Here is an 86,182-nt window from a genome sequence, read left to right as displayed (position 1 = left end):
CGGCCCGGGCGCCGACCGCTACCTGTCCCCCGAGATCGGCGCCGTCGTCGACCTGGCCCACAGTGGGGCGCTGGTGGCAGCCGCCGAAAGCGCAATCGGCGCACTGCAATGATCTAACCCTTTGCCGGTGAATAGGTTTGAGGTCGAAACCCTCGTCCGCATCGGGGTGCCGACGGGCGACCGATGGGCGTTGGAGAGTCGTCAGTGGGTAGGGATCACTGGAGTTGATGGCGGGGTTTCGTCGCCAAAAGGCTTGACTAGGCATGGCCTGATTCGCCTTTCGCACGCGCCAGTATTTGCCGATAGTTTTTCCGGCACCGACAGACTGGAGCCGCCGCGCTCAATGACGACATCCGTGCCGGAAGATCGGAGAAGAAACCAGGCTTCGATGCCCAACGTCGTTCGGTCAGTTCGATGGCTCAAAGTCGACACCCAGGCGGCCTATAGGTAGGCGAACAGGTAGGGAATTCCCGACTATTCAATGAAGCGAACAGGGCTGCCAGTAACGGGATGTCGTTGGAAGCATTGCCCTAGCGACGGGTTGCGCGCACCCCGCGACACTGCGATGTCGGGTCTTCCGGTCGATGTCGGAAATCCGGTTTGGGGTCTAGAGCCACAGCCATTCGCTGCCTTGCTATTTGGAAATAGCGGCAGCTCTCAGTTTACCTGTCCGGCAACGCCACACGGTCAATGATGGCAAGGTGTACTGCTGCGCCGTCCTGGACGGCTTCTCTCGGATGATCGTGGCCCGCACGTTTCCACCACCGCTGACAACCGCCCTGGTCAACAACGCGGTCAACATGGCACCCATCCCGTCCCTCAGCGCGCATTACCACGGTCGAAGCTGCGGGGCCAGATGAGTTGGTCTCATTCACCGGGAACACGCCAGGGGCGTTCGACATGAAGTCAGGCCGCATCGAGGCCGGAACAGTGTCAACACAACGGTTTTCCTACACCGCCGTCGTCAACGGCAGGCCTGCACTGGCTATCGAACACATCACCCGCCTCGGCGACGATCAGGCACCCGACTGGCCGGCCGGGCGCGGCTGGCACGTCACCGTCGAAGGCAACCCGTCGATGGAGCTCAGATCCCGTATCGCCAACCACGGTGAGGACGAGACTGAGCAGGGCTGCCTGGGCACAGCGATGCACGCGGTGCATGCGATCGCACCGGTGTGCGCGGCCGCCCCCGGGATCCGGACCTTCCTGGACCTACCGATGATCACCGGACATGGAGTGCTCGACGGGCGCTAGCCGCTACGACACGTCGCTGGAGGGCGAGAGCCAGGTGTTGCACTGTCCGATCTTGTTCTCGCGGTAGCCCTGATCCCACCAACCGCTGAAGTGTGCCTTCGATCCGTGGTCACGAGGCGCGCTTGGATTCCAGTCGCCACGGGTCGCGTTGTCGTCAAGCGCGATCTGGTAATCGGCCACGGTGAATCGTCCTCCGGTGTCGACGATGGAACCGATGAACATGCCGGAGAAGCACTGTGCCTGCAATTCGTAGCGGCGCGTCAACTCCAGCCCTTGCTCGGACTGTTCACCCACCGCGTCCTTCTGTCTGCTCTCCTCACCCCCTGTTCCGAGGAGCGATTGGATGTGGTGGCCGTATTCATGGGCGAGCATCGACAGGTAGATGATCGCCTTGTCGCCGTATCGATCTGCCGGCATTCCGGCAAGTGGCATATAGATGGTTTCGCTGAGGGTTCCCTGCGGAAGCTGCCCAGAGCAGTAGCGGGCGGGGTTCTGGCCCGGGCTCGTCGAGTAGGTGCCACATGGCGTTGTCATGACGTCGCCCGTCGGCACCGACAGCGTCACGTTCCGAAACTCGAAACCTGCGGCCGTCACGACGGGTTTCCACGCGGCCTCCAAGCACTGGAGGGCCGCCTGGTAGAAGATCTCAGCCGCCACCGCGTCGCTCGGCCAGCCGACCGGGTTGCATGGCTGTTTGGTCAGGCCGGCGTCGAAGTTGGCGTAGATCCGGTTTTGTCCCAATGCGGCCTCGCCGGTGGGCAGGGGCATTGCACTGGTGGTGGTTGGGGGAGGCGTGGTGGTGGCGGTGTAGGACGGTGTGGAGGTGAGTTCGCTGGTTGGGACTGCGCCTGCGGGGCTGGCCGGTTCACTGGCGCTGGTGCTGCCCTGTTGTTTGAACACCGCGACTCCTGCGGCGATCAGCGCGAGCACGACGACGACGGCGACGGCCGAACCGATCAGGATGGCCGGTCGTCGAGGGCTTTTCGGTGTTGGCAACGGGGCCGGATACGCGGGAGATTGCCCACCCCAGGGGTCGGCATCGCCCGGCTGATGCTGCGGCGGCACGGGCGACCCCGATGGTGCGGTGGCCCATGGATCCGGGGCCGAAGCCCATGGATCCGCGGGCTTGGCGTTGTCCGATTTGGCCTGTGCGAACGGGTCGGCGCCCGCAGCGAAGGGATCATCACCCCAGGACTTGGGCGGCGGACCGAACGGACCCCACGACTGCATTTCGAGTACGTTACTGCCCGGACCGAGCCCGCGCGTGCGCGAGTTTTCGCACGGGAAAGCGATCGGTGTTCCAGCGCCGGGCAAACTTCCGCTAGGTGCGGTCCCCGAGCGTCTGCCAGAGGAACTCGTAGGTCAGCGCCGCCTTGAACGCGGACTGCTTGTTGTCGGCCGCGCCGCCGTGGCCACCTTCGATGTTCTCGTAATACAGCACCCGATGCCCGGCCGCCTCCAGCGCCGCGGTCATCTTCCTGGCATGTCCGGGATGCACCCGGTCATCCCGGGTCGAGGTGGTGATCAGGATCGGCGGATACATGGCCGAGGCCGAAATATTTTGGTACGGCGAGTATTCCGCCATGAACTCCCAGTCCGCCGGATCGTCGGGGTTGCCGTATTCGGCCACCCATGACGCGCCCGCGAGCAGCAGATGGAAACGCTTCATGTCCAGCAACGGCACACTGCACACCAGTGCCCCGAACAGCTCCGGATACCGGGTCAGCATCACGCCCATGAGCAGCCCGCCGTTGCTGCCGCCGGCCGCGCCGAGCTGCTCGACCGTGGTGATGCCGCGCCGCACCAGATCGGCGGCGACCGCGGCGAAATCCTCGTACACCAGGTGGCGGTTCTCGCGCATCGCCTGCTTGTGCCAGCCCGGGCCGTACTCGCCACCGCCGCGGATGTTGGCCTGCACGTACGTGCCGCCGCGCTCCAGCCAGCCGCGGCCGACCCCGCCGATGTAGCCCGGGGTCAGCGAATTCTGAAACCCGCCGTAGCCGTAGAGATAGGTCGGGCTCGGTTCCTCGCGGCGCCCGACGACGAAATACGGGACCTTCGTGCCGTCCTCGGACGTGGCGAAGAACTGCTCGACGCCGATGCCGTCGGCGTTGTAGAACGCCGGTGCGGACTTGATCTGAACCAGCGGCCCGCCTGCGGTGCCGTACAGCAGCCGCGACGGAGTGGTGAATCCGCTTGAGTTGTAGAAGACCTCGTCACCGAGGTGGTCGATGTCGACGACGATGGTATCGGCGGCCGGCGGGATGTCCGGTGCGTCCCTGCGTTCCCACGTCCCGGGCGTGACGACCTCGACGTGGCTGGCGACATCGCGCAGCGTGATCAGGATCAGCTTGTCCTTGGTCCACTGCACGCTCGACAGGCAGCTGTGCTCGTCGGGCTCGTAGATCATCGCGAGATCCGCTGTGCCGGAGAGGAAATCGTCGAACTTGGTGGCCAGGAGCGCGCCCGCGGGATAGGTGACCTCACCCACCTGCCAGTCGGTCCGCAGGGAGATCAGCAGCCACTCTCGGTGCAGTGACAGTGACGAGTCGGTCGGGACCTTGAGTTCGATGAGCTCGCCGTCGCGCACCTCGTAGCGGATGCGGTGGTAGAAGTCGGTGTAACGGCCCAACCGGGTGTGCTCGAAGCCCGGCGTCCGGTCGATCGAGGCGATCACCCGGACATCAGTCGGCTCGGCCTCGTACACCGTCTCGGCGTCGGCCAACGGCTGACCGCGGCGCCAGCGCTTGGCGATCCGCGGATACCCGGATTCGGTCATCGAACCCTCGCCGAAGTCGGTGCACACCAGGAGGGTGTCCTCGTCCTCCCACGACACCGAGGACTTGGCTTCGGCCAGCTCGAATCCTCCGGAAACGAATTCCCTTGTCCGCATGTCGAACTCGCGCACCACAGTGGCATCGGCGCCGCCCCGGGACAGGCTGATCATGGCCAGCGTGTGCTCCGGCTCGATCACCTCGGGCCCGGCCCACACCCAGTTCTCGTCCTCGGCGCGGGCCAGCTCGTCCAGATCCAGGATCACGTCCCAGTCCGGATCATCGGTCCGGTAGCTGTCCAGTGTGGTGCGCCGCCACAGGCCGCGCGGGTTGGCCTCGTCGCGCCAGAAGTTGTACAGATACTCACCGCGCCGGCCCGGATAGGGGATCCGCGCATCGGTGTCGAGGATCTCCAACACCTCGGAGCGCATCGCCTCGAAACGGTCGCCGCTCAACTCGGCGATCGTCGGCTCGTTGTGCGCCCGCACCCACGCCAACGCGTCGTCGCCGGTGATGTCCTCAAGCCACAGGTAAGGGTCGTTCGCCACCCGTCCATTGTGACCGCGCGCGTACTGTGAGCTGGACAACACCACCGGCGACAGAAGCGAGGACGTGATGGGCCAGGCACCGGCACGGGCCCTGATCACCGCGGCCGCCGCTGAACTACTGGCACGACTACGGGAGCGCCACGGCTCGCTGATGTTCCACCAGTCCGGCGGCTGCTGCGACGGGTCGTCGCCGATGTGTTACCCCGACGGCGAGTTCATCGTCGGTGATCGCGACGTCCTTCTGGCGGTTCTCGACGTCGGTGACGGCGTTCCGGTGTGGATCTCCGGTCCACAGTTCGAGGCGTGGAAGCACACCCAGCTGGTGATCGACGTCGTCCCCGGCCGCGGCGGTGGTTTCAGCCTGGAAGCGCCCGAAGGCATGCGGTTCCTGTCTCGCGGCCGGGCCTTCACCGACGCTGAGAACGACCTGTTGGCCGAGCAACCCCCGGTGACCGGTGCGCAGTACGGAGACGGAATCAGGCCGCCCGGCACCGGCAGCCACATCGTCGACGAAGCCGCCGACGCCTGCCCGATCCCCGGGGGACGCGCCGCGCAGATGTAGCGGGTCGGCGTGGGTCGCGGCGTTATCGTCGAAGAGTGATTCCGCTGCCACGGGCGTGGCTGCTGACCAGCGCAATGTTGGTCGGCGTAGCGGTCGGGCTGCTGGCAGGCATCGCCACGAAACTGCTGGTCACGGTCGCCGTCCGGCCTGATGTGGTAATTGCCCTCGCCCTCGGGGTACCCGGGGTCCTGGGGATACTGATGGTCCTGGTTTCGGGGCGGCGGTGGGTCACGACGCTCGGCGCATGTGTGCTGGCCATCGCGCCCGGCTGGTTCGGTGCCCTGGCGATCATCCAGGTGGCAACCCATGCCTGAAAACGTCGACACCTCCACCGCGGACTTCGCCCCGCTGTTCGACACGGGGGAGAACGAGGTCCTCGACGAGGAGTTGTCGCCCGAAACGACGTCCGCGGAAGACATGACGCCGGACGGGACGGCCTTCGACGACGCGCCCTCGGCACCGCTGCCCGCCCCGGCTCCGCCCATCGTGGTGGAAGGGATCTACCTGTCCGTCAAGTGGTGGACGTTCGTGGGCGTGCTGGCCGGGGTGTGGTTCGTCTCCGCAGCGGCGGGGGCCGGTCTGTACTACTACTGGTACCAGTCAGCCGACAAGACCTGGCCGGTGTTCGCCGTGCTCGCCTACATCGTCGTCATCACGGTCGGGGCCCTGGTGGCGTCGACGGCCCAGCGCAAACCCCTGGTATCGGCCCTGGCCATCGCCCTGATGTCGGCGCCTCTGGCGGCGATGGCAGCGGCGGCGGTTTTCTACGGCGCCTACGTATTCGGCTGGATCGCCCGGTAGGGCCATTGCACGGCCCACTAGGGTGGGGTCGTGACCCACTTTGACGTCGTCGTTCTCGGAGCTGGTCCCGGTGGATACGTCGCGGCCATTCGTGCCGCCCAACTGGGGCTGAACACCGCAATTGTCGAACCCAAATACTGGGGCGGCGTGTGCCTCAATGTCGGGTGTATCCCGTCCAAGGCGCTGCTGCGCAACGCGGAACTCGCGCACATCTTCAACAAAGAAGCCAAGACCTTCGGCATCAGCGGTGAGGCCACCTTCGATTACGGTGCCGCCTTCGATCGCAGCCGCAAGGTCGCCGACGGTCGCGTCGCCGGCGTGCACTTCCTGATGAAGAAGAACAAGATCACCGAGGTTCACGGCTACGGCACCTTCACCGGGCCCAAGTCGATGTCGGTCAAATTGAATGAGGAGGGCGGTGCTGGAGGTTCGGAGGACCTCACCTTCGACAACGCGATCATCGCCACCGGATCATCGACCCGCCTGGTGCCGGGCACCGCGCTGTCCGACAACGTGGTCACCTACGAAACCCAGATCCTGTCGCGCGACCTGCCGGGCTCGATCATCATCGCCGGCGCCGGCGCGATCGGCATGGAGTTCGCCTACGTGCTGAAGAACTACGGCGTCGACGTCACCATCGTCGAGTTCCTGCCGCGCGCGCTACCCAACGAGGACGCCGAGGTCTCCAAGGAGATCGAGAAGCAGTACAAGAAGCTGGGCGTCAAGATCCTGACCGGCACCAAGGTCGAGGGCATCGCCGATGATGGGTCGACGGTCAAGGTGACGGTCAGCAAGGACGGCAACACCGAAGAGCTCAAGGCCGACAAGGTGCTGCAGGCCATCGGGTTCGCGCCCAATATCGAGGGCTTCGGCCTGGAGGCGGCCGGGGTGGCGCTGACCGACCGCGGGGCCATCGCGATCGACGATTACATGCGCACCAACGTTCCCGGCATTTACTCGATCGGCGATGTCACCGGCAAGTTGCAGCTGGCCCACGTGGCCGAGGCCCAGGGCGTCGTCGCAGCCGAAACCATCGGCGGCGCAGAGACTTTGGCGTTGGGCGATTACCGGATGATGCCGCGCGCCACGTTCTGCCAACCGCAGGTGGCCAGCTTCGGTCTCACCGAGGAGCAGGCCAAGGCCGAGGGATACGACGTCGTCGTCGCCAAGTTCCCGTTCACCGCCAACGGTAAGGCGCACGGCTTGGCCGATCCGACCGGCTTCGTGAAGCTGATCGCCGACAAGAAGCACCTCGAGCTGATCGGTGGACACCTGATCGGGCCGGACGTGTCCGAGCTGTTGCCGGAGCTGACGCTGGCGCAGAAGTGGGACCTGACGGCCAACGAACTGGCCCGCAACGTGCACACCCACCCGACCCTGTCGGAGGCGCTGCAGGAGTGCTTCCACGGGCTGACCGGCCACATGATCAACTTTTGAGAAACGAAATCGTTGCCGGCATAGCCGGATTGGTGGTCGGCCACATTCTGTGGCTGGCTGCCATCACGTTGGCGACCGAAGGCTCCCGGGTGAACATCTGGGTGCTTCTGGTTGCGGCCCTGTCGCTCATCGGTGGCGCCGCGGGCGGATATTTCGGCTGGCGTAAGTACCAGCAGAAGTCCCACACATGGGCTGCGTTCCTGTGGACGTTGCCCGTGTCTCCGGTGCTGTTCTCGCTCGTGTTGCTCGGGGTCACCTACCTGTAGGTTTGTGTGATCGCACAACAACAGGGCGTGCGTTTCGTGCGATTTTCCGCTACAGGACAGGTACACCCTGGACGAATGTCGATGTGAACAGATCGGGCCGCGGCCCGTCCACATCGGCAGCACAGGGAACCCAATGGCATCTAGCAGTGGACTGATCGATGACGCGCCCTTGACGGCATTCCACAAGAAACTGACGCTGTACTCGTCGGGTGGACCGTTCATCGACGGCTATGCCATTGCGATCATCGGGTTCACCTGGGCGACCATGAGCACGTCGTTCAACGTCACGACGGCAGACAAGGGACTGATCGCCGCCGCGGTCCTGGTCGGCATCTTCGTCGGCGGCGGCCTGTTCGGCTGGGTGACCGACAAGGTCGGCCGCCACATGATGTACATCCTGGATCTGCTTGCCCTGGCGGTCTTTTCGGTGGCCTGCATGTTCGCCACCGAGGTCTGGCAGCTGATCTTGCTGAGGTTCCTCATCGGCATGGCCATCGGCGCCGACTACCCGATCGCCACCTCGTTGCTCGCGGAGTACCTGCCCGCCAAGTACCGCGGCCGCATGCTCGGCGCCACGTTCGTGGTGTGGGCTGTCGGCGCTACCGTTGCGCCCGTCGTGGCGATGGTGTGCACCCACTTCGCCGGCGACAATGCCTGGCGCTGGATGCTGGCCAGCCCGGCCGTCTTCGCGCTCGTCACCCTGTTCCTGCGGTTGGGGACACCGGAATCGCCGCGGTGGCTGATCAGCAAGGGACGCGTCGAGGAAGCGGACCGTTCCATCAAGCAGGTCTTCGGGCCCGACTACGGGGTCGAGGATCTCGGCGAGCCGGCGACCGCCGAACGCGCGACCTTCACGTCGGTGTTCAAGCCGCCGTACCTGAAGAGGACGCTGTTCGTCAGCCTGTTCTGGATGTGTCAGGTGATCCCGCTGCTGTCCATCTACTCGTTCTCCTTCGACATCCTGGGCGAGGTCGGCATCACGGGTAACGGCGCCGAGGTGTTCCTCGCCGCGCTGTTCGCGGTCGGCGGCATCCCGGGACTGTTCCTGGTCGACCGGATCGGCCGCAAGGCCCTGCTGATCTACACCTTCGCCGGTATCGGAATCATCTGGGGCATCGCCGGTCTGATCCCGGGTCTGCCGGTGATGATCGTCTTCACCGCCGTGTGCGCGTTCGCGCTGCTGTCCGGGGCGTCCAGCTTCCTCGAAATCGTCTATCCCAACGAGTTGTTCCCGACGGAAGTGCGCGCGACGGCTGTCGGCATCGGCACTGCGGCCAGCCGGATCGGTGCGGCGGTGGCCGTCTACCTCATGCCCTTCGCCCTCGACAAGGGCGTCAACTGGGTGCTGCTGGCCGGCGCCGCAGTCTCATTCGTCGGGCTGGCCGTCACGGTCGCGTGGGGTGTAGAAACGGCCGGCCGCTCGTTGAGCGACGCGGCGAACGTCAAAGCTGGGTCAGACCGGGAGACGGTACGTTCCGCCTGACTCGGCTTTCTACACCTGGGCTGTCGATCGGCCTGCCGCCGTCACAACCCAGGTGTAGAAATCGGCGGTGGGATGCGGCCGCCGCCTAGTCCGGGAAGTCCAGTGGGATCCGCAGCGTCGTCATCATGGCGGCCAGGCCATCGTATTGGGCTGCCAGCATGCAGAATTCGATGAGCTGCTGCTTGGTGAGGATCGCCGAGAGTGTCGCCCAGGTTTCGGCCGAGATCGACCGGGTCACGACAAACTCGTCGGTCGCGGTGACCAGCACCCGCTGCCGGTCGGTCAGGCCCTCGGCGTCGGGCCCCTCGAAGATGCGGGCCTGGGTCTCGGCGTCCACCCCGCGGCTGCGGGCCAACCGGCGGTGCTGCTGGAGCTCGTATTCACAATCACGCAGGTGGCCAACCCGGAGGATGACCAGCTCGGCATCCTGACGCGACAACTTGCCCAGCGGGCCCAACAGCACCCCGGAATACGGCAGCCATGCCAGGAACAGCAGTCTGTGCTGGCCCAGGACGTTCATCAGGGTGAAGCGGGGCGCCCGGATAGCTCGGGCGCCCAGCTTGGCGATGGCCCAGTTGACGGGGCCCAGCTCACGGAATCCGCCTGGCGCAATGCGGGCCGGCTCGAGTGCACTCACCCCGCCGAGTCTGGCACAGGGGTGGTCGCTTGGAAGGTCCAGCTGCCGGTTGGCGCCCGAGTCCAACCCGACTCGGGTTATCCGTGGTCGGCCAGGTGGATGCCGAGGTCGGTGCGGCCTGGGAGAAGGTCCCCGCGCAGGGCACGAGTCTCCTGGTAGTCGCCGTCGCGCAAGCGCCGGAACCGTCGGACCGGCTCGGTGTCGATAGTCCGCAGTCTGTCTTGCAGGCGCTGAAACTCCAGGTCTACGGCGGCCGCCTCCAGGCCGTCGGCATCGTGGATCACATGCAGGTCGAGTGTCTCGATTCCGACATACCAGAGGGTGCCGTGAATGAGAGGGAAGAGCAGAGACTCGAGGTCACCGCTGATGCCGCGCGGGCCGATGGAGCGTGCATCCTCTCCCGCGGTCACCACGATGAGGGCCCTGCGCCCGATGAGGCCGCCATCACCGTAGCGCCGGGGCACCCCGAGTTCAGGATCGAGATCGCCGTAGGCGAACCCGTTCGTGAGCACCCGGTCGAACCAGCCTTTCAAGATTGCCGGCGGCCCATACCACCACAGCGGGAACTGCACGATCAGCAGCTCCGCTGCGGCGAGCTTGGCCTGTTCCTCGCGCACGTCGGCTGGCAGCTGGCCCCGGGAGTACGCCTCACCTGCCAGCTCGACGATGTTCCCCGGCTTGGCGGCGCGCTCTCCGAGGTCGCGGTCACTGAGCACCGGGTCGAACTCCTGGGCGTGCAGGTCGGAGATCATCACCTCGTGCCGTGCGGACAGCGCTTCGGTTCCTGCCCGAAAAAGGCGTTCGTTCAGTGAGCCGCGGCGGGGGTGCGCGTAGAGCCACAGGGCGGTGTCCGGCTTCGGTGGATGTGTGATCGTCATGAAGTCACCTGCTTCGTGTCGTTTTGGTCGTCGGTAGCGATGGCCGTGATGACACGGGCCAGGGTGTTGCGTGCGTTGGCGGGGCTGATCCTGTCGGCGAGCGCGTCTCGGGCCAAGGCATCTCCGGCGCCGATGACTGCGGACAGACCTGTTGCGTCTATCCGACCGGGGAACGGTGCCAGCGCCTCGCGGCACGTGGCGAGATAGGCGTCCTCGGCTTCCTGGCGCAGCCGGCTCAAGGTGGGTGACCCCGCGAGTGCGGCGACCACGTCGGCCAGTTCCCGCCCCTGCGCGAGGCAGCAGTCGATGTATGCGTCCGCGATGACGCGCGCGACGGCTCGCGCCTCTCGCCCCGCGCCGGCCAGTGCGGCGTCGAGCATCTCGCGCTGGCGCTCCTCGAACTCGCGGTAGAGCTCGGCGAGGACCCCCGCCTTGTCGCCGAAGTGGTCGTAGACCACGGGCTTGGTCACACCGGCCCTCTCGGCGAGCCGTCCGAGGGTGAACTGTTCCGTGCCTGCCTCCCGGATCAACTCCCTTGCCGCGTCGAGTAGTTGGGTGTGACGGTCCTGCTTCGACAGGCGTCGTTTCGGGGTCGCGTCGGATTGGTCGCCCATCTTGACTCCTTGGCATTACCTACGAGTAGTAACCTACTGACAGTAACCTACCATGAGTAACTTCTGCTCGCGCCTACGGGAGAATGCTCGGCGTCCAACCCTGGCCAGCGCGGATTTCGTTCAGCGGGCTACGGCTGCCGCACCAGATACGGGGACACGGTCGAGCGGTGCTCGTTGAGGTCCAGGGCCTTGCCGAGCGCCGGGAACGCGCGCTGCGGGCAGTTGTCGCGTTCGCACACGCGGCAGCCCGAGCCGATGGGTGTGGCAACCTCGCCGGAGAGGTCCAGTCCTTCGGAGTAGACCAGCCGATGGGCATGGCGCAGTTCGCATCCCAGCCCTATCGCGAAGGTCTTGCCGGGCTGCCCGTAGCGCGACGCGCGGCGCTCCACGGTGCGGGCCACCCACATGTAGTTGCGACCGTCGGGCATCTGGGCGATCTGCACGCCGATCTTGCCCGGATTACCGAACGTCTCGTAGACATTCCACAGCGGGCAGGTGCCGCCTGAGGATGAGAAGTGAAAGCCGGTGGCGGACTGACGCTTTGACATGTTGCCTGCGCGGTCGACCCGGACGAAGGAGAACGGCACCCCGCGCATCGAAGGCCGCTGCAGGGTGGACAGCCGGTGCGCGATGGTCTCGTAGCTCACCGAGTAGAACGCCGACAACCGCTCCACGTCATAGCGGAAATTCTCGGTCACATCGTGGAATTGGCGGTAGGGGAGCACCGTGGCCGCGGCGAAGTAGTTGGCCAGCCCGAGCCGGGCCAGGGTGCGGGATTCGTCGCTGGTGAACATGCCCTCGTCGACCATCTTGTCGATGAGCTCGCCGAACTCGAGGAAGGCAAGTTCGGCCGCCATCTTGAACACCTGCTGGCCGCTGGAGAGATGGTTGCCCATCTCCAGGGTCTTGGTAGCCGGGTCGTAGCGGTGCAGCACGGTGTCGCCCAGGTCGATGCGCCGAACGATCCGGACCCCGTGCACCGTGGTCATCCGGTTGGCCAGCTCACCGGCAAGGTCACCGCGGTGCATGCGGATCTTCGAGGTCAGATCCTCCGCGGCGGTATCGAGTTCGTGCAGATAGTTCTGCCGTTGGTAGAAGTAGTCGCGCACTTCCTCGTGCGGCATGGTGATCGAACCGCTGCCGCTGCCGTCGGAATACCGGTCCTCGGTGGCGGCCGCCAATTGCGTGGTGGTGAGCCGGTATCGACGGTGCAGGTTGACCATCGCGCGGGCGAAATTCGGATATGCCGCGACCATGTCGGCGACTTCGGCGACATCCATCTCGGCGCCGAGGTCGCGGTCCATCGTCACCTCGCGCATCTCGGCGACCAGGCGGGTGTCGTCGTGGGAGGCGAAGAACGTCGCGTCCACCCCGAACACCTCGGTGATGCGCAGCAGCACGGCCACGGTCAGCGGCCGCACGTCGTGCTCGATCTGGTTGAGATAGCTGGGGGAGATCTCCAGCATCTGGGCCAGCGCCGCCTGGCTGAACCCACGCTCGCTCCGCAGTTGACGCACCCGCGACCCGACGAACGTTTTTGCCACGTCAAATAGCCTAACAAGGGTGTGAAGGCGGTCTTTGCATTCTTGGCAGTTTGGTCACTACTGGCAGTATCGGGCTGCCTGGCATGATCGGCTCAGACGACAGCGACTGGAGATGACCATGACGGGAACCGCGCAGAATTCGACCACCGGGCTGAACAAGGTGATGATGCCGGTGCCCGACCCCCATCCCGATGTCTTCGACCTGGAATGGCCGCTGCGGATGGCCGATGTCGATCGCACCGGCCGACTGCGGTTCGACGGCGCGTGCCGGCACATTCAGGACGTCGGCCAGGACCAGCTGCGGGAGATGGGATACGAAGACGTCCACCCCGCGTGGATCGTGCGGCGCACGATGATCGATCTCATCCGGCCCATCGAGGGCAGTGACATCCTGCGGATGCGGCGGTGGTGTTCGGGCACGTCCAACCGGTGGTGCGAGATGCGGGTGCGCATAGATGGAAGGCGCGGCGGCCTCATGGAGTCCGAGGCGTTCTGGATCCACATCAACCGCGACACCCAGGGGCCCTCCCGGATCTCCGACGACTTCCTGTCCGGCCTGCGCCGCACCACCGACGAGTCCCGTCTGCGCTGGAAGTCCTACCTGAAGGCCGGCAGTCGTGAGGACGCGGCCGAGATCCGCGAGTACCCGGTGCGGGTGTCCGACATCGACCTGTTCGACCACATGAACAACTCGGTCTACTGGACGGTGGTCGAGGACTACCTGTACTCGCACCCCGAGCTGCTGGAGAAGCCGCTGCGGGTGACCATCGAGCACGACGCCGCGGTGGCCCTCGGCGAGAAGCTCGAGATCCTGTCGCACGTTCACCCGGCCGGATCGACCGACAAATTCGGTGAAGAGCTCTCGGATCGCACTGTTAGAACGCTCACATATGCCGTCGGCGACGAGACAAAAGCGATCGCATCACTGTTCTCGCTCTGACCCCTCCCGGTTTAACAGTACGAGCGTACTGACCTGCGCCTTTGTGCTACTCGTCGGTAGCTTCTGAACCGGTACAGCCATCATATTTCTTCGCAACCTTTGCAAGTTAACTAAGCGCTTTGGCGAAACTTGGCAACTGAAACGGGTGGACCTGCGGATATGGGCTGTGCCATCGTCGGGTTAGCACAACAGTGAAGCTGTCACGGCGTTAGCAATTAACAAGTCGAACGACGCGGCGGTGGAACAAGGCGACTGAAACAACCCGAAGGAGCAGTCCTATGTCGACCGTGGGCACCCCCAAGTCACCGGAGCAGATCCAGCACGATTGGGATCACAACCCCCGCTGGAAGGGCATCACCCGTACCTACACCCCGGCCGACGTGGTTGCCCTGCAGGGTTCCGTCGTCGAGGAGAACACCCTGGCCCGCCGCGGCGCCGAGGTGCTCTGGGAGCAGCTCCACGACATGGACTTCGTCAACGCGCTGGGCGCGCTGACCGGTAATCAGGCCGTGCAGCAGGTCCGCGCCGGCCTCAAGGCCATCTACCTGTCCGGGTGGCAGGTCGCCGGTGACGCCAACCTGTCCGGCCACACCTACCCCGACCAGAGCCTCTACCCGGCCAACTCGGTGCCGCAGGTCGTCCGCCGCATCAACAACGCGCTGATGCGCGCCGACCAGATCGCCAAGGTCGAGGGCGACACCTCGGTCGAGAACTGGCTCGCCCCGATCGTCGCCGACGGTGAGGCCGGCTTCGGTGGTGCGCTCAACGTCTACGAGCTCCAGAAGGCCATGATCGCCGCCGGTGTCGCCGGTTCGCACTGGGAAGACCAGCTGGCCTCGGAGAAGAAGTGCGGCCACCTCGGTGGCAAGGTGCTGATCCCCACCCAGCAGCACATCCGCACCCTGACCTCGGCCCGTCTGGCTGCCGACGTCGCCGACGTCCCGACCCTGGTCATCGCCCGCACCGACGCCGAGGCCGCCACCCTGATCACCTCCGATGTGGACGAGCGCGACCGCCCGTTCATCACCGGTGAGCGCACCAACGAGGGCTTCTACCGGGTGCAGAACGGCCTGGAGCCGTGCATCGCCCGCGCCAAGGCCTACGCGCCGTACGCCGACCTGATCTGGATGGAGACCGGCACCCCGGACCTGGAGCTGGCCAAGAAGTTCGCCGAGGGCGTCAAGAGCGAGTTCCCGGACCAGATGCTGTCCTACAACTGCTCGCCGTCCTTCAACTGGAAGCAGCACCTGGACGACGACACCATCGCCAAGTTCCAGCGCGAGCTGGGCGCGATGGGCTTCAAGTTCCAGTTCATCACGCTGGCCGGCTTCCACGCCCTCAACTACTCGATGTTCGACCTGGCCCACGGGTACGCCCGCGAGCAGATGAAGGCCTACGTCGAGCTGCAGGAGCGCGAGTTCGCCGCCGAGGAGCGCGGTTACACCGCCACCAAGCACCAGCGCGAGGTTGGCGCCGGCTACTTCGACCGGATCGCCACCACCGTGGACCCGAACAGCTCGACCACCGCGCTGGCCGGTTCCACCGAAGAGGGTCAGTTCCACTAGCAGCTGCTGAGCTGCCGAGCGTGGGTGCTGTGTGCGTATTCCGACACAGTTTCGTGCACAGCACCCACGCTCGCGCGCAGTAGTTCTCGACAGCAGCAGGCCCCGCTCAGAATTTTTGGGCGGGGCCTGTTCTGCGTATAGAAAGAGAAGTCGTGAGCAATCAAATTGAACGTGTAGGTGTGATCGGTGCCGGCCAGATGGGCGCAGGTATCGCCGAGGTGTCCGCGCGTGCCGGCGTCGACGTGCTGGTGTTCGAGACCACCGACGCACTGGTCACCGCGGGCCGCAACCGGATCACCAAATCACTCGAGCGCGCGGTCAGCGCGGGCAAGGTCACGGAGCGGGAGAAGGACGCCGCGCTGGGCAAGCTGGCGTTCACCACCACGATCGACGATCTGGCCGATCGTCAGCTGGTCATCGAGGCTGTGATCGAGGACGAGAACGTCAAGGCGAAGATCTTCGCCGACCTGGATCGCGTGATCACCGACCCTGACGCGGTACTGGCCTCCAACACCTCCAGCATTCCGATCATGAAACTCGCAGCAGCTACACAGAATCCTTCCAGGGTGCTGGGCCTGCACTTTTTCAACCCCGTTCCGGTGTTGCCGTTGGTCGAACTGGTCAGCACTCTGGTGACCGCAGATGCCGCCGCGGCGCGCGTCGAGGAATTCGCCAGCACGGTGCTCGGAAAACAGGTTGTGCGTTGTTCTGACCGGTCGGGTTTCGTGGTCAACGCGTTGCTGGTTCCGTACCTCTTGGCGGCCGTCAGAATGGTCGAGGGTGGCTTTGCCACAATTGACGATGTCGACAAGGCAGTGGTGGCGGGGTTGTCCCATCCGATGGGGCCGCTGCGGCTGTCCGATCTGGTCGGTCTGGACACCCTAAAGCTCATCGCTGACAAGATGTTTGACGAGTTCAAAGAGCCTTTGTACGCCGCGCCGCCGCTTCTGCTGCGTATGGTCGAGGCGGGTCAGCTGGGCAAAAAATCGGGCCAGGGCTTCTACAAGTACTGAGTAGGGCCGAGCTGGCACTATGGCCAAGGCTTAGCTAGTCTACCCACAGGAGGGCCTGCCGGCTCGCTCTATAGAGTCTGCATGTAAGAACACGTGTCGGCCCCAAACCAACGGTCGTCAGCAGCAGAAACGCAAAGAGGTAATTTTTCGCATGTCTAACGTCGAGTCCGATCTTGCTCCGTACTACGAGGAGTCGCAGTCGATCTACGACATCTCGAATGAGTTCTATGCGCTGTTCCTCGGACCGACCATGGGCTACACCTGCGGTTACTACGAGCGCGAGGACATGAACCTCGAGGAGTCGCAGAACGCAAAGTTCGATCTGGCGTTGGGCAAGCTCGACCTCAAGCCGGGTATGACGCTGCTGGACATCGGCTGCGGCTGGGGTGGCTGCCTGGAGCGTGCGCTGATCAACCACGACGTCAACGTCATCGGGATCACGCTGAGCAAGGAACAGTCGGACTATGCCCGCAAGCGGCTGGCCAAGATCGACACCAACCGCAACGTCGAGATCCGGTTGCAGGGCTGGGAAGAGTTCAACGAGCCCGTCGACCGCATCGTCTCGATCGGTGCATTCGAGGCGTTCAAGCAGGAGCGCTACCCGATCTTCTTCGAGCGGGCCTACAGCATCCTGCCGGAGAACGGCGGCCGCATGCTGCTGCACACCATCCTGGCGCACACCCAGCAGTTCTTCCGTGAGAACAACATCAAGCTGACGATCAGCGACCTGAAGTTCATGAAGTTCATCGGTGAGGAGATCTTCCCCGGTGGGCAGCTGCCTGCGGTCGAGGACATCGAGAAGCTCGCCGACGGCTCGGGTTTCAAGCTGGAGCGCATCCACCTGCTGCGTCCGCATTACGCGCGCACGCTGGACATGTGGGCGGCCAACCTGGAGGCCAAGAAGGACGAGGCCATCGCCCTGCAGGGTCAGGAAGTGTACGACCGGTTCATGAAGTACCTGACCGGTTGCGCCGACTTCTTCCGTCGCGGCATCACCAACATCGGCCAGTTCACGCTGGTCAAGTAGTTACTTTCCAAAAGCAGCCTCCGACACCGTCGGGGGCTGCTTTTGTTTGTGCCCTGTGCGCCGAAACTGAACTCAGGGACAGAATCCGCGCGGATCTTGTCCCTCAGTGCAGTCTCGGCGCGCGAAACTCAGGCGGAAGCCAGCCGCTTCTTCTCGGCCTCGACGTCGAAGTCCGGCGGTGGCCAGGACATGTTGAGGCCTTTGAGGGCCTCGATCAGCAGCTCGGTGATCGCGAGCCGGCTGTACCACTTCTTGTCGCACGGCACGATGTGCCAGGGCGCGTAATCGGTCGACGTCTTCTCCAGCATGGCCTGGTAGGCCTCCTGGTACTTGGGCCACAGCAGCCGCTCGTCGATGTCGGCCGGGTTGTACTTCCAGTACTTCTCGGGGCGGTCCAGCCGTTCGGACAACCGCGCCTTCTGCTCGGCGAGCGAGACGAACATGGCCACCTTCACCAGCGTGGTGCCGGCATCGACCAGCTCGCGTTCGAAGGCGTTGATCTCGTCGTAGCGGGCGCCCCAGACGTCCGGCGGCACCAGGTTGTGCACACGGACGATCAACACGTCCTCGTAGTGCGAGCGGTCGAACACCCCGATATGTCCGGCCGGCGGTAGCGCATTGCGGATCCGCCACAGGTAGTGGTGGGCGCGCTCCTCCTCGGTCGGCTTGCCGAAGCTGGTGTACCGGATGCCCTGTGGGTTCGCTGCTCCCACAACATGTTTGACGATGCCGCCCTTGCCTGCGGTGTCCATGCCCTGCAGGATCAGCAGCACCGAGCGGTTGTCGTCGCCACTCTTGCTGCGGGCGTAGAGCATCTCCTGTAGCGAAGCGAGCCGCAGATTGCGCTCGGTCTGCAGGGTGGGTGCGTCGCTCTTGTTCCCGCGGAATCCCGGCGTGCTGTCGGTGTCGATTCGCGCGACCTCGTCGCCCTGGCGGAAAGCCAGCTGGTCATGTGGTTCGTGGGTCCACAGGGCAGGCAGATCTCTGTCGCTCACCCGATCAGTCAAGCAGTTGTGGCGGCAAAACCGGTGACGGGTGCGGCAGTGAGTTGAACTTTTCCAGCGAGCCGCCGACTTCCACGATGCCGCACAGCGCGTTCCACTCCAGCATGGTGAGGTAGTCGATCAGCTCGTCGGCGGTCATCCGCGGGTTCGACATCCACGAGTGGGTGGCCAGCTGCACACCGCCGACGGTGTGGAACGCCCACGCCTCTGCGCCGCGGGTGTCCATACCGGCCTGGGCCATCCGGCGGCGCAGCATGACGCCGAGCATGCGCGCGATGATCTGCTCGGAATCGGCGACCGCCTTGCTCTTGCTGGCCGAGTTGTTCGCCATCACGAAGCGATACGGTTCTGGTTCGGCGGCAACGGTTTCCACGTACACCTTGATGATCTCGCGGGTCAGGTCGAAACCGTCGAGGTTCGAGGACAGGGCTGCCGCCATGTTCGGGATCAGGGTGGTCTGGGCGAACCGCATCATCACTGCGGTGGTGAGATCGTTCTTGTCGACGAAGTAGCGGTAGAGCACGGTCTTGGACACGCCGATCTCGGCAGCGATCTCATCCATGCTGACGTTGCTGCCCCGGCGTCGGATCGCTTCGAGCGTGCCGTCTACCAACTCATTGCGCCGCTCCACCTTGTGCTGGTGCCAGCGCCGCTTGCGTCCATCGGTCTTCACCGTCACCGGCGGAGTCTGCTGTGCCACTGTCGCAGTAGTCCCATTCCCTAGTTCCACTTGATACTACGGCGAAACTGCGGATACCGGCCTGTGGGTCAGACCGTCAGTCGCGGCGATAGCGCAAGATGGAAAGGTGGCACATCGATCCGACGCGGGAGTCCGCGCGCTTGCGGGCCCGCGGCCAAGTTTTGCCGAGACGCTGGCCGGTGCGGACAGCGCCGCCGACGCCGAACGTCTACGGGGTTTGCGGAGGATGAAGCTCGTTGCGCTGAGCTTCCTGGTCGGCGCCACAGTGATCTTCCTGTTGTGCACCTGGGCGCAGTCGCGGGGGGCGGCCGGTTGGGTCGGGTATGTGCGGGCCGCGGCCGAGGCCGGCATGGTCGGCGCGCTTGCCGACTGGTTCGCTGTGACGGCGCTGTTCACGCATCCCCTCGGGCTGCCGATCCCGCACACGGCCATCATCAAGCGCAAGAAAGACCAGCTGGGGGAGGGTCTGGGCGCGTTTGTCCGGGAGAACTTCATGTCCCCCGAGGTGATAGCCAACAAGTTGCACGACGCGCAGGTGGCGGGCCGGTTCGGCAAATGGCTGAGCGACCGATCCCACGCCGAGCGGGTGGCCGCCGAGGCGTCGACCGTGCTGCGCGTCGGGGTGGAGATGCTGCGCGACGAGGACGTTCAGCATGTGCTGGACCGGATGATCGTCAAGCGCATCGCCGAACCGAAATGGGGACCGCCGATCGGCCGGGTGCTGTCGACCTTGTTGCAGGAGGGCCGTCAGGAAGCGCTGATCCAGTTGCTGTGTGACCGGGCGTTCCAGTGGTCGCTGAACTCCGGCGAGGTCATCGAGCGCGTCATCGAGCGGGATTCGCCGACCTGGTCACCCCGCTGGGTGGACCACCTGGTCGGGGACCGGATCCATCGGGAGCTGATGGACTTTACGGACAAGGTGCGCCGTAACCCCGACCATGAGCTGCGGCGCTCGGCCACCCGGTTCCTGTTCGAGTTCGCCGACGACCTGCAGCACGACGAGGCGACGATTCAGCGCGCCGAGAACGTCAAGGAACAGCTCATGGGCCGCGACGAGGTGGCCCGGGCGGCCGAGACCGCGTGGGCGGCCGCCAAGCGGATCATCTTGGAGTCGGTGGATGACCCGTCTTCGGCGTTGCGGACCCGGATCGCCGACTCGGTGATGCGGATCGGCGAGTCGTTGCGCGACGACGCCGAGCTACGCGACAAAGTCGACAGCTGGATCATCCGGGGCGCAAAACACCTGGTCGCCGAGTATGGGACCGAGATCACAGCAATCATCACCGAGACCATCGAGCGCTGGGATGCCGACGAGGCGAGCCGCCGGATCGAGCTCCATGTGGGCCGTGACCTGCAGTTCATCCGGATCAACGGCACCGTGGTGGGTTCGTTGGCGGGCCTGATCATCTATTCGGTAGCTCAACTACTCTTCTGACCTGCGCTAACTAGTGCTTGCAAAAGTTAGCACCCCGTCGTAGCGTGAATTTCGTCGTTAACGGATACCCGGGCTACGAGGGGAATGACATGGCGCAAGAAGAGAATCTCGCGGCTGTCGTCTCCAACGCTGCGCAGGACATCGGGAGCTTCATCCGGGCCCAGCGTGAGGCGGCACAGGTATCGGTACGGCAGTTGGCCGAGAAGGCCGGCGTCAGCAATCCCTACCTGAGCCAGATCGAACGGGGATTGCGGAAACCCTCCGCCGACGTGCTCAACCAGATCGCGAAGGCACTGCGGGTGTCTGCGGAAGTTCTCTATGTGCGTGCCGGGATCTTGGAGCCCAGCGAGCCCAGCGAGGTCCGCGACGCCATCGTCAACGACGTGGGGATCACCGAACGGCAGAAGCAGGTGCTGCTCGACATCTACACGTCGTTCCGTCAGCAGAACGAAGCCGATGCAGGTGAGGAGCCGACAACTGACTGACAACTCACCAGCTGCCCGAATAACCACTCGCACGAAAAGCCATCCTGAGAAAGGAATTCGCATGACCGAGAAGACTCAGCCCACCATCGAAGACCTCAAGGCCCCGCTGCTGGCCGCCGTCGGCGCCGCTGACCTGGCCCTGGCCACGGTCAACGAGATCGTCGCCAGCCTGCGCGAGCGTGCCGAGGGTGCGCGCACCGACGCCGAGGCCCGCGTCGAGGAAGGCCGCGCCCGCCTGACCAAGCTGCAGGAAGACCTGCCGACCCAGTTCGACGAGCTGCGCGACAAGTTCACTTCCGAGGAGCTGCGCAAGGCCGCCGAAGGCTACGCCGATCAGGCCACCGCGACCTACAACAAGCTGGTCGAGCGTGGCGAGGCGGCGCTGGAGCGCCTGCGCAACCAGCCGGCCATCGAGGAAGCCGCCAGCCGCGTCGAGGGCTACACCGACCAGGTCACCGAGCTGACCCAGGATGCGCTGGGCACCGTGGCCTCGCAGACTCGCGCGGTCGGCGAGCGCGCCGCCAAGCTGGTCGGCGTGGAGCTGCCGAAGAAGGTCGAGAAGGCCACCGAGACCGCCGCCGCGAAGGCTGCTGCCCCCGCCAAGAAGGCTGCTCCGGCCGCCAAGAAGGCCGCCCCCGCCGCTCCGGCCAAGAAGGCCGCCCCGGCCGCCAAGAAGACCACGGCCGCTCCGGCCAAGAAGGTCACCCAGAAGTAATACCGGTGTTGACCCCTGTCGGTCGACGCTAGTGATGACGCCCGCATAGGCTGGTGAGGTGCAACTCGCCAACCTTGCGGGCGTCATCCTTACAGCGCTCAGTTATCTGGTCGTTGTCGCGGGCGTCTACGCCTTCGTACATGCGGCAATGCAGCGTCCGGACGCCTACACGGCCACCGGCAAGCTCACCAAGCCGGTTTGGCTCGCCATTCTGGGAGCCGGCGTGGTGCTGACGCTGCTACTCGGCGGTGTTTTCATCGCCGTCATCTCCGCCTGCGCCACCGGCGTCTACCTCGTCGACGTGCGACCAAAACTGCTTGAGATCCAAGGAAAGTCGCGCTGACCCGATGCGCCCACCTCTTGCCGCGCTCGGCGCGGCAGCCATTGCGCTGGGCGCGCCACTGACCTCGGCTCCCGTTGCGGCCGCCGACCCAGGCGTCGACCACGTGTACGTCGACCACGTCGAATGGGCCAAGTGGGGCGACATGTCGAGCCTGCGCGTCTATCCCACCGACGCTGCCCGCGCACTGACCCACCAGCCCGGCAGCGTGGCCCAGGCTGATCAGGCCTGGGCGGAGGTACTGGCCCTGTCCCGGGACGCCGACCTGCCCGGAATGCGTGAGCAGTTCGTGTGCCACTGGACGTTCGCCGAACTTGCCGAGCCGGGCAAGACCAGCTGGAACCTGGAGCCGTGGCGACCCGAGGTCAGTCCCGAGGTGATGCTGGCCAGCGGATGCAATCCCGGCGGCAGCGAGGAACCGTTCTGATGGGCAGTTACACCCGTGCCCAGGTGGCGGCACTGGTCGACCACACCCTGCTCAAGCCCGAGGCCACCGTGGCCGACATCGAAAAACTGGTGGCCGAGGCCGTCGACCTCGAGGTGTTCTCGGTGTGCGTGTCACCGTCGCTGGTGTCCACCGCGGCCGCGGTCGCCCCGTCGGGTCTGGTGGTGGCTGCGGTGTCCGGCTTCCCGTCGGGCAAACACCTGTCCGAGATCAAGGCCCGTGAGTCTCAGCTGGCCGTGGCCGCAGGCGCCGCCGAGATCGACATGGTGATCGACGTCGGGATCGCGCTCAGCGGAGACCTGGACGCGACCGCGGCCGAGGTGGCTGCCGTGCGCGCCGCCGTACCCGGCGCCACGCTCAAGGTCATCGTCGAGTCCGCGGCGCTGCTGGAATTCGCCGGCGAGGCGTTGCTACAGGACGTGTGCCGGGCCGCTGTCGGTGCCGGGGCCGACTTCGTCAAGACCTCCACCGGATTTCACCCCAGCGGCGGCGCTTCCGCCCGCGCCGTCGAACTGATGGCGCGCGCGGCGGGAGACGGCGTCGGGGTCAAGGCCAGCGGCGGCATCCGCACCGCCGAGGCGGCCACGACCATGCTCGACGCCGGGGCCACCCGGCTCGGCCTGTCGGGCACCCGAGCGGTGCTCGACGGCCTCACCGGTTAGCCCGGCGCGGACTCGCTACAGCTTGTCGAAGCAGGGGTCGTCGGCGGCCTTGGGCATCGAGGCGTTCGTGGTGGAGAACTTGGCCACCACGCCGCCGTCGGTGACCTGCACGCTGTCGGCGTGGATCCCCATCGGGTAGTTCTCGGTGAGCTGGGCGGTGAACTTGTCCAGGATCGGCTGCAGGGTCTCGCGCGGCCAGGACAGGCCGATCGCGCTCAGATCGACGATCTGCAGTGAGATGCCCTTGTTGACCACCGTCGGCTTGGCGGTGATGGTGCCGAGCAGGCCCTTCAGTTCGATCGTCCCGTTGGACGGATTGGTCTTCACATCCGAGATGGCCGAGCCGATGAACGGCAGCTGCACCAAGTCGGCCACCGTCTGACGGATGCCGTCGGTGCTCCAGTTGATGTCGGCGACCAGCGAGCCCACGGTGCCGCTGGCGTCAGCCGTTTCCTTGATCCGGACGTCTTCGATGCCCAGCTTCACCTGCATGCCCTTGGCATCGCGGATCTGGTTACCGGCCGTCTCGATGTTGATGTTGGTGTAGTGGCCGCTCACATGCTGCAGCAGGAACGGCGGCAGCGGGTCGAACGACGCCTTGGCGCCGTCCTGCACGATGCATTCCACGATCGAGGCGACGATCTTGTCGGCGCGGCTGCGGGCGAAAAGCTCACCGCCGAGCACACCGGCGGCGACCAGGGCCAGCACGATCACGAAGACCAGCACCACCGACAGCGGATCCGAGAACAGCTTCCTGACCTTCGCCAGTGCCGAGGGGTCCTGCGGCTGGGGTGCGGCGGGTGCCGGTTGTTCGACCTGACCCGGCTGTGCCGGCTGACCCGGCTGACCCGGCTGATCCGGCGCCGGGGGCGACGGAGGCAGCTCCGCCGAAGGCGCTGACGGGGACTGGTCGGTTGGGCGAGCCCAGGGATCGGTCACCCCAGCGATTGTGCCTTACCCAACTGAGCGAACTGTGAGCGGTTCTGCAGCACCGCGATGGTGTCCCGGACCTGGTTGGCGGCTTCGAGGTCGACGTCGAAGACCAGCAACTGCGGGTCCGCGCCGGCCGAAGCGAGCACCTCGCCGGTGGGGGAGGTCACCACGCTGCCGCCGACGCCTGTCGGTCCGACCTCGGCGATCTCATCGCCCGGGTACGCCTGGTCCACCGCGGCGATGAAGCCGGTGGTGTCCAGTGCGCGGGCCCGGGCCAGCAGGGTCCACTGCTCGAGCTTGCCAGGCCCGGATCCCCACGAAGCATGCACGGTGATCAGCCGGGCGCCGCGACGGGCCAGCTCCACGTAGAGCTCGGGGAACCGGACGTCGTAACAGGTGGTCAGGCCGACCGTGACTCCGTCGACAGTGATCGTCACCGGATCGAAACCCGGTGCGACAGTGCGTGACTCGGTGAATCCGAAGGCGTCGTAGAGATGGATCTTGTGGTAGTGCGCGTCGACGCCGGGGCCCGTCGCGATCAGGGTGTTGGTGACCCGTCCGTCGTCGCCGGGGACGAACATCCCGGCCACCACGACCACTCCGGCCCGTGCGGCGATCTCGCGCACCCCCGTCGCCCACGGCCCGTCCAGGCCCTCGGCGACCGCGGACAGCGGTACGCCGAACCGGCACATCGTGGCCTCGGGGAACAACACCAACCGGGCGCCGGCATCGGCGGCGCGCCGGGTGAACTCATCGACCAACTTCAGATTCGACGACGGGTCCGTGCCGGTGGCGATCTGCGCCAGGGCAATTCGCATGCGCCTCAGCTTAGTGGCGCCACGTTGTTCAATGCGTGGCCGGCGCCACGGAAGACCAGGGGACCGTCAGCACGCCGTCACGCAGCCGGCGGCGCGGCGCCGCGACCTGGTAACCCTCCGCGCGCAACAGCTCCACCATGGCCCGCCATCGCACCCGCGGCCCGAACACGCCGTGCCCGGCCGCGCTGGCCCAGGCCCGGTCGGCAGCGCCGAGCAGCGTGTGGATCGGCTGGCCTTCGACGTTGTGATGGATCAGCACTTTGGGCAGCCGCTCGGCCAGATCCGAGGGGCGCTCGATGCCGAACGGATCGCAGGCCAGGGTCAGGCTCACCGGCCCGCCCTGGTCCAGCAGCACCCAGCAGCATCGGCGGCCCAGCTCGTCGCAGGTTCCGTCGACGATCAGCCCACCGGGCGCGAGCCGGCGCGACATCGTGGCCCAGGCCTCCGGCACCGCCTCGACCGGGTACTGGCGCAACACGTTGAAGGCCCGCACCAGCACCGGGCGCAGCCCGGCCAACTCGAACCCGCCGAGCGCGAACTGCACATCGGTGCCGCCGGCCACCGCCCGCGCGGTGGCCACCCGCTCGGGGTGGATCTCCAGGCCGACGACCCGGACGTCCGTTCGGACTGCCTGCAGCCGCGCCGCCAATTCGAGAGTGGTCACCGGCAGTGCGCCATACCCGAGGTCGACCACCAGCGGATCGGCAGCGGCCCGCAACACGGTGCGCACCCGCGGCGAGTGCACCAACCAGCGGTCGCTACGGCGCAGCCGGTTGTACCCGGTGGTGCCCCGGGTGACCGCGCCAACTGGCTTAGACGTGCTCGGCGATCCAGTCAGCGGTGAACGCCCCCTCGATGCCGAACACTTCGTTGACGGATTGCAGCACCAGGTCTTCGAGCTTGCCCCCGATCAGGGGCATCGACACCTTGCACGTGCTGTCGACCTGCAGCCGGCTACCCGTGGAGGCCCCGGTGAGCGCATAGCGGCCGTCGAGCCGGCCCGGCGCGTGGGAGACCGACGCCGCGTAGTGGCCGTTCACACCATGCTGGTCGAAGGGGCCGAAAAACTGCCTCCGGGTGATGGCCAGGTCGAGCGGTATCACTGTCCGCAGGATCGCGGGCAGCTCCGCGCGCGGCAGCACCTGGCGGAACTCGACCTCGATCCCGTGCTCGTCGGACCGGAATTCCGTGATGTCGGACTTCCCCGGCGTGAGGTCGTCATATCGGTCCATCAGGGACTGCCAGTACTCGTCGCTCGCGTACGCGGCATAGACCGTCTCGGCGGGGGCGTCGAACGCCAGCGTGTACTCCAGGCGCCTGCTCACGGATAACGACGGTACCGGTGCCCTCAGGAGTGATCGGTGATCCACACCGAGGTGAAGCGTTGCTCGGCGGTCAGCAGCTCGACCAGCTGCCTGCCTATGAAGCTCTCGATCTTCCCGCCGACCAGCGGCACCCTCACCTCGACCGTGATGCGCACCGACAACCGGGACCCGCCGTCGGTGGTGGCGAGAGTCGCGGTTCCGGACAGGGATACCGGGGCGCCGGCGACGGAGCCTTGGACGGTGCCCTGGGCCGCGCCGTCACGGATCGGCTGCCAGTGCTCCTCACGCCGGATTCTCAGATCGCCGCGGTGAAACTGCGACACCAGCCCGGGCAGGCGGTCTGCGCGCAGGATCTGTGTGGTGACCGCCTCGATACCGCCGTCGTCGGTCACCGTCAGGGCGTCCAGCGTGGTTTTGTCGGCCCCCGAATCGGCGAGCCGCGCCAGCCAGTACCGTTCGTCCGCGAATGCCCGGTGGACCTGTTCGACGCTGCCGTTGTAGTCGGTGGCCATGTCGAATGATCGCGGCATAGCTGGTCAGGCTACCGTTACGGCCCGTGGTCAGTTCGTATGTTGCCGGTGTCGCAGTCGCCGAGGCGGTTGCGCTGGCGCCGCTGACCACACTGCGGGTCGGCCCGGTGGTACCCCGGGTGCTCACCTGCACCAGCACCGACCAGCTCGTCGATGTGCTGTGCGCCGTGGCCGAGCCGATCCTGGTGCTGGCCGGTGGTTCGAACGTGGTGCTGGCCGACGACCTGGCCGACACGATGCCCGACCTCACCGTGGTGCGCGTGGCCAACACCGCCGTCACGGTCGAGGGCAACCTGCTGCGCGCCGAGGCCGGCGCGGTGTTCGACGATGTCGTCGTCGCCTCACTGCAGCACGGGCTGGGCGGGCTCGAATGTCTGTCCGGGATACCGGGATCGGCCGGGGCCACCCCGGTGCAGAACGTCGGCGCCTACGGGGCCGAGGTCGCCGACACCATCAGCCGGGTGCAGCTACTCGACCGGCGCACGGGTGAAGTCCGTTGGGCCGCACCGGAAGAACTCAAGTTCGGGTACCGCACCAGCATCCTCAAACACTCCGATGCCGTCATCGTGCTCGAAGTCGAGTTCGCCTTGACTGCGGATGGGGCCATGGACAGGCGAAGCGCGCCGCTGCGTTACCGCGAGTTGGCCAACGCGCTGGGCGTCGAACCGGGGGAGCGCGCCGACCCGCTGCGAGTTCGCCAGGCCGTGCTGCAGTTGCGCGCGGGCAAAGGCATGGTGCTCGACGAAAGCGACCACGACACGTGGAGCGTCGGATCGTTCTTCACCAACCCGGTGGTGACGCAAGCCGAGTTCGACCGGGTGCAGGCCACTTTCCGGGCCGGCGCCGGGGCGGAAGAGGCCGGACCGGTGCCGCACTACCCCGCGCCCGATGGGGTGAAGCTGGCCGCCGGCTGGCTCGTCGAGCACTCCGGCTTCGGGAAGGGCTACCCCGGCGACGGCGCTCCCGCGCGGCTTTCCACCAAACATGCGCTGGCTTTGACCAATCGTGGCGAGGCGAACAGTGCCGATGTGATTGCCCTGGCCAGAGCGGTGCAAGCGGGTGTCCGGGACCGCTTCGGGATCACTCTGGAGCCCGAGCCGATTCTGATTGGGTGCGAACTATCAGTACCCTAGATCCACGTGAGCCCTGCCGGTGATATAGAGGCCGATGCGCCGTTGTTCAATCGGCGGCGTGCCCTGACGGTGTTGACCGTCGGAATGGGAGCCGGATTGCTGGCTGCCTGCTCGGGAGAATCACCCATCTCGAAGCCTCAGGCCGAGGAGCCGACGGCGCCGACGGTGACCTACGAGCCTGCCGCCGACTCCGAGGATGTGCTGCCGACCGCGCCGGTCGGAGTGAAGGTCGACAACGGGTCGTTCCAGCGCGTCAGCCTGACCAATGCCAACGGCAAGGCGGTCGCCGGCAAATTCAACAGCGACCGCACGGCGTTCACTGTCACCGAACCCCTCGGCTACGAGTCCACCTACACGTGGGCCGGCGCCGTGGTGGGGAAGGACGGCAAGGCCGAACCCGTGCAGGGCAAGTTCACCACCGTCGCCCCACAGAAACAGGTCAACGGTCAGTTCCAGCTCGCCGACGGCCAGGTCGTCGGCGTGGCCGCGCCGATCATCCTGCAGTTCGACGCCGCGATCGACGACAAGTACCGCGCGACCGTCGAAAAGGCCCTCCAGGTCACCACCACGCCTGCGGTCGAGGGCAGCTGGGCCTGGCTGCCCGACGAGGCCGGGGGCTCGCGTGTGCACTGGCGCACCAGGGAGTACTACCCGGCCGGAACCAAGGTCAGTGTCAAGGCGCCGCTGTACGGGATCAGCTTCGGTGACGGTGCCTACGGTGCGGCCGATTCCACGCTCGACATCGAGATCGGCCGCCACCAGCTGGTCAAGGCCGATGCGTCCACCCACCGCATCCAGGTGTTCGACGGGTCCGGCGCGTCGATCATGGACTTCCCGTGCAGCTACGGCGAGGGCGATCTGGACCGCAACGTCACCCGCAGCGGTATTCACGTGGTCACCGAGAAGTACGAGGACTTCTGGATGACCAACCCGGCCGCGGGCTACTCCAACGTGCACGAGCGCTTCGCGGTGCGGATCTCCAACAACGGCGAGTTCATCCACTGCAACCCCAACAGCATCGGGGCGCAGGGCAACACGAACGTCACCAACGGCTGCATCAACCTCAACCTGGAGAACTCGCAGCAGTACTTCAACAGCGCGATCTACGGCGACCCCGTCGAGGTCACCGGCACCCGCATCGACCTGTCCTACGCCGACGGCGACCTCTGGGACTGGGCGGTGGACTGGAACGAGTGGAAGTCCATGTCGGCGTTGTCCTCGGAGGACTCACCGGCGAACCTGCCGGCCAGCGCGCCGGCGACACCGACGGACGCGCCCACGCTGTCGGGTACTCCCACGACCACCACGCCGCCGAAGCCCGCGCCCGGGGGCTAGGGCCCTGCGTTGATCTGGCGGCTATTTCCGGTTGAACCGCCCGTGTGGCGCCTGGTCGCGCGGCCGGATCACGATCTGGTCGAGGTTGACGTGTGACGGCCGCGAGGCGACGAAGCCGATCACCTCGGCGACGTCTTCGGCGACGAGCGGGGTGATGCCCCGGTACACGTTGTCCGCACGTTCCCGGTCGCCGTCGAAGCGCATCAGTGAGAAGTCGGTCTCCACTGCGCCCGGCGCAATCTCGGTGAGCCGCACCGGTTTTCCGAGGAGCTCACCGCGCAGCGTGCGGTGCAGCGCACCCTGGGCGTGCTTGGCCGCGGTGTATCCCGAGCCACCGTCGTACGTCTCGAACGCCGCGATCGAGGTGACCGTGACGATCAGGCCGTCGCCGGAGGCGATGAGCTTGGGCAACAGCGCCCGGGAGACCCGCAGGGTGCCCAGCACGTTGGTTTCCCACATCCACCGCCAATGTTCCAGGTCAGCGTCCAGTACGGGCTCCAGCCCCCTGGCCCCGCCGGCGTTGTTCACCAGCACGTCCACCCGGTCCAACTGGGCCGCCATGGCGTCGACGGCGGCCTGGTCGGTGACGTCCGCCACAATCGCGGTCCCGCCGATCTCCTGGGCCAGCGCCTGGATCCGGTCGGCCCGGCGGGCTACGCAGACAACATGAAATCCCAGGCCGGCAAGTGATTTGGCGGTTGCAGCACCGATTCCCGCGCTGGCGCCGGTCACCACTGCCACTCTTTTGTCTGACTGAGATGTCGTCACCTGACCAACATTAGATGGCGTGCTAAGTTCTTCGTGTGTCCGGAAGTCTCCAGTCCCGCTTCGTGCGGCGTGCGTGTTGTTGTTGCGCACCCCGCCGCGCCTGACTGAACCCGGACACCGTTTTCCCGTCCTGCTGAGTCGCCAGGTGTGGTCTCTCCCCACCAGCCGACACATCAGTAAGGACAATTCACGTGACCACCGTCATCGCCGCTCCCCGCCGGAATCCCGCCCGTACCGCCGCCGCGTCCTCGTCCGGCACGTCGGCGCGCACCTCCCGGTCCCTGGCCGCCGCCTCGCGTTATCCGCAGTCGCGGCTCCTGCACATCGTCGCGCCGTCGCTGAAGGTGCCCGATGCCGCCGCGGCATCGGTGTTCAGCGCGGTCCGCACCCGCGGCCCCATCGCCCGGGACGCCATCGCGCAGCTCACTCAGCTGAGCATCGCGACCGTCAACCGTCAGGTCACCGCGCTGCTCGAAGCCGGAATCCTGCGTGAGCGTGCCGATCTCGCGGTTTCGGGGGCCATCGGACGGCCTCGCGTTCCCGTCGAGGTCAACCACGAGCCGTACCTCACGCTCGGCATCCACATCGGTGCCCGCACCACCAGCATCGTGGCCACCGACCTGTTCGGTCGCACCCTCGACGTGGTCGAGACGCCGACCCCGTCGGGATCGCAGTCCGCGGCGTTGGCCACGCTGGCCTCCAGCGCCCGCCGTTACCTGAGCCGCTGGCACCGCCGTCGTCCGCTGTGGGTCGGTATCGCCGCCGGTGGCGTCGTCGACAGCGCGACCGGGTATCTCGATCACCCCCGACTGGGGTGGGCCGATGCCCCGGTGGGGCCCGTGCTCGCCGAAGCCCTCGGGTTGCCGGTGTCGGTGGCCTCGCACGTCGACGCGATGGCCGGTGCCGAACTGCTGCTGGGCGGACGGCGTTCCTCGCCGGAGTCCGTCGGCGCCCCGTCCCGGACCAGTCTCTACGTGTATGCCCGCGAGACCGTCGGCTACGCACTGTCGATCGACGGCCGGGTGCACTCTCCGGCCAGCGGACCCGGCACTATCGCCGGTCTGCCCGCGCAGTCTGAATTGCTCGGTGGCACAGGACAATTGGAGTCCACCGTGAGTGACGAGGCGGTACTCAACGCGGCCCGTAAGTTGCGGATCATCCCGGCTGAAGGCCCGTCCTCGACCTTGGGGACGGTGCTGCGCGCGGCCCGGCAGGGCAACGAGAAGGCGGTCGAGCTGCTGGCGGATCGGGCCCGGGTGCTCGGCGAGGCCGTCGCGCTCCTGCGTGATCTGCTCAACCCCGACGATCTGGTGCTCGGCGGCCAGGCCTTCACCGAATACCCGGAGGGCATGTCCGTCGTGGAGGACGCCGTCGCGCGGCGTTCGGTGCTGGGGCCCCGCGATATCCGGCTGACGGCCTTCGGAAACCGGGTGCAGGAGGCCAGTGCCGGCATCGTTTCGCTGGGCGGTCTGTACGCCGATCCGATCGGTGCCATGCGGCGCGCTCAAACCCGCCGATCCGCAGCGGTGTAGACATGTCTGTGTGCGTCTAGCCCCGGACCTCGAGATTCCGCGCCGCGTTGCGGTGCTGTCCGTACATACTTCGCCGCTGGCGCAGCCGGGTACCGGTGATGCCGGCGGGATGAATGTCTACGTGCTGCAGACCGCATTGCAGCTGGCCCGGCGCGGTGTCGAGGTGGAGGTTTTCACCAGGGCCACCTCGTCGTCGGACGCCCCGGTGGTGCACGTGGCTCCGGGCGTGCTGGTGCGCAACGTGGTGGCCGGGCCGTTCGAGGGCCTGGACAAGTACGACCTGCCCACCCAGCTGTGCGCGTTCACCGCAGGGGTGTTGCGCGCCGAGGCGACCCATGAGCCCGGCTACTACGACGTCGTGCACTCGCACTACTGGCTGTCTGGTCAGGTCGGCTGGCTGGCCCGCGACCGCTGGGCGGTGCCGCTGGTGCACACCGCGCACACCCTGGCCGCGGTGAAGAACGCCGCGCTGGCCGCCGGCGATTCACCCGAGCCGCCGTTGCGTGCGGTGGGGGAGCAGCAGGTGGTCGACGAGGCCGACCGACTCATCGTCAACACCGAACATGAAGCACAGCAACTGGTTTCACTGCATCAAGCTGATCCGGGACGGATCGATGTGGTACATCCGGGCGTCGATCTGGATGCGTTCACCCCGGGGGATCGCGCCGCGGCACGGGCAATCCTGGGCATTGCGCCCGACGAGCAGGTGGTCGCGTTCGTGGGCCGGATCCAGCCGCTCAAGGCGCCCGACGTGCTGCTGCGCGCCGCGGCCAAACTGCCGGGGGTCCGGGTGCTGGTCGCCGGCGGACCGTCCGGCAGCGGCCTGGCCGAGCCCGACACCCTGATCCGCCTGGCCGACGAACTGGGCATCACCGACCGCGTGACCTTCCTGCCCCCGCAGTCCCGTGACGAGCTGGTCAACGTGTACCGCGCCGCCGATGTGGTCGCCGTGCCCAGCTACTCCGAATCCTTCGGCCTGGTCGCCATCGAGGCCCAGGCCTGCGGTACCCCGGTGGTGGCGGCCGCGGTCGGCGGTCTGCCGGTCGCGGTGGCCGACGGGGTCAGCGGAGCCCTGGTCGAAGGCCACGACGTCGACGACTGGGCGGCCGCGATCGACGGCGTGCTGCAGCGCGATCCGGGTCCGCTGAGCGTGGCCGCCGCGGCCCACGCCGCGCAGTTCTCCTGGGGGCACACCGTCGACGCCCTGCTGGACAGCTACGCCCACGCGATGAGCGACTACCGGTCCCGGCACCGCAGGCCCGGCCGTCGTCCCGGGCGGCGGTTCGCACTGCGTCGCGGGGTGCGAGCATAACCATGGGCACCGGCGTCGAACAGATCATCACCGACACCCTCGACGAGCACGAGCTCGTCTACCACCGGCACGAGGGCGCCCACGGCGGGCTGCCCGGCATCATCGTCGAGCTGCCCGGCGAACGGAAGCTCAAGACCAACACCATCCTGAGCATCGGCGAGCACTCGGTACGCATCGAGGCGTTCGTGTGCCGCAAGCCCGACGAGAACTTCGAAGGCGTCTACCGGTTCCTGCTCAAGCGCAACCGCAGGCTCTACGGCGTCGCCTACACCCTCGACAATGTCGGTGACATCTATCTCGTCGGCCGGATGGCCCTGCATTCGGTCACCGCCGAGGAGATCGACCGCGTGCTCGGCCAGGTGCTCGAGGCCGTCGACTCCGACTTCAACACCTTGCTGGAGCTGGGTTTCCGCTCATCCATCCAGAAGGAGTGGGAGTGGCGGGTCTCGCGCGGTGAGTCGCTGAAGAACCTCAAGGCATTCGAGCACCTGATCGAGGACTGAGTCTGAGGCTCAGGCTTACGCGCGAGCGTGGGCCCCGTGCACACGGATTCGCCCGAATACGTGCACAGCACCCACGCTCGGCCGGCGCGACCGCGACCGTGAGAAGATCCTCTGCATGCCGACGCTGATCCTGCTCCGCCACGGTGAGAGCGACTGGAACCAGAAGAACCTGTTCACCGGATGGGTCGACGTCGACCTCACCGACAAGGGCCGGACCGAGGCCGTCCGCGGCGGCAAGCTGCTGGTCGAGAATGACGTGCTGCCCGACGTGGTCTACACGTCGCTGCTGCGCCGCGCGATCACCACCGCGAACCTCGCCCTGGACGCCGCCGACCGGCACTGGATCCCGGTACACCGCGACTGGCGGCTCAACGAGCGGCACTACGGCGCCCTGCAGGGGCTGGACAAGGCCGCCACCAAGGAGAAGTACGGCGAAGAGCAGTTCATGGCGTGGCGCCGCAGCTACGACACCCCGCCGCCGGCCATCGAGAAGGGCAGCGAGTTCAGCCAGGACGCCGACCCGCGCTACGCGGACATCGGCGGCGGCCCGCTGACCGAATGCCTCAAGGACGTGGTGACCCGGTTCGTGCCGTACTACGAGGACACGATCGTGCCCGACCTCAAGGCCGGCAAGACCGTGCTGATCGCGGCCCACGGAAACTCGCTGCGTGCGCTGGTGAAATACCTCGACGGCATGTCCGACGAGGAAGTCGTCGGCCTGAACATCCCGACCGGCATCCCGCTGCTCTACGAACTCGACGAAAACCTCAAACCCCTGGTCGCGGGCGGGGAGTACCTCGACCCCGAGGCCGCCGCTGCCGGGGCCGCCGCGGTCGCCGCGCAGGGTGCCAAGAAATAATTCGCTGGACACTCGGGCCTGCGGGCAAACAGCAGGTTACCGGGGGTTAACGACAGCCGAACTCCTGTATTTGACGGTGTGACATGTCCCGTTTTGGTCGCACGCTGCTGGGATGACGTTCACCGGGTGCGTACGATTTTCGCGTGAGCTTGGTGTCGGCGTTACTGCTGACTGCGGTCGTATCGTTGCTCGCGCTGATCGTCGGTGCGGGGGTGGCCGCCGCAGTCGCCCCTCGCCTCGTGGCCAACCGGCAGCGTCGCGAAGCGGATCAGGCCGGTCTGACTGTGTCGCAGATGCTGCAGCACATCGTGTCTGCAGCGCCCAACGGCATCGTCGTGGTCGACACGTTCAACGACGTCGTCTACGCCAACGACCGGGCCTCCGAGCTGGGCGTCGTGCGCGACCGGCTTCTCGACGACCGCGCCTGGCGGGCGGCCGAGCAGGTATTCGCCACCGGCCAGCCCATCGACGTCGACCTGTCGCCCCGCAAGCTTCCGCATCCCGGACGTTCGGGTATCTCGGTGCGCGGCTGGGTGCGGCTGCTGTCGGGTGAGGACCGCCGTTTCGCCGTCGTCTACGCCGACGACCAGTCCGAACACGCCAGGATGGAAGCGACCCGGCGGGATTTCGTCGCCAACGTCAGCCATGAGCTCAAGACCCCGGTGGGCGCCATGCGCGTGCTGGCCGAAGCGTTGCAGGCCTCCGCCGACGACCCGGACATGGTGCGCCGCTTCTCCGACAAGATGGTGGCCGAATCGCTGCGGCTGGCCGACATGGTCGGCGAGCTGATCGAGCTGTCCCGGCTGCAGGGCGCCGAGCGGCTGCCCGATCTGGGCGCCGTCGACGTCGACACCGTGGTGTCCGAAGCGCTGTCGCGGCACAAGGTGGCCGCCGACAAGGCCGACATCTCGATCACCACCGACGCTCCGACCGGCTACCGGGTGCTGGGCGACCAGACCCTGCTCGTGACCGCGATCGCCAACCTGGTGTCGAATGCAATTGCTTACTCGCCCAACGGATCCGGCATATCCATCAGCCGGCGCCGGCGGGGTGGGAGTGTCGAGATCGCGGTCACCGACCGCGGTATCGGAATCGCCAAGGCCGATCAGGAGCGGGTCTTCGAGCGGTTCTTCCGGGTCGACAAGGCCCGGTCGCGCGCCACTGGCGGTACCGGGCTGGGCCTGGCGATCGTCAAACACGTGGCCGCCAACCACAACGGAACCATCCGGCTGTGGAGTCAGCCGGGCACCGGGTCGACATTCACGTTGTCGATTCCGGCCTATCCCGATACCGATGAGTCCACAAGTGACTCAGACGACCGAGAGGATTAGCGAGACCGATGACCAGCGTGTTGATCGTTGAGGACGAGGAGTCGCTGGCCGATCCCCTGGCATTCCTGCTCCGCAAGGAAGGCTTCGAGGCCACCGTGGTGGCCGATGGTCCCTCCGCACTGGCCGAGTTCGAGCGCTCCGGCGCCGATATCGTCCTGCTGGACCTGATGCTGCCGGGGATGAGCGGTACCGATGTCTGTAAGCAACTGCGTGCCCGTTCCAGCGTGCCGGTGATCATGGTCACCGCACGCGACAGTGAGATCGACAAGGTCGTCGGCCTCGAGTTGGGCGCCGATGACTATGTCACCAAGCCGTATTCGGCCCGCGAGCTGATCGCGCGGATCCGGGCGGTGCTGCGGCGCGGCGCCGACACCGACGACAGCGCCATCGGCGACGGCGTGCTCGAGGCCGGCCCGGTGCGGATGGACGTCGAACGGCACGTGGTGAGCGTCAACGGGGAGCAGATCACGTTGCCGCTCAAGGAGTTCGACCTCCTGGAGTACCTGATGCGCAACAGCGGGCGGGTGCTCACCCGAGGCCAGCTCATCGACCGGGTGTGGGGCGCCGACTACGTGGGCGACACCAAAACCCTTGACGTGCATGTCAAACGACTGCGCTCCAAGATCGAGGGAGACCCGGCCAACCCGGTGCACCTCGTCACCGTGCGCGGTCTCGGCTACAAGCTGGAGGGCTGAACCCCGTTGGAGGCCGGGGTCGCCCGATGCTCGGCCGCGCGGGTCGCCGGATGTACGGCGACCAGCCCCAGCGCGCTGCGCCGCCGGCACATCGCGGCCAGCTCGGCGTAGGCCTTCTCGCCGAGCACCGCGGTGAGCTCGGGGGCGTAGGACTCGAACACGGGGCGGGCGCCGACATGCGCAGCGGGATCACCGGTGCAGTACCAGTGCAGGTCGGCACCGCCCTCGCCCCAGCCGCGCCGGTCGTATTCGGTGATGACGGTCCGCAGGATCTGGGTTTCGTCGGGCCGGGTGATCCACTCCTGGCTGCGTCGGATCGGCAACTGCCAGCACACGTCGGGCTTCATGGTCAGCGGCTCGACACCGAGCTTGAGGGCCTTGCTGTGCAGCGCACACCCGATTCCGCCGGCGAACCCCGGCCGGTTCAGGAAGATGCACGCGCCCTTGTACTTCCGGGTGCGCAGGTTGGGCTTGCCGTCGTACTCGTCGTCTTCCAGGTAGCCCTTGCGGCCCAGGCCCTTGTCGCGGAACTGCCAGTCTTCATCGGTCAGTTGACTGACCGCGTCGTCAAGCCGGGCCCGATCGTCGTCGTCAGAAAGGAACGCTCCATGGGAGCAGCAGCCGTCGTCCGGGCGGCCCTCGACGGTGCCCTTGCAGGCCGGTGTGCCGAACACACACGTCCAGCGGGACAACAACCACGTCATATCGGCCGCGATCAGATGTGTCGCGTCCTCCGGGTCGTAGAACTCCACCCATTCGCGGGCAAAGTCGAGTTCGACTTCGCCGGGATGCACATCTGTCACGGCGCAAACGGTACTCGCATACGCCGTAACGCATTTCCCAACCGTGGTACTACGCGGAGTGGGACACACCACAAGCCTGGCCTGCCCATCCCGAAGGTTGCGGGTGGTCCGGCCACGAAGCGCCTCTCGACTGCGGTTAGGTTGGTGCAGTGCGGTTAGGCGTGCTCGATGTCGGGAGTAACACGGTGCATCTCCTCGTGGTGGATGCGCGCCGTGGCGGGCACCCGACCCCGATGAGCTCCACGAAGGCGGCCCTGCGGCTGGCCGAGGCGATCGACAACTCGGGCAAGCTGACCCGCAAGGGTGCCGACAGCCTGGTGGCCACCGTCGACGAGTTCGCCAAAATTGCCACCAGCTCGGGCTGTGCCGAACTGATGGCGTTTGCCACCTCTGCGGTGCGTGACGCCACGAACTCTGAGGAAGTGCTGGCAAGGGTGCGGGCCGAGACCGGGGTGTCCCTCGGGGTGCTCAGCGGCGTCGACGAATCCCGGCTGACATTCTTGGCGGTGCGCCGCTGGTACGGCTGGAGCGCCGGTCGGATCATCAACATCGACATCGGTGGCGGCTCGCTGGAGCTGTCCAGCGGGGTCGACGAAGAGCCCGAGGTGGCGCTGTCGCTCCCGCTCGGTGCCGGGCGGCTGACCAGGGAGTGGCTGACCGAAGACCCACCTGGGCGGCGTCGGGTCGCGATGCTGCGGGACTGGTTGGCCACCGAACTCGCCGACGCCGGTGCCACCATGCGCCGGGCCGGGAATCCGGATCTCACGGTGGCGAGCTCGAAGACCTTCCGGTCGTTGGCGCGGCTCACCGGCGCGGCCCCTTCAGGGGCAGGCCCGCGGGTCAAGCGGACCCTCACCGCGGCTGGATTAAGACAGCTCATAGCTTTCATCTCTAGGATGACAGCGGCTGACCGTGCCGAACTGGAAGGGGTGAGTGCCGAGCGCGCACCACAGATCGTGGCCGGTGCTTTGGTAGCTGAAGCTAGTATGCGAGCACTGGAGATCGATTCCGTCGACATTTGCCCCTGGGCTTTGCGGGAGGGTTTGATTCTGCGGAAACTCGACAGCGAGGCCGACGGCACAGCCTTGGTAGAGACGTCGGCGCGCGACGCCGCACGTTAAGGAAAAGCTAGCCCCAAAGGCAACATAGGTATGACAGGACCAGAGAACAGCCCATCCGGCACCCGACCGATCTCGGTAGCGGAGTTGCTGGCGAAGAACGGGACGATCGGGGCGCCCCCGGTCGGCGGTCGCCGTCGGCGCCGTCGCGGTAACAGCGACGCGGTGACCGTCGCCGAACTCACCGGCGAAATCCCGATCATCACCGACGACATCGAGTTCGAACCCCGCGGTGAATCGGTTCCCGCCCCTGATCCACTGGTCGACACCGCCGTCGTGGCACCGATCCTGGATGAACCCCGCGAGCCGCGTGAGCAACCGCAGCCGCGTGATGAGCCGCGGGACCGCAGCGGGAGTCGCGGCGGTGTCTCCAGGCCGCCTCGGGCCAAACCGGCCGCCAGGCCGGCCGAACCCGTTGAGGTGCGCACCGACGCCGAGGACGACTACGAGGCGCACCTGGCTGCGCGCGACGCCGATCCGGAACCAGTCGAATTCCGGCCGCGCCCGCGCCGCGCGCCGTACAAGCGCTCGGCGCCCGACTACCAGCCGTCGGGCACCGGCGCCGAGCGGATGAGTCCTGATCCCCTCTACGACCTCCACGAGGACGATGCGGCCGAGCCGGTCGACGCGTTGGTCGAAGCCGACGCTCACGATGTCCGCGACGTGGACACCGACGACGCGGCATACGACGACTACGACGATGAGTACGGGGACCGTTCCTACTCCTCGCTCGGGCCACTGTTCGGCGCCGAGTCCGGCGCCGACGACCGCGCCCGTCGTCCCCGCGGCGGCGTCGACGACATCGACCTCGAGGACGAAGGGCTGTCCGAGGGCGCCGATGAAGCCGACGTCTTCGACGAGCACGACGAATTCGACGAGGATCAGCCGCCCAGCTCCCCGCTGGTTCGCGCAATGTGGATCGTCGGGCAGTGCGTGATCGCGGTGGGCTTCGGTGCCGGCCTGTTCATCGCCTTCGACCAGCTGTGGAAGTGGAACACCATCGTCGCGCTGGTGCTCGGCGTGCTGGTGATTCTCGGCCTGGCCGGTGGCGTGCGGGTGGTTCGCAAGACCGAGGACATCGGCAGCACGCTGACCGCGGTGGCGGTCGGAGCGCTGGTCACCTTCGGACCATTGGCTCTGCTGCAGGCGAATTAGGCCGCGGCGCTGCGGCCGAGTTAGTACGGCGGTACACAATTGGTTGTGCGCCCAGCCATCAAGATCGGCCTGTCCACCGCTTCGGTCTATCCGCTGAGGACGGAGGCCGCCTTCGAGCACGCCGCCCGACTCGGCTACGACGGTGTCGAGCTGATGGTGTGGGCGGAATCGGTCAGCCAGGACATCGACACCGTCGCCAAGATGTCCGCGCACTACGGGGTGCCGGTGCTGTCGGTACATGCACCCTGCCTGCTGATCTCGCAGCGGGTGTGGGGCGCCAACCCGATCCCGAAATTGGAACGCAGCGTGCGTGCCGCCGAACAACTGGGCGCGCAGACGGTCGTCGTGCATCCGCCGTTCCGCTGGCAGCGCCGCTACGCCGAGGGCTTCAGCGAGCAGGTCGCCCGACTGGAGGCCGACAGCGAGGTCCTGGTGGCGGTGGAGAACATGTTCCCGTTTCGGGCCGACCGGTTCTTCGGGGCGGGCGGCACGTCCATCGAGCGGATGCGCAAGCGCGGCGGTGGACCCGGCCCGGGTATTTCTGCGTTCGCGCCGTCCTACGACCCGCTGGACGGCGATCACGCGCACTACACGCTCGATCTGAGCCACACCGCGACCGCAGGCACCGACGCCATGGACATGGCCCGGCGCATGGGCGACGGCCTGGTGCACCTGCACCTGTGCGACGGTAAGGGCGCGTCCACCGACGAGCATCTGGTCCCGGGCCGCGGCACCCAGCCGACCGCAGAGGTGTGCCGGATGCTGGCCGCGGGAAATTTCTCCGGCCACGTCGTCCTGGAGGTCACCACCTCGGCGGCCAAGACGGCCGCCGAACGCGAGGCGCTGCTGACCGAATCGCTGCAATTCGCCCGTACCCACCTGTTGCGCTGAAACCCGACCCGGCCCCTGCAAAAAGGACTCGTACATGACTGGCTCCACCCTGTTCACCGACGCCATGGCGCTGACGCCGGCCGGTGACGGCGTCTATCAAGGTGAGCTCAACGAGCATTGGACGATCGGGCCGAAGGTGCACGGCGGCGCGATGCTCGCGCTGTGCGCCAAGGCCGCCCGCACCGAGTTGGGCACGTCGGCGCAACCGCTTGCGGTGTCGGGGAACTTCCTCTGGGCACCGGATCCCGGTCCGATGCAGGTGGTCACCACGGTGCGCAAGCGGGGCCGCCGGATCGGTCTGGTGGACGTGGAGCTCCGGCAGGGGGAGCGCACGGCGGTCACGGTGTCGGTGACCCTCGGCGAGCCCGAACATCACGTGCCCCCGCTGCTGTCGTTCAACCCGGTGGTGCCGTTGATGACGCCGGAACCGCCGCCGGGTCTGGAGCCGATCGGTCCCGGCCATCCGATGGAGCACATCGTGCACCTGGCGCACGGCTGTGACATCCGGCCGGCGTTGCACACCATGGGCCCGCGGACAGATGGCGGTCCACCTGTGTTCGAGTACTGGGTGCGGCCGAAGGGAGTCGCTCCCGACGTGCTGTTCGCCCTTCTCTGCGGCGATGTGTCGGCTCCGGTGACATTTGCCGTGGAACGGACCGGTTGGGCGCCCACGGTCCAGCTGACGGCCTATCTGCGGGCATTGCCGGCCGATGGCTGGCTGCGGGTGATGTGCACCTCGGTTCAGATCGGCCAGGACTGGTTCGACGAGGACCACATCGTGGTCGACTGCGAGGGCCGGATCATCGTGCAGACGCGGCAGTTGGCGATGGTGCCCACGCCGGGCTGACACGGCCCTGACGCGCGGGCATGGAATGCTGTCGCCCATGTCGAGAATCGCGATAATCGGCGGCGGAAGCATGGGCGAGGCGCTGCTGTCGGGGCTGTTACGGGCTGGCAGACAGGTCAAGGACATGGTGGTCGCGGAGAAATTCCCGGACCGGGTCAAGTACCTGTCAGAGAAGTATTCGGTGCAGGTGACCTCGGTCGTCGCTGCCGCCGAGAACGCCACCTACGTGGTCATCGCGGTCAAACCTGGCGATGTCGAGAAAGTGATCGACGAGATCGCCGAGGCGGCGGTTCGCGCCGACAGCGACACCGCCGAGCAGGTGTTCGTCTCCATCGCCGCGGGTGTGGCCACGTCGTACTACGAGAACAAGCTGCCGGCCGGATCGCCGGTGATCCGCGTCATGCCCAACTCTCCGATCGTGGTCGGCGGCGGGGTGAGCGCCTTGGCGCCGGGCCGGTTCGCGACCGCTGATCAGCTCAAGGCGGTCTCGTCGATCTTCGATGCGGTCGGTGGCGTGATCACCGTCGCCGAGTCGCAGCTGGACGCGGTGACCGCGGTTTCCGGCTCGGGCCCGGCGTACTTCTTCCTGATGGTCGAGGCCTTGGTGGATGCGGCCGTGGAATCGGGCCTGTCGCGTGCCGTGGCGACCGATCTGGCGGTGCAGACGATGGCCGGTTCGGCGGCGATGCTGCTGGAGCGCCTCGATGAGGTGAACGCGGCCGGAGGCGCCGCGCTGGACACCACACCGGCCCAATTGCGGGCGATGGTGACGTCGCCGGCCGGGACTACGGCCGCTGGGCTGCGGGAACTGGAGCGTGGGGGACTGCGGACCGCGGTCTCCAATGCCGTTCAGGCCGCGAAAACGCGCTCTGAGCAGCTCGGAATTACATCTGAGTAATTAGATTAATTCCAACTGATTAGCCCACACCCGTCGCAGTAACCCCACCCGCCACGCTATTCTCCCTTTGTATGCGCGGGTCGGTGCCAGCGGTGGGGAAGCCGCTGGAACTGCCTGTGCCTGATTGATTGGGTTGCGATGACGTCTATGAACGGGCCATCGGCGCGGGATGCTGGCGACGGTCAGCCTCGAGCTCAATTTCTGACGGTCGCCGAAGTGGCGAGCTTGATGAGGGTCTCGAAGATGACGGTGTACCGGTTGGTGCACAACGGTGAACTGCCAGCGGTGCGAGTGGGTCGATCGTTCCGGGTCCACGCGAAGGCGGTCCACGATCTGCTGGAGTCTTCGTACTTCGACGCCGGTTAGGCACACGCCGCAGCGGTCTGGGTGGGCCTGAGCAGGCTGGCGTTTTCCGTTTCGGTGGTCGGCCCGGGTAAAGTGACCGGGTCAACCATCCAGCGTGAGTAGCGGAGACACCAGACTTTATGGGCTCAGTCATCAAGAAGCGGCGTAAGCGTATGTCGAAGAAGAAGCACCGCAAGCTGCTTCGCCGTACTCGGGTGCAGCGTAGAAAGCTTGGCAAGTAGCCTTCCGCTGCAGCCGCTAGGCTGAGCCGATGGATTCTGATGGTCGTTCGGGGGGACGCCCGACGGGAGTCCCCGGGTCGTCTGGCGCGGACTCTTCCGGTGGAACGCAGTCCGCAAGTGCGGCGCCCGCTCCGAAAGTGGTTCTGGTCACGGGTGCGTGCCGGTTCCTCGGTGGTTATCTGACCGCCAGGCTGGCACAGAACCCGTCGATCGAGCATGTCATCGCCGTGGATGCGGTGGTGCCGAGCAAGGACCTCATGCGTCGGATGGGGCGGGCCGAGTTCGTCCGGGCCGACATCCGCAACCCGTTTATCGCCAAGGTGATCCGAAACGGGAATGTGGACACCGTCGTGCATGCCGCGGCGGCGTCCTACGCGCCGCGGTCCGGAGGGCGCGCCACGTTGAAGGAACTCAACGTGATGGGCGCGATCCAACTGTTCGCGGCCTGCCAGAAGGCGCCGTCGGTCCGTCGGGTCGTGCTCAAGTCCACCTCAGAGGTGTACGGCTCGAGCTCCCGTGATCCGGTGATGTTCAGCGAGGAGAGCAGCGCCCGGCGTCCGCCGGGTGACGGGTTCGCCCGCGACAGCATGGACATCGAGGGCTATGCCCGCGGCCTGGCCCGGCGTCGTCCGGACATCGGCGTGACCATCCTTCGGCTGGCCAATATGATCGGGCCGGCCATGGATACCGCCTTGTCGCGGTATCTGGCGGGGCCGGTGGTCCCGTCGTTGGTCGGCCACGACGCACGGCTGCAGTTGTTGCACGAACAGGACGCCCTCGGCGCCCTGGAGCGTGCGACCATGGCCGGCAAGGCGGGCACATTCAACGTCGGCGCCTCGGGCATCATCATGATGAGCCAGGCAATCCGGCGGTCGGGGCGTGTCCGGCTTCCCGTCCCGCGCGGGGCGTTGTCGGCGATCAATTCACTCAGTCGCGCAACGCGTTACACCGAACTCGACCGCGATCAGATGAACTATCTGAGCTACGGCCGGGTCATGGACACTACGCGAATGCACAGGGATCTGGGTTACAGTCCCAAGTGGACGACCGCCGAGGCATTCGACGACTACGTCCGTGGTCGCGGATTGACACCGATACTTGATCCGCGATGGGTACGCTCAATGGAGAGTCGCGCCGCGGGGGTGGCGCAGCGTTTGGGATATTAGGACTGGCTCTATCCGGGGTGGGAGAAGGTATCGACGTGGCGGCTGAATCCAAGGCGAAAGTTATTCCGCTGCATGGGAACTCGAGCCGTGCCTCCGCTGCGCGCCGGGCGGCGGCCCGGTCCGACAGTGCCCGCAGGCACCCATCTGTCCTGGCCGATCCGGGTAGTCGGGCCTCGGCCGAGCAGATCGCCGCGGTAGTCCGGGAGATCGATCAGCGGCGCAGCAGCGCCTCGGGTCACTCGCCGGCCGACGACGGCCCCAGCGAACTCGTCAAGGGCATCGCGGCGGTCTCTGAATTCGTCCGCACCCGGATGACCGGTGAGTACCCGGTGGACGATTTCGGGTTCGATCCGCACATCACCAACGCAATCTTCTTGCCTTTGCTGAGAACGTTTTTCAGGTCCTGGTTCCGGGTCGAGGTGTCCGGCATCGAGAACCTGCCCGAAAGTGGCGCGGCGCTCGTGGTGGCCAACCACGCCGGGGTGCTGCCCTTCGACGGGCTGATGACTCAGGTGGCCGTGCACGATCACCATCCCGGACACCGGGATCTGCGTCTGCTGGCCGCGGACCTGGTCTTCGATCTGCCGATGGTCGGTGCGGCCGCGCGCAAAGCCGGGCACACCATGGCCTGCGCCACCGACGCGCACCGACTGCTCGCCAACGGCGAGCTCACCGCCGTGTTCCCCGAAGGCTTCAAGGGGCTTGGCAAGAACTTCAAGGACCGGTACAAGCTGCAGCGGTTCGGCCGTGGCGGGTTCGTTTCCGCAGCTCTGCGGGCGCAGGCGCCGATCGTGCCGTGCTCGATCGTCGGGTCGGAGGAGATCTACCCGATGATGGCCGACGTCAAGCTGCTGGCCCGGTTGCTCGGTCTGCCGTACTTCCCGGTGACCCCGCTGTTCCCGTTGGCCGGCCCGCTCGGGCTGGTGCCGTTGCCGTCGAAGTGGCACATCCAGTTCGGCGAGCCGATCGAGACGGCCGATTACGAAGAGGGCGCCGCCGACGACCCGATGATCACCTTCGAGCTCACCGATCAGGTCCGCGAGACCATCCAGCACACGCTCTATCAGCTGCTGGCGGGGCGCCGAAACATGTTCTTCGGCTGAGGTTTTCGCCTTACCTTCTCCCGGCCAGCAGACACAAAACTGCCCCTTTTCGTGTGAAAAGGGGCAGTTTCATGTCTTCTCGCGGAAGGGAAAATCAGGCGCCGGACTTTTGCCCAGCAACCATCTTGGCGATCGCGGCATCGCGGGCCGCGGCGATCTGTGAACTGATCTCGTCGGCCTCGTCGATGGCCGCCTCGCCGAGCATGGTGACGATGCTGGTGGCAACCGGGTTGCCGTCGTCGTCGGAGACCTCGGCCCGGACCTCGGCGATCACGGTGCCGTGCGACTCGATGACCGAGTCCAGGTACGAGTCGAACCACAGCTTGTCGCCGACCAGGATCGGGCGGTGGAAGATCAGCTTCTGGTCGCGGTGCAGCACGCGCTCCAGGTTGATCGGGATGTCGAACTTGTCGAACAGCTCCAGCTGGACACGCCGGCCGGCCACCGCCAGGAACGTCACCGAGGCCACGACCGAGTCGTAGCCGTATTCCTTGGCAGCCTCGGCGTCATAGAGCGCCGGATGCTCGTCCTTGACCGCGCGGGCGAACTCGCGGACCTTCTCCCGGCCGACCTCGAAGTAGTCGGGGTACCGGTAGTGAGTCCCGATGATGTTTGCGGCGATGCTCATGTTCCCTGCGCTGTTCGGTATGCGGTGCGCGGTGCGCACAAACGTGCATGGCTGCGGGGGCCCGCTGGCGCGGCCCGCCGCGGCAGCTTATCAGCGCGGGACACCCGCTCAGCGAATGTCGTGGCGGCGGGACGCGGCGGCCGCCAGTGCGCCGCCCAGCGCCCCGAGGGCCAGTGCCGACGGCACGCCGATGCGCGCCGCCTTGCGTGCGGTGCGGAAATCGCGGATCTCCCAGCCCCGTTCCCTGGCCACATCGCGCAGGGCGGCGTCGGGGTTGATCGCCACCGCGGTACCGACCAGCGACAGCATCGGCACGTCGTTGAAGCTGTCCGAATAGGCCGTGCACCGGCGCAGGTTCAGCCCTTCTCGGATGGCCAGCGATCGCACCGCATGGGCCTTGCCGGTGCCGTGCAGGATGTCGCCGACCAGCCGGCCGGTGAACACCCCGTCGACCGACTCGGCCACCGTGCCCAGCGCGCCCGTCAGCCCCAGGCGCCGCGCGATCGTGGCGGCCAGCTCATAGGGGGTCGCGGTGACCAGCCACACCTGCTGACCGGCGTCCAGGTGCATCTGGGCCAGCGCCCGGGTTCCCGGCCAGATCTTGTCGGCGATGATCTCGTCGTAGATCTCCTCGCCGAGTTCGACGAGCTCGGCGGTGGAGCGACCCTCGATGAACGCCAGGGCCTTTTGCTTGCCCTCGGCGACGTCGTCGCTGTTCTCCTTGCCGGTGAACTGGAACTTGGCCTGCGCGTAGGCGATGCCGAGGATGTCGCGGTAGGTGAAGTACTTGCGGGCGGCCAGGCCGCGGGCAAAGTGCACCAGCGACGATCCGTGGACCAGGGTGTTGTCGACGTCGAAGAACGCCGCGGCCGTCAGATCGGGGGGCGGCGCCGGTGCCCCGGCGGGCTCGGTGTCGGACTCGAGCTCGGTGACAGCGAGTTCGGCGCCGGCCTCGGCGGCAAGCTCCTGTTCGAGCGCATCGGCACTACCGGATTCGGACACGAATTCACCCTAGGTCACCGGGCCGGGATACTGGCGGTGTGGAGCGCGAGCAGGCGGGTAGCGGCGGTCGAGCCACTGTGACGTTGCTGACCCGGGCCGGGTGCGGTATGTGCGAAAAGGCGGCCCGGCAGCTGGCCGCGTTGCGCGAGGAACTGGACTTCGACCTGGTGAACACCGACGTCGACGTGGCAGCCGCCGCCGGGGACACGACACTGCGGGCCCGGTACGGCGATCTGTTACCGGTGATTTTGCTGAACGGGACCGAACACAGTTACTGGGATGTCGACGAGCAGGCCCTTCGGGCCGACGTCCCCAGCAGATGACGCCGCCAGATGAAATTTGGTGGGCGGGCGGGAAACGATTACCTTGGTGACGTGGTGATGAAGCCGTGAGTGTGCTGCTATTCGGGGTTTCGCACCGCAGCGCGCCGGTGTCTGTTCTCGAGCAGTTGAGCACTGACGAGTCGGATCAGGCCAAGATCATCGACGAGGTCCTTCGATCCTCGTTGGTCACCGAGGCCATGGTCTTGTCGACCTGCAACCGCGTCGAGATTTATGCCGTGGTCGAGGCCTTCCACGGTGGCCTGTCGATCATCGGGCAGGTGCTGTCCGATCACTCCGGCATGTCGCTCAACGATCTCACCAAATACGCCTATGTGCGCTACGCCGAGGCCGCCGTCGAACATCTGTTCGCGGTGACCAGCGGCCTGGATTCGGCCGTCATCGGTGAAGCCCAGGTGCTGGGGCAGGTGCGTCGCGCCTATTCGTCGGCCGAAGAGCACCAGACCGTCGGGCGCACCCTCCATGAACTGGCTCAACGCGCCCTCAATGTCGGCAAGCGGGTGCACTCCGAGACCGGGATCGACGCCGCGGGCGCATCCGTGGTGTCGGTCGCCCTCGGCATGGCCGAGACCAAACTCACCGGCGGGCTCGCCGGGCGCACCGCAGCCGTGATCGGCGCGGGCTCGATGGGCGCGCTGGCCGGCGCGCACCTGGTGCGGGCCGGAATCGAGCGGGTCCACGTGGTGAACCGCTCGCTGCCGCGCGCTGAGCGCCTCGCCGCCAACCTCACCGAGCAGGGTGTGCAGGCGCAGGCCTTTTCTCTGGACGATCTGTCGGAGGCTCTGGCCGACGCCGATGTCGTGGTCAGCAGCACCGGGGCGGTACGTCCGGTGGTGTCGCTGGCCGACGTGCACCACGCCCTGGCGCAGCGAAATGCTGCCGCCGGCGGCGACCGGCAGTTGGTGATCTGCGACCTCGGCATGCCGCGTGACGTGGATCCGGCGGTGGCCGGGCTGCCCGGTGTCTGGGTGGTCGACATGGACCGGATCCAGCGGGAACCGTCGGCGCGTGCGGCGGCCACCGATGCCGACGCGGCCCGCACGATCGTCGCCACCGAGGTTGCCAACTACCTGGCCGGCCAGCGGATGGCCGAGGTCACCCCGACCGTCACCGCGCTGCGGCAGCGCGCCGCCGACGTGGTCGAGGCCGAGCTGCTGCGCCTGGACAACCGGCTGCCCGGGCTGGACGCGACGCACCGCGACGAGGTGGCCAAGACGGTCCGCCGCGTCGTCGACAAGCTTTTGCACGCACCCACGGTGCGGGTGAAACAACTCGCCAGCGCGCCTGGCGGGGACAGCTACGCAGAAGCCCTGCGTGAGCTGTTCGAACTCGATCCGCAGGCCGTCGAAGCTGTGGCGGCCAGCGAATTGCCCTTCATGACAACAGATCTCGATAAGTCTGAGTAGGTTTTGGTAAAAACGCGCGATACGGTAATCCGGATCGGCACCCGGGGTAGCCTGCTGGCGACCACGCAGGCCGGCACCATCAGGGACGCTATGCGGGCGGCCGGGCATGCCTGCGAGCTGGTGATCATCTCCACCGAGGGCGACCGCAACCAGGGCCCCATCGCCGACATCGGTGTCGGGGTCTTCACCGCGGCGCTCCGGGAGGCGATCCACGACGGCCGGGTGGACATGGCCGTGCACTCCTACAAAGATTTGCCCACCGCACGTGACGATCGGTTCGTGATCGCCGCCGTGCCGCGCCGTGAGGACCCCCGTGACGCGCTGGTGGCGCGTGACGGATTGGTGCTCGGCGAGTTGCCGGCGGGGTCCGTGATCGGCACATCGAGTGCGCGACGGGCCGCGCAGCTTAGAGCACTGGGTCTCGGTTTGGAAATCCGCCCCCTACGAGGCAACCTAGATACCAGGTTGAACAGGGTTACGAGCGGTGATCTCGACGCCATCGTGGTCGCCCGCGCGGGTCTTGCCCGTATCGGACGACTCGATGTAGTCACCGAGTCGCTCGAGCCGGTGCAGATGTTGCCAGCACCGGCTCAAGGTGCGCTCGCGGTGGAGTGCCGCTCCGGCGACACCGAGCTGATTTCGGTGCTGTCGGAGTTGGACGACGCCGATACGCGCGCCGCGGTCACCGCCGAACGGATCCTGCTCGCCGAACTGGAGGCGGGCTGTTCCGCACCGGTTGGCGCGATCGCAGAAGTGGTCGAGTCGATCGATGAGGACGGCAATGTCTTCGAGGAGCTGTCGTTGCGCGGCTGCGTAGCGACGCTGGACGGATCCGACGTGATTCGTGCGTCCGGTATCGGAACTCCCGATCGGGCCGCCGACTTGGGTGTCTCGGTGGCCGCGGAGCTTTTCGAGCTGGGTGCACGCGAGCTGTTGGTAGAGCGCGGGAGTGAAGAATGACCATGCGAGGTCGCAAGGCGAAGCCCGGCCGCATCACATTTGTGGGCTCAGGCCCGGGAGATCCGGGGCTGCTGACGGCACGGGCACAAACCGTGCTGGCGCACGCCGAGTTGGTGTTCACCGATCCTGACGTACCCGAAGCCGTGTTGGCGCTGATCGGCACCGAGCTGCCGCCGGCGTCCGGCCCGGCCCCGGCTGCGCCGGCCAAGGCCGACGCTGCCGCCGGTGACACGGCCGACGCCGATGCCGCCGGAACATCCGACGCTGCACAGGCCGCGGTCATCGCGGGTGGACCCGAGGTCCGTCCGGCGCTCGGCGACCCCGCCGAGGTGGCCAAGACGCTGGTCGCCGAGGCTCGCCACGGCTACGACGTGGTGCGCCTGGTCGCGGGTGACCCGCTGTCGGTCGACGCCGTCATCACCGAGATCGGTGCACTGGCCAAGTCCCATGTGAACTTCGAGATCGTCCCCGGGTTGCCCGCCACCAGTGCGGTGCCCACCTACGCGGGCCTGCCGCTCGGTTCGTCGCACACCGTGGCCGATGTCCGCGGCGACGTGGACTGGGCGGCGTTGGCCGCCGCTCCCGGGCCGCTGATCCTGCACGCGACCGCGTCGCACCTGCCGGATGCCGCACGCACCCTGATCGAGCAGGGGCTGGTCGACAGCACCCCGGCGGTGGTGACCGCGAGCGGCACCACCTGTCAGCAGCGGTCGGTGGAGACCACGCTCGGTGGGCTGCTCGACAAGGCCACGCTGGAGAAGCCGGCCGGAAGCGAGCTGGTCGGACCTCTGGTGGGGCCGCTGGTCGTCACCATCGGCAAGACCGTGGCCAACCGGGCCAAGCTGAACTGGTGGGAGAGCCGTGCCCTGTACGGCTGGACCGTGCTGGTGCCGCGCACCAAGGATCAGGCCGGCGAGATGAGCGACCGGCTCGTGGGCCACGGCGCCCTGCCGATCGAGGTCCCGACCATCGCCGTCGAGCCCCCGCGCAGCCCCGCGCAGATGGAGCGCGCGGTCAAGGGTCTGGTCGACGGTCGGTTCCAGTGGGTGGTGTTCACCTCGACCAACGCCGTGCGCGCGGTCTGGGAGAAGTTCAACGAATTCGGCCTGGACGCACGGGCGTTCTCGGGTGTGAAGATCGCGTGCGTCGGACAGGCCACCGCCGACAAGGTGCGGGCGTTCGGCATCAACCCCGAGCTGGTGCCGTCGGGGGAGCAGTCCTCGCTCGGCCTGCTCGATGAGTTCCCGCCGTTCGACGAGGTTTTCGATCCGGTGAACCGCGTGCTGCTGCCGCGTGCCGACATCGCCACCGAGACGCTGGCCGAGGGCCTGCGCGAACGCGGCTGGGAGATCGAGGACGTCACCGCCTACCGCACCGTGCGTGCGGCTCCGCCGCCGGCGCAGACCCGCGAGATGATCAAGACCGGCGGTTTCGACGCGGTCTGCTTCACCTCGAGCTCGACGGTGCGCAACCTGGTCGGTATCGCCGGCAAGCCGCATGCCCGGACCATCGTGGCCTGCATCGGACCCAAGACCGCTGAAACCGCAGCGGAATTCGGCCTGCGGGTGGATGTGCAGCCCGAGTCGGCCGCGGTGGGACCGCTGGTCGATGCGCTCGCCGAGCATGCTGCCCGTCTGCGGGCAGAGGGGGCGCTGCCCCCGCCGCGCAAGAAGAGCCGCCGCAGGTAAACACCCGCCGAAACGGTATTCCAGCAGGGCCGCTCTCGAACTCTTCCTTCTGGAATACAGTTTCGCGGAGAAGCGCAGAAGGAGCTTGCCATGGTTTACCCGAGGCATCGTCCACGTCGGCTGCGGTCCACGCCGGCGATGCGTCGGCTCGTGGCCCAAACCTCTTTGGAGCCGCGCCATCTGGTGCTGCCGATGTTCGTCGCCGACGGTATTGACGCACCGCGCCCGATCTCCTCGATGCCGGGCGTGGTGCAACACACCAGGGATTCGTTACGCCAGGCGGCCGCCGACGCGGTGGCCGCGGGTGTGGGCGGGCTGATGCTGTTCGGCGTGCCCCGCGACGAGGACAAGGATCCGACCGGTGCCGTGGGCATCGATCCCGAAGGCATCCTCAACGTGGCGCTGCGTGATCTGGCCAAGGACCTCGGCGACGCCACGGTGCTGATGGCCGACACCTGCCTCGATGAGTTCACCGACCACGGGCACTGCGGCGTGCTGGATGCCGCGGGCCGGGTAGACAACGACGCAACCAACCTGCGTTACGTGGAACTTGCCGTGGCGCAAGCGGAATCGGGTGCACATGTGCTCGGCCCCAGCGGCATGATGGACGGCCAGGTGGCCGCCATCCGTGACGGGCTGGATGCGGCCGGCCACACCGACGTCGCCATCCTGGCCTACGCGGCCAAGTTCGCCTCGGCGTTCTACGGCCCGTTCCGCGAAGCGGTGTCGTCCAGTCTGGTCGGGGATCGTCGTACCTACCAACAGGATGCGGGCAACATCCGGGAAGCCGTGCACGAGGTCGAGCTCGACATCGACGAGGGCGCCGACATGGTGATGGTCAAGCCCGCGATGAGCTACCTGGACGTGGTGCGCGCCGCTGCCGATATCTCGCCGGTACCCGTTGCGGCATATCAGATTTCGGGCGAGTACTCGATGATCTGTGCGGCCGCCGCCAATGGCTGGATCGATCTGGAGGCGGCGGCGCTGGAGTCGCTGATCGGGATCCGGCGGGCCGGCGCCGACATCGTGCTGACCTATTGGGCGGCCGATGTGGCCGGCTGGCTTGCGTGACGGAACAGGTGACCGAGCAGCAGCAGGGCCCGACCGGCCGTCCCGAGGACGTCGACACCGGTTTCTGGTTGTGGACCGCCGCCCTGGTGCTCATGGTGGTGGGGTATCTGATCGACGCGCTCACCGGATCCGGCAGTGGTGTGCAGCGGTCGATGACCATCGTCTTCTCGGTGATGTTCCTGATCGTGCTGTCCTCGATCGTGGTGGCATTCCTGCTGTTGATGCGCCAGGGATATCGCTGGGCCCGCACCCTGCTGACCAGCGGCGGGATCGTCTCGGTCCTGCACGCGATCAGCAGCCTGCTGACCGGCGAACGCCAAGATGCGGCCGCGGTGGGCTACGCCGTGACCGCGATCGTCGGATCGGTGCTGATCGCGGGTGGGCTGTACCTGCTGCACCGCAAGGACGCCGACGGTTTCTTCACCCACTGATTGGCTACGCTTCCCGACAATGTCCTCATTACCAGCGTCGCGCCGCGCGACCATCGTGTTCAGTTGCTGGCTCGTCGGCGCGGTGCTGTTGATCGCCGGGGGGATGCTCGCAGTCTCGGCAAGCCCACCCGGCGGTAACGCGATGTTGTACCGCGGGATCGGAGCGCTCGTCGCGCTCGCCGGACTCGGGATGGCTTTTCTGGCGGGCCGCAGCCGCTCCGATGATCCGCGCTACCGCCGCGCGGCGATCGCATTGTCGCTGGCTATCGTGGTCCTGGTGCTGTTGACCGGCCTCAACATTCTCGTGCTGGTCTCGCTGCTCCCGCTCATCGTGGGTACCGGGCTGAGCGTGCTGCCATTGCGGAGGGGTGACGATGGAGAGTGAACCGGTGAGCAAAGTTGCCTCCGAGGTGCTGTTCTACGAGCAGGGCGCCAGCTGGGCCTGGCTCCTGTTGGGGCCGTTCGCCGGTATCGGCATGGCGATTCTGCAGATGACCGGCGGATACGGCTACGACCTGTGGATTCCGATCCTGTTCCTGGTGCTGGTGTCGGGGTTCGTGGCCATCCAGATCAAGGCTGCGCGCATCCACACCTCGGTCGAGTTGACCGCCGACGCCCTGCGACAGGGCGCCGAGATCCTCAAGATCGACGAGATCGTGCTGATCTACCCCGAAGCCTCGGGCTCGGAGGCCCCGAAATGGCAGTCGGCCCGTGCCCTCGGGGAACTGTCCGGGATGCCACGGGGCCGCACCGGCATCGGGCTCAAGCTCACCGGCGCGCGTACCGCCCAGGCCTGGGCGCGCAAGCACCGGAAGCTGCGGGAAGCGCTGACGCCGCTGGTCGAGGAGCGCACATCGTGAAGCGCCGGGCCGTGCTGGAGTTCATCGTGGCCGCCGTTGCTGCGGTGGGCTGTGTGTTGAGCTGGATCGCTGCGACAACGACGATCGAGGTGGCGCCCGTGCTCGACGGTGAACCGGCCACCACCGCGGTCAGCTATTCGGCGCCACTGCTGGTGCTGGCACTGGTGCTCGCGGGTCTGGCGGGCGTGCTGACCGTGCTGGGCGTCGCCCGGTTGCGCCGCTGATCCCGTGACCGGCTGGCATCCCGTTTCGCGCGGTGAATCCGGTGCCGCTGTGTTCCGTAGTGCGGACGGTTCCAGATTCGCGAAGATGGTCGGCCCGGCGGCGGTGACCGAACTGGCTGCCGAGCGGGACCGGGTGTCGTGGGCGCACGATCACGGTGTGCCGGCACCGGCGGTGATCGACTGGGGCGCCACCGAGGACGGCGGTGCCTGCCTGGTCACCAGTGCCGTCGCCGGCGTCGGGGCCGATGGGCTCACGGAAGCGGAGCTTCGGTCGGTGTGGCCCGCCGTGGTGGAGGCAGTCCGCTCCTTGCACGGCATCGCCGTCGACGATTGTCCGTATCGTCGCGACCTCGACGACATGCTGTCGCGGGCCAGCTCCGTCGTCGCCGCGGGCGCGGTCAACCCTGAGTTTCTGCGCGACGAGGACCGGGACGTTCCGGCCGCCGAGTTGCTCATGCGCGTCGAACGCGAGGCCGACCTGCGTCGCCGCCAGGAGGCCGCCGATCTCGTGGTGTGCCACGGCGACCTGTGTCTGCCCAACATCCTGATCGACCCCGACCGGCTCACCGTCGAGGGATTCGTCGACTTCGGTCGCCTGGGTCTCGCCGACCGCCACGCTGATCTGGCGTTGCTGTCGGCGAACACAGCCGACACCTTTCCCGGCTTCGCCGAGGACGCCGCGGCAGGTCTGGCCGCGGGCTATCCGGCGGCGATAGATGAGGACCGGCTGCGGTTCTACCTCGCACTGGATCCGCTCACCTGGGGGTGAGAGCCCAAGGCGCGGTTCAGGAATCGAGCCAGGCCAGCTCATCGGACAGGTGCGCGCGCCAGAAGTCCTGATCGTGGCCGCCGGGGTAGAAGCCGACGGCTGGGGTCTTGGGCAGTTGGTTGACGAACATTCGGGTCGCGGCGTAAAACCCGTCCCCGGTGCCGCAGTCGATGCGTAGCGGGATCGACCCCAGCGCGGGCAGCAGCCTCAGCGCTGAGTTCTGCTGCCAGTCTTCGAGGCTGTCGAAGGCGTCGGGCGGCGCGCCCCAGTACGTCAGGTACAGCGCCGGGCTGATTGCGCAGACCGCCGCGGTGCGCGCGGCACCGAGTCTGGCACCCAACAGCATGGCGCCGTAGCCGCCCATCGACCAGCCCATGAAGGCCACTCGCGAGGTGTCGATGCCCTTGGTGGCCAGCATCGGGATCAGTTCGTTGAGCACCATCGCCCCGGAGTCCCCACCAGACGCTCGACGGCGCCAGAACGAGTTGCCGCCGTCCACACTGACCACGGCGAACGGCGGCCGGCCTGCCGCGGTCAGCTGGGCCAGCGCTTCCGGGATTCCCAGGTTCATCACACCGGCGGCATCGTTGTCCATCCCGTGCAGGGCGATCACCGGACGCAATGGGCCGTGCTGGCCCGGCGGGCGGGCGATGATCCAGTTGGTTTCGACACCGCCGCGGGCCGCGGAGGTGAACGACCCCGAATCGCGGGTCGGCAACGGGGCGCCCGCGGAGGCCGTTTGGTTGGGGCTCGGAGACGCTCGGGGCGTAGCCGGACCGAGCAGGCTGCCCAGTGTCATCAGTCCCGCGGCACCGGCACCGGTGACGCCTAGGCGCAGCGCGTCGCGGCGGGTCAGCGAGGTCACCTGCGCATCATTCCAACTATGGGTCTCAGCGCGGGCCACGGTCCGGCAACAGCGCGATAACGCCTCCCACCTCGTCGGTGACCCCGGTCACAGACCTGTTGGTACAAAGTGCGAAATCTGTAACACTGTGTCCATGACCGAATTGGCCGAGCAGCCTCAGCAGACCGACGCCCTGCCCCTGGGGCCGCAATCGCTGGTCTGGAAGTACTTCGGCGACAACCGGATGTACCTGATCGGGCCGCGGCCCGCCGTCCTGCAGAACATGCTGGCCGAGCTTGGCCAGGGGGTGCTGGACCATTCGGTGTTCTTCTCCGACACCGCCGCCCGCGTCAAGCGGTCGTTGCCTCCGATCTACATGACCGTCTACGGCACCGATGATGACAACCGTGGACAGCAGGTGCGCGACTACCACCGCGACATCAAGGGTGAGATGCCTGACGGCGCGCGCTATCACGCCCTGGACCCCGAGACGTATTTCTGGGCGCACGCCACCTTCGTCGAGCAGGTGCTGTATTTCGCCGATACCTTCGTCAAGCGGCTCAGCGACGCCGAGAAGGAACAGATCTACCTGGAGTCCAAGACCTGGTACCGCCGCTACGGCGTCAGCGACCGCGCGATGCCGGCCACCTACGCTGAGTTCGGGCAGTACTGGGACCGGATGATGAACGAGATCGTCGTCGCCCACAAGACTGCGCAGTACGGCATCGGGTACGTCACCAAGGGATTCCCGCGGCCCAAGGCGGTGTCGCCGCTGGCCTGGAAGCTGGCCGCGCCGGTGTTCAATCCGGTAGCCGCGTTCATTACGACCGGCGGTATGCCGCCACGTGCCCGTGACCTGCTGAACCTGCCGTGGAGTGAACGTCAGGAACGCAACTACCAGCGGTTCGCGGCGTTCTGGCGGTCCCGCCCGGTGAACTGGGTGTGGGACCATCTACCGATGAGCGTGCGCTACAACAAATTTGCGCAAAAGGGCTATGCCCAGGCCTGATTCGTCGCCCGCGGCGGTGGCTGATTCGGTGACTGGGATCCTGGACGCGGCGCTCGTCGAGTTCGAGCGGCACGGTCTACGCCGGGTCGCGCTCGACGACGTCGCGCGCCGGGCCGGGGTCAGCCGCACCACGATCTACCGCAGGTTCGCCAACCGCGACGAGCTGGTCGCGGCGGTGATCGAACGGGAGAACGTCGCGTTGTTCTCCGATATCGCCGACGAGTTGAAAAATGCTGGACCGCAATCGAATTACTACGTCGAGGCGTTCACGCTGTCGATCCTGAAGTTCCGTCGTCACCATGTGCTCAACCAGATGATCGCCGATGAACCGGCCCTGGTGATGGAGATGCTGCACACCCACTACGGCGCGGCGATCGAGCGGATGGCCGCGGCGCTCAAGGTGATCTTCCCGGCCGGGTTCGCCGAACGGATAGGGGAGCACACGGTCAACGACCTGGCCGACACCATCCTGCGTTACGCGGGGATGGTGCTCCTGCTGCCCAGCGTCGAACCTCTCGACACCCCCGAGGATCTCCGGGCCTTCGCCACCCGGCATTTCCTGCCCAGCCTGCCGGCCTCGCTTCGCACCGTCTCGGCCTGACCCGGTCCGGCGCCCCGGCGTGCCGAAGTGTTTGGCAGCTCACGCTTTCGGGCAGCCATAGGTATGAGCACCGAGAAGCCGCCCGTCACGGCCAAGCACCACAGAGAAGCCGAACGCGTCCTGAACTCCTATGACGACGAGCGCCCGACCGTCACGCTGCCAGGCAGTCATGGCACGGTATCCGGCACCGCCGTCAACGACTGGCTCGACGACGACGGCAACCCCATCTACGGTGAGGCGGACCGGGAGCAGTAACCGCGAACCTGCGCCGGTGAGGGGGGCCCTTGCCTAATGTGGCTGACGTGACCCCGCTGGACCGGATTGCCCCTGCCTTCGTGACGATGGCCCACGAGATCGTGTGGGCTTCGGTGGCCACCGTCGACGCCGACGGTCAACCCCGAAGCCGCATCCTGCACCCGATCTGGGAATGGGACGGGACCGACCTGTTCGGCTGGGTCGCCACCGTTCCCAGTCCGGTGAAGCGGGCGCATCTGGCGGTGCACCCGCACGTCTCGGTGAGTTACTGGACCACCAATCACGACACCTGCGCCGCCGATTGCCTGGTGGAGTGGTACACCGACGACGAGACCTGCACACAGGTGTGGGACCGCTTCGCCAATGGCCCCGCGCCGGTGGGGTACGACCCGTACGTCATCCCGCAGTGGAGCGACGGGCCGACGTCGGATCAGTTCGCGGCCTTGCGGCTGACCCCGTACCGGTTGCGGGTGATGCCGGGCACGGTCATGACAGCGGGGTCCGGTGAGGTGCTCACCTGGCGGGCGTGAAGCCTGAATTGCCCACTACCGGGTGCAGCGGCGATCGCCGCGGCTGCTCGGTGCTGTGACCGGTATGCCATGACACAACGGCATCGGCGACATCGGGGACATCGTCGTCGGTGTCGATCGCCGCATATGAGGCCGAGTGGCCGGGCAGTCCGTTGACCGCGCATTCGTAACCGACCCGGTGCGCCAGATTGCGGGTCCAACGGGTGGCGGACGCACGCCGGCTCGGAGGCAGCCGGCGTGCGTCGCCGATCAACAGGGCCCGTCGCGCGCCCACGGTGAGTGCGGCCGTGGTCGCCATCTCACACGCTTCGCTCGCGCACGCGCGCAACCGCCTGCGCGACGCGCAGTTCTGGCGCCCGCCGAACCGGGAATGCATGAAATGCCCGTCGAAAATGGCGATCACCGATTCGATCGACTCGATCTCAGCTGCACTCAATGGCAGCGCTGCCGAATCGGTTGCGCGCCAGCGTGTCCGGATCGGCACCCGGGTACACGGCGGATGCGCATGTTTGGTCACGATGTCGTCGCGCCCCAGGGCCGCGACAATCGACCCGGACAGGTCGGTCAGCCAACCGAGCACCAGCACCTGCGGGCCGGCGGCTTCTCGATCCGCCACAGCAATTTCACCCGCCATTCTCCATATTGGCCGGAAATTGTCATGCTTCGGCCGACCATTATTTCGCAAATTGATCCACGCTGATCAATAAATTGGACGAGCGATTAACGCGCGGATTTCGATGTTCAATGAAAAGGCGATAATTCGATGCGAATCAATTTCTGCCGACCCGGTGTGAGGTGCGTTCAGTCGGTGCGCGGATGCCGAAAAATCGTAAGAAGCCGCAGCTCAAAGGCTATGCGCGGTCCGGCCGCTTCCTCTTGGGAATGGTCTCCCCGGCCTCGGCGGCCTTGTCTCGCTTCGCTGCCCGCCGTTCCTTGATGGACATTGCCGCCGGTTTCTTGGGCGCGCGACTGTGGGATTTATCAGCCATCGTTGCTCCTTTACTCGCAAACAATCACTGAGCCCGACCATACATCAGAAAAAAATAAAAGCCAGTCGGCGTTTTTTCGGCCTTGACGCGTACGGCGCTCCGTCCGGCGGTGCCTGGCGGGCCTGTGGTCGGCGGTGGGTTGGGCGCGTTGCTCGCCGGGTGTCCAGGGCGAAATGGGCGAATGCTACTAGCGTGTAGCTGTGAGAGTTCTTTACGCTACCGTAAGTAGCTATATTATTGAAAGTGCAGATAGTGGCGGTTGATTCACGTTGCTAAATGTTGCGGGTGCAAGCGACCGCCGCTCCACCTCGGCAAAAACTGCAACACGTTACAACCCGTCGAGTACGTTTCCTCGTCGTTGGCTGCGTACGGTGCGTCGGGCCCCGTCCGGAATGTCAACTCGGACGAAGGGGATTGCATGCACGCAGGTGTTCGGCCCTATCTCACTGCCGGAATCGCGCTTGTCGGAGCCGGTGTCATCGCCACGGCACCCGTCAACCCGCCACCGCAGATCCATTCGGGCAGTGTCGAACTCGTGGCCGCGGTGGAGAATCCGGTCGAGGTGTTCGCCCCGGTCCTCGAGTTCTCGCAGGAAGTCATCGCCGGACTCATCGCCGCTGAACTCAGTGACCCGGCCCCGATTCTCAATCAGCTCCTGGAGAACCAGCTCGCCACCGTCAACACGACGGGAGCGATTGTGGTCGACGGCATCAAGACCGCCGTGGACGTCGTTCCCGGGCTACCCGCCGGTCTCTCGGCGGCGGCCGACGCGATCGTGCACGGTAACCCCGGGCAGGCACCCATCGAGATCCTCAATGCAGTCGGAACGCCGGTCATCCAGTATGTGATTCGGTCGGTCCCGTCGGTGGAGTACCTGCTGCAACGCCCGCTGGCCGTCGCCCAGGCCTTGGTCCCCGTGCTGGTGGAGAGTGCGATCTCGATACCGATCTACCTCGGGATCAGCTATGTGAAGCCGCTCATCGACCAGGCGGTCTATTCGATAGGTGAGGTGCTGAAAGCGGCGGCCACGCTTGACCCGGGCACCACCATCAACGCGTTCCAGCACGGGGTGAAAGACGTCGCCATGCGCACGATCGATCTGGCCAACGCCACTGCGGCGGTTGGTCACGACACCCGGCAGGCGATCAAGACCGCCCTCCAAACCCAGCCCGTGACACCGAATCTCGCACTGGAGCGTAGGGCTGAAGCCGGTCCTGCCACCGGTACAGGTGACGATCAGGACGTCGCACCCGCTGCCCGGGTGGCGGCAACGGTCGACACCTCGGATTCGACCACGCATGCCCGTCCCGCGCTGCGCTCGATCTTCGGCAAGGGCAACAAGGTTCGGCCCGGGCAGACCGTGGCGAGCCTCGGTGACACGGATACGGACAGCGCAGCTGCACCGGCGGAGGGCAAGCCCGAATCTCCGGCCGCTACGTCAGTGAAATCCTTTGTGAAGAAGGTGAAGTCGGGTCTGAACAAACCTGCCAAGACTTCCGGAGGGAACGAGTCCTCGGGCGACGCAGACGGCGGCCAGGAGTAGTCGCATGCCGGGTGTGGTTTGGGCGGACGTCGCTCACCGCACCCGGCTGGTCGCGAGCTGCCGGCGGTTACGCCGGGCGGTGCCTGGCCCTCGGGGCGGGATGGTCGTGACCGAGGTGCAGTCCTGGAGTCAGCATCGCCACCCGGTGCCGGTAGTCGCGGTACTGATCGCCCATCTTGACCACCATGTCGTGCTCCTCGAGCTGGATCGCGACCAGGATGTAGGCGGTGCTGACGGCCGCGAACAGCAGATGCCCCGCCGTCATCGTCGGGGTGGCCCAGAAGGCCACGATGAATCCGGCCATGATCGGGTGCCGGATCACCCGGTAGAACATCACCGTGCGGAACCCCAGTTCGTCATAGGGTCGGCCGCGCCAGTTCAGCCACACCTGGCGGAGCCCGAACAGGTCGAAGTGGTTGATCATGAACGTCGAGGCGAACACGGTTGCCCAGCCGGCCCAGAACAGCGCCCACAGAATCACCCGTCCCGCAGTGGATTCCACGTTCCACACGACCGCGGGCATGGTGCGCCACTGCCAGTACAGCAGGAACAGCGCCAGGCTGGCCAACAGTACGTAGGTGCTGCGCTCGATGACTTGCGGGACGATCCGCGTCCACCGGTCCTTGAACCAGGGCCGGGCCATCACGCTGTGCTGAATGGCGAACACCGCGAGCAGTAGCAGGTTGACGAGCACGGCCTCACTGGTCGGTGCGGCGATACCGGCATCGACCGTGCGCGGCACCACGAAATTGCCGACGAACGCGATCGCGTAGAGGAAGGCCGCGAGGAACGCCAGATAGCTTGCGACCCCGTAACCGATGATGAGTAGGCGCTTCATGGTGACCTCCTGCCACCGATGGGACAGATGCCGCGCCCTGCCGCGGATCGCAGCAGTGACTTATCTACGGTAGACCTTGAATCCCCAGGTGAACAGGGGTTTGTGGGTTTGCTGAATCAGCCGGTTCCGGACCGTTTCGGATCCAGCAGGCCGTGTCGGTCCGCCTCTGACAATCCGCCCCACACCCCGAACGGTTCGGCGATGGCCAGCGCGTGTGTCCGGCATTGCGCCAGTACCGGACAATCCCGGCACAGCGCTTTGGCCCGTTGCTCACGATTCAATCGAGCGCGCCCGCGTTCACCCTCGGGGGAGAAGAACACCGAAGCGTCCATGCCTCGACACCTCGCGTGCAGTTGCCAGTGCCATCCGTCCGCGTCGTCATGTGCCATGGACACCATCCCAGCCGCTTCGGTGCTCGCTTCTCGGGTTGTTCACGACTTCTTTACGGGTGCAACGAGATTCTGCACGGGCTGTTGGCGCGCATGATCTGCAGGTCCTGTAAGGATTCGAGTGTCGGCCATCAAGAAACCGTTGAGATCGATGACGGGTGCCCCGGGGCCCGGGTAGACCGGCAGGTATGCGAGACAAGACACCGACTGAGTTGCCCGTCCCCGCCGTTGCCCCGATTCCACCCGGGCGGGCAAGGCGCAATCCGCGATGAGCGAGATGTTCCAGATCATCGCGTTGATGGCGGTGCCCGTCGCGACGATGCTCGGCCTACGCCGCGTGGTGATCTGTCAGAACCGTCGACTGGATTCGCAGGCGTCTCCGGTTCCGCGGGTGACCACTACACCTTTTTGAGCAGCACGGCCTGTTCGAAGGGCAGACGCGCGAACGGGCGACGCATCGCACCGGTCACATGCTCGGCGGCTTCGGCCTTGGATACCACCCGCGGCCCGCTGACCTCGATGGTCTTACCGTGGCGCCGGATCCGTGCGTGACCCGCTGAGGTGATGTTCTTCAGCCAGTCCCGATCCGGACCGTAGGTCAGCATGATGGCCACGCCGTCGTCGGTACTGAAGACGCTCAACGGGGTCCGGTAGGTCTTGCCGGATTTCCGGCCGACGTGCTCGAGGATCCCGAACGTCGGCGCCCAGCCTGCCCACAGGCGCTGGATGGGGTTGGTCACATGGCGGTTGAACCTGGCCAGCGATTGCGGAAGTTGCATGCCCGATTCAATCGCAGCCGTGACGGCGGTCACAACCTACTACGGTCGGATTTTGTCCGAACGCCTGAGCAACAGCGTGTGCTCGACGCCCGCACGCGCCATCAGTTGGCGCCACGGCGCCTTCAGCCGTGGCAGTGCCTCGGCAGTGGGCACGATTCGCGGTTGATCGACGGCGAACGTCCGCCCTTCGAACTTCACCCGGCCACCGCCCGCGCGTTGCAGGTTTTTCACCCAATCCCGTTGTCGCCCATAGGGCAGTAGCACGGCCACCCCATCGGCGGTGCTGAATGCGGTCACCGGCGTGCGATAGGTCGTACCGCTGCGTCGCCCGGTGTGCTCGACGATCGACCAGATCGGTAGGTAACCCGACACGGGCCGGAAGATCCGGTTGGTGACGCGTCGATTGAACCGAGCGCGGCGTTCTGAGAATCGGACCATCGTGTCATCTTGCCGGGCCTCGTTGTTCATGAGCGTGTCCACCTCTGGCGCGCCGGGCGATATGTGCCGAGACTGGAGCCATGGCCTACCTCAAGCCCCCTTGGTTTGTCCGGAAGGTGTTCAACCGGATCGCGATGGCGACCGGCGTGGGACACAGCGAGACCCTGACCGTGACCACCCGGGTCAGCAAACAGCCGCAGCAGATTCCCGTCGTGGTTCCCGAGGTCGACGGCGTCAAGTATCTGGTCTCGACCCGTGGTGAATCGGAATGGGTGCGCAATATCCGAGCCAACCCGCGCGTAACGCTGGGCAAGTCCAGCTACCTGGCGGCGGAGGTTTCGGTGGATCAGCGGGCGCCGATCATCGCGGCCTACCGCCCGCTGGCCGGCAAGGTGGTGGAGGGCTACTTCCGTGACCTGCCCGACGACGCCGATCATCCGGTGTTCGCGCTGACGCCGGCCGGGTGACCGCGCCCACTACACCCTGTAGTTGACGCATTTGCACCGGCTGGGACACTGGTGGCCATGCGTGTGGACAATCCACAGACCCAGCGATCGGCCCAGCTGTTCGCCGATGCCTGCGCCGTCATCCCCGGTGGAGTGAACTCGCCGGTGCGTGCCTTCAGCTCGGTCGGCGGCACTCCCAGGTTCATCACCTCGGCCAAGGGCTACTGGCTGACCGATGCCGATGACAACCGGTACGTCGACCTGGTCTGTTCGTGGGGCCCGATGCTGCTGGGCCACGCTCACCCGGCGGTGGTGGAGGCCGTGCAGAAGGCGGTGGTCAACGGGCTGAGCTTCGGCGCCCCGACTCCGTCGGAGACCGAGCTCGCCGCCGAGATCATCGACCGGGTCGCCCCCGTCGAGCGGCTGCGTCTGGTCAACTCCGGCACCGAGGCCACGATGAGCGCCATCCGGCTGGCCCGCGGGTACACCGGCCGCGCCAAGATCATCAAGTTCTCCGGCTGCTACCACGGCCACAGTGATGCGTTGCTGGCCGACGCCGGTTCGGGCGTCGCGACCCTGGGTCTGCCGTCCTCGCCCGGTGTCACCGGCGCGGCGGCGGCCGACACCATCGTGCTGCCGTACAACAACGTCGCCGCGGTGGAAGAGATCTTCGGCCGGTTCGGTGACGAGATCGCTTGTGTCATCAGTGAAGCCAGCCCCGGCAACATGGGCACGGTGGCTCCGCTGCCCGGGTTCAACGCGGCGTTGCGCCGGATCACCGCGGCTCACGGTGCCCTGCTGATCCTCGACGAGGTGATGACGGGATTCCGGGTGAGCCGGGCCGGCTGGTACGGACTCGACCCCGTCGACGCCGACCTGTTCACCTTCGGAAAGGTGATGAGCGGTGGCCTGCCGGCCGCGGCGTTCGGCGGCAGCGCCGAGGTGATGGGGCGGCTCGCCCCGCTCGGGCCGGTCTACCAGGCCGGGACCCTGTCCGGTAACCCGGTGGCGATGGCCGCCGGGCTGGCCACGCTGCGCAACGCCGACGACGCCGCCTACGCCCGGTTGGATGCCAACGCCGACCGGTTGGCCGGCCTGCTCACCGGTGCTCTCACCGACGCCGGGGTGGTCCACCGCGTGCAGCGCGCGGGCAACATGCTCAGCGTGTTCTTCACCGACGAGCAGGTCGACGACTTCGCCGCGGCCAAGGCCACCGAGACCTGGCGGTTCCCACCGTTCTTCCATGCGCTGTTGGAGGCCGGGGTGTACCCGCCGTGCAGCGCATTCGAAACCTGGTTCGTCTCAGCGGCTTTGGATGACGAGGCGTTCTCTCGCATCGCCGACGCGCTGCCCGGTGCGGCCCGCGCCGCCGCGGAGGCCCGCCCGTGACGACCAGAACCACGGTGCACGTGATGCGTCACGGCGAGGTGTTCAATCCGGAGAAGGTGCTCTACGGCCGGCTGCCCGGCTACCACCTGTCCGACCGTGGGCGGGCGCAGGCGCAGGCCGCCGCCGACTGGCTGGCCGGCCGGGACATCGTCTACGTGGTGGCCTCACCGTTGGAGCGGGCGCAGGAAACGGCCACGCCGATCGCCGAGAGTCACGGGCTGCCGATCGCCACGGACGGTGAGCTGATCGAGTCGTGGAACACGTTCGAGGGGGAGCGGGTGGCCCCCGGCGACGGTGCCCTGCGCGACCCGAGGAACTGGCTCCGGCTGCGTAATCCGATGAAACCGTCGTGGGGTGAGCCCTACGACGAGATCGCGCCCCGGATGATGGCGGCCATGCACCGGGCCCGGGAGAAGGCGGCCGGGCACGAGGCGGTGTGCGTCAGCCACCAGCTTCCGGTCGAGACGCTGCGCCGGGCGATGACCGGACGCAAGCTCGCCCACCTGCCGTTGCCGCACAGCCGGCTGTGCAATCTGTCCTCGATCACGTCGTTCACGTTCGATGACGCCTTGCTGATCCGATGGGGCTACACGGAGCCCTGGGGAATCTGAATGAGGTCGTTGGTCGCCCGGGTGAGTGCGGCGGTGCTGGCAGGGCTGGTGCTGCTCACCGCATGTTCGACGGGTGACGACGCGGTGGCCCAGGGTGGCACCTTCGAGTTCGTCGCACCCGGCGGCAAGACCGACATCTTCTACGATCCACCTGAAAAGCGCGGCACCCCAGGCAAACTGAGCGGGCCCGAACTCACCGACCCGACCAAGACCATCTCGCTGGAGGATTTCGCCGGCAAGGTCGTGGTGATCAACGTGTGGGGCCAGTGGTGTGGGCCGTGCCGGGCCGAGATCGGTCAGTTGCAAAAGGTGTACGAACAGACTCGCGACAAGGGCGTGGCTTTCCTCGGCATCGACGTACGGGACAACAACCGCGATGCCGCAGTCGATTTCGTCACCGACCGCAAGGTCACCTTCCCGTCCATCTATGACCCGGCGATGCGCACGATGATCGCGTTCGGCGGTAAGTACCCGACGACGGTGATCCCGTCGACCGTCGTGCTGGACCGTCAGCACCGGGTGGCCGCGGTATTCCTGCGCGAGCTGCTGGCCGAGGATCTGCAACCGCTCGTGGAGCGGTTGGCGGCCGAACCGGGACCGCAGAAATGACCGGGTTCGCCGAGATCGCCGCGGCCGGACCGGTGCTGCTGGCGCTGGGGATCAGCGTGCTGGCCGGGCTGGTGTCGTTCGCTTCACCGTGTGTGGTGCCGCTGGTGCCCGGCTACCTGTCCTATCTGGCCGCGGTGGTCGGGGTCGAGGAGGACCCGGCGGCCACCGGGGCCGGGGTAACGAAGCAGGCCACCAGGGCTGCGCGGCTGCGGGTGGCCGGCGCGGCCGGGCTGTTCATCGCGGGTTTCACCGTGGTGTTCCTGCTCGGCGCGGTGGCGGTACTCGGGATGACCACCACGCTGATCGTCAATCAGGTTCTGCTGCAACGCATCGGCGGTGTGGTGACGATCGTGATGGGCTTGGTGTTCGTCGGCTTCATCCCGGCGCTGCAACGTCAGGCCCGGTTCGCGCCGCGGCAGTGGTCCACGATGGCCGGGGCGCCGTTGCTGGGCGCGGTGTTCGCGCTGGGCTGGACCCCGTGCCTCGGTCCGACGCTGACCGGGGTGATCGCGGTGGCCTCGGCCACCGACGGCGCCACCGTGGCCCGCGGAGTGGTGCTGGTGCTGGCCTACTGCTTCGGTCTGGGCATCCCGTTCGTACTGCTGGCCCTGGGTTCGGCGCGAGCGGTGACCGGCCTGGGCTGGTTGCGCCGGCACACCCGGACCATCCAGATCTTCGGCGGGGTCCTGCTGATCCTGGTGGGCACCGCGCTGGTGACAGGTCTGTGGAATGAGTTCGTGTCGTGGGTGCGTGACGCCTTCGTCAGTGATGTGAGGCTGCCGATATGACCGACGCCGAAACCCGGCGCCCTGGAGTGTTCTCCCGACTGTTCGCGTTGATTCGGAACACGTGGCGGACCCTGACGTCGATGGGCACCGCGCTGGTGCTGCTGTTCCTGCTGGCGCTCGGCGCGATCCCCGGCGCGCTGCTGCCGCAGCGCAGCCTCAACGAATCCAAGGTCGACGAGTACCTGGCTGACCATCCCACGCTGGGACCGTGGCTCGACCGGCTGCAGGCCTTCGACGTGTTCTCCAGCTTCTGGTTCACCGCCATCTACGTGTTGCTGTTCATCTCCCTGGTGGGTTGCCTGACGCCCCGGATGATCGAGCATTTCCGCAGTCTGCGCGCGATGCCGGTGCCCGCGCCGCGCAACCTGGGTCGGCTGCCCAAACACCACATCGAGCACGTCAACGCCGAGCCTGCCGAGGTCACCGAGACCGTGACCCGACGGCTCAAGGGCTGGCGCACCGTCACCCGTGAGACCGACGCCGGCACCGAAATTTCGGCGGAGAAGGGCTACCTGCGCGAGTTCGGCAACATCGTCTTCCACTTCTCACTGCTCGGGCTGCTGGCCGCGGTGGCGATGGGCAAGCTGTTCGGCTACGAGGGCAACGTCATCGTCATCGCCGACGGCGGACCCGGGTTCTGCACCGCCTCACCGGCCGCCTTCGACTCCTTCCGGGCCGGCAACACCGTCGACGGCACCTCCCTCGATCCGATCTGCCTGCGGGTAAACGGCTTCGATGCGCACTATCTGCCCACCGGGCAGGCGTTGTCGTTCGCCGCCAACATCGACTATCAGGCCGGAGACCACCTGGTCAGCGACACCTGGCAGCCCTACCGTCTCGAGGTGAACCACCCGCTGCGGATCGGTGGAAACCGGATCTACCTGCAGGGGCACGGGTACGCGCCGTCGTTCACGGTGACCTTCCCCGACGGTCAGCAACGCAGCCAGACCATCCAGTGGCGGCCCGAGGAACAGATGACGTTGCTGTCCTCCGGGGTCGTGCGCATCGATCCGCCGGCGGGTACCTATCCGGATCCCGACGAGCGTCGCAAGCACCAGATCGCGATCCAGGGCCTGTTCGCGCCCACGAAGGAACTTGAGGGCACGCTGTTGTCATCGAGTTTCCCGGCGCTGAACGACCCGGCGGTGGCCATCGACATCTACCGGGGTGACACCGGCCTTGACACCGGCCGGCCGCAGTCGTTGTTCTCGCTCGATCCCCGGTTGATCGAGCGCAAGCAGCTGAACAAGGTGGCCCGGGTCAACCTGGTGAAAGGCCAGGACACCCGGCTCGATGACGGCACCAAGGTCCGGTTCGACGGCGCGGTCCCGTTCGTCAACCTGCAGGTCTCGCACGACCCGGCCCAGGTCTGGGTGCTGGTGTTCGCGATGTCGATGATGGCCGGGTTGCTGGTGTCGTTGGTGGTGCGCCGGCGCCGGATCTGGGTTCGGATCCAGCCCGCTACTGCGGGTACGGTGAACGTCGAGCTGGGCGGGCTGGCCCGTACCGACAACTCCGGTTGGGGCGATGAGTTCGAGAAGCTGACCGCGCGGCTGTTGGAGGGGTACGACGACGTGCCGGCGGTAGAAGAGAAGGCGGAGAAGTGAATACCGAGCACATCGACATCGGACTGGCCAGGTACTCCGACTGGGCGTTCACGTCGTCGGTGGTGGTTCTGGTCGGCGCGCTGATCCTGCTCGCCGTCGAACTCGCCTACAGCCGTGGCCGTCGGGTCGAAAATCGTGAGCTGGTCGGCGCCACCGTCGGCGCCGACAGCGTCACCCCCGGCGTCGTCGCCGAGGAACCCCGGCGCCCATTCGACGAGCGGGTCGGCCAGACCGGCCTGGCGCTGACCTACGTCGGCATCGGCATGCTGTTCATCTGCATCGTGTTGCGCGGCTTGGCCACCTCGCGGGTGCCCTGGGGCAACATGTACGAGTTCATCAACCTGACCAGCTTCTGCGGCCTGATCGCGGGCGCGGTCGTGTTGCGCAAGCCGCAGTACCGCGCGCTGTGGGTGTTCGTCCTGGTTCCGGTGCTGATCCTGTTGACGGTGTCCGGGCGCTGGCTGTACTCCAACGCCGCGCCTGTGATGCCCGCGCTGCAGTCCTACTGGCTGCCCATCCACGTGTCGGTGGTCAGTCTCGGCTCCGGGGTGTTCCTGGTGGCCGGTGTGGCCAGCATCCTGTTCCTGCTCAAGATGTCGCCGCTGGCCGACCGCGACAATGCGTTCGGGCGGATCATGCAGCGCGTACCCGACGCGCAGACCCTGGACCGGATTGCCTACCGCACCACGATCTTCGCGTTCCCGATCTTCGGCTTCGGCGTGATCTTCGGCGCCATCTGGGCCGAGGAGGCCTGGGGTCGGTACTGGGGCTGGGACCCCAAGGAGACGGTGTCGTTCATCGCGTGGGTGGTGTACGCGGCGTACCTGCATGCGCGTTCGACCGCGGGTTGGCGGGACCGCAAGGCGGCCTGGATCAACGTCGTGGGCTTCGTCGCGATGGTGTTCAACCTGTTCTTCATCAACCTGGTGACCGTTGGCCTGCATTCGTACGCGGGGGTTGGCTAGACACCGCCAGATTGGTGAGATGACCGTGCGCCCTGAGGTTGTGGCGCGGCTGCGGTCCGGTCGGGAGTGTTTGGAAAAGAGGGGATTTCGTGTCCGAACCAGTGTCTGAGCCGTCCGAAACGCAGGAGCCTGCCCCGCAGGACAACAGCGAACCGTCGTCGGTGTTCGCCCCGGTGCCCGGGTTCCGCAGTCAGAAGCGGTTCAGCAATCCCGCCGAGCCGGGAGTCTCCACCCCGCTGCCCGCGGAGTGGACCGCCCCGACGCCGCCGCACGGCCTTCCGGTGATCACCGCACCGCCGGTGCCCGCAAGCTTCTCGGGGCCCGTCGCGGGGACATTTGAGCGGCCCGCTGCCGGGTTGGTTGCGCCGCCTGCCCCCGGGCACCATGAGCGGCCCGCCGCTGGGCCCGACTTCGCCACCCCGTACCGGGATCTGTCCACCGCCGCGCTGCTCGGCCAACGCAAGAACCCGCCCACCTCGGGCTGGCGCAAGGCCCTCTACGTCGCGTCGTTCAAGCAGGTCAACGTCGGCGAGAGCCCCAAGATCACGCACCGCAACAACCTGGTGGCCGAGGTCAGTGAGCCGCTGCAGGGTTGTTACCGGATCGCGTTGATGTCCTTGAAGGGCGGCGTGGGCAAGACCACGATCACCGCGACACTGGGTGCCACGTTCGCCTCGATCCGCGGCGATCGGGTGGTAGCGGTGGATGCCAATCCGGACCGGGGCACGCTGAGCCAGAAGGTGCCGCTGGAGACGGCTGCGACAGTGCGGCATCTGCTGCGCGACGCCGAAGGCATCGAGCGCTACAGCGACGTTCGGGCCTACACGTCACAGGGGCCGAGCCGCCTGGAGGTGCTGGCTTCGGAGAGTGACCCGGCGGTGTCGGAGGCGTTCAGCTCGGACGACTATCTGCGCGCGCTGGAGGTGCTGGAGCGGTTCTACAGCCTCGTGCTCACCGACTGTGGGACGGGTTTGATGCACTCGGCGATGTCGGCAGTGCTGTCCAAGGCCGACGTGCTGGTCGTGATCAGCTCGGGTTCGGTGGACGGGGCGCGGAGCGCGTCGGCGACGCTGGACTGGCTCGACGCCCACGGACATCAGGATCTGGTGCGCAATTCCATCGCGGTGATCAACGCGGTGCGGCCGCGCTCGGGCAAGGTCGACCTGTCCAAGGTGGTGGACCACTTCTCGCGGCGCTGCCGTGCGGTGCGGCTGGTGCCGTTCGATCCGCATCTGGAGGAGGGCGCCGAGATCAGCCTGGATCGTCTCAAGCCCGGCACCCGGGAGGCGCTGATCGAGCTGGCAGCGGTGGTGGCATCCGACTTCGTGGGGGCACGCCGGTCGACGGACTCGCGCGCCTGACGCAGGCTAGCTGCGCGGATTGTCGCCGTGCCCGAGCCGACGCAGGAACTCTGGGTCGTCATCAGGGCCGATCACCCGCGTCTTGGGTTGACTGCCGGAAACCCGCGCGAGCCGCCAGCCGATGTACACCAGGCTTGCTGCGACAATGAACAGGAGTAGATACGCCACTCGAAACCTCCTTGATCCGAATATACGCGCCGTCGGTAGGCTCGGAGCGTGTCAGGAAGTGGTTCGACCTCCCGCATGGTCACCGACGTCGTGGTTTACCTCATCGCCCGGCTGGTGCTGGTCGCTGTGTTGACCGGAGCGATCTACGGCGTGGGGAGTCTGTTCGTGGCGGATTTCCCGGTCGTGGTGGCGCTGTTGTTCGCCATCGTGATCGCGCTGCCCGTGGGAATATGGCTTTTCCGCCCGCTACGCGAGCGGGCGACAGCCTCTATCGCGATGGTCGACGAGCGGCGCCGCAAGGACCGCGAGCAGCTGCAGGCCCGGTTGCGCGGCGATGAGCCGCCGGCCGAGGGCTGACGCCTGCGGCGAGTTCGTTCAGCCGGCGCGCGGCGCCTTTCCGGCGCAGTAACTTTCGTTTCGCCTGAGCTACCGGATGAAGGCCGAGCCCTTCTCCTGGTCCAGGTAGGTTTCGGCCTTGTTCTTGAGGAAGAGCACGTACACCGCGAGTGACATGGCGATGCACACCGTGACGTAGGCGATGAACCACGGCACGAGGTTGCGGTCCTTGAGCGCCTGGTAGATCACCGGAGCGGTCCCGCCGAACATCGAATTGGCCAGGGCATAGCCAACTCCCACCCCGAGCGCGCGCACATGTGCGGGGAAGAGCTCGGATTTCACCAGGGCGTTGATCGAGGTGTACCCGGTCAGGATCACGTAGCTGACGGCGACCAGGAGGAACGACAGGATCGGTGAATGTGTCTGGGGCAGATAGGTGAACAGGACGTAGGTGTAGATCACCCCGCCGATACCGAACCACACCAGCAGCGGTTTGCGGCCCACCTTGTCGCTGATCATCCCACCGATGGGTTGGATGGCCATCAGGAAGATCAACCCGATCAGGTTGATCCAGGTGGCCGTCATCGCCTGGTCTTTGTACGTCGTCTTGACTATCGCCGGGGCGTTGACGCTGTAGGCGTAGAACGCCAGGGTGCCACCCATCGTGATCAGGAAGCACAGCACCAGGGGCCTGGAGTAGCGGGTGAGCAGTTCGCGCAATGAGCCGGAGTTCGTGTCCTCGCCGGCCTTGATCGCTTCGAGTTGTTCCTCGGACAGTGATTCGTCCATGGTCCGGCGCAGCCAGAACACCACGATCGCAGCCACACCACCGACGGCAAAGCCGATGCGCCAACCGAATTCGTGCACCTGGTCGGTGGTGAACGTGGTCAGGATGATCAGCAGGGTGAATTGTGCCAGTACGTGACCGCCCACCAGCGTCACGTACTGGAACGAGGAGAAGAAGCCGCGTCGTTCCCGGGTGGCGGCCTCGGACATGTAGGTCGCCGAGGTGCCGTACTCGCCGCCGGTCGCGAAGCCCTGCACCAGCCGGCACAGGATGAGGACGATCGGCGCTGCGACACCGATGGTTTCGCGCGAGGGTACGAACGCGATGACCAGTGAGCACAGCGCCATCAGCGAGACGCTGACGGTCAGTGCGGAGCGGCGGCCGCGGCGGTCGGCGAAGCGGCCGAAGAACCACGAGCCGATCGGGCGGGTGAGGAACGTGATCGCGAAGATCGCGTAGACGTAGACGGTGGCGTTCTTGTCGGCCTTGTCGAAGAACTGCGCTTCGAAGTAGGTGGCGAACACCGTGTAGACGTACACGTCGTACCACTCGACGAGGTTGCCCGACGATCCTCTGATGGTGTTCCAGATGGCCCGGCGGGTTTCGGCGCGGCCCGACGGTGCGGGCTGGTGCGCCTCGGTCGAAGTGGTCATGCACATCCCCCAGGTGGTTGGCGTTGCAGGCCGACGGCCACGTTAGTGCACCGCGGCTGTGCCACGCGCGGTTTGCAGACCCGGGGTTCGCCGAGTTCTACGTCTGGGTCGTGGATGTCGACGTGCAACGACCCTCACGTAGAAGTCGGGGAAGAGAGCGCCTCGTTAGGCCGCCAGGAACAGGGCCGCAGAGACCGCGACCGACCACACCAGCATGGTCAGCCCGGTATCGCGCAGCACCGGGATCAGCTGGGCCCCCGTACTGCCGTCGCGTACCGGCCGCAGTGCCCGCACCGCCGGCGCCAGCGCCAGCAGGCCCACCGCACACCATGGGGTGGCCGGGATCAGCACGAGGGGCAGCACCAGGGCCACGCCCACCAGCAGTTGATACAGCAGCCGGGTGCGGGCGTCGCCGAGTCGCACTGCGAGGGTGATCTTGCCGGACTCGCTGTCGGTGGGGATGTCGCGCAGGTTGTTGGCGACCAGCACGGCCGACGACAGCGAGCCCATGGCCACCGCGGCGACCAGCCCGACCCAGTCGATGCGCAGGGCCTGGGTGTACTGCGTGCCGAGTACCGCGACCAGGCCGAAGAAGATGAACACGGCTACCTCGCCCAGGCCGAGGTAGCCGTAGGGCTTCTTGCCGCCGGTGTACAGCCAGGCGCCGGCGATGCAGACCGCGCCGACCACGATCAGCCACGGTGCACTGACCGCCGCGAGTACCAGTCCGGCCACCGCGCCGATCGCCAGGCTCACCACCGCCGCGGTCAGGACGGCCCGGGGCGAGGCCAGCTTGGACCCCACGAGACGCAGCGGGCCGGACCGCACGTCGTCGGTACCGCGGATGCCGTCGGAGTAATCGTTGGCGTAGTTCACGCCGATGATCAACGCGAGTGATACGGCCAGCGCCAGCAACGCTTTCCACCACACGGCGGAGCCCATCCAGGCGGCGGCGCCGGTACCGGCGAGCACCGGGGCGACGGCGTTGGGCAGCGTGCGGGGGCGGGCGCCCTCGATCCATTGCGAGAAACTGGCCACGACCGTCATCGTATGAGCTGACCCGGTGCCATCCCGCGCGGACTCCTACACTGAGCCTCATGAAGGAGCAGCTCAGCAAGACCGAGATCGGCAAGGACGTGCTGCAGGAATCCGTCGAGGCAGTGGCCTCCACGGTCGGGCAGGTCACCTCGATCATCACCACGGCCGTCAAGGACGTCGCGACCGCCATCGGTGGCCTGGCCACCGATGTCTTCGAGATCGCCGACGGCGCCCGCAAGGCGAATGAGGATTTCGACGACTTCGACGACGACCTCGACGCAGGCGTCGGCCCGGACGTTGACGAGGGCCCGGCGGACGTCAAGGCCCCCGACGAGGCCGAATAGCACTGCATGCTCGGCGTCATCGGCGGTAGTGGGTTCTATTCGTTCTTCGGGCCCGAGGCCCACACCGTCACTGTGGACACCCCCTACGGTCCGCCGAGCGCGCCCATCACGGTGGGTGCGGTGGGCGGACACGAGGTGGCCTTTCTGCCTCGGCACGGGGTCAACCACGAGTTCTCGCCGCACATGGTCCCGTACCGGGCCAATATGTGGGCGCTGCGCACGTTGGGGGTGCGACGGATCTTCGGTCCGTGTGCGGTGGGCAGTCTGACGACGCAGTTGGGTCCGGGTTCGATCGTGGTGCCCGATCAGCTGGTGGACCGCACCCGTGCCCGCGCCGACACGTACTTCGATTCCGGCGGCATCCACGTCGGCTTCGCCGATCCGTACTGCCCGGACTTGCGGTCCGCGGCGGCCGGGCTGCCCGGGGTGGTCGACGGCGGCACCATGGTGGTGATCCAGGGGCCGCGGTTCTCCACCAGGGCCGAGAGCCGGTGGTTCGCCGATCAGGGCTTCACCCTGGTCAACATGACCGGCTACCCCGAGGCCGTGCTGGCGCGTGAGCTTGAGATGTGTTATGCGGCAATCGCTTTGGTGACCGATCTGGATGCCGGGATCGAGGCGGGTTCAGGGGTGACGACGGTGGACGTCTTCGCCGAGTTCGAGCGCAATCTGGTGCCGTTCAAGAAGCTCGTGCACGAGGCGCTGGAGGCCGTCGATACCGAGCGCGCCTGCACGCACTGCCTGGCCCACGACGGGGTGAAGTTGCCCTTCGAGCTGCCGTGAGAGTTCTGCTCACCGGCGCGGCGGGCTTCATCGGTACCCGCACCTGGGCCGCGTTGCAGGCCGCCGGTCATGAGGTCATCGCGGTGGACACCCTGCTGGCGGCCGCGCACGGTCCGGGCGCTGAACCCCCGCCGCAGTGTCGCGTGGTCGATATCCGCGACCGCGACGCGCTGGAGCCGCTGCTCGCCGGGGTTGATGTGGTGTGTCACCAGGCCGCGGTGGTGGGAGCCGGGGTCAACGCGGCCGACGCGCCGTCCTACGCCGGCCACAACGACTACGGGACGGCGGTGCTGCTCGCCGAGATGTTCGCCGCGGGTTGCACCCGTCTCGTGTTGGCCTCGTCGATGGTGGTGTACGGGCAGGGCGGCTACGACTGCCCCGAGCATGGCCCGGTCGATCCGGCGCCGCGCGCCCGTGCCGATCTGGATGCCGGGGTGTTCGAGCACCGCTGCCCGATCGGCGAAGAACAATTGCGGTGGCGGCTCGTCGGCGAGGACGCGCCGTTACGACCCCGCAGTCTGTACGCCGCCAGCAAGACCGCGCAGGAGCATTTCGCGTTGGCCTGGGCGGAGGCCGGCGCCGGGAGTGTGGTCGCGCTGCGCTATCACAACGTCTACGGCCCGAACATGCCGCGCGACACCCCGTATTCCGGGGTCGCGGCGATCTTCCGTTCGCAACTCGAATCCGGGCAGCAGCCAGGAGTTTTCGAGGACGGCGGGCAGATGCGCGACTTCGTTCACGTCGACGATGTCGCGGCCGCCAACGTGGCCGCGGTCGGTGCCGGGCTCGACGGCTTCAACGCGTTCAACGTGTGCTCGGGGCGGCCCATCTCGATCATGGAGGTGGCCACCCGGTTGTGCGAGGCCCGTGGGGCGGGCAGGCCCGTCGTCACCGGTCAGTACCGCAGCGGCGACGTCCGCCACATCGTGGCCTCGCCGGCGCACGCCGCACAGGTGCTGGACTTCGAGGCCGCGATCGACCCGAGGGACGGATTGGCCGAGTTCGCGTTCGCGCCGCTGCGTGCCTGACCACGGGGCGCTCTTGACACCCGTCAAGTCTGCGTGGCAATACTGACGGTGTGAAACCCGCCATCTGTGAGCAGTTCGGGATCGATTTCCCTCTCTTCGCCTTCAGCCACTGCCGTGACGTGGTGGCCGCGGTGACCAATGCCGGCGGCTTCGGTGTCCTCGGCGCCACGGCGTACACGCCCGAGCAGCTCGACCGCGAGCTGACCTGGATCGACCAGCAGGTGGGCGGCAAACCCTATGGCGCCGACACCATCGTTCCGGCGAAGTTCGAGGGCAAGGGCGAGAACCTCTCCCGCAACCAGCTCACCGACCGGATCCCCGGCGAATACCGGGAGTTCGTGGCTCAGCTGCTCACCGAGCACGGCATCGAACCGGACGCCAGCCCCCGGCTGGGCGGGTCCTCGCTGTCGGGTGACACCGGCCACGAGCTGCTGGACGTGGCGATGAGCCATCCGATCAAACTCATCGCCAATGCGCTCGGCGTGCCGCCGGACTACATGATCGAGGCCGGCCGCGAACGCGGTGTCCCGGTCGCCGCCCTGGTGGGGGCCCGCGAGCACGCGCTCAAGCAGGTGCAGGCCGGGGTGGACCTGATCGTCGCGCAGGGCACCGAGGCCGGCGGGCACTGCGGTGAGGTGTCGACGCTGGTGCTGGTTCCCGAAGTCCTTGAGACGCTGGAGCAGGCCGGCAGCACGATTCCGGTCCTGGCCGCCGGGGGCATCGTGACCGGCAGGCAGATGGCGGCCGCGGTGGCGATGGGCGCGGCCGGCGCCTGGACCGGTTCGGTGTGGCTGACCACCGAGGAGGCCGAGACGGCCCCGCATACCGTGCAGAAGATGCTCGCCGCGACGTCGCGGGACACCGTGCGGTCGACCGGTCGCACCGGTAAGCCGGCGCGTCAGCTGGTCTCCGAATGGACTGACGCGTGGCAGCCGAATCCCGCTGGACACCAGACGCTTCCGCTCCCGCTGCAGAACATGCTCGCCGAGCCCGTCATCCGGCGCATCGATGTTCTTGCCGCACAGGGTCATCCGGGTGCACAAGCGTTGGCGACGTACTTCGTCGGGCAGGGCGTCGGGCTGATGAACAAGGTGAAACCGGCGCGCGAGGTCGTGCGTGAGTTCATCGAGGACTATGTGGCCGCCACCGAGCGGCTGAGCAACTCGCTGCCGGACTGACGACTATTCGGCGGTGCCGGCCGCCAGCGGCAGTCGCACCTCGAAGCGCGCCCCGGTGTCCAGGTTGCGGGCGGACAACGTGCCACCGTGCGCCTGCACCAGGCCCGCCGCGATGGTCAGTCCCAGTCCGGATCCGCTCGGCAGCGACGAATCCGCGCGTGGCACACGGCCGTTGGATCCGCGGTAGGCCACGTCGAACACCCGGGGCAGATCGACTTCATCGATGCCAACCCCGGTGTCGTCGACGTGCGCCCATGCGCCGTCGGCGTCCGTCCCGAGGGTCAGCGTTACGCTGCCGCCCTCCGGTGTGTGCGCGATGGCATTGGCCACCAGGTTCGACAGCACGCGGACCAGGGAGCGGTCACTGCCCAGCACGCGCACCGGTTGCGGGGGTAGTTCCGCGGTCAACCGCACGCCCGCGCGGTCGGCCGGTATCCGGTGGGCCGCGATCACATCTGCCACCACCTCGTCGAGGGCCACCTGCTCGCGGACGGGCTGCACGGAGCCGGCGTTGATCTTGGACATCTCGAACAGGTCGTCGACCATCTCGGAGAGCCGGATCGATTCCTGCTCAATGTGTTTGGCTTGAGTTCTGACCTCGTCGTCGGTGACCACACCGTCGGCGATGGCCTCGGAGACCGCGCGGATACCGGCCAGCGGGGTGCGCAGGTCATGGCTGACGAACGCGACGAGCCGGCGGCGCGAATGTTCGGCCGCGCGTTCCGAATCGCGGATCTCCTGCTCCCACACCGTGCGCCGGGCCTGGTAGCGGGCCAGCATCACGGCGGCGGGGATGGTCACCACCGAGACGATCACCAGCACGACGGCGGTCTGCTCGAAGGTCTCGGTGATCATGAAGCCGCTGGCGCCGAGCACTCCGGTGAACGTGGCCAGTGTCGGGATCAGCACCAGCACCACCATGCTCAGCGCGAGTGACCAGGACCGGGCCAGCCGGATGATGATCGCCCCGGCGAGGACGACGGGCACTGAGCAGGCCAGTGCCCAGCCGATGATCTCAGCGAGGTTCTGCACCGGAACTCCACAGGTAGCCCCGTCCCCACACGGTCTGGATTCGGTGCTGATCGCCGAGCTTGGACCGCAGCCGCTTGATGTGGACAGTGACGGTGGACAGGTCGCCGAAGTCCCAGCGCCAGACCCGCTTCAACAGATCTTCGCGGGAGAACACGACGTCGCTGTTGGTCAGGAAGAACACCAGCAGATCGAACTCGCGGTTGGTCAGGCTGACCGGGCGCCCGGCTAGCGTCACGGCGCGCGCCGCAGTGGAGACGTGCAGGTCATCGAGGGCGAGCTCCGCGGCCACCGGCGTGGTGGGGCCGCTGCTGCGTCGCAGCACTGACCGCACCCGCAACGCCAGTTCACGAGGGCTGAACGGTTTTGTCAGATAGTCGTCGGCACCGGCCTCCAGGCCCGCGATGCGGTCATCCTCCTCGCCGAGGGCGGTCAGCAGTATCACCGGCATCCTGTAGTCGCCGTCGCGGCGCAGATCGCGGCACAACGACAGCCCGTCGGAACCGGGCATCATCACGTCCAGAACCGCGACGTCGATCTGCTCGGAGTCGAGCAACCGCAAGGCTTCGGTGCCGTCGTGCGCGATCGAGACGTCCAGGCCGTCGCGTTCCAGGTAGCGGCGTACGACGTCGCGTACGACGGTGTCGTCGTCGGCGATCAGTACCCGGGTCACCCTTCGAGGTTACTGCCGCGACGCCGCGACCTGCGGCTATGTCACAATTTCGTCATCGTTGGGCCCTGGTCAGGGCGCCGGGGGCGGCCTACCGTCGGACATCATGGCCCCTGCCGACCGCGTCACCGTGGTGCTGCCCTGTCTGGACGAGCAGCAGTCGCTGCCAGGTGTGCTGGCCGCGATGCCCGACGGCTACCGGCCGCTTGTGGTCGACAACAACAGCACCGACCGCACGGCTGAGGTGGCCCGGTCGCTCGGTGCGACGGTGGTCACCGAGCCGCGCCCCGGGTATGGCTCGGCGGTGCACGCAGGCGTGGTCGCCGCCGCGACGCCGATCGTGGCGGTGCTCGACGCCGACGGGTCCATGGACCCCCGGGAGCTTCCGGCGCTTGTCGCCGAACTCGAGCGCGGCGCAGATCTGGTCATCGGCCGGCGCCGGCCGATCCCCGGGCTGCGCTGGCCCTGGCATGCCCGGCTCGGTACTGCCGCGGTGTGCTGGCGGTTGCGGCAGCGGCACCGGCTGCCGGTGCACGACATCGCGCCGATGCGGGTGGCCCGCCGAGATGCGCTGATCGGGCTCGGGGTGACAGATCGGCGGTCCGGTTACCCGCTCGAGTTGTTGGTCCGTGCCGCTCAGGCCGGTTGGCGGGTGATCGAGCGCGACGTGGCCTATGGTCCCCGCACCGGTGGGCAGTCCAAGGTGAGCGGATCGGTGCGGGGCAGTGTTGTTGCCGCCCTGGACTTCTGGCGGGTGATCAGGTGACATCCATTGCCGTGCTGGTGGTTGCCAAGGCGCCGGTGCCCGGGCTGGCCAAGACGCGGCTGGCCGCGGGGGTCGGTGACCAGGCCGCCGCCGACATCGCGGCCGCAGCGCTGCTGGACACCCTCGACGCAGTGGCCGGCGCTGCGGTCTCGGCCCGGGTGGTGGCGCTCACCGGTGACCTTGAGTTGGCCCACTGCGGCGGGGAAATCCGGGACCGGCTGGACGATTTCATCGTCGTGCCGCAGCACGGCGTGGGCTTCGCCCAGCGACTGGCCAATGCGCACGCCGACGCTGCCGCGGTGACGAGGCTGCCGGTGCTGCAGATCGGGATGGACACCCCGCAGGTGACCGCCACGTTGCTCGACGAGTGCGGGCAGGCGTTGGCGGACGCCGACGCGGTGCTCGGGATGGCGCGTGACGGCGGCTGGTGGGTGCTGGGTGTCCGGGACTGCCGCACAGCCGCATGCCTGGCGGACATCGAGATGTCCACGTCGCGCACCGGTGCGGAAACCCTTGCCGCATTGCGTGGCACCGGGGCGACGGTGAACCTGGCCGCCGAACTGGCCGACTTCGACACGGTCGACGACATCGCCGAGGTGCGCCGGGCATGTGCGCCGGGCAGCCGGTTCGTCCGCGCGGCGCGGGGGTTCTGACATGCACGGGCGGCTCTACGACCGGGCGCTCGACGGGGAGAGCTGCTGGATCCGGCGCGACGACGGCAGCCTGCGCCTCCTGCCGGTGTACAGCTGGCTGGGCGGTGCGCGCGCCGACCGCTGTTTCGACAGGCGGTTTGACGATGCCATCGTGAACCTGTGTTCGGGGCCGACACTCGACCTCGGCTGTGGTCCGGGGCGGCTGGTCGCTGGTCTGGTGCGGCGCGGGCTGCCTGCGCTCGGCGTGGACCTGTCCCGTACCGCCGTCGAGCTGGCAAGGGGCAGTGGCGCACCGGTGCTGTGCCGCGACCTGTTCGAACCGCTGCCGGGAACCGGTCGCTGGCACACCGTGTTGTTGGCCGACGGAAACGTCGGGCTTGGGGGTGATCCGTGGCGGGTGCTGCAACGGGCCGGTGAGCTGCTTCGGCGTGGTGGCCGTTGCCTGGTCGAATTCGACACCGTGGCAACGGGAGTCGACGCGGCGTGGGTGCGGTTGGAGACCCTGTGCAGCGTCGGTCCGTGGTTCCGTTGGGCGACGGTGGGTTTGGACTGCGCGACCCGGCTCGCCGGGGATGTCGGCCTCGCGGTGACGGCGGTGTACCCCGTCGGTCACCGGGCGATCGCGGCCCTGGAAGCGATATGAGCGGCCTGCGTGGAACGGCGGTGACCGTCCGGGTCGGAACGGCCCTGGGCATCGCGGTGGCCATTTGCTTTGTCACCGGACTGATCAGCCATTTCATCCAGCATCCGCAGCCGTGGTTCTTCTGGCCCACCCGGCCGGTCTGGCTGTACCGGCTGACCCAGGGGTTGCACGTGATCTCGGGCATCGCCGCGATCCCGCTCGTGGTCGTCAAGCTGTGGTCGGTTTGGCCGAAGCTGTTCGAGCGCCCGATCATCGGTGGGCTCGTGCGCCAGCTGGAACGGTTGTCGATCCTGGTGCTGGTGGGCGCGATCCTGTTCCAGCTGTCCACCGGCCTGCTGAACATCGCACAGTGGTACGCGTTCAAGTTCTTCTTCACCACGACCCACTACGCCATGGCCTATGTGGCAGCCGGGGCCGTGCTGGTACATGTCGCGGTGAAACTGCCGGTGATCCGCCGGGCGCTGGGGGAGCCGCTGGAGTTGGAGGCGGGCCCCGTGACGCGGGACGTGGCCGCGGGCCCCAGTCGGCGCACCGTGCTGCGTGCCACCTGGGTGGCGGTGGCGCTGGCGACGGTTGTCACCGCGGGGCAGACTGTGCCGTTCCTGCGTCGTGTGTCCGTCTTGGCCCCGCGTTCCGGGCAAGGGCCGCAGGGGGTTCCGGTGAACCGGTCGGCGATCGCGGCCGGTGTGCTGCGCAGTGCGACATCACCGGACTATCGGCTGACCGTGACCGCCGGAGCCGTGGTGCGGGCCTTCACCCTCGCCGAGTTGTCGGCCCTACCGCAGACCACCCGGCGACTGCCGATCGCGTGCGTCGAAGGCTGGAGTGTCGGTGCGGATTGGACCGGGGTGGTGCTGGCCGATCTGATCGCTGTGGTGGGTGGCGCGCCGGACTCCGATGTGCGGATGGTCTCGCTGGAACCGCCGGGCCCGTACTCCCGTACCGTGCTGCCCGCGCGGCATGCCCGCGACACCGCGACGTTGATCGCGTTGCGGCTCAACGGTGAGCCTCTCGATCTGGACCATGGGTACCCGTGCCGGCTCATCGCTGCGAGTAGACCCGGTGTGCTGCAGACGAAGTGGCTGTCCAGGATCGAGGTGGTGACATGACGGCGACGCGGCTGCTGCTCGCGGTGATCGGAATCGGGCTCACCGGCTACGGTGCGCTGCTGCTGTCGGAGAGCCCGCCGGTGATCATCATGCGGATCCTGGTGTGGGCAGTCGTCGGAGTGGTGGTGCACGATTTCGTCTTCGCACCGTTGTGCGCCGCGGTGGGATGGGCGGGCCGTCGGCTGATCCCGGCCGGTGCCCGCTCGCCGATCGCGGTGGCCGCACTGTGCAGCGTGCTGCTGGTTCTACTCGCCGTCCCGGTGTACGGCCGGCCCGGTATGCGTCCCGACAACATGACCGTGCTCGATCGCAACTACCCACTGGGACTGGCGGTTTCACTGGCCGCGGTGTGGCTGAGCGTGCTGCTGTACCTACTGCTCCTGCGCCGGCTACCAGTTGGTGAGGATGAAGTGGTTCAGCGCCAGCGCACCGACGACGTTGACCGCCAGCCACCAGCGCTGTGACCGAGCCGGCAGGAACGCGCCCGCCGCGGTCAGCCACACCGTGAACGGCAGCCAGATGCGTTCGGTTTCGGCCTTGCTGAGCATGCTGAGGTCGGCGAACAGGATCGCCAGGAGCGCGGCGATCAGCACGACGCGTAGCCCCGGTTGCCGCCGGATCGCGGCGAGGTCGAACAACCGACCGATCCCCGCGACGCTGCCCAGGCCGATGGCACAGACCACGGAGGCCAGGTTGGCCCACGACCAGTACTGGAACGGACGGTTGGCGGCGATACCTTGCCAATAGCGTTGCTGGACCAGGGTGTAACCGTCGAACCACCAGAATCCCGCCGCCGCGAACACAGCGACCACCGCCAGCGCCGCCACCACAGCGGGCAGAACGACACGTAGGGCGGCCCGCCAGTCGGTGGCCGTCGCGAGGACTGCCAGTGCCGGCAGCGCCATGAGGGCCAGTCCGTAGTTGAGGAAGATGCCCCAGCCCAGCAGCAGGCCGGCCGCACCGGCCCACAGGATCTGACGGCGGCCCGATCCGTGCACAGCAATGGCCAGCGCCGTGATTCCCCATGCGGCCACGCCCGCGTAATACCCGTCGGCCGAAACAGCGATCCAGATGGCAGTCGGTGCCACCGCCACGAACGGCGCCACCTGCCGTGCGGTGGCCTCGTCGGTGAGGGCACGCGCCGCGATCACGATCGCCGCGGCCGCGCTGGACCCGGCGAGCAGACACAGCAGCCCCGCCCACGCGCCACCACCCAACCCGATACGGTCCAGCCACACGAAACTCAAGAGAGCGCTGGGAGGGTGCCCCGATACGTGGGTGATCCATGAATCGGGCTGGTAGTCGAGGATTCTCGAGGAGAACGTACGCAGCGCCTCGGGAATGTCGGTGATCGTCGGAACCTGGCGGAGGTATTCGTGGCGCGCCGTGAGGCGGCCGGCGAAGCCGCGTTGCCAACCGTCGATCATGGCCAGCGAGAACGCCCAGGCGCACGACACCGCCCAGGCTGTCACGGGCACCGCTCGCCACGGAAGCCGTTGTGCGAGTGCGGGACCCCACCACACGGCGGCCAGCCCGATCGCGATCGCCGGGATGGTGCCCCAGCCGACGTGCGCATTCCACCAGCCGAAAATCGGTGCGGTGTCGGTGAAGCTGTGGATCTGCTCGGGTGTGCTATTGATCAGCGGTGTGACGATACCCAGGTGCAGGTGGGGCACGACGAACGCGGCTACCACCAGGATCAGGCCGATGACCACCGCGACAGCGTCCCGGCGGCTGATCTGCATGCGCCCAGCCTAGGCGGGCGCCGCCGGGGCGTGTCTGACGTTTCGGTGACGTCGGGTGGTGAGCCATGGGATTCGGCCCCGTGGTGGCCTCGGCTTTCCGCGCTCGGCAGCGCCCTGGCCGTGGTCTTGTTCCTCGGCACCCTGAGGCTTCCTGTTCACCATGCCCGGCGTGGTGGTCACCACGCCGGGCCGATCCCGGTGCTCGGCGCGCAACCCGGTCAGTTCCTGTTGAAGGACCCGGTGCTCATCGGGGTTGCGCTCTGGGCACTAGGGGAGGCGCTGGGCGCACAGCGGAACCGGGTCCGTCAGTGCCAGTCCCAAACGGACATGTCGTTGGGCGGGTAGTTCATGCAGACGTCGGTGGTGTTGGCCGCGACGCCCTTGTTGTTGAAGAACAACTTGGCCCAGTTCGGCCAGCGCCAGGACATGTTCTCGAAGAAGGCGTTGGTGGCCATGTTCTCCGAGTACTGGCGGCGGCCCGCGTAGTCCATCGAGAAGAACCAGTGGATCCGGTCCTGGGCGCCCTGCTGATCGGCGACCGGCTTGTTGTTGTAGTCGATCATGTAGCGCTCGTAGTACACCGGTTCGACGTCGCGGGCGGCGGCCATGATCTGCTCGGCCGTGCACGGCGTCTTGAGGATCCGGTTGGGGATCGGGTAGTCGTCGGTGGCATCGGCATTAGCGATGCCGGCCCCGGCCAGGCTGCCGGCGACCGCACAGGCCGCCACTCCGGTGCGGATCAAGTTAGTCACACTCGTGCGGTTCAACATGTCGCTCCAAAGTCGTTCAGTGCGCGGCTTGTTCGTAGACGAAGCGCTGGTCGGGGCAGTAGTAGTTGATGGCGGTGCCCAGGAACTGCCAGGCCTGAGCGTCGGTGCTGTCCTTGGCCAGTTGCTTCTTCACGAAACCGACCGAGTCCTGGGCGTTGTGGTCGACGCCGTTGTGCAGCCGCTTGCACATGAGCTTGCCGATCCAGGCGTTGTAGTCCTTCTGCCCGTAGACGCCGTAGGTGTGCAATTCGTTGGCGAAATCCGTGTCCGGATCGGCGTAGGCCGGTGCGGACAGCGCGACACTGGTTGCGGCACAGAATGACAGGGCGATCAACATGCGTTTCATCAGACCAGGGCCTCCTCGGGCTCGCGTTGAATGGGCTTCGGCCAGGGCTGCGGTAACGGACGCTGGCGGACGTGTTGCGGCCACCAGAACCAGCGCCCGAGCAGCGTGGCGATGGACGGTGTCATCAGTGACCGGACCACCAGGGTGTCGAACAGCAGGCCCAGGCCGATCGTCGTTCCGACCTGACCGATGACGATGAGGCTGCTGACCGCCATCGATGCCATGGTGAAGGCGAAGACCAGGCCTGCGGAGGTGACCACGGCGCCGGTGCCGACCATGGCCCGGATGATCCCGGTCTTCAGCCCGGCGTGGATCTCTTCCTTTATTCGTGAGACGAGCAGCAGGTTGTAGTCCGCGCCGACGGCCAGCAGGACGATGACCGACATCGGCATCACCATCCAGTGCAACGGGATTCCCACGATGTGTTGCCAGAGCAGTACCGACAGCCCGAAGGCCGAGGCCAGACTCAGCACTACCGTGCCGACGATCACCGCGGAGGCCACCACCGCACGGGTGAGCACCAACATGATGATGAAGATCAGGATCAGTGCCGCCGCAGCGACGATGATCAGGTCGTAGTCGGCGCCCTGCTGCATGTCGTTGTACGTCGCCGAGCTGCCACCGAGATAGATCTTGGATCCCTCGAGCGGGGTTCCCTTGATCGCGTCGGCCGCTGCGATCTTGAGCGGTGCGATGCGTGCGGTACCTTCCGGAGTCAGTGGATCACCCTGGTGAATGATGGTGAACCGCACCGCATGTCCGTCAGGCGACATGAACAGCTTGATGCCTCGCTGGAAGTCCTCGGTCTCGAATGCCTCCGGCGGCAGGTAGAACGAATCGTCGTTCTTGGCCGTATCGAATGCTTCGCTCATGGCGGTGGCGGTGTTCTGCATCGCCATCGTCTGATCCTGTTGGGCCTTCTGCACCTGATACTGGTTCAGCAGCAGCTCTTTCTGATGCTTCATCGACTGGATCTGCCGCGGCATGGTGGCGACCATCTTCGGCATCAGGTCGGCCATGCGCTGCATCTCGGGAACCAGGTCCTGGAAGTCATCCGACATCGTGTTGATGCCGTCGAGCGCGTCGAAGATCGACCGGATGGACCAGCACATCGGAATGTCGAAGCAGTGCGGTTCCCAGTAGAGATAGTTGCGCAGCGGCCGGAACTGGTCGTCGAAGTCCGCCAGGTGATCGCGCACGTCGTTCATGTCGCTGGACGTGGTCTTCATCTTGTCGGCCATGCGCTGCGACACCGCTGCCAGATCCGTTTGGATGGACATCATTTCGGTCATCGCATCGATGCTGGTCTGCAGATCGTCGGCCTGGTCGAGCAGATTCTGCAGATTGGCCTGCGCATAGTCGTTGTTCATGAGCTGGGTCGTGCCACTCTGGCCCAGCGTGTACGGGATCGTCGAGTGCTTGATCGGATCGCCATCGGGACGGGTGATGGTCTGCACCTGGGCGATTCCGTGCACGCTCTTGAGTGCCTTGGCGATCTTGTCGATCACCAGGAAATCGGCGGGGTTACGCAGATCGCGATCGGACTCGATCATCATCAGGTCCGGGTTCATCTTGGCCTGCGAGAAGTGCCGGAACGCGGCGTCGTAACCGACGTTCGTCCCGACGTCCTTCGGCAGGAAGATGCGGTCGTTGTAGGTGGTGTGGTAGCCCGGCAGGGCGAGCAGGCCGATCAACGCCGCGACGATGGCGCACACCAGGATTGCGCCCGGCCAGCGAACCGTGGCGGTGCCCACCCGGTGCCATCCGCGGGACTTCGAAAACCGCTTGGGTTCAAGGATCTTGCCGAATCGGCTGGCAACCGAGATGACGGCCGGCCCCAGGGTCAGCGCCATGGCGACCACCATCGTCATTCCGACCGCCAGGGGAATACCCATGGTCTGGAAGTACGGCAGGCGGGTGAAGTGCAGGCAGAACGTCGCACCGGCGATGGTCAGGCCCGACGCGAGCACGACATGGGCCGTGCCGTGGAACAT

102 protein-coding genes (1 of these 102 cut by a window edge) are annotated in these 86,182 nt (G+C 66.9%); 69 read left to right on the top strand and 33 right to left on the bottom strand.

Annotated elements, in window-relative coordinates:
- Positions 1–900: 900 nt before the first annotated feature.
- A complete protein-coding gene (locus EYZ64_RS27490) occupies positions 901–1,254 on the top strand; it encodes a hypothetical protein (RefSeq protein WP_286175163.1) in 354 nt (117 codons plus the stop codon).
- A 3-nt stretch (positions 1,255–1,257) separates the two neighbouring features.
- Here EYZ64_RS27490 and EYZ64_RS27485 read toward each other — a convergent pair whose 3' ends face one another.
- Both EYZ64_RS27485 and EYZ64_RS27480 read right to left on the bottom strand, forming a co-directional pair.
- Positions 1,258–2,484: a neutral zinc metallopeptidase gene (locus EYZ64_RS27485; protein WP_135458536.1), complete on the bottom strand. Its 1,227-nt coding sequence runs from the start codon at positions 2,482–2,484 to the stop codon at positions 1,258–1,260.
- A 91-nt stretch (positions 2,485–2,575) separates the two neighbouring features.
- Positions 2,576–4,618, bottom strand: a complete 2,043-nt coding sequence (locus EYZ64_RS27480) for a prolyl oligopeptidase family serine peptidase (protein ID WP_286175162.1) — start codon at positions 4,616–4,618, stop codon at positions 2,576–2,578.
- A 25-nt stretch (positions 4,619–4,643) separates the two neighbouring features.
- Between EYZ64_RS27480 and EYZ64_RS27475 the strand changes: the two genes are divergently transcribed.
- The 6 genes from EYZ64_RS27475 (at position 4,644) to EYZ64_RS27450 (ending at position 9,125) form a co-directional block, all read left to right on the top strand.
- Positions 4,644–5,138, top strand: coding sequence for a DUF779 domain-containing protein (locus EYZ64_RS27475; RefSeq protein ID WP_135458534.1), 495 nt, complete (start codon positions 4,644–4,646; stop codon positions 5,136–5,138).
- A gap of 35 nt (positions 5,139–5,173) precedes the next feature.
- On the top strand, positions 5,174–5,452 hold the full coding sequence (locus EYZ64_RS27470) for a putative holin (protein WP_210115588.1): 279 nt from the start codon (positions 5,174–5,176) through the stop codon (positions 5,450–5,452).
- Positions 5,445–5,939: a hypothetical protein gene (locus EYZ64_RS27465; RefSeq protein WP_286175161.1), complete on the top strand. Its 495-nt coding sequence runs from the start codon at positions 5,445–5,447 to the stop codon at positions 5,937–5,939. Before EYZ64_RS27470 ends, EYZ64_RS27465 begins: the two co-directional genes overlap by 8 nt.
- Positions 5,940–5,969: 30 nt before the next feature.
- On the top strand, positions 5,970–7,376 hold the full coding sequence (gene lpdA / locus EYZ64_RS27460) for a dihydrolipoyl dehydrogenase (protein WP_135458532.1): 1,407 nt from the start codon (positions 5,970–5,972) through the stop codon (positions 7,374–7,376).
- Complete coding sequence (locus EYZ64_RS27455; protein ID WP_135458530.1) at positions 7,373–7,642, top strand: flagellar basal body-associated FliL family protein; 270 nt, start codon at positions 7,373–7,375, stop codon at positions 7,640–7,642. Before lpdA ends, EYZ64_RS27455 begins: the two co-directional genes overlap by 4 nt.
- 133 nt (positions 7,643–7,775) lie before the next feature.
- The gene (locus EYZ64_RS27450) at positions 7,776–9,125 is read left to right on the top strand and encodes an MFS transporter (RefSeq protein ID WP_135458528.1); all 1,350 of its coding nucleotides are present in this window, start codon (positions 7,776–7,778) and stop codon (positions 9,123–9,125) included.
- 85 nt (positions 9,126–9,210) lie between these two features.
- On the opposite strand, the gene EYZ64_RS27445 is transcribed toward EYZ64_RS27450, so the two are convergent.
- The 4 genes from EYZ64_RS27445 to ramB all read right to left on the bottom strand — a co-directional run bounded on the left by EYZ64_RS27445 (position 9,211) and on the right by ramB (position 12,798).
- Positions 9,211–9,762: a carboxymuconolactone decarboxylase family protein gene (locus EYZ64_RS27445; RefSeq protein ID WP_135458526.1), complete on the bottom strand. Its 552-nt coding sequence runs from the start codon at positions 9,760–9,762 to the stop codon at positions 9,211–9,213.
- Positions 9,763–9,839: 77 nt separating this feature from the next.
- Positions 9,840–10,640: an NAD(P)H-dependent oxidoreductase gene (locus EYZ64_RS27440; protein WP_135458524.1), complete on the bottom strand. Its 801-nt coding sequence runs from the start codon at positions 10,638–10,640 to the stop codon at positions 9,840–9,842.
- Positions 10,637–11,254, bottom strand: coding sequence for a TetR/AcrR family transcriptional regulator (locus EYZ64_RS27435; RefSeq protein WP_286175160.1), 618 nt, complete (start codon positions 11,252–11,254; stop codon positions 10,637–10,639). Before EYZ64_RS27435 ends, EYZ64_RS27440 begins: the two co-directional genes overlap by 4 nt.
- A 128-nt stretch (positions 11,255–11,382) precedes the next feature.
- A complete protein-coding gene (gene ramB, locus EYZ64_RS27430; RefSeq protein ID WP_135458521.1) occupies positions 11,383–12,798 on the bottom strand; it encodes an acetate metabolism transcriptional regulator RamB in 1,416 nt (471 codons plus the stop codon).
- Positions 12,799–12,916: 118 nt separating this feature from the next.
- Between ramB and EYZ64_RS27425 the strand changes: the two genes are divergently transcribed.
- From EYZ64_RS27425 to EYZ64_RS27410, 4 genes are all read left to right on the top strand, one after another.
- On the top strand, positions 12,917–13,738 hold the full coding sequence (locus EYZ64_RS27425) for an acyl-[acyl-carrier-protein] thioesterase (RefSeq protein ID WP_135460289.1): 822 nt from the start codon (positions 12,917–12,919) through the stop codon (positions 13,736–13,738).
- Positions 13,739–14,016: 278 nt separating this feature from the next.
- On the top strand, positions 14,017–15,303 hold the full coding sequence (gene aceA / locus EYZ64_RS27420) for an isocitrate lyase (protein WP_039314369.1): 1,287 nt from the start codon (positions 14,017–14,019) through the stop codon (positions 15,301–15,303).
- Positions 15,304–15,455: 152 nt separating this feature from the next.
- Positions 15,456–16,316: a 3-hydroxybutyryl-CoA dehydrogenase gene (locus tag EYZ64_RS27415; protein ID WP_135458519.1), complete on the top strand. Its 861-nt coding sequence runs from the start codon at positions 15,456–15,458 to the stop codon at positions 16,314–16,316.
- A gap of 151 nt (positions 16,317–16,467) precedes the next feature.
- Positions 16,468–17,343, top strand: a complete 876-nt coding sequence (locus EYZ64_RS27410) for a cyclopropane mycolic acid synthase family methyltransferase (protein ID WP_135458517.1) — start codon at positions 16,468–16,470, stop codon at positions 17,341–17,343.
- 128 nt (positions 17,344–17,471) lie between these two features.
- Here the strand turns inward: EYZ64_RS27410 and EYZ64_RS27405 are convergent, their stop codons facing one another.
- Complete coding sequence (locus EYZ64_RS27405) at positions 17,472–18,338, bottom strand: polyphosphate kinase 2 family protein (protein WP_167857991.1); 867 nt, start codon at positions 18,336–18,338, stop codon at positions 17,472–17,474.
- A 4-nt stretch (positions 18,339–18,342) separates the two neighbouring features.
- A complete protein-coding gene (locus EYZ64_RS27400; protein WP_135458513.1) occupies positions 18,343–19,047 on the bottom strand; it encodes a TetR/AcrR family transcriptional regulator in 705 nt (234 codons plus the stop codon).
- A 106-nt stretch (positions 19,048–19,153) separates the two neighbouring features.
- On the opposite strand from EYZ64_RS27400, the gene EYZ64_RS27395 reads away from it, so the two are divergent.
- From EYZ64_RS27395 to deoC, 6 genes are all read left to right on the top strand, one after another.
- Positions 19,154–20,482, top strand: coding sequence for a DUF445 domain-containing protein (locus EYZ64_RS27395; RefSeq protein WP_135458511.1), 1,329 nt, complete (start codon positions 19,154–19,156; stop codon positions 20,480–20,482).
- Positions 20,483–20,571: 89 nt separating this feature from the next.
- Entirely contained in the window at positions 20,572–20,967 is a 396-nt protein-coding gene (locus EYZ64_RS27390; protein ID WP_036442056.1) for a helix-turn-helix domain-containing protein, read from the top strand.
- A gap of 61 nt (positions 20,968–21,028) precedes the next feature.
- A complete protein-coding gene (locus EYZ64_RS27385) occupies positions 21,029–21,682 on the top strand; it encodes a heparin-binding hemagglutinin (protein ID WP_135458509.1) in 654 nt (217 codons plus the stop codon).
- Between the two features lie 58 nt (positions 21,683–21,740).
- A complete protein-coding gene (locus EYZ64_RS27380; RefSeq protein WP_135458507.1) occupies positions 21,741–22,025 on the top strand; it encodes a DUF2516 family protein in 285 nt (94 codons plus the stop codon).
- 4 nt (positions 22,026–22,029) lie between these two features.
- Entirely contained in the window at positions 22,030–22,449 is a 420-nt protein-coding gene (locus tag EYZ64_RS27375; protein ID WP_135458505.1) for a DUF2599 domain-containing protein, read from the top strand.
- Positions 22,449–23,129, top strand: a complete 681-nt coding sequence (deoC, locus tag EYZ64_RS27370) for a deoxyribose-phosphate aldolase (protein WP_135458503.1) — start codon at positions 22,449–22,451, stop codon at positions 23,127–23,129. Before EYZ64_RS27375 ends, deoC begins: the two co-directional genes overlap by 1 nt.
- Positions 23,130–23,144: 15 nt before the next feature.
- Here deoC and EYZ64_RS27365 read toward each other — a convergent pair whose 3' ends face one another.
- From EYZ64_RS27365 to EYZ64_RS27345, 5 genes are read right to left on the bottom strand one after another with little or no spacing between them, the layout of a single operon-like run.
- Positions 23,145–24,068 (bottom strand): LmeA family phospholipid-binding protein, encoded by a 924-nt coding sequence (locus EYZ64_RS27365; protein WP_135458501.1) that lies wholly within the window; start codon positions 24,066–24,068, stop codon positions 23,145–23,147.
- On the bottom strand, positions 24,065–24,880 hold the full coding sequence (locus EYZ64_RS27360) for a carbon-nitrogen hydrolase family protein (RefSeq protein WP_135458499.1): 816 nt from the start codon (positions 24,878–24,880) through the stop codon (positions 24,065–24,067). The genes EYZ64_RS27365 and EYZ64_RS27360 overlap by 4 nt, the downstream gene beginning before the upstream one ends.
- Positions 24,881–24,908: 28 nt before the next feature.
- A complete protein-coding gene (locus tag EYZ64_RS27355; protein WP_135458497.1) occupies positions 24,909–25,718 on the bottom strand; it encodes a class I SAM-dependent methyltransferase in 810 nt (269 codons plus the stop codon).
- On the bottom strand, positions 25,693–26,205 hold the full coding sequence (locus EYZ64_RS27350; protein ID WP_210115587.1) for a DUF2505 domain-containing protein: 513 nt from the start codon (positions 26,203–26,205) through the stop codon (positions 25,693–25,695). Before EYZ64_RS27350 ends, EYZ64_RS27355 begins: the two co-directional genes overlap by 26 nt.
- 23 nt (positions 26,206–26,228) lie before the next feature.
- The gene (locus EYZ64_RS27345; RefSeq protein ID WP_135458495.1) at positions 26,229–26,735 is read right to left on the bottom strand and encodes a DUF2505 domain-containing protein; all 507 of its coding nucleotides are present in this window, start codon (positions 26,733–26,735) and stop codon (positions 26,229–26,231) included.
- Positions 26,736–26,761: 26 nt separating this feature from the next.
- Between EYZ64_RS27345 and EYZ64_RS27340 the strand changes: the two genes are divergently transcribed.
- Both EYZ64_RS27340 and EYZ64_RS27335 read left to right on the top strand, forming a co-directional pair.
- Complete coding sequence (locus tag EYZ64_RS27340; protein ID WP_135458493.1) at positions 26,762–27,868, top strand: UDP-N-acetylmuramate dehydrogenase; 1,107 nt, start codon at positions 26,762–26,764, stop codon at positions 27,866–27,868.
- A gap of 6 nt (positions 27,869–27,874) precedes the next feature.
- Positions 27,875–29,203: a L,D-transpeptidase gene (locus tag EYZ64_RS27335; RefSeq protein ID WP_135458491.1), complete on the top strand. Its 1,329-nt coding sequence runs from the start codon at positions 27,875–27,877 to the stop codon at positions 29,201–29,203.
- Between the two features lie 21 nt (positions 29,204–29,224).
- Here the strand turns inward: EYZ64_RS27335 and EYZ64_RS27330 are convergent, their stop codons facing one another.
- Entirely contained in the window at positions 29,225–29,971 is a 747-nt protein-coding gene (locus tag EYZ64_RS27330; RefSeq protein ID WP_135458489.1) for an SDR family oxidoreductase, read from the bottom strand.
- Between the two features lie 191 nt (positions 29,972–30,162).
- Between EYZ64_RS27330 and EYZ64_RS27325 the strand changes: the two genes are divergently transcribed.
- The 6 genes from EYZ64_RS27325 (at position 30,163) to regX (ending at position 36,203) form a co-directional block, all read left to right on the top strand.
- A complete protein-coding gene (locus EYZ64_RS27325; RefSeq protein ID WP_502702990.1) occupies positions 30,163–31,503 on the top strand; it encodes an ROK family protein in 1,341 nt (446 codons plus the stop codon).
- Between the two features lie 10 nt (positions 31,504–31,513).
- A complete protein-coding gene (gene mshA / locus EYZ64_RS27320; protein WP_135458487.1) occupies positions 31,514–32,815 on the top strand; it encodes a D-inositol-3-phosphate glycosyltransferase in 1,302 nt (433 codons plus the stop codon).
- A gap of 2 nt (positions 32,816–32,817) precedes the next feature.
- On the top strand, positions 32,818–33,318 hold the full coding sequence (locus tag EYZ64_RS27315) for a type III secretion system chaperone family protein (RefSeq protein WP_135458485.1): 501 nt from the start codon (positions 32,818–32,820) through the stop codon (positions 33,316–33,318).
- A 115-nt stretch (positions 33,319–33,433) separates the two neighbouring features.
- On the top strand, positions 33,434–34,177 hold the full coding sequence (locus tag EYZ64_RS27310) for a phosphoglyceromutase (RefSeq protein ID WP_135458483.1): 744 nt from the start codon (positions 33,434–33,436) through the stop codon (positions 34,175–34,177).
- A 143-nt stretch (positions 34,178–34,320) separates the two neighbouring features.
- Complete coding sequence (locus EYZ64_RS27305; protein WP_167857990.1) at positions 34,321–35,508, top strand: sensor histidine kinase; 1,188 nt, start codon at positions 34,321–34,323, stop codon at positions 35,506–35,508.
- Positions 35,509–35,516: 8 nt separating this feature from the next.
- On the top strand, positions 35,517–36,203 hold the full coding sequence (regX, locus tag EYZ64_RS27300) for a two-component sensory transduction protein RegX (protein ID WP_135458481.1): 687 nt from the start codon (positions 35,517–35,519) through the stop codon (positions 36,201–36,203).
- Here the strand turns inward: regX and EYZ64_RS27295 are convergent.
- Positions 36,185–37,006 carry a DUF3109 family protein gene (locus tag EYZ64_RS27295; protein WP_135458479.1) on the bottom strand — a complete coding sequence of 274 codons (822 nt, stop codon included), beginning with the start codon at positions 37,004–37,006 and terminating at the stop codon, positions 36,185–36,187. The genes regX and EYZ64_RS27295 overlap by 19 nt on opposite strands.
- A 149-nt stretch (positions 37,007–37,155) precedes the next feature.
- Here EYZ64_RS27295 and EYZ64_RS27290 point away from each other — a divergent pair, with 149 nt between their 5' ends.
- The 9 genes from EYZ64_RS27290 (at position 37,156) to EYZ64_RS27250 (ending at position 44,771) form a co-directional block, all read left to right on the top strand.
- Entirely contained in the window at positions 37,156–38,127 is a 972-nt protein-coding gene (locus EYZ64_RS27290) for a Ppx/GppA family phosphatase (RefSeq protein WP_167857989.1), read from the top strand.
- 30 nt (positions 38,128–38,157) lie between these two features.
- Complete coding sequence (locus EYZ64_RS27285; RefSeq protein WP_135458477.1) at positions 38,158–39,279, top strand: Rv0497 family membrane protein; 1,122 nt, start codon at positions 38,158–38,160, stop codon at positions 39,277–39,279.
- A 45-nt stretch (positions 39,280–39,324) separates the two neighbouring features.
- Positions 39,325–40,170 (top strand): sugar phosphate isomerase/epimerase family protein, encoded by an 846-nt coding sequence (locus EYZ64_RS27280; RefSeq protein WP_135458475.1) that lies wholly within the window; start codon positions 39,325–39,327, stop codon positions 40,168–40,170.
- 34 nt (positions 40,171–40,204) lie between these two features.
- Positions 40,205–41,017 (top strand): thioesterase family protein, encoded by an 813-nt coding sequence (locus EYZ64_RS27275; protein ID WP_135458473.1) that lies wholly within the window; start codon positions 40,205–40,207, stop codon positions 41,015–41,017.
- Positions 41,018–41,054: 37 nt separating this feature from the next.
- On the top strand, positions 41,055–41,915 hold the full coding sequence (proC, locus tag EYZ64_RS27270; protein WP_135458471.1) for a pyrroline-5-carboxylate reductase: 861 nt from the start codon (positions 41,055–41,057) through the stop codon (positions 41,913–41,915).
- A gap of 138 nt (positions 41,916–42,053) precedes the next feature.
- Positions 42,054–42,281, top strand: coding sequence for a cell division/environmental response transcriptional regulator (locus tag EYZ64_RS27265; protein ID WP_003882954.1), 228 nt, complete (start codon positions 42,054–42,056; stop codon positions 42,279–42,281).
- Positions 42,282–42,400: 119 nt separating this feature from the next.
- On the top strand, positions 42,401–42,502 hold the full coding sequence (locus EYZ64_RS27260) for a 30S ribosomal protein bS22 (protein WP_003402602.1): 102 nt from the start codon (positions 42,401–42,403) through the stop codon (positions 42,500–42,502).
- Positions 42,503–42,531: 29 nt separating this feature from the next.
- The gene (locus EYZ64_RS27255) at positions 42,532–43,668 is read left to right on the top strand and encodes an SDR family oxidoreductase (RefSeq protein WP_210115586.1); all 1,137 of its coding nucleotides are present in this window, start codon (positions 42,532–42,534) and stop codon (positions 43,666–43,668) included.
- A gap of 35 nt (positions 43,669–43,703) precedes the next feature.
- Complete coding sequence (locus tag EYZ64_RS27250) at positions 43,704–44,771, top strand: lysophospholipid acyltransferase family protein (RefSeq protein WP_135458467.1); 1,068 nt, start codon at positions 43,704–43,706, stop codon at positions 44,769–44,771.
- 94 nt (positions 44,772–44,865) lie between these two features.
- Here EYZ64_RS27250 and EYZ64_RS27245 read toward each other — a convergent pair whose 3' ends face one another.
- The gene (locus EYZ64_RS27245; RefSeq protein WP_135458465.1) at positions 44,866–45,399 is read right to left on the bottom strand and encodes an FAS1-like dehydratase domain-containing protein; all 534 of its coding nucleotides are present in this window, start codon (positions 45,397–45,399) and stop codon (positions 44,866–44,868) included.
- 108 nt (positions 45,400–45,507) lie between these two features.
- Positions 45,508–46,401: an HAD family hydrolase gene (locus EYZ64_RS27240; protein WP_135458463.1), complete on the bottom strand. Its 894-nt coding sequence runs from the start codon at positions 46,399–46,401 to the stop codon at positions 45,508–45,510.
- 38 nt (positions 46,402–46,439) lie between these two features.
- On the opposite strand from EYZ64_RS27240, the gene EYZ64_RS27235 reads away from it, so the two are divergent.
- The 10 genes from EYZ64_RS27235 (at position 46,440) to EYZ64_RS27190 (ending at position 54,151) form a co-directional block, all read left to right on the top strand.
- The gene (locus EYZ64_RS27235; protein WP_286175159.1) at positions 46,440–46,724 is read left to right on the top strand and encodes a glutaredoxin family protein; all 285 of its coding nucleotides are present in this window, start codon (positions 46,440–46,442) and stop codon (positions 46,722–46,724) included.
- Between the two features lie 65 nt (positions 46,725–46,789).
- Positions 46,790–48,148 carry a glutamyl-tRNA reductase gene (locus tag EYZ64_RS27230; RefSeq protein WP_135458461.1) on the top strand — a complete coding sequence of 453 codons (1,359 nt, stop codon included), beginning with the start codon at positions 46,790–46,792 and terminating at the stop codon, positions 48,146–48,148.
- A 3-nt stretch (positions 48,149–48,151) separates the two neighbouring features.
- The gene (gene hemC / locus EYZ64_RS27225) at positions 48,152–49,108 is read left to right on the top strand and encodes a hydroxymethylbilane synthase (protein WP_135458458.1); all 957 of its coding nucleotides are present in this window, start codon (positions 48,152–48,154) and stop codon (positions 49,106–49,108) included.
- On the top strand, positions 49,105–50,796 hold the full coding sequence (locus EYZ64_RS27220; protein ID WP_135458456.1) for a bifunctional uroporphyrinogen-III C-methyltransferase/uroporphyrinogen-III synthase: 1,692 nt from the start codon (positions 49,105–49,107) through the stop codon (positions 50,794–50,796). Before hemC ends, EYZ64_RS27220 begins: the two co-directional genes overlap by 4 nt.
- A gap of 90 nt (positions 50,797–50,886) precedes the next feature.
- Positions 50,887–51,867: a porphobilinogen synthase gene (hemB, locus tag EYZ64_RS27215; RefSeq protein ID WP_135458454.1), complete on the top strand. Its 981-nt coding sequence runs from the start codon at positions 50,887–50,889 to the stop codon at positions 51,865–51,867.
- Complete coding sequence (locus EYZ64_RS27210; protein ID WP_135458452.1) at positions 51,864–52,298, top strand: hypothetical protein; 435 nt, start codon at positions 51,864–51,866, stop codon at positions 52,296–52,298. The genes hemB and EYZ64_RS27210 overlap by 4 nt, the downstream gene beginning before the upstream one ends.
- Positions 52,299–52,317: 19 nt before the next feature.
- A complete protein-coding gene (locus tag EYZ64_RS27205) occupies positions 52,318–52,683 on the top strand; it encodes a hypothetical protein (RefSeq protein ID WP_135458450.1) in 366 nt (121 codons plus the stop codon).
- Positions 52,673–53,158, top strand: a complete 486-nt coding sequence (gene mce1N, locus EYZ64_RS27200) for a transport-regulating membrane protein Mce1N (protein ID WP_135458447.1) — start codon at positions 52,673–52,675, stop codon at positions 53,156–53,158. Before EYZ64_RS27205 ends, mce1N begins: the two co-directional genes overlap by 11 nt.
- Positions 53,155–53,382, top strand: coding sequence for a hypothetical protein (locus EYZ64_RS27195; RefSeq protein ID WP_135458446.1), 228 nt, complete (start codon positions 53,155–53,157; stop codon positions 53,380–53,382). Before mce1N ends, EYZ64_RS27195 begins: the two co-directional genes overlap by 4 nt.
- A 4-nt stretch (positions 53,383–53,386) precedes the next feature.
- On the top strand, positions 53,387–54,151 hold the full coding sequence (locus tag EYZ64_RS27190; protein WP_135458445.1) for an APH(3'') family aminoglycoside O-phosphotransferase: 765 nt from the start codon (positions 53,387–53,389) through the stop codon (positions 54,149–54,151).
- A gap of 16 nt (positions 54,152–54,167) precedes the next feature.
- Here EYZ64_RS27190 and EYZ64_RS27185 read toward each other — a convergent pair whose 3' ends face one another.
- The gene (locus tag EYZ64_RS27185; protein WP_135458443.1) at positions 54,168–55,016 is read right to left on the bottom strand and encodes an alpha/beta hydrolase; all 849 of its coding nucleotides are present in this window, start codon (positions 55,014–55,016) and stop codon (positions 54,168–54,170) included.
- Positions 55,017–55,149: 133 nt separating this feature from the next.
- On the opposite strand from EYZ64_RS27185, the gene EYZ64_RS27180 reads away from it, so the two are divergent.
- From EYZ64_RS27180 to EYZ64_RS27165, 4 genes are all read left to right on the top strand, one after another.
- On the top strand, positions 55,150–56,004 hold the full coding sequence (locus EYZ64_RS27180; RefSeq protein WP_135458441.1) for an oxygenase MpaB family protein: 855 nt from the start codon (positions 55,150–55,152) through the stop codon (positions 56,002–56,004).
- Complete coding sequence (locus tag EYZ64_RS27175; protein ID WP_135458439.1) at positions 55,991–56,605, top strand: TetR/AcrR family transcriptional regulator; 615 nt, start codon at positions 55,991–55,993, stop codon at positions 56,603–56,605. The genes EYZ64_RS27180 and EYZ64_RS27175 overlap by 14 nt, the downstream gene beginning before the upstream one ends.
- Before the next feature lie 63 nt (positions 56,606–56,668).
- Complete coding sequence (locus EYZ64_RS27170; protein WP_135458437.1) at positions 56,669–56,860, top strand: hypothetical protein; 192 nt, start codon at positions 56,669–56,671, stop codon at positions 56,858–56,860.
- A gap of 47 nt (positions 56,861–56,907) precedes the next feature.
- Complete coding sequence (locus tag EYZ64_RS27165) at positions 56,908–57,390, top strand: pyridoxamine 5'-phosphate oxidase family protein (RefSeq protein ID WP_135458435.1); 483 nt, start codon at positions 56,908–56,910, stop codon at positions 57,388–57,390.
- Here EYZ64_RS27165 and EYZ64_RS27160 read toward each other — a convergent pair.
- Complete coding sequence (locus tag EYZ64_RS27160) at positions 57,374–58,006, bottom strand: DEAD/DEAH box helicase family protein (RefSeq protein ID WP_135458433.1); 633 nt, start codon at positions 58,004–58,006, stop codon at positions 57,374–57,376. The two genes, EYZ64_RS27165 and EYZ64_RS27160, sit on opposite strands and share 17 nt — an antisense overlap.
- Positions 58,007–58,241: 235 nt before the next feature.
- A complete protein-coding gene (locus EYZ64_RS32130; protein WP_167857987.1) occupies positions 58,242–58,379 on the bottom strand; it encodes a hypothetical protein in 138 nt (45 codons plus the stop codon).
- Between the two features lie 418 nt (positions 58,380–58,797).
- Between EYZ64_RS32130 and EYZ64_RS27155 the strand changes: the two genes are divergently transcribed.
- Positions 58,798–59,922, top strand: coding sequence for a hypothetical protein (locus EYZ64_RS27155; RefSeq protein ID WP_135458431.1), 1,125 nt, complete (start codon positions 58,798–58,800; stop codon positions 59,920–59,922).
- 67 nt (positions 59,923–59,989) lie between these two features.
- Here EYZ64_RS27155 and mddA read toward each other — a convergent pair whose 3' ends face one another.
- Both mddA and EYZ64_RS27145 read right to left on the bottom strand, forming a co-directional pair.
- Complete coding sequence (gene mddA / locus EYZ64_RS27150) at positions 59,990–60,760, bottom strand: methanethiol S-methyltransferase (protein ID WP_135458430.1); 771 nt, start codon at positions 60,758–60,760, stop codon at positions 59,990–59,992.
- Positions 60,761–60,876: 116 nt separating this feature from the next.
- Positions 60,877–61,158, bottom strand: coding sequence for a WhiB family transcriptional regulator (locus EYZ64_RS27145; protein ID WP_286175154.1), 282 nt, complete (start codon positions 61,156–61,158; stop codon positions 60,877–60,879).
- A gap of 259 nt (positions 61,159–61,417) precedes the next feature.
- Here EYZ64_RS27145 and EYZ64_RS32125 point away from each other — a divergent pair, with 259 nt between their 5' ends.
- Entirely contained in the window at positions 61,418–61,561 is a 144-nt protein-coding gene (locus EYZ64_RS32125; RefSeq protein ID WP_167857986.1) for a hypothetical protein, read from the top strand.
- Here EYZ64_RS32125 and EYZ64_RS27140 read toward each other — a convergent pair.
- Both EYZ64_RS27140 and EYZ64_RS27135 read right to left on the bottom strand, forming a co-directional pair.
- On the bottom strand, positions 61,548–61,928 hold the full coding sequence (locus EYZ64_RS27140) for a nitroreductase family deazaflavin-dependent oxidoreductase (RefSeq protein WP_090424844.1): 381 nt from the start codon (positions 61,926–61,928) through the stop codon (positions 61,548–61,550). The genes EYZ64_RS32125 and EYZ64_RS27140 overlap by 14 nt on opposite strands.
- 39 nt (positions 61,929–61,967) lie before the next feature.
- Entirely contained in the window at positions 61,968–62,366 is a 399-nt protein-coding gene (locus EYZ64_RS27135; RefSeq protein WP_135458426.1) for a nitroreductase family deazaflavin-dependent oxidoreductase, read from the bottom strand.
- An 80-nt stretch (positions 62,367–62,446) separates the two neighbouring features.
- Here EYZ64_RS27135 and EYZ64_RS27130 point away from each other — a divergent pair, with 80 nt between their 5' ends.
- From EYZ64_RS27130 to EYZ64_RS27095, 8 genes are all read left to right on the top strand, one after another.
- Positions 62,447–62,833 carry a nitroreductase/quinone reductase family protein gene (locus tag EYZ64_RS27130; RefSeq protein ID WP_135458424.1) on the top strand — a complete coding sequence of 129 codons (387 nt, stop codon included), beginning with the start codon at positions 62,447–62,449 and terminating at the stop codon, positions 62,831–62,833.
- 57 nt (positions 62,834–62,890) lie between these two features.
- Positions 62,891–64,201 carry a glutamate-1-semialdehyde 2,1-aminomutase gene (hemL, locus tag EYZ64_RS27125; RefSeq protein WP_135458422.1) on the top strand — a complete coding sequence of 437 codons (1,311 nt, stop codon included), beginning with the start codon at positions 62,891–62,893 and terminating at the stop codon, positions 64,199–64,201.
- Complete coding sequence (locus tag EYZ64_RS27120; protein WP_286175153.1) at positions 64,198–64,812, top strand: histidine phosphatase family protein; 615 nt, start codon at positions 64,198–64,200, stop codon at positions 64,810–64,812. Before hemL ends, EYZ64_RS27120 begins: the two co-directional genes overlap by 4 nt.
- Positions 64,813–65,421, top strand: coding sequence for a TlpA disulfide reductase family protein (locus EYZ64_RS27115; RefSeq protein WP_135458419.1), 609 nt, complete (start codon positions 64,813–64,815; stop codon positions 65,419–65,421). It begins immediately after the preceding gene.
- On the top strand, positions 65,418–66,209 hold the full coding sequence (locus EYZ64_RS27110) for a cytochrome c biogenesis CcdA family protein (protein WP_135458417.1): 792 nt from the start codon (positions 65,418–65,420) through the stop codon (positions 66,207–66,209). Before EYZ64_RS27115 ends, EYZ64_RS27110 begins: the two co-directional genes overlap by 4 nt.
- An 80-nt stretch (positions 66,210–66,289) precedes the next feature.
- A complete protein-coding gene (locus tag EYZ64_RS27105; RefSeq protein ID WP_286175343.1) occupies positions 66,290–67,816 on the top strand; it encodes a cytochrome c biogenesis protein ResB in 1,527 nt (508 codons plus the stop codon).
- Positions 67,813–68,781, top strand: coding sequence for a c-type cytochrome biogenesis protein CcsB (ccsB, locus tag EYZ64_RS27100; protein WP_135458413.1), 969 nt, complete (start codon positions 67,813–67,815; stop codon positions 68,779–68,781). Before EYZ64_RS27105 ends, ccsB begins: the two co-directional genes overlap by 4 nt.
- Positions 68,782–68,870: 89 nt before the next feature.
- Complete coding sequence (locus tag EYZ64_RS27095; RefSeq protein WP_135458411.1) at positions 68,871–70,142, top strand: MinD/ParA family ATP-binding protein; 1,272 nt, start codon at positions 68,871–68,873, stop codon at positions 70,140–70,142.
- A gap of 6 nt (positions 70,143–70,148) precedes the next feature.
- Here EYZ64_RS27095 and EYZ64_RS32120 read toward each other — a convergent pair whose 3' ends face one another.
- A complete protein-coding gene (locus tag EYZ64_RS32120) occupies positions 70,149–70,310 on the bottom strand; it encodes a hypothetical protein (protein WP_167857985.1) in 162 nt (53 codons plus the stop codon).
- 75 nt (positions 70,311–70,385) lie between these two features.
- Here EYZ64_RS32120 and EYZ64_RS27090 point away from each other — a divergent pair, with 75 nt between their 5' ends.
- Positions 70,386–70,667, top strand: coding sequence for a DUF4229 domain-containing protein (locus tag EYZ64_RS27090; protein WP_135460282.1), 282 nt, complete (start codon positions 70,386–70,388; stop codon positions 70,665–70,667).
- A 69-nt stretch (positions 70,668–70,736) separates the two neighbouring features.
- On the opposite strand, the gene EYZ64_RS27085 is transcribed toward EYZ64_RS27090, so the two are convergent.
- Entirely contained in the window at positions 70,737–72,086 is a 1,350-nt protein-coding gene (locus tag EYZ64_RS27085; RefSeq protein ID WP_135458409.1) for an MFS transporter, read from the bottom strand.
- A gap of 165 nt (positions 72,087–72,251) precedes the next feature.
- A complete protein-coding gene (locus EYZ64_RS27080; protein ID WP_135458407.1) occupies positions 72,252–73,124 on the bottom strand; it encodes a 1,4-dihydroxy-2-naphthoate polyprenyltransferase in 873 nt (290 codons plus the stop codon).
- A gap of 59 nt (positions 73,125–73,183) precedes the next feature.
- On the opposite strand from EYZ64_RS27080, the gene EYZ64_RS27075 reads away from it, so the two are divergent.
- From EYZ64_RS27075 to EYZ64_RS27060, 4 genes are read left to right on the top strand one after another with little or no spacing between them, the layout of a single operon-like run.
- On the top strand, positions 73,184–73,468 hold the full coding sequence (locus EYZ64_RS27075) for a hypothetical protein (RefSeq protein WP_135458405.1): 285 nt from the start codon (positions 73,184–73,186) through the stop codon (positions 73,466–73,468).
- 6 nt (positions 73,469–73,474) lie between these two features.
- Positions 73,475–74,251 carry an S-methyl-5'-thioadenosine phosphorylase gene (locus tag EYZ64_RS27070; protein WP_135458403.1) on the top strand — a complete coding sequence of 259 codons (777 nt, stop codon included), beginning with the start codon at positions 73,475–73,477 and terminating at the stop codon, positions 74,249–74,251.
- On the top strand, positions 74,248–75,279 hold the full coding sequence (locus EYZ64_RS27065) for an NAD-dependent epimerase/dehydratase family protein (protein WP_135458401.1): 1,032 nt from the start codon (positions 74,248–74,250) through the stop codon (positions 75,277–75,279). The genes EYZ64_RS27070 and EYZ64_RS27065 overlap by 4 nt, the downstream gene beginning before the upstream one ends.
- Before the next feature lie 50 nt (positions 75,280–75,329).
- Entirely contained in the window at positions 75,330–76,457 is a 1,128-nt protein-coding gene (locus EYZ64_RS27060; RefSeq protein ID WP_135458399.1) for an NAD(P)H-dependent flavin oxidoreductase, read from the top strand.
- Positions 76,458–76,460: 3 nt separating this feature from the next.
- Here EYZ64_RS27060 and EYZ64_RS27055 read toward each other — a convergent pair whose 3' ends face one another.
- The gene (locus EYZ64_RS27055) at positions 76,461–77,489 is read right to left on the bottom strand and encodes a sensor histidine kinase (protein ID WP_135458397.1); all 1,029 of its coding nucleotides are present in this window, start codon (positions 77,487–77,489) and stop codon (positions 76,461–76,463) included.
- Complete coding sequence (locus EYZ64_RS27050) at positions 77,473–78,159, bottom strand: response regulator transcription factor (RefSeq protein ID WP_135458395.1); 687 nt, start codon at positions 78,157–78,159, stop codon at positions 77,473–77,475. Before EYZ64_RS27050 ends, EYZ64_RS27055 begins: the two co-directional genes overlap by 17 nt.
- Positions 78,160–78,262: 103 nt before the next feature.
- Here EYZ64_RS27050 and EYZ64_RS27045 point away from each other — a divergent pair, with 103 nt between their 5' ends.
- The 5 genes from EYZ64_RS27045 to EYZ64_RS27025 are packed head-to-tail and all read left to right on the top strand — an operon-like array spanning position 78,263 to position 81,791.
- Complete coding sequence (locus EYZ64_RS27045) at positions 78,263–78,922, top strand: glycosyltransferase family 2 protein (protein WP_135458393.1); 660 nt, start codon at positions 78,263–78,265, stop codon at positions 78,920–78,922.
- A complete protein-coding gene (locus EYZ64_RS27040; protein ID WP_135458391.1) occupies positions 78,919–79,575 on the top strand; it encodes a TIGR04282 family arsenosugar biosynthesis glycosyltransferase in 657 nt (218 codons plus the stop codon). The genes EYZ64_RS27045 and EYZ64_RS27040 overlap by 4 nt, the downstream gene beginning before the upstream one ends.
- 1 nt (position 79,576) lies before the next feature.
- On the top strand, positions 79,577–80,218 hold the full coding sequence (locus tag EYZ64_RS27035; protein ID WP_135458388.1) for a methyltransferase domain-containing protein: 642 nt from the start codon (positions 79,577–79,579) through the stop codon (positions 80,216–80,218).
- Positions 80,215–81,327, top strand: a complete 1,113-nt coding sequence (locus EYZ64_RS27030; protein ID WP_167857984.1) for a molybdopterin-dependent oxidoreductase — start codon at positions 80,215–80,217, stop codon at positions 81,325–81,327. The genes EYZ64_RS27035 and EYZ64_RS27030 overlap by 4 nt, the downstream gene beginning before the upstream one ends.
- Positions 81,324–81,791, top strand: coding sequence for a hypothetical protein (locus EYZ64_RS27025; RefSeq protein WP_135458386.1), 468 nt, complete (start codon positions 81,324–81,326; stop codon positions 81,789–81,791). Before EYZ64_RS27030 ends, EYZ64_RS27025 begins: the two co-directional genes overlap by 4 nt.
- Here EYZ64_RS27025 and EYZ64_RS27020 read toward each other — a convergent pair.
- A complete protein-coding gene (locus EYZ64_RS27020; RefSeq protein WP_135458384.1) occupies positions 81,717–83,072 on the bottom strand; it encodes a hypothetical protein in 1,356 nt (451 codons plus the stop codon). The two genes, EYZ64_RS27025 and EYZ64_RS27020, sit on opposite strands and share 75 nt — an antisense overlap.
- Before the next feature lie 30 nt (positions 83,073–83,102).
- Between EYZ64_RS27020 and EYZ64_RS27015 the strand changes: the two genes are divergently transcribed.
- Positions 83,103–83,417, top strand: coding sequence for a hypothetical protein (locus EYZ64_RS27015; RefSeq protein ID WP_210115585.1), 315 nt, complete (start codon positions 83,103–83,105; stop codon positions 83,415–83,417).
- Here the strand turns inward: EYZ64_RS27015 and EYZ64_RS27010 are convergent.
- The 3 genes in view from EYZ64_RS27010 to EYZ64_RS27000 are tightly spaced (at most 16 nt apart) and all read right to left on the bottom strand, a layout consistent with a single transcriptional unit that may run on beyond the window.
- Positions 83,378–83,842: a DUF5078 domain-containing protein gene (locus EYZ64_RS27010; protein WP_135458382.1), complete on the bottom strand. Its 465-nt coding sequence runs from the start codon at positions 83,840–83,842 to the stop codon at positions 83,378–83,380. The two genes, EYZ64_RS27015 and EYZ64_RS27010, sit on opposite strands and share 40 nt — an antisense overlap.
- A gap of 16 nt (positions 83,843–83,858) precedes the next feature.
- A complete protein-coding gene (locus tag EYZ64_RS27005; RefSeq protein WP_135458380.1) occupies positions 83,859–84,188 on the bottom strand; it encodes a DUF732 domain-containing protein in 330 nt (109 codons plus the stop codon).
- Positions 84,188–86,182 carry the 3' portion of an MMPL/RND family transporter gene (locus EYZ64_RS27000; RefSeq protein WP_135458378.1) on the bottom strand. 909 nt of this gene lie beyond the right edge of the window, so the window shows 1,995 of its 2,904 coding nt (coding positions 910–2,904); the start codon falls outside the window, past its right edge — the gene reads right to left on this strand; it ends in the stop codon at positions 84,188–84,190. Before EYZ64_RS27000 ends, EYZ64_RS27005 begins: the two co-directional genes overlap by 1 nt.

This window comes from Mycobacterium sp. DL99 (assembly GCF_004762045.1).
GTDB lineage: Bacteria > Actinomycetota > Actinomycetes > Mycobacteriales > Mycobacteriaceae > Mycobacterium.
Note: the sequence above shows the minus strand (reverse complement) of the source record. Positions and strands in the feature narration are given on the sequence as shown.

Excerpts from the sequence above, each read along its gene's own strand:
- EYZ64_RS27180 (WP_135458441.1), top strand. The coding sequence starts at position 55,150 with ATGACCGAATTGGCCGAGCAGCCTCAGCAGACCGACGCCCTGCCCCTG.
- EYZ64_RS27260 (WP_003402602.1), top strand. The coding sequence starts at position 42,401 with ATGGGCTCAGTCATCAAGAAGCGGCGTAAGCGTATGTCGAAGAAGAAG.
- EYZ64_RS27145 (WP_286175154.1), bottom strand. The coding sequence starts at position 61,158 with ATGGTGTCCATGGCACATGACGACGCGGACGGATGGCACTGGCAACTG.
- EYZ64_RS27140 (WP_090424844.1), bottom strand. The coding sequence starts at position 61,928 with ATGCAACTTCCGCAATCGCTGGCCAGGTTCAACCGCCATGTGACCAAC.
- EYZ64_RS27360 (WP_135458499.1), bottom strand. The coding sequence starts at position 24,880 with ATGCGAATTGCCCTGGCGCAGATCGCCACCGGCACGGACCCGTCGTCG.
- EYZ64_RS27255 (WP_210115586.1), top strand. The coding sequence starts at position 42,532 with ATGGATTCTGATGGTCGTTCGGGGGGACGCCCGACGGGAGTCCCCGGG.
- EYZ64_RS27025 (WP_135458386.1), top strand. The coding sequence starts at position 81,324 with ATGACGGCGACGCGGCTGCTGCTCGCGGTGATCGGAATCGGGCTCACC.
- EYZ64_RS32130 (WP_167857987.1), bottom strand. The coding sequence starts at position 58,379 with ATGGCTGATAAATCCCACAGTCGCGCGCCCAAGAAACCGGCGGCAATG.
- EYZ64_RS27390 (WP_036442056.1), top strand. The coding sequence starts at position 20,572 with ATGGCGCAAGAAGAGAATCTCGCGGCTGTCGTCTCCAACGCTGCGCAG.
- EYZ64_RS27435 (WP_286175160.1), bottom strand. The coding sequence starts at position 11,254 with ATGGGCGACCAATCCGACGCGACCCCGAAACGACGCCTGTCGAAGCAG.
- EYZ64_RS27425 (WP_135460289.1), top strand. The coding sequence starts at position 12,917 with ATGACGGGAACCGCGCAGAATTCGACCACCGGGCTGAACAAGGTGATG.
- EYZ64_RS27375 (WP_135458505.1), top strand. The coding sequence starts at position 22,030 with ATGCGCCCACCTCTTGCCGCGCTCGGCGCGGCAGCCATTGCGCTGGGC.
- EYZ64_RS27085 (WP_135458409.1), bottom strand. The coding sequence starts at position 72,086 with ATGACCACTTCGACCGAGGCGCACCAGCCCGCACCGTCGGGCCGCGCC.
- EYZ64_RS27485 (WP_135458536.1), bottom strand. The coding sequence starts at position 2,484 with ATGCAGTCGTGGGGTCCGTTCGGTCCGCCGCCCAAGTCCTGGGGTGAT.
- EYZ64_RS27075 (WP_135458405.1), top strand. The coding sequence starts at position 73,184 with ATGAAGGAGCAGCTCAGCAAGACCGAGATCGGCAAGGACGTGCTGCAG.
- EYZ64_RS27205 (WP_135458450.1), top strand. The coding sequence starts at position 52,318 with ATGTCCTCATTACCAGCGTCGCGCCGCGCGACCATCGTGTTCAGTTGC.
- EYZ64_RS27450 (WP_135458528.1), top strand. The coding sequence starts at position 7,776 with ATGGCATCTAGCAGTGGACTGATCGATGACGCGCCCTTGACGGCATTC.
- aceA (WP_039314369.1), top strand. The coding sequence starts at position 14,017 with ATGTCGACCGTGGGCACCCCCAAGTCACCGGAGCAGATCCAGCACGAT.
- EYZ64_RS27005 (WP_135458380.1), bottom strand. The coding sequence starts at position 84,188 with ATGAAACGCATGTTGATCGCCCTGTCATTCTGTGCCGCAACCAGTGTC.
- EYZ64_RS27115 (WP_135458419.1), top strand. The coding sequence starts at position 64,813 with ATGAGGTCGTTGGTCGCCCGGGTGAGTGCGGCGGTGCTGGCAGGGCTG.
- EYZ64_RS27315 (WP_135458485.1), top strand. The coding sequence starts at position 32,818 with ATGGGCACCGGCGTCGAACAGATCATCACCGACACCCTCGACGAGCAC.
- EYZ64_RS32125 (WP_167857986.1), top strand. The coding sequence starts at position 61,418 with ATGAGCGAGATGTTCCAGATCATCGCGTTGATGGCGGTGCCCGTCGCG.
- proC (WP_135458471.1), top strand. The coding sequence starts at position 41,055 with ATGTCGAGAATCGCGATAATCGGCGGCGGAAGCATGGGCGAGGCGCTG.
- EYZ64_RS27175 (WP_135458439.1), top strand. The coding sequence starts at position 55,991 with ATGCCCAGGCCTGATTCGTCGCCCGCGGCGGTGGCTGATTCGGTGACT.
- EYZ64_RS27090 (WP_135460282.1), top strand. The coding sequence starts at position 70,386 with ATGGTCACCGACGTCGTGGTTTACCTCATCGCCCGGCTGGTGCTGGTC.
- deoC (WP_135458503.1), top strand. The coding sequence starts at position 22,449 with ATGGGCAGTTACACCCGTGCCCAGGTGGCGGCACTGGTCGACCACACC.
- EYZ64_RS27345 (WP_135458495.1), bottom strand. The coding sequence starts at position 26,735 with ATGCCGCGATCATTCGACATGGCCACCGACTACAACGGCAGCGTCGAA.
- mddA (WP_135458430.1), bottom strand. The coding sequence starts at position 60,760 with ATGAAGCGCCTACTCATCATCGGTTACGGGGTCGCAAGCTATCTGGCG.
- EYZ64_RS27135 (WP_135458426.1), bottom strand. The coding sequence starts at position 62,366 with ATGGTCCGATTCTCAGAACGCCGCGCTCGGTTCAATCGACGCGTCACC.
- regX (WP_135458481.1), top strand. The coding sequence starts at position 35,517 with ATGACCAGCGTGTTGATCGTTGAGGACGAGGAGTCGCTGGCCGATCCC.
- EYZ64_RS27035 (WP_135458388.1), top strand. The coding sequence starts at position 79,577 with ATGCACGGGCGGCTCTACGACCGGGCGCTCGACGGGGAGAGCTGCTGG.
- EYZ64_RS27440 (WP_135458524.1), bottom strand. The coding sequence starts at position 10,640 with ATGACGATCACACATCCACCGAAGCCGGACACCGCCCTGTGGCTCTAC.
- EYZ64_RS27170 (WP_135458437.1), top strand. The coding sequence starts at position 56,669 with ATGAGCACCGAGAAGCCGCCCGTCACGGCCAAGCACCACAGAGAAGCC.
- hemL (WP_135458422.1), top strand. The coding sequence starts at position 62,891 with ATGCGTGTGGACAATCCACAGACCCAGCGATCGGCCCAGCTGTTCGCC.
- EYZ64_RS27155 (WP_135458431.1), top strand. The coding sequence starts at position 58,798 with ATGCACGCAGGTGTTCGGCCCTATCTCACTGCCGGAATCGCGCTTGTC.
- EYZ64_RS27110 (WP_135458417.1), top strand. The coding sequence starts at position 65,418 with ATGACCGGGTTCGCCGAGATCGCCGCGGCCGGACCGGTGCTGCTGGCG.
- EYZ64_RS27220 (WP_135458456.1), top strand. The coding sequence starts at position 49,105 with ATGACCATGCGAGGTCGCAAGGCGAAGCCCGGCCGCATCACATTTGTG.
- EYZ64_RS27070 (WP_135458403.1), top strand. The coding sequence starts at position 73,475 with ATGCTCGGCGTCATCGGCGGTAGTGGGTTCTATTCGTTCTTCGGGCCC.
- EYZ64_RS27490 (WP_286175163.1), top strand. The coding sequence starts at position 901 with ATGAAGTCAGGCCGCATCGAGGCCGGAACAGTGTCAACACAACGGTTT.
- EYZ64_RS27245 (WP_135458465.1), bottom strand. The coding sequence starts at position 45,399 with ATGAGCATCGCCGCAAACATCATCGGGACTCACTACCGGTACCCCGAC.
- EYZ64_RS27310 (WP_135458483.1), top strand. The coding sequence starts at position 33,434 with ATGCCGACGCTGATCCTGCTCCGCCACGGTGAGAGCGACTGGAACCAG.
- EYZ64_RS27410 (WP_135458517.1), top strand. The coding sequence starts at position 16,468 with ATGTCTAACGTCGAGTCCGATCTTGCTCCGTACTACGAGGAGTCGCAG.
- EYZ64_RS27130 (WP_135458424.1), top strand. The coding sequence starts at position 62,447 with ATGGCCTACCTCAAGCCCCCTTGGTTTGTCCGGAAGGTGTTCAACCGG.
- EYZ64_RS27465 (WP_286175161.1), top strand. The coding sequence starts at position 5,445 with ATGCCTGAAAACGTCGACACCTCCACCGCGGACTTCGCCCCGCTGTTC.
- EYZ64_RS27010 (WP_135458382.1), bottom strand. The coding sequence starts at position 83,842 with ATGTTGAACCGCACGAGTGTGACTAACTTGATCCGCACCGGAGTGGCG.
- EYZ64_RS27045 (WP_135458393.1), top strand. The coding sequence starts at position 78,263 with ATGGCCCCTGCCGACCGCGTCACCGTGGTGCTGCCCTGTCTGGACGAG.
- EYZ64_RS27105 (WP_286175343.1), top strand. The coding sequence starts at position 66,290 with ATGGGCACCGCGCTGGTGCTGCTGTTCCTGCTGGCGCTCGGCGCGATC.
- EYZ64_RS27030 (WP_167857984.1), top strand. The coding sequence starts at position 80,215 with ATGAGCGGCCTGCGTGGAACGGCGGTGACCGTCCGGGTCGGAACGGCC.
- hemB (WP_135458454.1), top strand. The coding sequence starts at position 50,887 with ATGGTTTACCCGAGGCATCGTCCACGTCGGCTGCGGTCCACGCCGGCG.
- EYZ64_RS27285 (WP_135458477.1), top strand. The coding sequence starts at position 38,158 with ATGACAGGACCAGAGAACAGCCCATCCGGCACCCGACCGATCTCGGTA.
- EYZ64_RS27475 (WP_135458534.1), top strand. The coding sequence starts at position 4,644 with ATGGGCCAGGCACCGGCACGGGCCCTGATCACCGCGGCCGCCGCTGAA.
- EYZ64_RS27020 (WP_135458384.1), bottom strand. The coding sequence starts at position 83,072 with ATGCAGATCAGCCGCCGGGACGCTGTCGCGGTGGTCATCGGCCTGATC.
- EYZ64_RS27265 (WP_003882954.1), top strand. The coding sequence starts at position 42,054 with ATGACGTCTATGAACGGGCCATCGGCGCGGGATGCTGGCGACGGTCAG.
- mce1N (WP_135458447.1), top strand. The coding sequence starts at position 52,673 with ATGGAGAGTGAACCGGTGAGCAAAGTTGCCTCCGAGGTGCTGTTCTAC.
- EYZ64_RS27385 (WP_135458509.1), top strand. The coding sequence starts at position 21,029 with ATGACCGAGAAGACTCAGCCCACCATCGAAGACCTCAAGGCCCCGCTG.
- EYZ64_RS27275 (WP_135458473.1), top strand. The coding sequence starts at position 40,205 with ATGACTGGCTCCACCCTGTTCACCGACGCCATGGCGCTGACGCCGGCC.